Source organism: Streptomyces sp. NPDC008317 (genome assembly GCF_042955955.1).
Taxonomy (GTDB): domain Bacteria; phylum Actinomycetota; class Actinomycetes; order Streptomycetales; family Streptomycetaceae; genus Actinacidiphila.
Genome location: NZ_JBIBFQ010000007.1, coordinates 403,102 through 485,839, shown reverse-complemented (window position 1 = coordinate 485,839; position 82,738 = coordinate 403,102). Strand labels below are relative to the sequence as shown.

The window sequence follows — 82,738 nt, the reverse complement described above, 5'->3', positions numbered from 1 at the left end:
CGCCCGGTTACATTCCGAACCCGGAAGCTAAGCCTTTCAGCGCCGATGGTACTGCAGGGGGGACCCTGTGGGAGAGTAGGACACCGCCGAACAATTTTATGGAAGAGGCCCGGCCTCGGATCTTAGGATCCGACGCCGGGCCTCTTTTGCGTCTGCGGTAGAGTCTGGCCCGAAACGTCAGGACATACATACAGGAGGGGCCCCGGTGGAGGTCCAGGAGACAAGGGTGCAAACGGATCGGATCTTCACGATCCCCAACATCCTGAGTATGGCCCGCCTGGTGGGCGTACCCGTGTTCCTGTGGCTGATTCTGTGGCCCGAGTTCGGCGGACCGAAGGCTGACGGCTGGGCGCTGCTCGTACTCGCCCTGAGCGGCATCAGTGACTATCTGGACGGCAAGCTGGCCCGGCGGTGGAATCAGGTCAGCAGTCTCGGCCGGGTTCTCGATCCCGCGGCCGACCGGCTGTTTGTACTGTCCACGCTGGTAGGACTCACATGGCGCGACATCCTCCCACTGTGGGTAACGGTCCTGCTGCTCGCCCGTGAGGCCGTGATGGCGGTGATGCTGCTGATTCTGCGGAGGCACGGGTACGGACCTCCCCAGGTGAACTTCATCGGGAAAGCGGCTACCTTCAACCTCATGTACGCCTTTCCGCTGCTCCTCCTGAGCGACGGAAGCGGATGGCTTGCGACACTGGCGTCTATTTTCGGCTGGGCGTTCGCAGGTTGGGGTACAACCCTGTACTGGTGGGCAGGGATCCTCTATGTGGTGCAGGTCCGCCGACTTGTGCGGGCGGACACCACGGCTGACTGAGTCACGAGGAGGACGTTCCGACATGAAGGCGGTTGTCATGGCCGGCGGTGAAGGCACTCGCCTTCGCCCAATGACCTCGAGCATGCCCAAACCTCTGCTGCCAGTGGTGAATCGCCCGATCATGCAGCATGTTCTGACACTGCTCAAGCGGCATGGACTCACTGAGACGGTGGTGACTGTCCAGTTCCTCGCCTCCCTGGTGAAGAATTATTTCGGGGACGGCGAAGAATTTGGAATGGAGCTCACCTACGCCAACGAGGAGAAGCCGCTGGGGACGGCCGGAAGCGTCAAGAACGCCGAAGAGGCGTTGAAGGACGACTCCTTCCTCGTGATCTCCGGTGATGCCCTGACGGACTTCGATCTCACCGAGCTGATCGAATTCCACAAGGAGAAGGGAGCCATGGTCACGGTCTGCCTGACCCGGGTCCCCAATCCCCTCGAATTCGGTATCACCATCGTCGACGACGAAGGCAAGGTGGAACGCTTCCTGGAGAAGCCCACCTGGGGCCAGGTGTTCTCCGACACGGTGAACACCGGCATTTACGTGATGGAGCCTGAGGTCTTCGACTACGTCCAGGCCGACGTGTCCGTCGACTGGTCGGGCGACGTCTTCCCGCAGCTCATGAAGGAGGGCAAGCCCGTCTACGGCTTCATCGCCGAGGGCTACTGGGAGGACGTCGGCACCCACGAGAGCTACGTGAAGGCCCAGGCCGACGTACTCGAGGGCAAAGTCGACGTCGACATCGACGGCTTCGAGATCTCCCCCGGCGTGTGGGTCGCGGAAGGCGCCGAGGTGCACCACGACGCCATCCTGCGCGGCCCGCTCTTCATCGGCGACTACGCCAAGGTCGAGGCGGGCGCCGAGATTCGCGAGCACAGCGTCATCGGCTCCAATGTGGTCGTGAAAACAGGCGCTTTCCTGCACAAGGCCGTCATCCACGACAATGTCTACATCGGCCAGCAGACCAATCTGCGCGGCTGCGTCATCGGCAAGAACACCGATGTCATGCGGGCCGCGCGAATCGACGACGGCGCGGTCATCGGCGACGAGTGCCTGATCGGCGAGGAATCGAACATCGCCGGCAACGTACGCGTCTATCCGTTCAAGACGATCGAGGCCGGCGCCTTCGTCAACACCTCGGTCATCTGGGAGTCGCGCGGGCAGGCGCATCTGTTCGGCGCCCGAGGCGTATCCGGCATTCTGAACGTCGAGATCACCCCCGAGCTGGCCGTACGGCTGGCGGGCGCGTACGCGACCACGTTGAAGAAGGGCGCGACGGTCACCACCGCGCGTGACCACTCACGTGGTGCGCGTGCGCTCAAGCGGGCGGTGATCTCCGCGCTCCAGACCAGCGCGATCGACGTGCGCGACCTGGAGAACGTGCCGATGCCCGTGGCACGGCAGCAGACCGCGCGCGGCAGCGCGGGCGGCATCATGATCCGGACCTCACCGGGGCGGCCGGACTCGCTGGACATCATGTTCTTCGACGAGCGGGGCGCGGACCTGTCCGCGGCCGGGCAGCGGAAGCTGGACCGGGTCTTCGCCCGTCAGGAGTACCGCAGGGCGTTCCCCGGCGAGATCGGCGACCTGCGGTTCCCCGCCACGGTCTTCGACTCCTACACCGGCGCGCTGCTGCGGGCCGTGGACATCTCCGGGATCGCCGACGCCGGTCTGAAGGTCGTGGTCGACGCGGCCAACGGCAGTGCCGGGCTCGTGCTGCCCAGCCTCCTCGGACGGCTCGGCGTGGACGCGCTCACCGTCAACCCCGGTCTGGACGAGGCCCGTCCGACCGAGACCACCGAGAGCCGGCGGGCCGGACTCGTACGCCTCGGTGAGATCGTCGCCTCGGCGCGGGCCGCCTTCGGCGTGCGCTTCGACCCCGTGGGCGAGCGGCTGTCCCTGGTGGACGAGCGGGGCCGGATCATCGAGGACGACCGGGCGCTGCTGGTCATGCTCGACCTCGTCGCGGCCGAGCGCCGCAGCGGCCGGGTGGCGCTGCCCGTGACCACGACCCGGATCGGCGAGCAGGTCGCCGCGTACCACGGCACCCAGGTCGAGTGGACGACGACGTCGCCCGACGACCTGACCAGGGTCGGCAGGGCCGAGGGCACCATCTTCGGCGGCGACGGGCGCGGCGGCTTCATCATTCCGGAGTTCAGCAGCGTCTTCGACGGGTCGGCCGCCTTCGTGCGGCTGATCGGACTGGTGGCGCGTACGCAGCTCACGCTCAGCCAGATCGACGCCCGTATCCCGCGCGCTCATGTCATCAAGCGGGACGTGCCGACACCGTGGGCCGTCAAGGGTTCCGTGATGCGGCGCGTGGTGGAGTCGGCGGGCGACCGCTCGGTGGACACCACCGACGGCGTGCGCGTGGTCGAGGCGGACGGACGCTGGGTGATGGTGCTGCCCGACCCGGCGGAGGCCGTCACGCATCTGTGGGCGGAAGGGCCCGACGACACCTCCGCGGAGGCACTGCTCGACGAGTGGGCGGAGGTCGTGGAGAGCGCCGGGCGCTGATCCTTCGGTCGAACGGCGCGCCGTGAGGGGGCCATTCGAGTGTGGCGGCCCCGACGTGCGACGATGTGCGGCATGCCGCAGCAGCAACCCGATCGGAGCAGCCCCGTCCCCGGGGCTGCCCGGCGGCGTCCTGACGCCTCGATGTCGTTGCTCACCAACGTCATGGAGCACAGTCTCGACGACGGGTACGCGGAGGCCGCCGCGCGCCGCGGCGAGGTCGGCACCTCCAGGCTGCCGAAGCGGCTGAGCGGGAAGCTGGGCCTGGCCGCGGGTCTCGTACTCGCCGCCATCGTCGTCACGGTGGGCGCGGCCCAGACGCGGGTGGCCGCGCCCACCGAGGCCAAGGAGCGGCAGAAGCTCATCGACCAGGTGAAGACCGAGACGGACAGCGCCGACAAGCTCCAGAGCAGTGTGGACGGCCTGCGCGACACCGTGGCCGCCGAGCAGCGGGCCGCGCTGGAGGACCACGGCGGCGACAGCAGCGCCTTGGTGGAGCTGCTGTCGGGCGCGACTCCGGTGGACGGTCCCGGCGTCAAGCTGGTCGTGGACGACGCCAAGGAGGCGTCAGAAGGCGGCACAGGCGGCCCGCGGGAGAGCAGCGGCTTCTCCGACACCGGCAGGGTCCGCGACCGCGACATGCAGCGCGTGGTGAACGGGCTGTGGTCCTCGGGAGCCGAGGCGATCACCGTCAACGGCCAACGGCTCACCGCACTGTCCGCCATCCGGGCCGCCGGTGACGCCATACTGGTCGACAACAAGCCGCTGGCGCCGCCGTACACGGTGCTGGCGATCGGGGACGGGGAGCGGTTGAGCGCGGCATTCCAGGACAGTGCGGACGGTCAGTACCTGCACGTCCTGGAGCAGAACTACGGCATCCGCGCGAGCATCTCCGTCCAGGGCACGCTGCACCTGGCCGCCGCGCCCAGCCTGATCGTGCGGTATGCCAAGCCGGTCCCCGGCCAGCAGAAGGCGGACTCCGCCACAACAGGGAAGGGTTCGAAGTGATCGCCGTACTGGGCCTCGTCGTGGGAGTCGTGGTCGGGCTCGTGGTCCGTCCCGTGGTGCCGACCGGGGTCGAGCCGTATCTGCCGATCGCCGTCGTCGCCGCTCTCGACGCGGTCTTCGGCGGCCTGCGGGCGATGCTGGACGGGATCTTCGACGACAAGGTCTTCGTGGTCTCCTTCCTGTCCAACGTGGTGGTGGCGGCGCTGATCGTCTTCCTCGGCGACAAGCTCGGGGTGGGCGCGCAGCTCTCCACCGGCGTCGTGGTCGTCCTCGGCATCCGGATCTTCTCCAACGCGGCGGCCATCCGCCGCCACGTCTTCCGGGCGTGACGACGGTATGAGCGACGAGCACCACGAGTCCGCGGACGACGGGCGGGACCGCCAGCAGCACGGCCCGGCCCACGCCGCGCACGATCACGAGCCCGCCCACGCCGCGCACGCCCATGAGCCGGAGCACGCCGCGCCGCCGGTCACCGGGCGGCAGCGCCTGGTCGCCGGGCTGTGGCCGCCGCGGCTGTCACGCGCCCAGCTCACCGTGGCCGTCCTGCTGTTCGTCCTCGGCCTCGGGCTGGCGATCCAGGTCAGCTCCACGAGCGACAGCGGCGGCGCGCTGCGCGGCGCGCGCAAGGAGGACCTGGTCCGCATCCTGACCGAGCTGGACAACCGCACCCAGCGGCTCGAGGACGAGAAGCGGGGTCTGGAGAGCCAGCGGTCGGAGCTGGAGACCAGTTCCAACCAGGCCGCGGAGGCGCTCAAGCAGACCCAGGCCAAGGCGCAGCAGCTCGGCATCCTGGCGGGCACGGTGGCCGCCCAGGGGCCGGGTATCACGCTGACGATCTCCGACCCCAAGGGCGGTGTCCAGGCAGACTCGCTCCTGGACACCCTTCAGGAACTCCGGGCGGCCGGTGCGGAGGCGATCCAGATCAACGATGTACGGGTCGTCGCCGACACGTACTTCACGGAGGGTACGGACGGTGTGCTCATCGACGGCCACAAGGTGTCCCAGCCGTACGAGTTCAAGGTGATCGGAAATCCGCAGGATCTGGAGCCCGCCCTCAACATCCCGGGCGGGGTCGTGCAGACGCTGGAGAAGGAGCAGGCCACGGCCGATGTCGTCAGGTCGCAGAAGATCGTTGTGTCCGCCTTGCGGCCGTCGAAGCAGCCTGACTACGCTCGGTCGTCATCCCAGTGAGGCGGGGGGTCGGGGCATCTGTGGGGTGCTGTGTGGTGGAAACTGTGTGTAGCGAGGGTTCGTCCTGCCCCACGGGCGGGTCTGTTTCTTTCAAGGGGAATCGCCCGTGAAGTTGTTTGGGAAGTTTTTCGGCAAGAGCGCGCGGCAGTCGGGTGACCCGGCGACGGCGCGCCACCGTGCTCCGCGGAACACCGGGGAGGAGAGCCAGTCCGGCGACCGCCCGCTGTTCCGGCACGAGGACCAGCAAGGCGGCGGCGACTTTTCCGGTGGCCCCGGCGTGGCGCCTGTTGACCCTGCCTCGTCCCCCCGCATAGGTTTCGGGGAACCATCAACCTCAACCCCGGGTGGAGGGTTCGGCTTGCCGGTTTGTACGCGGTGCGGGCACACGAACGCGGAGGCGAGCCGCTTCTGCAACAACTGCGGCGCGCCGCTGCGCGGTTCAGGGGCCGGGCAGGAACGCGCGTCCGAGACCACCTCCACGATCTCCATCTCGGGCCTCGAGGCGTACGAGGCGGAGGTCACCGGCCAGCATGTGACGCCGTCGCTCTCCTCCGAGGCGCAGTCGGCCGTGGACGCCCTGCCGATGGGCTCCGCGCTGCTGATCGTGCGACGGGGGCCGAACTCGGGCAGCCGCTTCCTGCTGGACGGTGAGCTGACCACGGCCGGCCGCCACCCGCAGAGCGACATCTTCCTGGACGACGTCACGGTCTCCCGTCGCCATGTGGAGTTCCGCCGCGGCCCGGACGGCGGCTTCACCGTCTCCGACGTCGGCAGCCTCAACGGCACGTACGTCAACCGGGAGCGGATCGACGCGGTGCCGCTGTCCAACGGTGACGAGGTCCAGATCGGCAAGTACAGGTTGGTCTTCTACGCGAGCCAGCGGGGGATCTAGCTCTTTATCCCCCGGACCCGGTCCGGGGGACCCCAGGGAAGGTGTTCATGCCGAGAACGCAGGGCGGTGCCGGAGACGGCACCGCCACCGCCGACAGCGCGCTGTTGAGCATCGGCGCCGTCCTGGGGCAGCTCCAGGACGAGTTCCCCGAGGTCACCATCTCCAAGATCCGTTTCCTGGAGGCCGAGGGTCTGGTCGAGCCGCAGCGCACCCCGTCCGGATACCGCAAGTTCGCGGCCCGTGACGTCGAGCGGCTCGCCTACATCCTGCGCGTGCAGCGCGACCACTACCTGCCGCTGCGGGTGATCAGGGAGCACCTGGACGCGCTCGACCGCGGCGAGCACGTGGCGCTGCCGGGTCCCGCGGAGTCCAGGGAGGCCCAGGAGGCCGCCATCGAGCCCCAGGCGCCCGCGGAGCTGCGGATCGGCCGTACGGAGCTGCTGGCGGCCACCGGGGCCGACGGCGAGGAACTGGACCAGTGGGAGTCCTATGGCCTGGTCGAGGCCGGCCGGGACGGCGGATACGACGCCGACACGGTGAACATCGGACGGCTCATCGTCGACCTCGGCCGTTTCGGGCTCGAACCGCGCCATTTGCGGGCGGTGAAGGCCGCTGCCGACCGGGAGGCGGGTCTGGTGGAGCAGGTCGTGGCGCCGCTGCGGCGGCACCGCAATCCGCAGACGCGCACCCACGCCGAGGTCACCGCGCGCGAGCTGGCCGCGCTCTCCGTTCGGCTGCACGCGGCGATGGTGCAGTCCGCGCTGCGGGTCAAGCTCCTCTGAGCGGTTTTCCGGTTTTTCCCACGCCCTGTAAAGGCGCCGGTACCGGGCGGGTACGGGCTTTTCAGCGGTCTCCCGCGGGGCCCGTGCCGACTTTGTGCCGGGCTTCACGAAGCCGCCGAAGTCCGGCCCAGGGGGTGCCCGACTACCCAAACCCGGCAGGCACGTCCTAGGGTTGCTGTGTGAACGAGCTCGACGTTGTGGGTGTCCGGGTCGAAATGCCCTCCAATCAACCGATCGTGCTCCTGCGTGAAGTGGGAGGCGATCGGTACCTGCCCATCTGGATCGGGCCGGGAGAGGCGACGGCCATCGCTTTCGCGCAGCAGGGCATGACGCCTGCGCGACCGCTCACGCATGACCTCTTCAAGGACGTACTCGAAGCGGTCGGACAGACGCTGACCGAGGTCCGTATCACCGACCTGCGCGAAGGCGTCTTCTACGCCGAGCTGGTGTTCGCCAGCGGCGTGGAGGTCAGCGCCCGTCCGTCCGACGCCATAGCCCTCGCGCTGCGCACCGGTACGCCGATCTACGGCAGTGACGGGGTGCTCGACGACGCCGGGATCGCGATCCCGGACGAGCAGGAGGACGAGGTGGAGAAGTTCCGCGAGTTCCTCGACCAGATCTCGCCCGAGGACTTCGGCACGAGCAACCAGTGAGCCGTTCCCGATACCGGGACACGCCAAACCACTCGTGGGGTGAATATCACTCGGCGTGCCGAGTGTGGCGATCGTTGACGCACCCCTGGCGACTGCCTACCTTCGGAGAGGAAAGTCCCGATGGCACGTGCACGCGGCCCCGGGACGCGAAGGGACGGAGGGCGGCGTGAGAAGCACCGGCGACGGTCTGGCGACCGGCGGCCCGTATCCGACCCAGGGGGCACTGGCGCGCGCCACCGCTGACGCGGGCGGCGGCGGGGCGGCACAGGACGTACCGCCCGAGCAGATCGGCTACCGCGGGCCCACCGCGTGCGCGGCGACCGGCATCACCTACCGCCAGCTCGACTACTGGGCCCGTACCGGCCTGGTCGAGCCCAGCGTCCGCCCCGCCTACGGCTCCGGCACGCAGCGGCTCTACAGCTTCCGGGACGTCGTCGTCCTGAAGATAGTGAAGCGGCTGCTGGACACCGGCGTCTCGCTCCAGAACATCCGGACGGCGGTACGGCACCTGCGCTCCGTCGGGCCGACGGAGCTGGCCAGGATGACGCTGATGAGCGACGGTGCCACGGTCTACGAGTGCACCTCGCCCGACGAGGTGGTGGATCTGCTCCAGGGGGGCCAGGGGGTCTTCGGCATCGCCGTGGGCGTGGTCTGGCGGGACGTGGAGAGTTCGCTGTCCCAGATGCACGGGGAGCGGGTGGACACCGGCGAGACCCTGGTCGGCGACAATCCGTCCGACGAGCTGGCGAAGCGGCGCAATCGGGCGGTCTGAGCGGCTCACCGACGCCGTGCCGTACACGTGTACGGCGATTGTCGGTGTCGTGCGGCACGATCGGTACTTGTGAGAAGTGCGCCGACGATCCTGCATCTGGACATGGACGCGTTCTTCGCCGCGGTCGAACAGGCGTCGAAGCCGAGCCTGCGGGGCAAGCCGGTGGTGGTCGGCGGCCTCGGCCCCCGCGGCGTCGTATCGACCGCGTCCTATGAGGCGCGCGTCCACGGCGTCCACTCCGCGATGGCGATGGCCCACGCCCGCCGCCTCAGCCCCAACGCCGCCTATCTCGTACCGCGCTTCGGCATCTACCGGCAGATCAGCGAGGCCGTGATGGCGCTGCTGCACGAGGTGTCACCCCTGATAGAGCCGCTGAGCCTGGACGAGGCGTTCGTGGACCTGGAGGCGGGCGGGCACGGCGCGGACCCGCGGGCGGTCGCCCGGCGGCTGCGCGCCGAGATCCGGGCCAGCACCGGGCTCACCGCCTCGGTGGGGCTCGCCGGGTCGAAGCTGCTGGCGAAGATCGCCTCCGAGCAGGCCAAGCCGGACGGCCTGGTCGTCGTCGAGCCCGGCACCGAGCGCGCGCTGCTCGAACCGATGCCGGTACGCACCCTGCCCGGCGTCGGGCCCGCCACCGCCGAGCATCTGCGGCGCGTGGGCATCACCACCGTTGGCGAGATCGTGCACGCGGGGGAGCCGGAGCTGGTCCGGCTGCTCGGCAAGGCGCACGGCACGGGCCTGCACTCGATGGCCGCCGGCCTCGACAACCGCCCCGTGGTCGCCGACCGCGACGTCAAGTCCATCTCCGTCGAGGACACCTTCGACGCCGACCTCACCGACCGCGCCCATGTGCGGTACGAGATCGACCGGCTCGCCGAGCGCTGCGTGCAGCGGCTGCGCGGCGCGGGCCGCTCCGGGCGGACGGTGGTCGTCAAGGTCCGCAGATACGACTTCTCGACGCTGACGCGCTCCGAGACGCTGCGGGCGCCGACCGACGACCCGGGACTCGTACGGGAGACCGCCAGGCGGCTGATGGAGGCCGTCGACACCACCGGCGGTGTGCGGCTGCTCGGGGTGGGCGTCGCCGGGCTCGCCGACTTCACGCAGGAGGATCTGTTCGCGCACGCGGCGGGGGAGGGCGAGAACGCGCCCGAGGAGCTGCCCTCGGCGCCGCCGCCCGCGCCGGAGCGGGCCAGGCTCTGGTGGCCGGGCCAGGACGTGGAGCACGAGACGTACGGCTCCGGATGGGTGCAGGGAAGCGGGGTCGGACGGGTCACCGTGCGCTTCGAGGTGCCCTCGGACACAGTGCCCGGCCGGGTGCGGACCTTCGCCGTGGACGACCCGGCGCTCGCGCACCGCGATCCGCTGCCGCTCGACCCGGGCGAAGCGGCGGGTGCGGGCCGGGGGAAGGAAGAGGGTGCGGGGCAGGGGGAGGAAGAGGGCGTGGGGCAGGGGGAGGAGGACGCTCAGTCCTCGCCCGCGAGCCGCCCGAAGTCCCGGTCGGGGGGCGGCGGCGGCTCCGAGCCGGACGTCGGCACGTCCATCCCATAGTGGTGGTAGAGCTGCAACTCCTGCTCCGGCGACAGGTGGCGCCCCACACCGAAGTCCGGCGCGTCCCTGATCAGCGCCTTCTTGTACGGCACCCGCAATTCGTCGTCCACCACTTCGCTGGGCTCCAGCGGTACGAACGCGTCGCGCGTGAACAGCCCGGTCCTGACGGCCGCCCACTCCGGTATGCCGGTCGCGTCGTCGAGGTACACCTCGTCCACCGTGCCGATCTTCGTACCGTCATGGTCGAAGACGCGGCGGCCGATCAGGCTGCGCGGATCGATGTCGGTCTGCACGGTCCCTCCAACCAATGACGAGCGATGTCTGGGTACAGCCAAAGGCACATCCTGGCCGGTGTCGACTCGGGCAGTGATCACCGCCCCCCGCCCCCGCCGGGTCCCGCCGCCTCGCTGGTAGGCTGGTGATCGGCCGCAGACCCCGTGCGGGAGAGCCTCCGAGACAGTGTCGGAGGCGCCGAAGGAGCAAATCCTCCCCGGAATCTCTCAGGCATCCGTACCGCATGGACGAGGTCACTCTGGAAAGCAGGGCACGCACCGGGAGCGGTTTTCCGGCACGGGCCCTCACCGACGGTGAAAGCCGCTCCCACGGGGGCGGTGAAGCTCTCAGGTTCTGATGACAGAGGGGGAGGCCGTACGGGTGTCCGCGCGTCGCGGCACCCCCCGAAGGTCGTCGCAGACCAGGAGGCCTCCGCAGATGACTTCCCGTCGCATTCCCCTCGCCGAGCTGGAAGCGGGCGTGCCGTTCGCCAGGCGCCACATCGGACCCGACGCAGCGGCGCAGGCGAAGATGCTCGCCCAGGTCGGCTACGGCTCCCTGGACGAACTCACCGAAGCGGCCGTGCCCGACACCATCAGGAGCGCGCAGGCCCTGGCGCTGCCCGAGGCCCGCACCGAGGCCGAGGCGCTGGCCGAGCTGCGGGCGCTGGCGGACCGCAATCAGGTGCTGGCCCCGATGATCGGCCTGGGCTACTACGGCACCTTCACCCCGCCCGTCATCCTGCGCAATGTGATGGAGAACCCGTCCTGGTACACGGCCTACACGCCGTACCAGCCGGAGATCTCGCAGGGCCGCCTGGAGGCGCTGCTCAACTTCCAGACCGTCGTCGCCGACCTCACCGGGCTGCCCACCTCCGGCGCCTCGCTGCTCGACGAGAGCACCGCGGCGGCCGAGGCGATGGCGCTGTCCCGCCGGGTCGGCAAGGTCAAGCAGGGCGTCTTCCTGGTCGACGCCGACACCTTCCCGCAGACCGTCGCGGTGATCCGGACCCGCGCGGAGCCGACCGGCGTCGAGGTCGTCGTCGCCGACCTGTCCGAGGGCATCCCGGCGGAGATCGCCGAGCGTGGCGTCTTCGGCGTCCTGCTCCAGTACCCGGGCGCCTCGGGCGCCGTACGGGACCCGCGCCCGGTCATCGAGGGCGCGCACGAGCTGGGCGCGGTCGTGACCGTCGCCGCCGACCTGCTGGCGCTGACGCTGCTCACCTCGCCGGGCGAGCTGGGCGCGGACATCGCGGTGGGCACCACCCAGCGCTTCGGCGTCCCCATGGGCTTCGGCGGACCGCACGCCGGATACATGGCCGTACGCGACTCCTACGCCCGCAACCTGCCCGGCCGCCTCGTCGGCGTCTCCGTGGACGCCGACGGCAACCGCGCCTACCGGCTGGCCCTCCAGACCCGCGAGCAGCACATCCGCCGCGAGAAGGCCACCAGCAACATCTGTACGGCGCAGGTCCTGCTCGCCGTGATGGCCGCGATGTACGCGGTCTACCACGGCCCCGACGGGCTCGCGCAGATCGCCGGCCGCACCCACCGCTACGCCGCGGTGCTCGCCGCGGGCCTGCGCGCGGGCGGCGTCGAGATCGTGCACGACGGCTACTTCGACACGCTCACCGCGCGGGTGCCGGGACGCGCGGCCGAGGTCGTGGCCGCCGCCCGTCAGGCCGGGGTCAATCTGCGGCTGACCGACGCCGACCTGGTCGGTATCGCCTGCGACGAGACCACCGACCGGGCCCGCCTCGCGGCCGTCCTCGACGCCTTCGGCGTCCAGGGGAGCGCCGCCGACCTCGACGCGCTGGACGCGGCCACCGAGGACGCGCTGCCCGCCGGACTGCTGCGCACCGACGCGTATCTGACCCACCCCGTCTTCCACCAGCACCGCAGCGAGACCGCGATGCTGCGCTATCTGCGGCGGCTGGCCGACCGCGACTACGCGCTGGACCGCGGGATGATCCCGCTGGGCTCCTGCACGATGAAGCTCAACGCGACCACCGAGATGGAGCCGGTCACCTGGCCCGAATTCGGCGCGCTGCACCCCTTCGCGCCGGTCGAGCAGGCCGAGGGCTACCTGGCGCTGATCCACGGCCTGGAGGACCAGCTCGCCGAGGTCACCGGCTACGACAAGGTCAGCCTCCAGCCCAACGCGGGCTCCCAGGGCGAACTGGCCGGGCTGCTCGCGGTCCGCGCCTACCACCGCGCCAACGGCGACACCGGCCGTACCGTCTGCCTGATCCCGTCCTCCGCGCACGGCACCAACGCCGCGAGCGCCGTGATGGCGGGCATGAAGGTCGTCGTGGTCAAGACCGGCGAGAACGGCGACGTGGACGTCACTGACCTGCACGCCAAGATCGAGCAGCACCGCGACCAGCTCGCCGTGCTGATGGTCACCTACCCGTCCACGCACGGCGTGTTCGAGGACAACATCACCGACGTCTGCGCGGCCGTGCACGACGCGGGCGGCCAGGTGTACGTGGACGGCGCGAATCTCAACGCGCTGGTCGGTCTGGCCAGGCCCGGCCGGTTCGGGGCGGACGTCTCGCACCTGAACCTGCACAAGACCTTCTGCATCCCGCACGGCGGCGGCGGCCCCGGCGTCGGCCCCGTCGCGGTCCGCGCGCACCTGGCGCCGTACCTGCCGAACCACCCGCTCCAGCCCACCGCGGGACCTGCCACCGGCGTCGGCCCCGTCTCGGGCGCGCCGTGGGGCTCGGCGGGCATCCTGCCGATCTCCTGGACGTATGTACGGCTGATGGGCGCGGAAGGGCTCAAGCAGGCCACCCAGATGGCGGTACTGGGCGCGAATTACGTCGCCAAGCGGCTGGAGCCGCACTTCCCCGTGCTCTACACCGGCCCGGGCGGGCTGGTCGCGCACGAGTGCATCATCGACCTGCGGCCGGTGGCCAAGGAGACCGGCGTCAGCGTCGACGACATCGCCAAGCGGCTGATCGACTACGGCTTCCACGCGCCGACGATGTCCTTCCCGGTGGCGGGCACGCTGATGATCGAGCCGACCGAGAGCGAGGACCTGGCGGAGCTGGACCGTTTCTGCGACGCCATGATCGCGATCCGCGGCGAAATCGACCGGGTCGGCGCGGGCGACTGGCCGGCCGACGACAACCCGCTGCGCAACGCCCCGCACACCCCGGCGGCGCTCGGCGGCGACTGGGCGCACCCGTACAGCCGCGAGGAGGCGGTCTTCCCCGCCGGGGTCGTCGCGGCCGACAAGTACTGGCCGCCGGTACGGCGGATCGACGGCGCCTTCGGCGACCGCAATCTGGTCTGCTCCTGCCCGCCGCTGGACGCGTACGAGAGCTGAGCGCGTACGAGAGCTGAGCGCGTTGGGCCGACCGGGTCCGGTGGTACGGGCCCGGCGGTCTCGCGCGAGGCTGCCCGCACATGACGAAGCCGGTTCCGCTGTCAGCAGTGGAACCGGCTCTGTGTGTGGGGCGGTGCGCGGTGCGGCGCGGTCTCGTGTGCGGGCGGCCCCGTACCGGTCAGGCCGCGGCGGTGATCTGCTCGGTGCCCAGGGGGCGGTGCGGCGCGATGATCTGCCCGTCGGGCAGCAGCTCGCCGGTGTCCTCGAAGAGGAGCACGCCGTTGCACAGCAGGCTCCAGCCCTGCTCCGGGTGGTGGGCCAGGGTGTGCGCGGCCTCACGGTCGGGGCACTCTGCGGTGGGGCACTGGGGCTTGTGCTGGCACATGGATGGTGTCTTTCGCTGCGAGAGGTGGCTGGTGCGGATGATTGCGCTGCCTGACTGGTTCATTTCCGTTCCCCCGTTGGTACGGCCGTTCCCAGTGTTGCTCTACTGACGTCGATCCGCAGGGATTTCACGCAGGCAATCCCTTGGAGGACAGGACGCGTCACTCCGCCGGACGGTTGCGAGGGCGGGACGCGACGGTGCCCCCGCGGCCCAGTGGCTCGCGGGGGCACCGTGGAGAGGCGGCGACAGGCCGTCAGGCGGGCGACCCCAGCAGCGGCGGCGGCGCCATCCGTACCGAGAGCAGCGGCATCAGCTCCGCCAGCCGGTGCAGGCGGTGCGGGGCGATGCCGGGCGGCGCGGGGGCCAGCGGCACCAGCACGTCCGCCGGGGTGGGCTGGGCCGTCGAGGCGTCGGCACGCGGGTCGCAGTGCAGCCACAGCGCCAGCATGTACAGGCTGGGCACGGAGAGCAGATGCGGTTGGTAAGTGGCGGGCAGCGTGTCCCCCTGGCGCAGCGCCCGCTCGGTGGAGGCCAGGAACGGCCCCTCGGAGAAGCGCGAGAAGACCCAGCCGTCAGCCGTCGCCACGGTCTCGCCCGCGGCGACGGTGCCTTGCGGCCAGCCCCCGGCGAGGATGTGGAACCGCCAGCCGGTCAATCGTGCGCGAGGCAGGCCGCCGGGGACGTCCGCCGGTTCGAACACATGGACAGGGAGCGGGTGTTCGGCGGTGAGGGGCCCTTGGGCGTTCCGCAGCGCGGGCGTCCGGGCCTCCTGGACCGCGGTGGGAGAGCTGAGCGCGGCCAGGATGCTCCGCAGGGCGGGAGCAGGTGCTGGGGGGACAAGCAGCGGCATGGTGTCGCCTCTCACTGGGAGACAAACAGTGGTGCGGGGGCAGGGGTGCGGACGGCGCATGAGGGCGGAAAGGGGATCGGCTCAGGCGCGTCCGGCGAGGGCGGATGCTTTGCCTTGTTCACGGAGTTTATACGACGTGTGTTCGCTCCGTGTTTCGTCTAGTCGCAGCCAGTATTACGCGCAAGGCGAGAAATCGCCTTCTTCTGCGATGGTCCACGAAGCATTCGTGCAGGGTGCGCGGTGTGCGCCGCATATTTCTGCCCGCTGCGGACGGCTGGATCCCGCCGGTCGTATTCACGAAGTTTTTACGCCGCGCCGTGACCGTGGTATGTGCCACAGGAACCCACTGTGTTAGCCGTTGTGCACAGCCTAGTGGCAGACGCGGGGCCGCCGTGGCGTTATCGATCATTTGGGTGGGCATCCTCCCGTGAGTATCCGTACGAGGAAGGACGCGTCGATGGGCGAGAAGGTCGTTGCCAACGGGTTCGACCTGGCCGACCGGAGGCTGTACCGGCGCAAGCTGCGGCAGTGTCTCGTGGGGCTGGAGCGGCTGTTGGACGAGAAGCGATTCGACCGGCCGCGCAATCTGATGGGTCTGGAGATCGAATTGAATCTCGCGGATTCCGACGGGCTGCCGCGCATGATGAACGAAGAGGTGCTTGAGCGCATCGCGAGCCGGGATTTCCAGACCGAGCTCGCGCAGTTCAATATTGAAGTAAACATCGCGCCGCACCGGCTTTCCGGCCGGGTCATGGACCGCCTCGCCGAGGAACTGCGGATCGGTCTCGGGTATGCCGACCGGATGGCCCGCGAGGTGGGCGCGCACATCGTGATGGTGGGAATTCTGCCCACCCTGGAGGCCCAGGACCTGGTCTCCGCCAACCTCTCCCGCGCCGACCGGTACACGCTGCTCAACGAGCGGATACTGGCGATGCGCGGTGAGGACATCACCCTCGACATCGAGGGCGCCGAACGCCTGCTCTACACCTCCGCGTCCATCGCGCCCGAGGCCGCCTGCACCTCCACCCAGATGCACCTCCAGGTCACCCCCGGCCGCTTCGCCGACGTGTGGAACGCGGCGCAGGTCGTGTCGGGACCGCAGGTGGCCGTCGGCGCCAACTCGCCGTTCCTCTTCGGCCGTGAGCTGTGGCGCGAGACCCGCGCGCCGCTGTTCCTCCAGGCCACCGACGTCCGCCCGGAGGAGCTGGTGGCCCAAGGGGTGCGGCCCATCACGTGGTTCGGCGAGCGCTGGATCGACTCCGCCGCCGACCTCTTCGCGGAGAACGTACGGTACTTCCCCTCGCTGCTGCCGATCTGCGACGAGGAGGACCCGCTGCGGGTGCTGGACGACGGGGGAGTGCCGCAGTTGCGCGAACTCACCCTGCACAACGGCACGATCTACCGCTGGAACCGTCCCGTCTACCAGGTGGTCGACGGCGTCCCGCACCTGCGCGTGGAGAACCGGGTGATGCCCGCCGGTCCCACCGTGGCCGACGTCGTCGCCAACACCGCCTTCTACTACGGTCTGGTCCGCGCCCTGGCAGAGGCGTCACGCCCGGTCTGGCACAAGCTGCCCTTCGCCGCCGCCGCGGCCAACTTCGAGGCGTCCTGCCGCGACGGCATCGGCGCGGTCCTCCAGTGGCCGCGCGGCCGCAACGGCGGCCTCGCGGAGATCCCCGCCACCGACCTGATCCTCGACGAACTGCTGCCGCTGGCCGCGGCGGGGCTCGACGCGTGGGGCATCGAGGCCGTCGACCGCGACCACTACCTCGGCATCATCGAACAGCGCTGCCGTCGCCGTACCAACGGCGCCGAATGGCAGTCGGCGGTCTTCCACCGGATGCTGGAGCGCGGCCTCGACCGGCGGCCCGCGCTCGCCGCGATGACCCAGCGGTACCGCGAACTCATGCTGGACGGCGAGCCGGTGCACTCCTGGCCGGTGGCGTGAGCCGTGGCGCGCGGGGGCCTGATGGGGCGCGGGCCCGTACAGCGGCCTCAGGGCGCCTTCGCGGCGGCGCTGGTGGCCGCCGCCACGACGGCCTTCAGCAGGACCGCCTGGATCTCCGAGGGGTCGTTGACCTGATACGCGGCCCCGCCGGTGGCCTTCGCGATGCGGTCGCAGGCTGCCTTGTCGGCGTTCGCGCCGACCGCGATGGCGATCAGCGGCACCGGCCGCGCCGGGTCGTCGAGCGTCTTCAGCCTGGACGTCAGGGCGTTGAGCGAGATGCTGCCCGGGTCCTCGTTGGCGCCGTCGGTGAGGATCACCACCGCGTTGAACTTGCCGGTCCCGTACGAGGAGACGGCGCTTTGGTAGACCGCGAGCGCCGTGTCGTACAGGCCGGTCGAGCCGCCCGGCACCGGCTGGAGGTCATGGAACGCGCTGTCGAGCTGCTGGCGGCGCGTGACGCCCTTGGCGACGGTGCCGCCGAGCGGGCCGGTCCGGACGATCTCCTGGTAGTCGCGCGAGCCGCTGAGCCGGGTGGAGAAGCGCCACAGCCCGATCTCGTCCTTCGGGGTGAACTGCGACAGCGCCTGCCGCAGCGACTCCTTGGTGATGTCGAGCCGCGACCTGCCGCCCGAACCGGGGACGACGTCGGCCATCGACCCGGACACGTCCACGACCGTGGTGATCCGCGCGCTCTGCACGGTGATCTGCCACATCAGCCGGAGCTTTTGGAGCTCGGGCGCGGAGGGTGAGGGCGCGGGCGTGGCCGACAGGGGCTGCGGCGACTGGCCGCCCGCGCGCCGCACGGTCTCCGTGTCCGGATCGCCGCCGGGCGTACGGAAACCCGCGTCCGCGATCGTCCGCACGCCCTCGTCGTTGCCCAGCAGGGTCAGGAAGCGGTTGGCGGCCCGGCCCTGATCGGTGCTCAGATGCGGGTCGTCGACCATCGTGTACGGGTAGTCCAGGGTCGCCGCGCCGTCCGAAGGGTAGAACAGCCGCAGCGGCGGCGCGGAACCGCCGTTGTGCGCGAACGCGGCCTGTTCGGACAGGATCAGCGCCTGGCTCCGCTTGGGGTCGGCCAGCTCCGCAGGCGTCGTGTCGCGCGGCAGCGTCGCGACCGCCTGCTCGTCGCTGGGCTCGGTGCGCTGCGCGAGGGCCTTCGCGGCAGCCGCCGACTCCGTGTCGGAGTCGGTGCCCTCGCTCCCGCCGGCCCGCGCGATGGACGCGTTGATCATCGCCAGCGCCAGCATGCCGGTGGAGTTGAGCGCCGGATCGGCCGTACCGAACCGCAGGTCCGGTCTGCTGCCCGCCACCCCGGCCAACTCCGCCCAGGTGTACGTCTTGGACGGCCAGCCCAGCGTCTTGGCCTGCGACTGGAGCGCGCCGACCACCACCGGGGACTCGGCGACCGACCGCAGCTTCGTCAGCGCCCTGGCGCTGCCGGTGGCGGACGTCTGGGCCACCCACAGACTGTCGTCCGGCACCCACACCGCGAAATCCGGCTTCTTGGTGTTGTCGACCAGTTCCGCGGCGACGTCGGCGGAGTTCCGCGCGGTCACCCGGACGTCCAGACAGCGGCCGTCGGTCGTGTCGTGCTCGCGGCGCGCCCGGTCGGCGACGGCGGTCAGCGCGGGCGCGATGTCGGGCGAGGCGACCGCGCCGATCCGTACCGTGCCGCCGCGGCATGCGCCGCTCAGCGGCAGCAGTCCGCCGCGCAGCACCGCGAAGGTGCCCGCGCCCGCCGTGATCACCAGCGCGGTGGCCGCCGCGGTGGCACGGCGCCGGGTCCTGGCGGGCGGCGCTCCACCCGTCGATTCCCGGCCATCGGATATGCGGTGACGACCCATCGCTCCGTGCCTCTCCTGGGGTGGCTACGAACAGTAGACCCCGGCCTTCGTATCTTTGCCGGAGACCATAGCCATGCGCGGACGGCGCTGAAGCGGGATGACGTAAATGGAGGTCCGCGTGCACGCAGAGTCATACGAGGTGGAGGCAGGGTTGCAGCGGCGGACGCTGCGCAGCGAGACCCTGGTCGTCTTGGCGCTGTCGTTGGGAGCGAGCGGCGTTGCCGCGCTGATCGACTTCATCGGTTCCGTGACGAGGCCGGGCGCGCTCAAGGACCAGGCGGCCACCCTCGTCGGCTCCCAGGCGCCGGGCCGGCCGTGGCTGGATCTGGCCTGGCAGGTCTTCTCCATCGCCACAGCGCTCGCCCCGGTGGCGCTGGTCGCCCACCTGCTGGCCAGGGAGCGGGTCGGCATGCCCGTGATCGGCTTCGACCGCACCCGGCCGCGGCTCGACCTGGCCCGGGGCGCGGCCGTCGCGGCCGTCATCGGCGGCACCGGGCTCGCCTTCTACCTCGGGGTCAGGGCGGCCGGCTTCAACCTCACCGTCGTGCCCGAGTCGCTGCCCGACGTGTGGTGGAAGATCCCGGTCCTGATCGCCTCCGCCGTGCAGAACGCGGTACTCGAAGAGGTGATCGTGGTCGGCTATCTGCTGCGCAGGCTCGGCCAGTTGGGCTGGAGCCCGGCCGCCGCGCTGGCCGCGAGCGCGCTGCTGCGCGGCTCGTACCACCTCTACCAGGGCGTCGGCGGCTTCGTCGGCAACATGGTGATGGGCGTCGTCTTCGTGCTGCTGTACCGGCGGTGGGGCCGGGTGGGGCCGCTGGTGGCGGCCCACTCCCTCATCGACACGGTGGCCTTCGTCGGCTACGCGCTGCTGGCCGGGAAGGTGGGGTGGCTGCCCACGGGGTGACGCGCGAGCGGAGCCCTTGCGACAGCGTTTACGGCGTTACGGCGCTTACGGCGTTACGGCGCTTACGGCACCGCGCCGTGACGCACCGCGGCCTTACGGCACCGCGTGCAGCTCGCCGTCCACCACGGTGACCGCGGCACCGGTCAGCAGCACCCGCTCGCCGCGCACCCGGGTACGGACCAGCCCGCCGCGCGGGGACGCCTGGAAGCCGGTGAGCGTCGTGCGGCCGAGCCGCTGCGACCAGAACGGCGCCAGCGCGGTGTGCGCGCTGCCGGTCACCGGGTCCTCGTCGATGCCGACGGCGGGGAAGAAGCCGCGCGAGACGAAGTCGTATCCGCGCGAGTCGTCCTCGGCCGCCGCGGTGGCGATCACCCCGCGCCGCGAGTGCCGGGCGAGCGCCGCGAAGTCGGGCGCCAGTGCCCGTACGGTCTTCTCGTCGGTGACCTCGATCAGCAGGTCACCGCAGTCGGGGCCGGTGTCCAGCACGGTCAGCGGCTTGGCGCCGAGCGCCGCCGCGACACCCGTCGGCGCGGCCACCGGCGTGAGCGGGGCCGCCGGGAAGTCCAAGGTGATCGAGCCGTCCCCGGCCGCCTCCGCCGACAGCACGCCCGCGCTGGTACGGAACCAGACCGTGCCCTTGTGCGCGCCGCTGGTGCGCAGCACATGGGCGGTGGCCAGCGTGGCGTGGCCGCACAGCCCCACCTCCGTGACCGGGGTGAACCAGCGCAGCGCCCAGTCCGCTTCCGGCGCGTCGGCCAGCCGGTGCGCGAACGCGGTCTCTGACAGATTCAGCTCCGCCGCGACCTGCTGAAGCCACCGGTCCGGCGGAAACTCCTCCGAGTCGAGCAGCAGCACCCCCGCCGGATTGCCGGTGAACGGGCGGTCGGTGAAGGCGTCGACTATTCGGATGCGCATGGCGAGAGCGTAGCGGCGCGCCCCACGCCCGGCGGGCGGTGTTCGGCGGATTCCGCTTCCGGTGACCGCGCCCGCTCGTGACCCGTGCCGCGCCCGCCCCGCGGCCCCCCTGTCGCCCTCCCGTCGCCGCCGTCGACCTGGGGCCTTGCCATCCGAACAGTTCCGATATATCGTTGAGCCATCGCGAACGATCAACGATGAAAGGAGCGTCATCATGCGTTCCCAAGGACACGAACATGGACACCGCGGCCCCGGACATCACGGTTGGGGCGAGCGGGACGAGCGACGGTCGGCCTTCGGGCCGTTCGGACCGCCCTTCGGCGGAGGCCCCTTCGGGCCCGGCGGCCGGGGGCGCGGCGGACCGCGCGGCAGGGCACGGCGGGGCGATGTACGCGCCTCGATCCTGGCGTTGCTGAAGGACCGCCCGATGCACGGCTACGAGATGATCCAGGAGATCGCCGAACGCAGCGGCGGCGCGTGGAAGCCGAGCCCCGGCTCGGTCTACCCGACGCTGCAACTGCTGGAGGACGAGGGCCTGATCAGCAGCGCGAGCGAGGGCGGCAAGAAGCTCTTCACGCTCACCGACAACGGCAGAACAGAAGCCGACGCGGGCCCCGAGGCCCCGTGGGAGGACGCCGGTCGCGGCGTCGACTGGGATGCCATGAACGAGATAAGGAAGGCGGGCGGCGGTCTCATCGAGGCCTTCCGCCAGGTGTGGGCCACCGGCACCCCCGAGCAGCGCGCGAAGGCGCTGACCGTGGTGAACGACGCCCGCAAGAAGCTCTACCTGATCCTGGCCGACGAGGACGTCACCGACCTCACCAAGGAGTGACGTCGGCGGTCACCGGGCGCCCGGTCCCGTACCGGCGCCGCCCGCGAATCATCGAGTCGGTCCGGGGCGTCACGCTCCGGGCCGACTCGATCCGCGTATCAGCAGGCGGGTCGGGATGATCCGCGGCTCCGCCGTGTCGACCGGCGCCGCGTCGATCAGCTCGCGCAGCGCCTCCACGGCCGCCTCACCGAGCCCGCGCTGGTCCTGCGCCACCGTGGACAGCGCCGGGCGCACCAGCGCGGCGGCGTCGATGTCGTCGAAGCCGACCACCGCCAGATCGCGGGGCACCGAGAGGCCGGCGTCGGCCGCCGCGTGCATCGCGCCGACCGCCATCTGGTCGCCCGCCGCGAAGATCGCCGTCGGCGGCTCGGCCACCGCGAGCAGCCTGCGGGCCGCCTCTTCGCCGCTGTCGAGGAAGAAGTCGCCCTCGGTCACGTACTGCGGCGGCACCGGGAGCCCCAGCCGGGCGCAGGCCCGCTCGTAGCCCGCCAGCCGCTCGGCGGCCGGGGGAAGGTGCAGCGGACCGGTGATGGTGGCGATCCTGCGGTGCCCCAGCGCGTACAGATGCTCCACCGCCGCTTCCGCGCCCGCCGCGTTGTCGGAGCTGACCCGTACCGTACGCGGCCCGGTGAACGCGGTGTCGATGCCCGCGCAGGGCACGGCGGACGCGGCCAGGACGCGCAGGCAGCGGTCGTCGGCGGGGGTGGTCAGCACGATGACGCCTTCGAGATTGTGCCGCCGCACCGCTTGCAGATGCGCGGCGTCCGGGTCCTCGGGGCCCGGCGTCGTCAGCAGCATCAGGTGGTAGTCCGCCTCGGACAGCGCGGTGCGCACCGCGCTCAACAGGCCGAGCAGAAAAGGGTTGTGGAGTCCCTGTGCCTCCTGTCCGCTGTCCCAGATCAGACCGATGGTGTCCGAGCGGCGCCTGACCAGGGTGCGGGCCGGTTCATTGGGCGCGTAACCCAACTCGATCGCCAGTTGCCGGATTCGCGCGCGGGTGGCCTCGCTCACCTCGGCGCGGTCGTTGAGAGCCCGGGACACGGTGGCGGTCGACACACCACTGCGGCGGGCGAGTTCACGAATGTTCACGGCGTACCTGATTCTGCGCGAGGGGAACAACGTGGAAACTTGGGACAGGTGAAAGGTGACTCCTGCGTACAGTCTTGACGATCAGTCAAGGCGAGGACAGACTTCCGGCCGATCGGAAACGTTTACGGCACTAGGTCCCGACAACCGGCCGGGACCCCGACAGGAACGGGACGCCTGCGATGCCTACGAACGCACGACGACGACCACGCCTCAGAGTCATTCTGACACTCGCCACCGCCGCGGCGTGTGTGGCCGCGGTCGCTTCCGTACCGGCGGAGGCCGGGGACAATCCGACGTACACCAACGCGAAAGCACCGGTCGACGTCCGGGTGAAGGACCTGCTGAAGCGGATGACACTGGCCGAGAAGATCGGTCAGATGGACCAGATCTCCGTGGTCAGAATGCAAGGCGACTGCGAGTGGAGCGGTGGTGAATTCACCGAATCCTGCATGAAGAGCGTGCTTCTCGACAACGCGGCCGGATCCGTACTGTCCGGCGGCGGCGCGGGACCTGCGGTCAACACGCCCGAGAACTGGGCGAAGATGGTCAACACGGTGCAGAAATACGCCGTCGAGAAATCCCGGCTGCACATCCCGATCATCTACGGCGTCGACGCCGTGCACGGCCACAACAACGTGCTGGGCGCCACGATCTTCCCGCAGGAGATCGGCCTCGGTTCCGCCTGGGACCCGACGCTGGCCAAGAACTCCGCCGCCTCCACCGCCAAGGCGGTCGCGGCCACCGGCATCGACTGGAACTTCGCGCCGGTCACCGACATCGCGCGCGACCAGCGCTGGGGCCGCTACTACGAGACCTTCGGCGAGGACCCGCTGCTCGCGGGCACGCTCGCCGCCGCGGCGGTCGACGGCATCGAGGGCGCCAACGGCGCCAAGAACGTGGCCGCCACCGTCAAGCACTTCCCCGGCTACGGCGAGCCCGGCAACGGCCACGACCGCGTGCCCGGCGACGTCTCGATGCGCTACCTCCAGGACACGCTGCTGCCGTCGTACAAGCAGGCCATCGACGCGGGCGCGCAGTCGGTGATGATCAACTCCGGTGCCGTCAACGGCATTCCGGCGACCGCCTCGCACTACCTGCTCACCGATGTGCTGCGCAAGCAGTGGGGCTTCGACGGCGTCGAGGTCAGCGACTGGGCGGACGTCGCCGCGTTGCAGACCGCGTACCACGTCGCCGCCGACTACCCCGAGGCCATCGCCAAGGCCGTCAACGCGGGCCTGGACATGGCGATGGAGCCGTACGACGCGCAGGGCTGGAGCACCGGCCTGAAGACCGCCGTGCAGCGCGGCCTGGTCACCGAGAAGCGCATCGACCAGTCCGTGTCCCGCATCCTGAAGATGAAGTTCGAACTCGGCCTGTTCGAACACCCCTACGTGGACGCCTCGAAGGCCAACGGCCGGGTGCTCGGCGCCGACACCGCGCTGGCGCGGCAGGCGGCCGACGCGTCGCAGGTGCTGCTGCGCAACGACGGCAATGTGCTGCCGATCTCGTCCTCCGCCAAGAAGATCGTGGTCGCCGGTTCCTACGCCGACGACATCAACGACCAGGTCGGCGGCTGGACGGTGGGCTGGCAGGGCGTGCCCGACGGGGTGACGCTGCCCGGCACCACCGTGCTCCAGGGCATCAAGAAGGCGGCGCCCTCCGGTACGGAGGTCGTCCAGGCCAAGACCGCGGACGACGCGGTGGCGCAGGCCAAGAACGCCGATCTGACCGTGGTGGTCGTCGGCGAGAAGGCGGCGGCCGAGGGCGCGGCGGACAGCCCGCGGCCAGCCCTGACCGCCGACCAGGTGGCGTTGGTGAAGTCCCTCAAGGCGACCGGCAAGCCGGTGGTCACCGTGGTCCTCGCCGGACGCCCGCTGGTGCTCGGCGAGGCGGACGGCACCCAGGGCCTGCTGATGTCCTGGCTGCCCGGCAGCGAGGGCGGCAACGCCGTCGCCGACGTGCTGTTCGGCAAGGTCAACCCGAGCGGCCGGCTCAACGCGACCTGGCCCAAGGACATCGGCAACGAGCCGATGTACTACCAGCAGTTGCCCGGCACCAACGGCGGCCCCGAGTCCTTCGTCGACGCCGCCTACCCCTTCGGAGCGGGCCTGTCGTACACCACCTACGGCTTCGACTCGGTCAAGGCCGACTCGTCCACCGTGCGGGCCCGGGACACTATCCACCTGAAGGTGAAGGTCTCCAACTCCGGTGGCCGTGACGGCGATCTGGTGGTGCCGGTGTTCGTGTCGCAGCCATCGAGCGACGTGCTCGCCCCGTCCCGGAAGCTGGTCGCCTTCACCAAGGTGCACCTGAAGGCCGGGCAGTCCCGTACCGTCGCGCTCGACGTGCCGCCGAGCCGTCTCGCCGTCACCCCCGGTGACGTCAACGGCGCGGGCAAGCAGGAAGTGGCACGCGGCGCCTACGTCTTCACGGCGGGGACGCAGACCGCCACGGTGACGGTCCGCTGATCCACGCACACCGCCGGGCCGCGTGAGGGACGACCCCCTCGCGCGGCCCGGCGCCTCGCGCACGGTCGGACCGTCACGTGCCCGGCGCGGGGGGCTCGGCCGGTTCGACGAGCCCGGCGATGGCGCGCAGCGAGTCATTGAGCGCGGTCGTCGCCGAGTCCTTCAGCTTGCCCGCCATGAGGGAGACGGCGGCCCCGGTGAAGGTGCCGTCGATCCGTACCTCGGTGGCGTCGCCGTCGGGCGTGAGCGCGTACCGCATCCCGAGGCTCACCCCCATCGGCCCCTTGCCGCTGCTGCCCAGCACCCGCTCGGGCTCGAACTCGTCGACCGTCCAGGTCACGTCCGCGGGGAAGCCCATCATCCGCAGGCTCTCCTGGTACGTGGCCCCGGCCGTCAGCGGCCGCGGGCCGCCGTCGGGGAAGGCGGTGTGGGTGGCGTTCCACTCGCCGTAGGAGGAGAAGTCGGTGAGCAGGTCCCAGATCTTGCCTGCGGGGGCCGCGATACGCGCCTGTGCGGAGACTTCGGCCATGCGATCACTCCCTGAGTACCGGTCCACTCCCTGAGCACCGGTCGTGCCGCGCACCGTAACCGCGGGCGCCGCAACACTCAATACTGATGGACCGTCAGATACGGGGAGTGCGGCCTGCCGACGCTGCGCGACAGCGTCGGGGGAGCGGCCAGCAGCCGGTTCACGTGCGCCCTCGGCAGACCGTGCGCCGGATTGACCGGCAGCAGCAGCCGGTCCGGACGGAACCTGGCCCTGCGGACCAGACGGCGCGGGATCACGTCGTCGGTCCAGGCGAAGGGCCGCCCCGCCGCGTACCGCAGGATCGGCGCCCACTTGCGCGCCGAGTACCGCTCCGCCTCGCGCAGCGGCGGATCACCGGGCCGCGGCCGGTAGCCGCTGAATTCCACCACCGGCAGCGGCGGCAGACCCAGGCGCGGGGCGATGTGCGTGTTCGCCTCGTGCTCCCAGGTGGTCGCCCAGACGAGGTCGTACATGTCCGCCAGTTCGCGCAACCACACGCCGTGCCGGGCGGACAGCAGCACGGTGTGGGTCAGGATGTCGTGCACGGTGAAGTCCGGCGAGGGCAGCACCGGATTGAGCACACCGTCGACATCCAGGAAGAGCAGCGGTCGGACCATGGAACTCCTTCCCCGGTGGCGGGGCAGGTCGGTGTGTGTCGCCAGAGAGGGACGAGGCGACGGCCGGTACGGTTGCGGGTCGGACGGGAGGACATATGCGCGAAGACGACGGTCCGGCTACCCCCGACGGCGGAAGCGACGCGTCACCCGGGGGCGCGTCACCCGATGATGCGGCACCCGACGGGCCGGCAGTCGGTAACGCGCCGCCGGACGAGGCGGCACCCGGCGGACCGGGACGCGGGCGAACGTCGCCCGGCGACCCCACGCCGGGCGACGCGGCACTGCTCGCCAGGCTGCGGGCCGCCCCCGTACTGGCCGGGCCGCTGCCGGAATTCGACCCGGGCGACGCCCCCGACACCCCCGGCCCGCTCTTCGCGACCTGGCTGGAACTGGCGCTTTCCGACGCACTGCCGGAACCGCACGTCATGACGCTCGCCACGGTCGGCGCCGACGGCACGCCCAGCGCCCGCGTCCTGATGCTGCGCGGAGTCGACACCGCCGACTGCGCCGTCGACTTCGCGTCCGACGCGGTCAGCCGCAAGGGCCGCGACCTGGCCGCGCACCCCGTCGCCGCGCTGACCTGGTACTGGCCCGCGCACGGACGGCAGATCCGGATGACGGGACCGGTCGACGTACTGGACGAGGAGACCGCCCGGCGGGACTTCCTCGGCCGCTCCCCGGCCTCCCGCGCCGCCGGCTTCACCGGGCGGATGAGCGGCCCGCTGACCGGAGCGATGGAGTACGAGCGGGCGCGCGCCGCGGCGGACGCCCTGGTGGCCGCGGAACCGGAACGGATTCCCGAGGGCCACACCGTGTACCGGCTGCGTGCCCAGGAGGCGGAGTTCTTCCAGGCCGACCCCGGCCGCTTCCACGTACGGCTGCGCTACACCCGCTCCGGTCAGGCGGGGGAGGGCCGGGACGGGCGCGGCGACGCGGACACGGACGGCGGTTGGACCCGGACCCTGCTGTGGCCATGACTCATCCCTGGGGATGACGCGGGAACCGGCCAACCCCCTCCATGGGCGGAGGCACGGATGGCCCCCGGTGCGGATGCGCCACACCGGGGCCGCCTGATGAAGTGGATGGCGTGTACAGCAACCACGGGCCGCCGCTCGACCTGAGCCACCTGGCGGACGACCTCCGCCTCACGGTCGAACTGCGTTCCGTGGCGGCCAGCGCGCGCCGCCGGGCCACGCGCGACGGCGACCAGCAGATCGACACCGCCCACCTGCTGCACTCCCTTTTGGAGATCGACCCCCTGGCGCGGGCCGCCTGCGACGCCGGGACCGGCCAGGTCGTCCGCGTGCTCGGCTACCTGGTGCAGCGCAGCATCGGCTACGGGCTGCGCTGGCGCGGCACCGTCGAGGACTCCGGCGCGCTGCCCACCGTCCAGGCCGTCGCCGGCACCGGCTGGAGCCCGTCCGCCGCCGCCGCGATCCGCAACGCCGTCGCCCTCGCCCGCCGCCGTGGCCGCACCCAGGCCGACGGCATCGACCTGCTCGACGCGCTCGCCTCCGACCCCGAATGCCGCGCCGTGGACGTGCTGCGCGCCGCCGGACTCGACGTCAGCGGCTACCGGGATGACGGTCCTGTCGCGAGCTGACATCATGACCCGATGCACGTAACTCAGCGGCGAAACGGGGGCCTCGGGCTCGCTCTGGTGTCCGCCTTCGCCTTCGGCGGCTCGGGCGTGGCCGCCAAACCGCTGATCGAATCAGGGCTCGACCCGCTGCACGTGGTCTGGATGCGCGTCGCGGGCGCCGCGCTCATCCTGCTCCCCATCGCCCTGCGCCACCGCGAACTGCCCCGCCGCAGGCCGGGACTGATCCTCGGGTTCGGCCTCCTCGGTATCACCGGCTGCCAGGCCCTGTACTTCGTGGCCATCTCCCGCATCCCGGTCGGCGTCGCCATCCTCGTCGAATTCCTCGGCCCCGCCCTGCTGTTGGGCTGGGTCCGCTTCGTCCAGCGCCGCCCCGTCAGCCGGTCCGCCGCCCTGGGTGTCGTCCTCGCCATCGCCGGCATGGCCGCCGTCGTCGAGATCTGGTCCGGCCTGGCCTTCGACCCGCTCGGCCTGCTCCTCGCCTTCGGCGCCGCCTGCTGCCAGGTCGCCTACTTCGTCCTCGCCGACGACGGCGCGGAGAGCGCGGACGCGCCGGAACCCATCGCCGTCATCGCCTACGGCCTCCTGGTCGGCACCGCCGTCCTCTCGGTCGTCGCCCGCCCCTGGAACATCGACTGGGCGATCGTCTGGCAGCAGTCCGCGCTCGGTGAGCGCGAGGTCCCGGCCGTTCTCCTCGTCGCCTGGATCGTCCTCGTCTCCACCGTCGTCGCCTACCTCGCCGGCGTCCTCGCCGTCCGCCGCCTCACCCCTCAGATCGCCGGGGTCGTCGCCACCCTCGAAGCCATCGTCGGCACCGTCCTCGCCTGGGTCCTCCTCGACGAGCACCTGGGCGCCGCCCAGGTCGTCGGCGGCGCCCTCGTCCTGGCGGGCGCCTTCACGGCCCAAACGGCCAGCCGCGCCAAGCCGGCGGCGACGCCGGACCCCCTCCCGGAACCCGACTTGGCCGACGCCTAGCGCCAAACGCCTCCCCACCGAGCACCGCTCCGCGCCGGGGTTCGCCGCTGGGGTGCGTTTGCGTGAGGGGCTGGGCTCCTGGGGTGCGTTTGCGCGGGGGCTGCGCCCTTACGGCACCGCTGCGCGGTGGGGTTCGCCGGTAGCCAGCGAGCCGAAGGCGGCGCCGGTGTCGAAAGGGAGAACGCGCACAGCGACCGAGGAACGAGGGAGCGAGCACGATCGACCGTCGACACCGGATCTAAGCCGCCGGAGGCGAGAGGGCGGCAAAAAAAGGGGAAGGACGGTGAGCCAACGCAAGAGGGCTCCCACGCACGGTTCGCCGTACCGGTGACCTGACGCGAGTGGGCGACCCGCAACGCTGGCTTGACGCGGGAGGGCGACCCGTACCGGTGCGCCGACGCGAGTGGGCGACCCGCACCCCTGCCTCCCCCCCGCAAGAGCCCCCGCCCCCCAACCCGCCTCCCTCCACCGCCCTGCCCTCACCCTTCCCCCCCCGAGCCCACCCCCCCCGCCCCCACCCCCCTCGCGTAAGCTTCCCCCATGCATCTCACCGTTCTCCCGCCTCCTGCCGTCTGACGCGGGCGGCGACATTTCGGAAGACCTGGGGCCGGACCCGGCGCGGTGACTCGCGTTCGAGGTGAACGGCCGGGTCGCCGCTGTCCGCATATGGCGACCGGCGACCTCACCCCACCTCTTCCGCGGGAGAATTCTCGTGTCACTCACGCATGTCCACACCCCGGTCGACGCTGCCCTGTCGACGAACCGGGGCCTGATCTATGTCGTTTTCGCGGCCACCGCTTGGGGCACGGCGGGCGCCGCGGCGGCGCTGTTGTACGACGGGAGCGGGCTCGGCCCGCTGTCGCTGACCTTCTGGCGGGCGGCCGGCGGCTTTCTGCTGCTTGCGGCGGTGCGCGCGGTGCGTCCGGCCGCCGCGGTGCGGGTGGTGCGGGCGGAGCCGCGGCGGCGCAAGGCGGTGCGGATCCTGGTCACCGGCGCGGGCCTGACGCTCTTTCAGACCGCGTACTTCTGCGCGGTGAAGTCCACCGGGCTTGCGGTGGCCACGGTGGTGACGCTCGGATCGGGCCCGGTGCTGATCGCGGTCGTGGCGCGGCTGGCGATGGGGGAGCGGCTCGGGCGCGGCGGTACGGCGGCCGTGGCGGGCGCGCTCGGCGGCCTCGCGGTGCTGGTGCTGGGCGACGGCGGTACGGGCGTACAGCCGCTCGGTGTGCTGCTCGCGGTGCTGTCCGCCACGGGATACGCGGCGATCACGCTGCTCACCCGGTGGCTGGGGCGCACGGGCTCCGCGGGCGACCCGCTGGACACCTCGCTGTGGTCGTTCGGCATCTGCGCGGTGGCGCTGCTGCCCGCGGCCTGGGCCGAGGGGCTGTTGCCGCAGGCGGCGGGGCTCGGCCGTACGGTGCTGCTGCTCTGCTACCTGGCGTCGGTGCCGACGGCCGCCGCGTACGGACTGTACTTCGCGGGCGCCGCGGTCCTGCGGGCCGCGACCGTCTCGGTGATCGCCCTGATCGAGCCGGTCTCGGCGGCCGTCATCGCCGTGGCACTGCTCGGTGAACATCTCACGGCCGCGACGGTGACGGGCACCGTGATCCTGCTGGCGGCCGTGACCGGTCTCGGTCTCGAGGAGGCCAGGTCCGCGTCGGCGCAGCGGAGGGCGGCGCCCGTGGGGTGAGCCCTCAGGCGCCGGTCCCGGCGTCGGCCGCCGCGGACAGGCGGCGGATCTGATGGCTACGGGCCGCCGCGTCGTGCGGCCCGTCCCGGTCCGCGAGCAGGTCCATGACGCGCCGCCGCATCCGCTCCGGCTTGTTGCCGCCGTACTTGAACTTCGCCCGTACGTCGGTGACGTCGAGGCGGACACCGCGGATGCCGGGCAGCATGCGGCCGAACGGCTCCTGGCCCGGTTCCACGGGCGCGGTGCCGCCGCGGGGCTGGAAGTGGCCGACCTGGCGCCGCAGGAGGTCGGCCTTGAGCTGCGGGTCGTCCACGATGTGGGCGGTGCAGTACAGCAGGACGGCGGCGTAGAAGCTGGTCGGTGTGCCGTGTTCCGTGGGGGCGCCCTCGGGCGTGTGCCAGGGGCCGGGGATGAACGTGTAGTCGTCCACGACGCTGAGCGTGACCCGCGGGCTCGCCTCCAGGGCCCGCCAGATCGGGTTCGGGCGGGCGAGGTGCGTGACGGCCTCGCCCAGCCCGGCCGATCCGGGGCCGTCGGCGCCGGCCCGCGGGTCGTAGGCGAAGTGCAGCGGCTGGACGAACGGCGGCTCTCCGTCGAGGCCGTTGACGGTGAGCTGGCCGAAGTCGTGGACGGCCAGCCACTCCTGCCACTCGCTGTCGGAGGTGGGCGCGTCCCAGGGGTGGATCAGCATGCCGCGGCCCTCACTTTCCCGGTCGGCCGGGCAGGTAGCCGGGCAGCGGTATCGACGGGTCGAGGTCGTCCGCCGGGATCGGGGCGCCGTAGGTCCTGGCGACCGGGACCACGCCGGTCCAGTAGGGGAGCGAGATGTCCTCCGGCTCGTCGTTGGGGCCGCCGGTGCGGAGCTTCGCCGAGACCTCCAGCAGGTCGAGCCGGATGACGGCGGTGGCGGCCAGCTCCTTCGCGTCCGCCCGGCGGGAGTCGGCGGCGCGTCCGGGCACGGCCTGCTCGACGATCGCGTCCAGCGCGAGCGACCGCTCGGCCGGGTCGGTCACCTGGCGGGCGATGCCGTGCACCACCACCGAGCGGTAGTTGATCGAGTGGTGGAAGGCGGACCGGGCCAGCACCAGGCCGTCGACGTGGGTGACGGTGAGGCAGACCGCGAGCCCGTCGTCGGCCCGCGCCCCGCGCAGCGGCCGGGACCCGGTCGAACCGTGCACGTACAGCCGCTCGCCCGACCTGGCGTAGAGCGTCGGCAGCACGACCGGCGCGCCGTCGCGGATGAAGCCGAGGTGGCACACATAGCCCTCGTCCAGGATGCCGTGCACCATCTCCCGGTCGTACGCGGCGCGTTCGCGGCTGCGGGTCGGGACGGTGCGGTCGGTGGGCGGATATCCGACGGGAGGTGCGGAGGCCATGGCGAGATCCTTTGCACTAGTGCATAATAAGGTTTGTGCTAGGAGATTACCGGATCACAGGTCGGGGCGCATCGGATATCGCCGCCAGCGTCGAGAGCGCGGTCGGCACGGGCGCGCTGCGTCCCGGTGAGGCGCTGCCGCCGCTGCGGGAACTGGCCCAGGAGTTGGACGTCAACCCGAACACCGTGGCCGCCGCCTACCGGCTGCTGCGCGACCGCGGGGTGATCGAGACGGCGAGGCGGCGCGGCAGCCGGGTACGGTCACGGCCCGCCACCGCGCCCCGTGACGAGATCCGGATCGACGTCCCGGCGGGCGTCCGCGACATCGCCTCGGGCAACCCCGACCTCGCGCTGCTGCCGCCGCTCGACGGGGCGCTCGCCGCCGCCGCAGCCCGCCACGCGGAGGCACCCGCGCTCTACGGCGCCGTCCCGGTCGATCCCGAACTGGCGGCGGCGGCCCGCGCCGCGTTCGACGCGGACGGCGTTCCCGGCGGGCCGATCGGCATCACCTCCGGCTCGCTGGACGCCATCGAGCGCGTCCTGGCCGCCCATCTGCGGCCCGGCGACGCCGTGGCCGTCGAGGACCCCGGCTGGGGCAGCACCCTCGACCTCGTGCCGGCGATGGGGCTGCGCGCCGTCCCCGTCGGCGTGGACGACGAGGGACCGCTCACCGAGGACGTGGCGCGGGCCGTCCGGGCGGGCGCCCGGGCGCTCGTCGTCACCGACCGGGGACAGAATCCGACCGGCGCGGCCGTCTCGGCCGCCCGCGCCCGGGAGTTGCGCGCCCTGCTCGCCGACCACCGGCAGGTGCTGGTCATCGACGACGACCACGTACACGGTCTGGTCGACCTGCCGCTGCACTGCCTGTCCGGGGTCACCGACCACTGGGCGCTGGTCCGCTCCACCGCCAAGGCGTACGGCCCCGACCTGCGGCTCGCGCTCTACACCGGCGACGCCGTGACCGTCGACCGCGTGCGCGGGCGGCACCGCCTCGGTGCCGGATGGGTCAGCCACCTGCTGCAACGGGCCGTCGTCCACCTCTGGGAGTCCGGCGCCGTCGATCCGGCCCGCACCGCGCGGTCCTACGGGGAGCGGCGCGACGGTCTGGTGCGGGCGCTGGCCGAGCGCGGGATCACGGCGCACGGCCGCAGCGGCATGAACGTATGGGTGCCGGTCAGTGACGAGACCGGCGCGGTGGCCGGGCTGCTCCAGCGCGGCTGGGCGGTGGCGCCGGGCGCCCGCTTCCGGCTGGCCTCACCGCCGGGCATCCGGCTGACCGTCTCCGCGCTCGCCCCCGCCGACGTCGTCCCGCTGGCCGACGCCGTCGCCGCCGTACTGCGCCCGGCGGGGCCGGGCGCGGCGTCAGGCGCGGGCCGCTACGGCTGAGCCCTGACGGCCGAAGCGGGTGCGTTCGCCGCGGGCTCGGCCGCGGACCGGGGCTCCGCGGCGGGCATCGCGCCCTCCGTCCGTATCAGCGTCTGGAGCCGGACCTCGGCCTCCACGGGCACGGCGGCCGGGTCCGGTTCCGGTGCGGGCGCGGCCTTGGGGCGGCGCTGGGTGAGGGCCGCGCCGATCAGGATGACGGCGGCGCCGACCGGCTCGTTCCAGCTCAGTGCCTCGCCGAGCAGCAGGACACCGGCGGCGGTGGCCACGATCGGGATGAGGTAGGTGACCATCGAGCCGATCGTCGGCCCCTTCTCCGCGACCAGGCCGTACTGGATGAGGAAGGCGACCCCGGTGCCGAGCGCGCCCAGCGCCAGCACCGACAGCACCGACTTGAGCGGGTACGCGTCGGGCATCGAGGTGAAGAACGGCGTGACCAGCAGCAGTTGCGCGGTGCCGAGGCTCAACTGGCTCGCGGACATGGCCAGGTGGGAGCTGCCCGTGCCGGACAGGGTGCGGCGCACGTACGCCCAGCCGACCGCGTAGCTGAAGGCCGCGGTGAGCGCCATGATCGTGCCCTTGGGGTCCTGTCCTGAGAAGCCCTGCCAGGCGCCGAGCACGGTCAGCACGCCGATGAAGCCGAGGCCGACTCCCGCGAAGCGCTGCCGCGAGGGCCGGTCCTCCGACAGCGCGACCACGGACACCAGCATCGAGAACAGCGGTGTCGCCGCGTTGCATATCCCCGCCAGCATCGACGGGATGGTCTGCTCGGAGTAGGCGAAGAGCGAGAACGGCAGCGCGTTGAGCAGTACCGCGGCGACCGCCAGGTGCAGCCAGACGCGCGGTCCGCGCGGCAGCCGCTCCCGCTTGACCGCGACGGCCACGGCCAGCACCGCCGTGCCGAAGACCATCCGGCCGAGCGTGACCTGGAGGGGCGCGAACGCCTCGTTGCCCACCTTCATGAACAGGAAGCTGAAGCCCCAGACCAGGCCGAGCGCGGCGAAGCGGATCCGCCAGTCGACGGTCCTGCGCGGTATGCGGAGCGAGGTCCGGCCGGAGCGGGGCGAAGAGGAGGCGGGTGTCGGGGAGACGGGAGCGGAAGCGGCTGTCCTGGGCTCGGCGGGTGCGGTCATGCGACTACGATGGCGCGTTCGACCTCGTAGAACAAGCGAGAATTTGTACACGGACGACGTAGGATTACTAACATGTTGAGTCTGGAGCGCCTGCGCGTCCTGCACGCCATCGACACCTACGGCTCGGTGTCCGCCGCGGCGGACGTGCTGAGTGTGACGACCTCGGCCGTGTCGCAGCAGATGGCGAAGCTGGAGCGGGAGACCGGCCAGTCCCTGCTCACGAAGAACGGCCGCGGGGTACGGCTGACCGACGCGGGACGGCTGCTGTCCGGGCACGCCGACCGGATACTGTCCCTGGTCGAGCTGGCGCACGCCGACCTGGAGGCGCACCGGGGCGCCGCCGTCGGCGAACTGCGGGCCGGCGCCTTCCCCACCGCCGTCCGGGGCCTGTTCCCCGACGCCCTCAACGCGCTGCGGCGCGAGCACCCGCAGCTCAGGACCGTCGTGCACGAGCTGGAGCCGCAGGAGTCGCTGGCCCGGCTGGCCCGCGGCGACATCGACCTCGCGGTCGTCCTCGACTGGTACAACAAGCCGCTGTCGCTGCCCGGCGGCCTCGCCAAGGCGCCCCTCGTCGACGACATCGCCGACATCGCGCTGCCCGTGGGGCACCGGCTGGAGGGCTGCGACCAGATCGAGCTGGACGAACTGATCGACGAGGACTGGATCGCCTGGCCCGACGGCGGTTTCTGCAACGAATGGCTGCTGTTCACCCTGCGCGGCAAGGGCATCGAACCGCGGATCGCGCACCACGCCGAGGAGCACGCCACCGTGCTCGCCCTCGTCGCCGCCGGTCTCGGCGTCGCCGTCATGCCCCGCCTCGGCCGCGACCCGATGCCCGGGGGCGTCCGCATCGCCCCCGTCCAGCACACCATGCGCCGCCATGTCTACGCCGTCTGGCGCGAGGACGCGGACCGTCGCCCCGCCATCCGCGTGGCGGTCGAGGCCCTGCGCCGCTCGGCGGGACGCGTGGGCGACTGACCCCCGGCGAAGCGGTACGGAGCCCGGCCCGCAGCGGCCTCCGGAATCCGGTCCGACGGTGGGGCTCGCGCCGGCCGGCGGATTCAGGGGCGCCCCGGCTCCGGCCCGGCCGCCGCGGCGGCCATCTTCGTGAAGTCCCACGAGACGACCCGCTCCGGTGTCAGCCGCAGCCACGCGTGCCGTCCGTCGTGCGGCATCGCGGGCAGGCCGAAATTCCGCTCGGAGAAAAGGCGTTCCGGTGTGTCGAGTTCGGGGTGCGGCACGCCGGTACGGGGGGCCTCGCCGACGAAGTCGACCGAGCCGGACAGCTCGACGCCGCGCAGCTCGCCGTAGTCCTCGCCGTCGTCCACGACCACGGCGATCCGCGGGTCGCGCCGCAGGTCGGCCCAACGGCGGCTGCGGACCAGGGAGTAGAGCCAGAGCGAGGTGCCGTCCCAGGCGAACCACAGGGCGCCCGCGTGCGGACGGCCGTCCGGCGAGACGGTCGCGACCCGGCAGGTGCGGTGTCCGGCGAGGAAGACGTCGATCTCCGCCGCGCTCATCATGATCCTGCGGCCCCGACGCTGGGTGGCGGTCATGGCACCTCCGTGCGCATCGCCCATGGCTGACGAGGAGCTGATCCCATGTCAGGTCCTCCGCCGGAATCATCCGGCACCGGACCGCGAGGGTCCAGCCCCTGATCCCTTCCGATCTGACGGACCGTCAATTATGGTGCGCGCCATGACCTCCGCCGACCGCCTCGCCGCACTGCTGCGGCCCGCGACCACCGCGCTGCTGACCGTCGAGTGCCAGCGCGGTGTGGTCGGGAGCGACAGCGCGCTGCCCGAACTGGCCGCCGCGGCACGCGACTCGGGCGTGCTGGACCGCGTCGGCCGCCTGGTCGCGGGCGCGCACGCCGCGGGCGCCGCCGTCCTGCACGCCGTCGCGATCCGCCGCCCGGACGGACGCGGCGCCAACCGCAACGCCCGGCTGTTCCGCGCCGCCGACCGGCTGCCGGTCAAGCAGCTCGACGGCACCGACGCCGTACGGCTCACCGAGGAGATCCCGGTCGCCGACACCGACCTGACGGTCACCCGGCTGCACGGCCTCTCGCCGATCGCGGGCACCGACGTCGACGCGCTGCTGCGCAACCTCGGCTGCCGGACCCTGATCGTCACCGGGGTCTCGCTCAACATCGCGGTCCCCAACGCGGTCTTCGACGCCGTCAATCTCGGCTACGACGTGGTGCTGCCCGCCGACGCCGTCGCCGGAGTCCCCGCCGACTACGCGGCGGCCGTCGTCCGGCACAGCCTGTCGCTGGTCGCCACGGTGACGACGACCGACGACATCCTGGCCGCCTGGAAGCGGTGACGCGAGCGCCACAACACCGTTGTCCCGAAGCGCTGTTGGCCGCCTCGGATTCCGGTCGCCGCCCGGCGCCGGACGCGGCACCCACCCGCCGCGCCCGGCACCGCAGCCGACGACGTAAGCCAGTAAGCCCGTAGACCCGTAGACCCGTAGACCCGTGAGCCCGTGAGCCGTACGTCCGGACCGATCAGCTACCGAGCATCACCTGGTCACCCGACACCGTCACGTTCTCCGAAGGCAGCGGCCTCGTCGCCGGGCCGCTGGCGACGCTGCCGTCGGCCACGTGGAACTTGCTGCCGTGGCAAGGGCAGTTGATCGTGCCGTCGGACACGCTGCCGACCTGGCAGCCCGAGTGGGTGCAGGTCGAGGAGAACGCCTTGTACTGCCCGGCGGTCGGCTGGGTGACGACCACCTTCTGGTCGGCGTAGATCTTCCCGCCGCCGACCGGGACGTCCGAGGTCTTGCCGAGCGCGGTGCCGCCGCCACCGGAGGCCGCGGACGAGGTGGGCGCCGTGCCCGCGTCCGACGTGGTGGGGTCCGCGCCGGCCGAGGTCGTCGGCGCCCCGGCGTCCGACGGCGACGCGGAGTCGGAGGCGGCGTTCGACGAGTCGTCCGAGCTGCCGCAGGCGGCCAAGGCCGCGGCGAGTCCCACGCCGCCCGCCGCCGCTACGAAGCCGCGACGCGTGGGAGGCACGGAGAATCGGGGGGTCTCTGCCATGAGGTGCGTCCTGTCCGTTCGTGGGGCCGGGCGGCGGAGGGACACCGCCCGGCAGCGTGGTGTCACGCGTGCCGTCTCATACGGGCGTCCGCTCCGGAACGTTCAACGCCGCACGCAAGAAGTTCACCTGGTGCCTCAGGAGTCCCTCCACCACCGTCTCGTCCGTCGGCGAGTGCGTGACGTTCGACAGCGGCAGCACCTGGTGCGGGCGGTGGGCCGCGAGCAGGGCCGCCGACATCCGCAGCGTGTGCGCCACCACCACGTTGTCGTCCGCCATGCCGTGCACCAGCAGCAGCGGGCGCCGCAGGTCCGCGGCCTCGCCGATCGGCGACGAGCGGTCGTACGCGGCGGGCTCCTCGTCCGGGTGGCCGAGGAAGCGCTCCCGCCAGTGCGTGTCGTACAGCCGCTGGTCGCTCGGCGCCGCGCCGCTGACCGCCGCGTGGAAGACCTCGGGCCGGCGGATCACCGCCGCGGTGGCCAGGGTGCCGCCGTACGACCAGCCGCGGATCCCGACCCGCCCGAGGTCGAGGTCGGGGCAGTGCTCGGCCGCCGCGCGCAGCGCCGTGACCTGGTCCTCGATCGGCGCGCTGAGCGAGTCACCGCGCACGGTCTTCTCCCAGGCCGGGCCGCGCGCGGGTGTGCCGCGCCCGTCCGCGACGACCACCGCGAAGCCCTCCTCGGCGAACCACTGCGCCTCGTACATCGACCAGCCCCCGCCGCGCGTCACCAGCCGCATCGCGGGCCCGCCGTAGGAGGCGACCAGCACCGGCAGCGGCCCGCCGCCCGGCTCGTACCAGGACGGCAGCAGCAGCGCCGTACGGATCTCCCGCTCACCGGCCCGCAGCCAGGTCACGCGCGGGGTCAGGACGGGCTCCGCTGCCAGGCAGCCGACCGCGGTCTGCTGACCGCCGTCGCGCAGCAGCGTCGTGCGGTGGCCGCGCTCGGTGCGGGAGTCGAGCAGCAGTGTGCCGCCCGCGCGCAGGCCGGTGTGCACGCCGGGACCGGAGCTGAGCCGTACGGGGCCGCGCTCGCGGTCGTACGACCACAGGTGCTCCTCGGTCGGCTCGTCGCAGGCGGTGAAGAGCACCGACTCGCCCGCCGCGCCGAGGACTTCGCGGACGTGCAGACCGTCCGGCGTCACCGGCTCGCCGCCGACCGTCAGCCGCCGGGACCCGCCGGTGTCCGCGGTGTGCACCAGCGCGCCGGACCCGGTCCTGGCGGGCGTGCCGGGGATCAGTTGCACCCACGCCGGGTCGCGCTGTTCGTGCAGCAGCCGCGTCCCGCCGCTGCCGGGGTCGGCGGCGAGCACCCGTACCGTCCGCTGGTCCCGGCTCTGGACCGCCAGCAGCGGGCCGTGCGCGTCCCAGTCCGCGCTCGTCAGATATTCGTACGCCGCGCGGTCCCAGCGGACCTCGGTGCGCGTCCCGTCCAGACCCAGCAGGTGCAGCGAGACGTCGGCGTTGGCCGTGCCCGCCGTCGGGTAGGGCACCGCGCGCGGCGGCTTGGCGGGATCGGCCGGGTCGGAGATCCACCAGCGTCGGACGCGGGCGGTGTCGACGCGGGCGGTCAGGACCGCGGCGCCGTCGGGCGACCACCAGTGGCCGCGGTACCGGTGCATCTCCTCCGCCGCCACGTGCTCGGCGAGCCCCCACGTCACGTCCGCGGTCTCCGGCGCGGCGAGCAGCAGATCGGCGCCGCCGTCGAGGTCCGCCACCCGCAGCGCGCCCTCCGTCACATACGCAACGCGCCGCCCGGCCGGGTCCGGCCGCGGGTCGACCACGGGCCCGGCGGTGGCGACCGGGCGCGCCGCGCCGCCGTCGGTCCGCACCGTCCACAAGGCACCGTCCAGCGCGAAGACGACGGTGCGCGCGGCGGCGTCGGTGGCGTACGCGACGATGCCGCCGCTGCGTTCCCTGGTCCGCTCGCGCCTGACCAGCTCCGCCTCCGGCACCTCGCCCGGCGCGGCGCCGAGCGCGTCCGGATCGGCCAGCAGCCGCTCCTCGCCGTCCGCGAGCAGCCACAGACAGCTCGTACGGTCCTCGCCGCCGCGGGTGCGCAGGAAGAGCAGCCTCCCGCCGTCGGGGGAGAGGGTGAAGGAGCGGGGCACACCGAGCGAGAAGCGCTGGGTGCGGGCGAGTTGGCGGGGCAGGTCGCCGGAAGGGGTACGGAGCGGGGCGCGCGCCGGGTCACGCGCGAGGTCAGGTGCCGGGTTATCGGTGTCCATGAGGGGACTCTGGCCCATTAGCCTGGAGCGATGTTGAGAGAAGTGACGGGCATCCGCTATGTGACGCCGCTGCGCGAGGGCGGCTCGGTGCCCGGTGTCGTCGAGGCCGACGATCTCGGTACGTACGTCGTGAAGTTCACCGGCGCGGCCCAGGGCCGCAAGGCGCTGATCGCCGAGGTGATCGCGGGCGAGCTGGCCAGGCGGCTGGGCCTGCGGGTGCCGGAGCTGGTGCGCTTCCACTTCGATCCGGCCATCGCGCCCGGCGAGCCCGACCAGGAGATCCAGGATCTGCTGAAGGCGAGCGGCGGGCTCAATCTCGGAATGGACTTCCTGCCCGGATCTCTCGGCTTCGATCCACTGGTCTTCCCCGTGGACACCGCGGAGGCGAGCCGCATCGTCTGGTTCGACGCGCTCATCGGCAACGTCGACAGATCGTGGCGGAATCCTAACATGCTGGTCTGGCACCGGGACTTGTGGCTCATCGACCACGGCGCCTCACTGATCTGGCACCACAACTGGCGTACGGCGCGAGCCGCTTCCGACAAGCCGTACAACGCCGCCGACCACGCGCTGTCACGCTTCTCGCCCGATCCGGCCGCCGCGGCGGCCGAGTTGGGGCCACTCGTCACCGACGCGCTGCTCGCCGAGGTGACCGCGCTGGTCCCCGACGAGTGGCTGACCGACGAGCCGGGGTTCGACTCGCCCGACGACGTACGCCGCGCCTACCGCGAGCTGCTGCTGGCCCGCGCCGGGGACGTACACCTGCGGACCACGCTCGCGCCCCGGCAGGAGGAGAAACAGCCGCCGCCGGAGTGGCTGCGGACCTGGGTCGAGGGGAAGAACGCCCAGTGACCGGCCGGGACGTCTTCGAGTACGCGCTGGTGCGCGTGGTGCCGCGGATCGAGCGCGGCGAGATGATCAACGCGGGCGTGCTGGTGTACTGCCGCGCGCAGGGCTTCGTCGGGGCCCGTGTGCACCTGGACGAGGCCAGGCTGCGCTGCCTGGACGCGGAGGTGGACGTGCTCGGCGTGCGGGTGGCGCTGCGCGGCTACGAGGACATCTGCGAGGGCGGCGAGCGGGCGGGACAGGCGGCTGGGGACGACCCCGGACGCCGTTTCCGCTGGCTCACCGCGCCGCGCAGCACCATCGTGCAGCCGGGCCCGATCCACACCGGTCTCACCGCGGACGCGGGCCGGGAGGCGGACCGGCTGCTGGAGCTGTTGGTGCGCTGAGCCATCTCGCACAGCCGTGCCCTGAGCCACATCGGCCGTGGTGGCGTTGACACAGGGTCACGGCGCTCCTACGGTTTCGGCAACGGGACCTACTAAGCGGTCGCTCATGTGCCAGGCGCGGGCCGGGCACGGACGGCGCCGCACCACAGGGCTGAGGAGATCAGATGTCCACCACCGAGCAGCGCGTCGCGATCGTCACCGGTGCCGCGCGCGGAATCGGCGCCGCCACCGCGGTGCGTCTGGCCGCCGAGGGCCGCGCCGTCGCCGTACTCGACCTCGACGAGAGCGCCTGCAAGGACACCGTCGAGACGATCACCGCGGCGGGCGGCAAGGCCATCGCGGTCGGCGCCGACGTGTCCGACGAGGCGCAGGTCGAGGCGGCCGTCGCCAAGGTGGTCCAGGAGCTGGGCGCGCCGACGATCCTGGTGAACAACGCGGGCGTGCTCCGCGACAATCTGCTGTTCAAGATGAGCGCGTCCGACTGGGACACGGTCATGAACGTGCACCTGCGCGGCGCCTTCCTGATGACCCGCGCCGTCCAGAAGCACATGGTGGACGCCGCGTTCGGCCGCGTCGTCAACCTCTCCTCGTCCTCCGCGCTCGGCAACCGCGGCCAGGTCAACTACTCGGCCGCCAAGGCCGGTCTCCAGGGCTTCACCAAGACCCTCGCCTTCGAACTCGGCAAGTTCGGCGTCACCGCCAACGCCGTCGCGCCCGGCTTCATCGCCACCGACATGACCGCCGCCACCGCCGCGCGCGTCGGCATGGGCTTCGACGACTTCAAGGCCGCCGCCGCCACCCAGATCCCGGTCCAGCGGGTCGGCGTCCCCGACGACGTCGCGAACGCCATCGCCTTCTTCACCGGCGAGCAGGCCGGCTTCGTGTCCGGCCAGGTCCTGTACGTGGCCGGTGGCCCGCTCGACTGACGCGCGCCGCGCCGACCGAGTGACACCCCACAACCGACAGGCCGGAGGCCCCAGACCATGACCCAGCCCCCCGACAGCGGGCGTGTCGCCCTCGTCACCGGCGCCAGCCGGGGCATCGGCTACGGCATCGCCGAAGCCCTCGTCGCCCGCGGCGACCGGGTGTGCATCACCGGGCGCAACGAGGACGCGCTCAAGGAAGCCGTCGAGAAGCTCGGCGCCGACCGCGCCATCGGCGTCGCGGGCAAGGCCCACGACGAGGCGCACCAGGCCGTCGCCGTGGAACGCACCATGGAGGCGTTCGGCCGCGTCGACTACCTCGCCAACAACGCGGGCACCAACCCGGTCTACGGGCTGCTCGCCGACCTCGACCTCGGCGTCGCCCGCAAGGTGTACGAGACCAACGTCATCTCCGCGCTCGGCTTCGCCCAGCAGACGTGGAAGGCGTGGCAGAAGGAGAACGGCGGCGCGATCGTCAACGTCGCCTCCGTCGCGGGCCTCGCCCCCTCGCCGCTCATCGGCGCCTACGGCATCAGCAAGGCCGCGATGATCAACCTCACGGTGCAGCTCGCCGCGGAGATGGCGCCCGGCGTCCGGGTCAACTCCGTCGCGCCCGCCGTGGTGAAGACGAAATTCGCCGCCGCGCTGTACGAGGGCCGGGAGGCGGAGGCCGCGGCCGCGTACCCGCTCAAGCGGCTCGGTCTGCCCGAGGACATCGGCGGCGCCGCCGCCTTCCTGCTCTCCGACCAGGCGAGCTGGATCACCGGGCAGAATCTCGTCCTCGACGGCGGGCTCTTCCTCCAGGCGGGGGTCGCGTAGCGGCGGCCGTCCGAGGGGTCCGCGAGTCGGCCCGTACGAACGCGGCCCGGACGCGCGGGCTTGCCTTCGTCCGTACTCCAACGTGCACAGTCCTCGTGTGGGTGACCGCGACGGTCGCCCGCCGAGGACTTCCCACGTTACGGATTACGGAGACCGCACATGCGTTACCGCACACTCGCAGGAGGCGCGGGGCCCGAGGTCAGCGCCCTGTGCCTGGGCATCCTGCCGTTCGGCACGACCGTGGACGAAGCCACGTCCTTCGCGATCCTGGACCGCTTCGCCGAGGCGGGCGGCACCTATGTCGACACCGCCAACAACTACTCGGTCTGGGCCCCCGGCGGCACCGGCGACGAGAGCGAACTGCTGCTCGGCCGCTGGCTGCACAGCCGCGGCGCCAGGGACCGTACCGTCGTCGCCACCAAGGTCGGGGCCCGGCCGCCCGTCGGATCGACGGCCGTGTGGCCCGACGCCTGGGAAGGGCTGTCGGCCAAGGCGATCGAGGCCGGGATCGAGGGCAGCCTGCGGCGGCTGGGCACCGACCACGTCGACGTGTACTACGCGCACGTCGAGGACCGCGACGTGCCGATGGCCGAGACCGTCCAGGCATTCGCGGACGTCGTGCGCGGCGGCAGCACCCGCGTCCTGGGATGCAGCAACCACGCCGCCTGGCGCGTCGGCGCGGCCCGGCAGTATGCCGCCGACCACGGGCTGCCCGGCTACACGTGCGTGCAGCAGCGCTACACCTACCTGTGGCCCGTGCCGGGCGGCGAGTGGGGCGCGCAGTGGTACGCCCGCGACGACATGCAGGACCTGGTCGCCTCGAACGACGACATGACGCTGATGGCGTACGGGCCGTTGATGAGCGGCGCCTACACCCGCACCGACAAGGAACTGCTCGCGCAGTACGACCACCCCCTGTCGCACCGCAGGCTCGAAGTGCTGCGGGAGGTCGCGGCCGAGGCGGGCGCGACGCCCAACCAGGTCGTCCTGGCCTGGCAGATGGGCGGCGCGCTGCCGGTGGTTCCCGTGGTCGGGGTGAGCAGCCTCGCGCAGCTCGAAGAGGCTCTGGGCGCCGTGGAGTTGGACCTGGACCCGGAGCTGCGGGCCCGGCTGGACGCCGTCTGAGCGCGGCGGGCGGGTGAGGCCGCCGACGCCGATCGGTGAGCTGATCGGCGGGCCGGCCGGTGAGTTGGCCGGGGGTGCGGGGATGTCAGTGGGTGGCGGTACGTTCTGGGGCAGTAGCAAACGGATCGATTGCCGGAGGTTCCTGACGTGCCCAGCATGCTGCCCGACTCCTGGGAGACCGTTCTCGGCGAGGAGTTGGACAAGCCGTACTTCCAGCAACTCACCGAATTCGTCGAGGCCGAGCGGGAGGAGCACCGGATCTTCCCGCCGCGCGACGAGGTCTTCGCGGCGCTGGAGGCGACGCCGTTCGACCGCGTCAAGGTGCTGATCCTCGGTCAGGACCCGTACCACGGCGCGGGACAGGGGCACGGACTGTGCTTCTCGGTGCGGCCCGGCGTGAAGACGCCGCCCTCGCTGCGGAACATCTTCAAGGAGATGAAGGAGGAGCTGGGCCACCCCATTCCGGACAACGGCTATCTGATGCCGTGGGCCGATCAGGGTGTCCTGCTGCTCAACGCGGTGCTGACGGTCCGCGAGGGCGAGGCCAACTCGCACAAGGGCAAGGGCTGGGAGAAGTTCACCGACGCGGTCATCAAGGCCGTGGCGGCCCGCCCCGACCCGGCCGTCTTCGTCCTGTGGGGGAACTACGCGAAGAAGAAGCTGCCGCTGATCGACACCGAGCGGCACGCCGTCGTCCAGGGCGCGCACCCCTCGCCGCTGTCGGCGAAGCTCTTCATGGGCAGCCGCCCCTTCACCCAGATCGACAAGGCCGTCGCCGACCAGGGGCACACCCCGATCGACTGGCGCATCCCCGATCTCGGGGCGTCCGCGAGTTAGCTTCGTGGGTGAGGCGAGGAGGCTCGGGTGGAGCGACGGGACGAGCCGGGTGGACCGGACGCGATCATGACCAGGATCGGACAGGTCGTGATGCTGCTGCACGCCGGGGACCGGGAGGAGGCCAGAACCCGGTTCGGCGCGCTGTGGGACGAGATCGGGGAGCGGGGCGACCCCCTGCACCGCTGCACGCTGGCGCACTACATGGCCGACACGCAGGACGACCCCGAGGACGAACTGGCGTGGGACCTGCGGGCGTTGCGGGCCGCCGACGCCGTCACGGCGCGCGGCGGCACCGAGCCCCGCGGGGGCCCTGACAGCCCCGGCGGCCCTGACAGCCCCGGCCGCTCCACCGGCGCCGCGCAGATCCGCGGCTTCTACCCGTCGCTCCACCTCAATCTCGCCGCTTCCTACGCGAAGGTGGACGAGGGCCGGCTGGCCCGCAGCCACCTCGGCCTGGCCCGCAAGGCGTGCGACGTGCTCGCCGAGGACGCGTACGGGGACGGGGTGCGGGCCGCCGTGGCCCGGATGGAGTTGCGGCTGCTGGGCTCCGACCAGCTTCCGTAGCCGTGAGCCGTGAGCCGTGAGCCGTGAGCCGTGAGCCGTCAGGGGGCAGGGGTCAGCGGTCCCCCGTCACCCGTCACCCTTCGGCCGTCAGCCGTCAGCCGTCAGCCGTCAGCCGTCAGCCGACGCGAGCCGTGCCGCCCGTCCGGCCCGGCTCACCGGCCGTAGGACTGACGGCAGATCCGGGCCGCGTCCCCGTCCTTCGCCCAGCCGCCGTAGGTCTCGCCCAGCGCGCAGACGTCGGCGGCGCCGTGCAGCGCCGCTGCCGGTCCGCGCGGGAGGGACGTCGGCGGCGGCACCGAGCGGGAGCGCGGCACCGGCCGGTGCCGCGGCTCAGGGCCAGGCCGCGGCCCTGAACCCGCGGAGTACGGGCCCGCGCCCGGTCGGCCGCCCGGCCCAACGGCACCGCGCTCCGGCTCGGGCGAGGGCGTCCTGGAAGGGGCCGGATCCGGCTCGGCCGTCTCCAGCAGCACATGGTCGGGCCGCGGCACCAGCGGCCCGCCGTCCGGCGCCGCCACCCGCGGCGCGGCCCTGCCGGGCACGGGAGCGGGGACGGGGACGGGGGCCGGGGGAGCGGAGACGGTGGTGCACCCGGCCGCGGCGGAGGCCGCCACCAGGAACACGACCACGGGTAGGCGGCGCATTCCGACAACTGTGCCGAAACATGGCGGAGCCGGGTATGCCCCGCAGGGGTGAGCGGCCGGGCGGGGCGTACCGCGCGCTCACCCGTCCGGGGCCGGTCCGCCGCGGGGCCGCGCCGTACGCCCGCTCCCCGAAGGCCCCGGAAGCGTCCCCGCACCGTCCCCGTATGCTGCGGGGACACCGCGAGAAGGAACGACAGGAGCAGCGCATGGCATCCGGCAGCGCCCCACGGAAGATCGGCGTGATCGGGCTCGGTGACATCGCGCAGAAGGCGTATCTGCCGGTCCTCGCCTCGCAGCCGGACCTCGAACTGCACCTCCAGACCCGCACCCCGGCGACCCTCGACCGGATCGGCGACGCCTACCGGCTGCCGCACCGCCACACCTCACTGGACACGCTGCTCGACCAGGGCCTCGACGCCGCCTTCGTGCACGCGCCCACCGACCTCCACGTCGAGATCGCCGGACGGCTGATCGAAGCGGGCGTCCCCGTCTACGTCGACAAGCCGCTCGCCCGCGATCTGGACGGCGCACGGCAACTGGTGGCCCTCGCCGAGGAGCGCGGCGTCCCGCTCATGGCGGGCTTCAACCGCCGTTACGCGCCCGCCTACGCGCAGTGTCTCGACCACCCGCGCGACCTGATCCTCATGCAGAAGAACCGCGTCGGCCTCCCCGAAGAGGCCCGCGGGATGATCTTCGACGACTTCATCCACGTCGTCGACACCTTGCGCTTCCTGGCCCCCGGCACCGTCCGGGACGTCCACGTCTCCGCCAAGGTCCGTGCCGGCCTCGTCCACCACATCGTGCTGCACCTGTCGGGTGACGGCTTCACCGCGATCGGCTCCATGAACCGGATGAGCGGGTCCACCGAGGAGAGCCTGGACGTCAGCGGTGACGACACCCGCCGTCAGGTGCTGAATCTCGCCGAGGTCATCGACCACAAGGGCCAGCCGACGGTACGCCGCCGGGGCGACTGGGTGCCGGTGGCCCGGCAGCGCGGCATCGAGCAGATCACCCTGGCCTTCCTCGACGCCGTCCGCGCGGGTAAGCACCTCGACGCCCAGGACGCGCTGCGCACCCACGAGCTGTGCGAGCGGGTCGTCACCGAGGTCCGGGAGCTGACCGCCTGACCAGCACCACGCGCCGGATCTCGTAGGCGGCGGCCAGCACGACCAGCAGCAGCGCCAGACGCGGCACCCAGTCGCCGAACCGGTCGTACGGGCTGCGGCCGGTGGCCAGCGGCACCGCGTAGACCCGCGCCGTACTGCTGCTCTCGCTGATCCGCTGCCCGACCGGGTGGCCGTTCGCGTCGTAGACGGCGCTGATCCCGGTCAGGGTCGCGTGCACCATCGGCCGCCAGCTCTCCGCTGCCCGCAGTGCCGCGAGCGAGGCGTGCTGCGCGGGCGCCCACGACCCCTGGAACGACGACGTGGACGACTGCGCCACCAGCACCTGGGCGCCCTTGTCCGCGAGATTGCGGCTCATGTCGGCGAAGGCGGACTCGAAGCAGATCAGCGGCCCGATCCGTACCGTCCCGGTGTCCATCACGACCTGGTGGTCGCCGCGCTGCCGGTCCTCACCCGCGGCCTTGCCGACCGAGGTGGCCCAGCCGAGCAGCGACCGGAAGGGGATGTACTCGCCGAACGGCACCAGCCGCATCTTGTCGTACGTGGGTCCGGTGACGCCGTCCGGGCCGATCAGCACCGACGTCTTGGAGATGCCCGTGCCGTCCGCGCGCTCCGCGTCGACATTGACCAAGATGTCGGCGCCGACCTGCTGGGAGAGGGCCGCCAGCTCCTCCGCCAGCTGGGGCCGCGAGGTGAGGTCGAAGCCGACGCTGCTCTCGCCCCAGACCACGAGATCCGGGTGGCTGCCCACCAGGCCGCGGGTGAGCGCCACCTGCCGGTCGATCCGGGCCTCGGGGCCCACGACGACGCCCGGCTGGACGACCGCGACCCGCACGGCGCCGGACTGCTGCGGGTGCGGCGCCCACAGCCACACCATGCCGGTCAGCACGGCGGCCGTGGCCAGCGCGGTCGCCGCGGGCCTGCGGACGGCGGGCACCGCGACGAGCGCGGTCAGCGCGGTGTTGACGAGCACCACCAAGAGGCTGACCAGCCACACCCCGCCGACGGAGGCCAGCCGCAGCGCGGGCCGCACCTGCCACTGGCTGGCGCCCAGCAGTCCCCAGGGGCCGCCGAGATACTGCCAGGAGCGCACCAGCTCCACCATCAGCCAGCCGCACGGCACCAGCACCATCGCCGCCGCGGCCCGCCGCGACCCGGTGCCCTCGCCGAGCAGCCTGCGCACCAGCCAGCCCCACGGCGCCCACAGCGCGCCCAGCAGCAGGGCGAGCACGACGATGAACACGTTCAGACTCGCGAAGAGCCAGTGGTGCACCGCCAGCATGAAGCCCGCGCCGCCCAGCCAGCCGTCCAGCGCCGCCCGCCGCGCACTGCCCGCGGAGCGCACCAGCAGCATCCACGGCACCAGCGCCACGTACGCCAGCCACCACAGCGACGGCGCGGGGAAGGCGAGCGCCGGGAGCGCCCCGGCGGCGGCGGCGCCCAGCCCGCGCGCCCACGGCGAGGACAGCCGTGACCGCTGCTCCTGGGCCGTCACCGTCATGCGTGCTCCCTCGCCGCCGTTCACTGTCGCTCTGTTCCGCCCTGTTCCGTCCGCACGCCGCCATGCGCGCCGAATCCGCTCCGGCGTTCCTGGCTCCGGCCTACCCTGCGCGGATGGCGGCATGCGGACGACGGCGTGTCGTCCGCATGCCGCCATCCCCGTGCCGCCGTGTCCCTGCCGTCGCCCGCGCGTCGCCGCGCACCCGCCGGTGGCCGCCGCGCGTGCCGCTGCCCCGGTCGGTACGGCGTTCCCCACACCGGTCCGCGGGCGGCTCAGCCGTCCTGGTCCTCCAGCACGGCGAGATCCTCGGGCGCGGGACCGTTGCCGACGGCGCGGCGGCGTACGACCGTGAAAGCGGCGGCTGCCGAGCCGGTGAAGGCGGCGGCCACCACCCACGGGCGGTTCAGGACATGGCCGGTCAGATGGTCCAGAGAGTAGCGGCCGGGCCCCGTGACACCCAAAGCGGCGGCGCAGAAGCCGAGGAAGGCGGGGTACTCGTAGCCGCCGGACGTGTTGAAGAAACCGGCGGGGGCGTGGACGGAGACCGCGCCCGCCATGGCGCCGGCCGCCGCCGCGCCCGCGGCCGGGGTGGCGATCCCCAGGGCCAGCAGCAGCCCGCCGCCCGCCTCGCCGAGCCCGGCCGCGACGGCGCTCGCCCGCTCCGGCTTGAAGCCCATCTGCTCCATGGCCGCCGAGGTGCCGTCGATCCCGCCGCCGCCGAACCAGCCGAAGAGCTTCTGCGCGCCGTGCGCGAAGAGCACCCCGCCGGTCCCCGCGCGCAACGCCAGCAGTCCGATGTCCTTGCGGTGCGCGAGTGCCATGACCGGGTCCTCTCCTGGTGCCGGGCCCCGGTACCGGTCCGACTCCGGACCGCCGGGCTGCTCCCAGTCTTCGCGGACCCCACCGGATGCCGCCGCTCCTGGCGGTCCGTCCGGGCTACACGGCTGCCACGGGCTACACGGCTGACATCGGCCTCGCGGCTCGTCCGGACACCACCGCTCGTCTGGACGCCATCGCTCGGACGCACACCGGCGCCGTACAGAGACCACTGCTTGTACGGAGTCCACCGCCGTCGCAGACGTCACCGCCCGATCAGGGCAGCCGGTTCCACGCGGTCAGCACATGGCGGCCGTGTTCCAGGCCGAGCCGGCTGACGGTGCCGGTGGCGAGCTGGAACAGGGCGCCGTCGGCCGGGGGCAGCCCCAGTCTGCGGGCGGTCAGCACCCGCAGGAAGTGGGCGTGCGCGACCAGCACCACATCGCCGCCGTCGCTGTTGGTGAACGCCGCGTCGGCGAGGGCCAGCACCCGGTCGGCCCGCTCGCCGACCTGTTCCGCCGTTTCCCCCGGATGGCCCTCGGGGCCCTCGGGGACCCCGTCGGTCCACAGATCCCAGGTGGGACGGGTGCGGTGGATGTCACGGGTGGTGACGCCCTCGTAGCCGCCGTAGTCCCACTCGCACAGGTGGGCGTCGACCCGTGTGCGCTCGAGCCCGGCCAGCTTCGCGGTGTCCCGCGCGCGCCGCATCGGGCTGGTGATCACGGTGGAGATGTGCCTGCTGGCCAGCATCGGAGCCAGCGTTCTGGCCTGCTCCTCGCCGTTCGGGGTGAGGGGCAGATCGGTGTAGCTGGTGTGCTGGCCGGTCAGCGTCCACTCGGTCTCGCCGTGACGGATCAGTACCAGTTCGCCCATCGGTACACCTCCCGCGGCGCCCCTCGGCGCCCCGAAGTGATCATACGTCCGCCCGGTCCCGTCAGTAGGATGACGGCCTGGCCACCCCTCTCCGCGCGCGACCCGGATGTGTGAACACCGACATGTGAGTACAGATGTGTGTGCACAGACGTGTGCACACCACCGCGTGATTCAGACAGCAGCCCAGGAGCCGGTATGAACGACGCTGCCCGTACCTACGACGTGATCGTCATCGGAGCCGGACCGGTCGGTGAGAATCTCGCCGACCGCACGCAGGCCGCAGGGCTCAGCACGGTCGTCGTGGAGAGCGAGCTGGTCGGCGGCGAGTGCTCCTACTGGGCGTGCATGCCGAGCAAGGCACTGCTGCGCCCGGTGGTCGCCCGCGCCGACGCGAGCCGGCTGCCGGGGCTGGCCCGCGCGGTCGCGGGACCGCTGGACGCCGCTGACGTCCTCGCCCGCCGCGACGAGTTCACCTCGCACTGGAAGGACGACGGCCAGGTGGGCTGGCTGGAGTCGGTCGGCGTCGATCTCGTACGCGGCCAGGGCCGCCTGGACGGTCCCAAGCAGGTCGCGGTGCTGACGCCGGAGGGCGAGACCGTACGGCTGACCGCGCGGCACGCCGTCGCCGTCTGCACCGGCACCTCCGCCGCGCTGCCCAAGCTGCCGGGCATCGCCGACATCAACCCGTGGACCAGCCGTGAGGCGACCAGCGCCAAGGAGGTCCCCGGCCGCCTGGTCGTGGTCGGCGGCGGTGTGGTGGCCGTCGAGATGGCGACCGCCTGGCAGGCGCTCGGCTCGCGGGTGACCATGCTCGTGCGCGGCGACCGCCTGCTGGAGCGCATGGAGCCCTTCGTCGGCGAACTGGTCACCGACGGCCTGCGCGAGGCGGGCGTGGAGGTGCACTTCGGTACGAACGTGCCGATCGTCGAGCGCGACGGCGCGGACGGCGAGGTACGGGTCGGCCTGGAGGGCGGCCAGCGGGTCGTCGCCGACGAGATCCTCTTCGCCACCGGCCGCTCGCCGCGCACCGGCGACCTCGGGCTGGAGACGGTCGGCCTGCGCCCCGGGGACTGGCTGGGCGTGGACGTCACCTGCCGGGTCACCGGTGTGCCGGACGGCTGGCTCTACGCGGCGGGCGACGTCAACCACCGCGCGCTCCTCACCCACCAGGGCAAGTACCAGGCCAGGATCGCCGGGGCCGTGATCGCCGCCCGCGCCAAGGGCGAGCCGGTCGACGACGCGCCCTGGGGTCCGCACGCCGCCACCGCCGACGACGCCGCCGTGCCGCAGGTGGTCTTCACCGACCCCGAGGCGGCCTCCGTGGGCCTCACGGCGAGCGAGGCGGAGCGCGCCGGACACCGGACCAAGGTCGTGGACTACGACCTCGGCCAGGTCGCGGGCGCCTCCCTCTACGCCGACGGCTACCGCGGCAGGGCCCGCATGGTCGTGGACCTCGACCGAGGCATCCTGCTCGGCGTCACCTTCGTCGGCCCCGGAGTCGGCGAACTCCTGCACTCCGCGACGGTCGCCGTCGCGGGCGAGGTGCCCATCGAGCGGCTGTGGCACGCGGTCCCGGCGTACCCGACGATCAGTGAGGTGTGGCTGCGCCTGCTGGAGGAGTACCGGGGCTGACCGCGGTCATGGCCGTGGCGCGCCGCCGCGATATTCGCCGGGGCCGCCGCGCTGGCGGGCGCGGCCGTCTTCGGTGTGGCGTCGCCCGCGTCCGCCGCGGGCTACTCCTGCTCGCACGACGGTCACGCCATATGGTGCGCCACCGTGACGGCCGTCGACCCCGGCTCGTATCTGGCCTCGCACTACGGGCCGAGCTACGGCTCCGGTCAGACCGGGCGGCGCTATTACAACGGCGAGGAGAGGGAACTCGCCTGCTGGACGACCGGTGACGGCGACGCCGACGGGCACGGCGACCGCTACTGGTTCATGCTCGACTTCGACGGCGACAGCGGCTACGTCAACGACTGGTATCTGACGACCGGTTCCGCCGCCCAGTGGCAGCCGCACGTCCCGCACTGCTGACTGACGCATCCTCAGAAGCGTTCAGCGTTCAGCGTTCAGCGTTCAGCGTTCAGCGTTCAGCGCGCGGCGAGTTCGGCGTAGAGAGCCGAAGGGTCGGCGGCGAGGCCGGCCTTGACCTGACGGCTGGTGTCGTCGGCCAGCACCTCGTACAGCCCGGCCTCGACGCCGTCGAGCGCGATGCGGGCGATCTTGGCGGGGTCCGACTTGGGGGCGTCGACGCGCGCGGCCATGTCGGTGTCCATGTAGCCGACGTGCAGGCCGGTGACGAGGGTGCCCTGGCCGTGCAGCGCCAGCCGGGTGGCGTTGGTCAGGGACCACTCGGCGGACTTGGCGGCCGAGTAGACGGCGCTGCCCGGCGTGGTGAACCAGGACAGGGCCGACAGCACGTTGAGCACCGCGCCGCCGCCGTTGCGGGCCAGGATCGGCGCGAAGGCGCGGCTGACGGCGAGCGTGCCGAAGACGTGGGTCTCGAACTCGTTCCGGACGACGTCCATCTCGCTGGTGAGCAGGTCCACCCCGTTCGACGCGCCCGCGTTGTTGATCAGCAGGGTGACGTCACCGGCCGCCTCGGCCGCCGCCCGTACCGACTCGGGGTCGGTGATGTCCAGCGCGAGCGGTACGGCGCCCGGGACGGTGACCGAGGCCGGGTTGCGGGCGGCGGCGTAGACCTTGGCCGCGCCCCCGTCGAGCAGGGCCTGGACGAACTTCTCGCCGAGGCCGCGGTTGCCTCCGGTGACGAGGGCGACAGCGCCGTTGATCTGCATGGGAGTGCCTTTCGGGAGGAGAGCGGTCCGCGGCCGGTACGTGCGCGGCCCGGGGGGTCGCGTGCGGTCCGCACGGATGCGGCCGACCATGGAAACCGATCGGTTTCCACCACCGTATACCGATCGGTTTCCGATGCCAAGCCGGAGCGGTAACCTCGGGGTATGACCACGACACAGAAGTCCGGCGCTACGGAGAAGTCCGGCACGCGCGACCGCCTGCTCGACGCCGCGGCCGGGCTCTTCTACCGGGAAGGCGTCGGCACCGGCATCGACGCGCTGTGCAAGGCCGCCGGGGTGTCCAAGCGCTCGATGTACCAGCTCTTCGCGAGCAAGGACGAGGTGCTGGCCGCCGCGCTCGACCGGCAGGGGCCGCCCGTCGAGGCCCGGCTGCTGCCGCCGCCCGGCGCGCCCGCGGCGCCGCGCGACCGCGTCCTGTACGTCTTCGAGCGGCTGGAGGAGACCGCCGCCTCGGCCGACTACCGCGGCTGCCCCTTCCTCGCCACGCAGGTCGAGCTGAAGGACCCGGAGCACCCGGCGAGCGTCGTGGCCCGCCGCAACAAGCAGGTGCTCACCGACTTCTTCCGCGCGGAGGCCGCGCGCGGCGGAGCCGCCGACCCCGCACTGCTGGCCCGCCAGCTCACCCTGGTCTTCGACGGCGCCAGCGCCCGCGCCGGAATCAAGGCGGAGGTCCTGGACGGCCTGGCGCTGAGCACAGCCGTCGCCGTCCTGGACGCGGCGGGCCTGACGGCTCCTCGGGCCTGACGGTGCGGAGGGTCTGACAGCGCGGCGGATCACGAACGGCCCTTTCGGCAGCTGGCACGCACCCCCGTCGCGTTGCCGGAATGCCCGAATAGCTCCGCTCTGCGGGCATCCCGGTGCGTTGCGCTCAGCGGGTCCCCCCGGACGGAGTCCGGGGGAGCACCGGGCACCGCCTGGACCGCCCATGATCCGCCGGACAGGCGCTAGTCGGGCAGTGCCACCTCCGCGAGCCTGCCGCTCGCCACGTCGAACACGAAGCCGCGCACCGCGTCGGTGTGCGGGATGAACGGGCTGTTCCTGATCCGGGCCGCGGACTGGCGGACGTCGGTCTCCAGATCGGTGAACGCCTCGGCCGCCCACGGCGGTTTGATGCCCGTCTCCTCGCGGATCGACTCGCGGAAGGCGTCGTCGCCGAAGGTGAGCATGCCGCAGTCGGTGTGGTGGATCAGCACGATCTCCCGTGTGCCCAGCAGCCGCTGACTGATCGCCAGCGAACGGATCGCGTCGTCGGTGGCCACCCCGCCCGCGTTGCGGATCACATGCGAGTCGCCCTCGGCGAGACCGAGCGCCCCGTACACATTGAGCCGGGCGTCCATGCACGCCAGAACCGCCGTGTGCCGGGCGGGCGGCAGCGGCAGCGGACCCTCGAAGGCCGCCGCGTACGCCGTGTTGTTCTCCAGATAGCCGTCGGTGGCGGTGGGGTGGTCGGTCATGGGAGCCTCCTGGTCGCGCTGAGCGGTGACGTCATGCGTGACGTCATACGGGTGAGGTCATGCGGTCCGCCGCCAGGCGTCCGCCAGCAACTCGTGGGAACGGACCCGGTCCCGGTGGTCGTGGGTGATGGTGGTGACCAGCAACTCATCGGCGCCCGTGGCCTGTTGGAGCACCCGCAGCCGGTCCGCGACACTTTCGGGTGTGCCGGTGAACTGGGTGCGCACCCGGTCCTCGACCAGCGCCCGCTCGTCCGCCGTCCACGAGTGGACCGCGGCCTCCTCCGGACTCGGGAAGGGGATCGCGCCCTGACCCGAGCGGATGCTGTGCACCCACAGCGCGTACGGCGACGCCAAGTGCCGCGCGGTGGCGTCGTCCTCGGCGACCACGACATCGGCCGAGACCAGCACATGCGGCTCGTCGAGCGTGGCGGAGGGCACGAACGCCTTGCGGTACGCGTCCACCGCTTCGAGGACGGCGGCCGGACTCACGTGGTAATTCGCCGCGAAGGGCAGGCCGAGCGCGCCCGCCGCCTGCGCGCTCGCCCCGCCGCTGCTGCCCAGCACCCACACCTGGAGATCGGCGCCCTCGCCGGGCACCGCGTGCGCGTCGAGTCCCTCCGGTGTCCGGTAGTCCCCGCGCAGCAGCCCGAGGATCTGGTCGAGCTGGTCGCGGTACTCGGGCAGTTCGGCCCCCGGGTACTGCACGAGCTGCGTGTAGCGCGTCAGCAGCGGAGAGCCGATCAGCCGGCTGAAGTCGTACGGCGCGGGGATCAGCAGCCCCTCCGGTGTGTACCGGGCCTCGGTGCGGCGCGGCGCCGGGGGAGCGGCGGGCGCGCCGCCGGACGCGGACGGCTTACGGAATCCGGTACGGCCGAGGCCCAGGTCGATCCGGCCCGGGTACAGCGCGTCGAGCAGCCCGAACTCCTCGACCACCGACAGCGGTGTGCGGTGCCCGAGCTGCACCGCGCCCGCGCCCACCCGGATCCGTGCGGTCGCCGCCGCCACGAGCTGGATCACCAGCGCGGGCGACACCCCGGCGACCCCGGTCGTCAGATGGTGCTCGGCCAGCCAGTAGCGCGCGTATCCGGCGGCCTCCGCGCGCTGTGCCAGGTCCACGGTGTTGCGCAGCGCCTGCGCGGCGGTGGAGCCCGAACTGATCGGCGACAGGTCGAGAATCGACAGCGGCACCGACGACGAGTTCGAAGAAGCCGAAGAGGCGGAAGGGTCCGGGGAACTCGAAGGGTCCGACGGACGTGAGGGGTTCGATGAGCCGGAAGCTGCGGGAACGCTCATGCGGCGTCGCCCTCCTTTGCGATGGTGCCTGCGCCGACGGTGTCCTTACGCGGAGAGGCCGTGTTCACCGGCCCCCAGTTCCACGGCGGATCGGGTATTTCCGCGCGGAGCACGGGCGCGACCTCGGACTGGAAACGCTCCAGCGACGTACGGTGCTCGGCCTCGCCGAGCCCGCTCGCGTCCGCGTGCAGATGCAGCACGGTGTGCCCGAACTCCTCGTGATAGCGGTGCACTTTCTCGATCACCTGCTGCGGGCTGCCGATCAGCGCCGAACTGCGCTCCACGAAGTCCTCCAGCGTTCCGAAGACCACCGGCAGGCCCACCTCCTTCTGGAACGCCAGATTGCTCTCGAAGATCGGCCGGTAGACCTCCAGCGCCTCCTGCGAGGTGCGGGCCACGTACAGCCCCGCGGAACCCGCGCCCACCGCGATGTCCGCCGGATCGTGCCCGTAGTGCTCCCAGCGCTCCCGGTAGTAGCGGATCAACTCGGCATACGGCTCGATGGGGTTGGTGACATTCGCCGAGAACAGCGGATCGCCGTAGCGGGCGGCGAGGTCCACGGACTCCTTGCTGGTCGCGCTGCCGTGCCAGACCCGGATCGGCCGCTGGTACGGCCGCGGCCAGACCTCCGCGTCCTTCAGCTCGGGGCGGAAGCGGGTCCGCGCGGTCACCTTGTCCTGCCGCCAGATCTGCCGGAACACCTCGTAGCTCTCGGCGTTGCGGTCCCACTGGTCCTCGGGTGTGACGTGGAACAGCTCGCGCTGCGCCGTGCCGTTGCCCTTGCCGATGATCAGGTCCAGGCGGCCCTCGGAGAGATGGTCGAGCGTCGCGTAGTCCTCGTAAGCCCTGACCGGGTCCAGCAGGCTCAGCGTGGTGACCGCGGTGAAGAGCCGGATGCGCCGGGTGATCGCTGCCACATGGCTGAGCACCACCGTCGGCGAGGAGGAGATGAACGGCCGCTCGTGCCGCTCTCCCACCCCGAACCCGTCGAAGCCCAACTCCTCGGCGAGCACCGCGTTGTCGAGGACTTCCCTGAAGCGCTCATGAGTGGACTTCAGGACGCCGGTGACCGGGTCGGGCCGGTGCACGATCAGCGTGATGGCGAGGAACTTCATGCCACCGACTCCCGTACGTCCGCGGCGTCGCCCCCGGCGTCCGGGTGGGCCAGGCCGAGGTGGTCCCGCAGCGTGCCGCCCTCGTACTCGGTACGGAACACACCGCGTTCCTGGAGCAGCGGTACGACGGTGTCGGCGAAGACGTCGAGACCGCCGGGGGTGATGTGCGGGACGAGGATGAAACCGTCGCTCGCGTCGGCCTGCACAAAGGAGTTGATGGTCTCCGCGACCGTCGTGGGGGAGCCGACGAACGACTGGCGGTTGCCGGTCTCGATGACCAGGTCGCGGATGGACCACTTGTTGGCCGCCGCCAGCTCCCGCCACTCGCGGGCGGTCGCCAACGGGTCGCGGTACATCCGGACTTGAGCCCGGCCGCGGGCGATGGTGTGCTCGCCGAGATCCGGGTCGATCTCGGGCAGCGGGCCCTCCGGGTCGTACCCGGACAGGTCGCGGTTCCAGACGAATTCCAGGTGCTTGATCGCGGTGGCACCGCTGACCTGCGCGCGGCGCACCTCGCGGGACAGCTCCTCCGCCTCGGCGTCGGTGTCGCCGAGCACGAAGGTGGCGGCGGGCAGGATCAGCAACTGGTCCGCCCGGCGGCCGTGCCGGGCCAGGCGCCCCTTGACGTCCGTGTAGAACTCCCGCCCCTCCTTGAGAGTGCTGTACCGGCTGAAGATCGCGTCCGCGCTCGACGCGGCGAATTCGCGTCCCTCTTCCGAGTCCCCCGCCTGGAAGATCACCGGGCGGCCCTGCGGGCTGCGCGGGACGTTGAACTGCCCCTGGATGTCGAAGTGCTGGCCCTTGTGGACGAAGGCCCCGGCCCGCGCGTCCCGCAGGAACGTCCCGGTCTCCCGGTCGGCGACGATCTCGTCGCCGTGCCAGGAGTCGAACAGCTCATTGGCGGTGGCCAGGAACTCCCGCGCCCTGGAGTACCGCTCGTCCTGCGGAAGGAAGCCGCCGCGCCGGAAGTTCTCGCCCGTGAAGGCGTCCCAGGAGGTGACGACGTTCCACGCGGCGCGGCCCGCGGACAGGTGATCGAGGCTGGCGAACTGCCGGGCCACCTCGTACGGCTCGTTGAACGTCGAGTTGATCGTGCCGGTCAGGCCGATCCGCTCGGTCACCGCGGCCAGCGCGGCGAGCACGGTGAAGGTGTCCGGGCGGCCGACGACGTCCAAGTCGTATATATGGCCGCCCTGTTCGCGCAGCCGCAGGCCCTCGGCGAGGAAGAGGAAGTCGAACTTGGCCCGCTCCGCGGTGCGCGCGAAGTGGGCGAAGGAGCTGAACTCGATGTGGCTGCCCGCGGCCGGGTCGCTCCACACGGTGGTGTTGTTGACGCCGGGGAAGTGGGCCGCGAGATGGATCTGCTTCAGGGGCTTGCTCATGACGGTCGGATCCTCCGGCTCAGGCGCTGGTGGTGGCGTAACGGTTCGCGGGGCGCGCGAGCCCCAGCAGGCCGCGGAGCGTGCCGGCCTCGTACGCGCGCCGGAAGGCGCCGCGCGCCTGCAACTCGGGCACCAGGCCGCGGGTGATCGCGGGCAGGTCGTGGCCGAGCGCCGCCGGCCGCAGCCGGTAACCGGTCAGCCCGGCGTCCTGCCACTCCAGCAGCAGGTCGGCCAGTTCGGCGGGCGTCCCGGCGAAGACGGTCGCGTCGCTGGTGTACGGCTGGTCGAGCAGCGCGTCCAGCCGGTCCCTGCGGGCCTCGGCCGCCGCGCGGTCGGTGTCGAGGAAGACCACCAGATCGCCGAAGACATGGACCGGTTCGGCCTCCCGGCCCGCGGCCCGCTGCTCGGCGCGGATCTCCGCGACGATCGCCGCCGCCTGCCCCGCGTCGTGCGGGGTCACATAGCCGATGTCCGCGGCGCGCCCCACCAGCCGGTACGGCACGGTGGCGTGCGCGAGCGCGGTCACCGGCGGCTGGCCCTGCGGCGGGCGCGGTGTGATCGAGGGGCCCTTGACGCCGAAGTGGCGGCCCTGGAAGTCGATGTAGTGGAGCTTGTCGCGGTCCACGAAGCGGCCGGTGGCCACGTCCCGGATCTCCGCGTCGTCCTCCCAGCTATCCCACAGCCGCCGCAGCACCTCGACGTAGTCCGCGGCCTCGTCGAAGAGGTCGGTGACCAGGTCCTGGACGTGCGGCTGGTCGTACTCCTCGATGCGGAACGGCGGGAATTCGCGGCGGCCGAAGTGCGCGGCCTCGTGCTGTCGGGCGGAGATCTGGATGCGCAGCCCGGCCCGGCCGCCGCTCACGTAGTCCAGGGTGGCGATCGCCTTGGACAGGTGGAACGGCTCGGTGTGCGTGGCGATCAGGGTCGGCACCAGACCGATGTGGCTGGTCAGCGGGGCGACCCTGGACGCGATGAGCACGGCGTCCAGCCGGCCGCGCACCTGGTCGGTGCGCTCGTCGGGGTCGCCGTACCCGGTCGACTGGAGCCCGAGGGAGTCCTCGATGGTGACGAAGTCCAGCAGGCCGCGCTCGGCCTCGGTCACGGCGTCCGCCCAGTAGGCGGCGTCGAACAGTTCGCCGGGTCGCGCGTCCGGCTCCCGCCACGCGGCCGGGTGCCAGCCCGCGCCGTCCAGGGCGACCGCGAGGTGCAGCGGCGGACGGGCGGCGGACGCCGACGGAACGGACGAAGGTGATGAAGCGGGCTCGGGGGAGGCGGAGGAGGACAGGGATGACGGGTGTGCGGACACGGCGAAGTGCCTTCCTGATCGACCGGAGGAGGACACGGCCGCCCCATGGCGGTCGCGTCGGCGGGGTCAGATCAGGCGCAACAGAGCGCGCCGGCGACGCGCTGGAGATCGATGTGCTGGCGCCCGTACAGATGCACGACGGGTCCGCGCGGGACGAGGGTGCGCACGTCGGCGCGGTCGAAGTCCGCTCGCACTGTCGTCACCCCCGTCCGGGCGGTACGGCCGGGGGCCGTACCGGAGTCGCGCTTGCGGGTCCGGTCGGGACCCGCCTGGTTGTCACCTGGAGCACCCCGCCGCGAGGGAGGGTTGCCGGTCAGCCAGCCAGGGCTTGTCGCTGACACTCATCACCTGAATTCGACGCTATCTCGCGGATACCGTCCCGCGCAATGGCGTCCGTCACCGGTGTCCGTCACCGGCGTTCATTCGCCCGCGCCGCCGGTGCCTTCCGCGTCGCCGTCGCCGCCCGGCACCCGTACGCCCCGGAAGTGCGTAGTGCGGCGCAGCGCGAAGCCGATCGACTCGTAGAGCCGGATGGCGTTGACGTTGCTGCCCGCCGCGTGCAGGAACGGGCGGTCGCCCCGGCCGCGGATCCCGGCCGCCGTGTGCCGCACCAGCCGGGACGCCAGGCCCTGGCCGCGGAACGCGTCGTCGGTGCACACGGCGCTGATCTCGGTCCAGCCGTCGAGCCGCAGCCGCTCACCGGCCATGGCCACGAGCTTTCCGTCGCGGCGGATGCCGTAGTAGGCGCCCAGTTCGATGGTGCGCTGCCTGAACGGACCCGGCTTGGTCCGCTCGACCAGGTCCAGCATCTCCGGTACGTCCGCAGGGCCGAGCGGGCGCGCCTCCGGATCGGCCTCGTCCAGCAGCGCGTCGGTCCCGACGAGCTGCACGCCCTCGGCTCCCCACTCGCTGCGCCACCCGTCGGGCGTGGCCGGGACGCCGGCCAGCGCGAAGGTCGCGCCGGGACCCATGAGGGCGGCGAGGTCCGCCCACGCGGCCGGATCGGCGGGGTCGGCGAGCGCCACGAAGGGCGAGACGTCCTCCGGGTAGCGCGCGGCGGAGCCGACGACTTGCGCGAGATGGCGGTGCGCCCCGGTCAGCGCGGCCCAGGCGGGGTTGTCCAGAGGGTGCGGCGACGCGGGAAAGACCTGGTCGCCGGTCGGTCCGGGGTTCTGGGGCTGCTGCTGCGGGTGCTGAAGGCTGGTCGACATGGTCGCCGTGACTCTCCGTTCTGCTGTCGTACGGCGCGTCGCCGTCACTGCGCTGTCGCCGGGCGGTACGGACGGCCGATCGCGAACCGTCCTGACCCCGGACGGCCGTCCACGAGGTCGGCGGCGATTTCGCCGACCACTGATGCGAACTTGAATCCGTGCCCGGAAAATCCCGCGAGGACGGTGAAAGGTCCCACACGGTCGATCACGAAGTCATGATCGGGGGTCGTGGTGTACAAGCAGGTCACCGGGGTGGGCCGGGTGTGATCGACACCGGGCAGCCACCGGGCGGCGTACTCCTGGAGCCTGCCGAGGACCACGGGATCGGGCGTGCGGTCCCGGTCGTCCGGGTCCACGACCGGGCCGATCCCGTGGAATCCGGCCTTCACCCCGTCGGCGCTGCCGAGGCCGTACACGCCCGCGGCCTCGTCGATACCGGCCCCGCCGTGGTGGATGAAGGCGGGCCAGTCCGGCGCGTCGGGGGCGGGGAAGTGCACCGGCTGCTCCTGGGTGACGCGCAGCGGCGGCGGGCCCTCGGTGACCTGGCCGAGCGTGCGGGCCGCCCAGCCGCCGACGGCCACGACCACGGCGTCCGCGGCGATCACCTCGTCCCGCGCGGTGACCACCTCGGCGCCCGAGCCGCGCCGCCGCAGCGCGCTGACCTTGACGCCGTGCCGTACGGTCGCGCCCTTGGCCCGCGCGGCCTGCTGGAAGGCGGCCACCGCGTCGTCGGCGTGCAGCCGCCCGGCCTCGGGGTGGAACAGCGCGGTGGTGTCCGCGACGAGCCCCGGCCAGCGCTCGGCGGCGGCCCGCGCGGTCAGCTCCTGGCTGGGCCGCCCAGCCCCGCGCAGCGCGTCCCGCAGCGCCGCGGTGGCTTGCGCGGGCCCGTGGTCGACGGCCCCGGTCAGGGTCAGTACGGTGCTGCCCGTCTCGTCCTGGAGCCGCCGCCACAGCGGAAGCGCCCGTACGGCGAGGCCGACGTAGAACGGATCGGCGTACGCGAGCCGGAAGATCCGGGAGCTGCCGTGCGAGCTGCCCCGGTCGTGGCCGGGCGCGAACTGTTCGAGCAGCGTGACCTCGGCGCCGCGCGAGGCGAGGTGCCAGGCCGCGGACGAGCCCATGGCCCCGCCTCCGACGACGACGACTTTCCTGCGTGTCATGGCGGTCGACTTCCTTTCGGTCGGTGCGGGGCCGTGCCGCGGCCGGTACGGGGTCAGGAGTTGGTCAGCGGCAGCCCCGGCGGGTTGACCAGCGAGGCGGGCACCGCTTCGTTGGCCAGATTCCACGCGGCGAGCCACTGCGCGTACTGACCATTCTTGATCAGGTGGTTGATCGCGTCGGCGAGGGGCTTGGCCAGGCCGCTGTCCTTCTTCGCCGTGGCGCAGATCAGCCCTTGCAGGGACGCCCCGGCGCCGGAGAACTTGCCCGCGCTGCGGGTGGCGTTCGGCGAGCCCGCGGTCTGCGTGCCGTGGTAGGCGATGCTCGGGTTGGGCGCGAAGTAGGCGTCGATCCGGCCGGAGTTGAGCGCCAGATAGGTGCTGTTGGAGTCCTGGAAGTACTTGATCGTGAGCTTCTTGCCGTCGGCCTTCAGCTCGCTCTGCCACTTCAGCAGGATCTTCTCCTGGTTGGTGCCCGCGCCGACCGCGACGGTCTTGCCCGCCAGGCTGCGGTAGGTGCCGTCGAAGTTCCAGGTGTCGCTCTTCTTCACCTCGAAGCCGAGGTTGTCCTGCCGGTAGCTGGCGAAGTCGTACTTCTCCTTGCGCTGCTCGGTGTCGGTGATGTTGGAGAAGCCGACATCGGTCTTGCCGCTGTCGATGCCGACGAAGAGGTTGTCCCAGGTGGCGTTGGACAGCACGGGCTTGAGGCCGAAGACGGCGGCGATCAGCCGGCCGAGGTCGGGCTCGGAGCCGGTGATGGTCTTCTGGTCCGCGCCGACGTAGCCGATCGGCGGCGAGCCGGCGGGCAGGAAGCCCAGGCCGATGACGAGTTGCTTGCTGTCGAGCACGGACTTGGGCAGCTCGGCGCGGATGGCGGCGACCTCAGGGACGGTGAGCGTGATCTCCTTGGCGGCGCCGTTGGACTGCGCGCCGACCACGACGGTGCCCTTGGCGTCCGCGGCGGCCGGTGCCGCGGCGTCCGAGCCGCTGTCGCTGCCGCAGGCGGCGAGGCCGAAGGTGAGGGCGGCGACGGCGATGCCCGCGGCGACGCGTCTGGTGGCGGTGGTACGGATGTCGGGCATGGTGAACCTCGCTGATGGTGAGCGGATGTGCGGGGGGTGACGTATCGGGCGCCCGCGGGCTGGCGGCCGTCGCTGTGGAAGGCGCCTGTGTCCGCGCCTTGGCCCGCGGCGTACGGGGGTTCAGAGGACCTTGCTGAGGAATTCGCGGGTCCTGGGGTGCCGGGGGTTGTCCAACACCTGGTCGGGCGGGCCCTGTTCGACGATCCGGCCGCCGTCCAGGAAGACGACGGTGTCGGCGACCTCGCGGGCGAAGCCGATCTCGTGCGTGACGACGATCAGCGTCGTACCGCTGGTGGCGAGATCCCGGATGACGGCCAGTACCTCGCCGACGAGTTCGGGGTCGAGCGCCGAGGTCGGCTCGTCGAAGAGGATGACGCCGGGTTCGAGGGCCAGCGCGCGGGCGATGGCCACCCGCTGCTGCTGGCCGCCGGAGAGCTGCCGGGGATAGGCGTCGACCTTGTCGGCGAGCCCGACCCGGCCGAGCAGCGCGCGGGCCAGTTCCTCCGCCTCGGCCCTGGTCTTCTGCCGGGCCGCGACCGGCGCTGCGGCCACGTTGTCCAGCACGCTGAGGTGCGGGAAGAGGTTGAAGCCCTGGAAGACGAAGCCGATCCGGCGGCGCTGGGCGAGGATCGCCCGCTCGCTGATCTCCTTGAGCCGGCCGCGGTGGTGCCGTACGCCGATCGGCTCGCCGTTGAGGCTGACGTAGCCGATGTCCAGCTTCTCCAGGTGGTTGATCGCCCGCAGCAGCGTCGACTTGCCGGAGCCCGACGGGCCGAGGATCACCGTCACCTGTCCGGGCTGCACGGTCAGATCGACACCGGAGAGCACCTGGTGCGTGCCGTACCACTTGTGCGCGTCGTGGACGGTCACGGCGGCGGGGCGCGCGGTCACCGCGGTGACCAACGTGTCGGCGGGGAAGCGGTCGGCGCTCATGCGATCGATCCGATCTCGGCGCGCGCCCGCAGATCGCGCACTGCCGTACGCAGGCGTTGCAACGGCGTCGGCGGTACGGTCCGCAGCGCGCCGCGTGAGAAGTACCGCTCGACGTAGAACTGGACCACCGAGACGACGCTGGTCAGGATCACATACCAGACGGTCGCCACCAGCAGCAGCGGGACGACGTCACCCGGATACGTACTGCCCATGCTCTCCACCTTGCCGAAGAGGTCGAGCAGGGAGACGTAGAAGACCAGCGAGGTGCTCTTGATCAGCCCGATCAACTGGTTGACGTACGAGGGCACGATCGCCCGCAGCGCCTGCGGGAAGACGATCCGGGTGAACTGGTAGCCGCGCGGCAGGCCGAGCGCGGCGGCGGCCTCGTGCTGTCCCTGGTCCACCGAGAGCACTCCGGCGCGCACCACTTCGGCGGCGTAGGCGGCCTCGTTGAGGCTGATGCCGACCACGGCCACCACCATGTCGGTGGCCAGCCGCGACTCGTCGAAGTGCACGAAGCCGGGACCGAAGGGCACGCCCAGACTCAATGTGGCGTACAGCGAGGAGAAGTTGAACAGGAACAGGAGGATGACGATCAGCGGCACCGAGCGGAACAGCCAGATGTAGATCCAGCTCACCGAGCGCAGCACCGGGCTCCTGGACAGTCGGCACAGGGCGAGCAGGATGCCGCCGAGCAGCCCGAACAGGGCGCTCCAGGCGGCGACTTGGAGCGTGACCAGCAGCCCGTCCAGGATCACCGGCCGCAGGAACCAGTAGCGGAAGCGGTCCCACTGGAAGAAGGGGTTGGTGACCAGGCCGTGCGTGATCTGCGCGACGAGCACCAGGGCGACGGCGGTCAGCGCCCAGCGCCAGGGGTGCCGCAGCGGGACGACGCGCTGCGCCGACCGGCCGACGCGTCTGTCGTCGGCGGGCGGGGTGCGCGGCGGCGGTGGAGCAGGGGTGGTGACGGTGTCGGTCGTGTCTTCCGGCACGGCGGTGTCGGTCGCGCCCGCGGGCACGGCGGGGCGGGGTGGCTCGCTCATCGGGGAACTCCAGCGCGAAGGGAGACGTCGGCAGCCGCCCCATGAGAAGGGGCGGTGGAGTGCGCGGGGGCCCGATGTGACAACGCGTCAGAAGCGTGCGGCGGGCCCGGGATTCAGCGTCGACACAGAGCGCTGCTGACACGCAGCAGGTCGATGTGCCGGTTGCGGTACGCGTCGTCCCGGAGATGACGGCGCCAGGCGGCGGCCGTCCTCGAAGCTGCGTACACCCTGGTCACCTCCCCTTGTGCCGGCCCGTAGGGGCCTCGCGTCGTGAGTCCGGGCCGGACAGCGGTCCGGCCTGGGCGTAAGTCAGCCAGGTGGCGCGTGCCACGTCAATGAACGCGTTGTGAATTCCGCCAGGTGGGACGCGCGGTCCGCCGACCGCCACGCACGGATCCCCGCGTCCCCCCGGCGGTCGGCCGGGACGGGACACGGGGATCGGCGGGGAGGGGGTCTTCCGCGGGACCGGAGGGGGACGCGGTCTTCTACGCGATCAGCGGGGACGGACCGGGGCTCATGGGATCAGCGCGCGGGCACGCCGGTCATTCGGCGGTCAGCCAGACGCAGGTGTCGGAGGGCAGCAGGCCGTCCTCCAGCGGGCCGCTGGCCAGCAGCACCCGGAGCCCGGCGGGGAGCGCGACCGGCTCGGCGGACAGGTTGACCAGGCACTGGAAGCCGCCGTCCCGGCGGAAGGCCACCGTGCCGGGACCCGCGTCCACCCACTCCAGCGTCTCCGGCAGCCACCGGAGGTACTCCCCGCGCAGCGCGAGACCGGCCCGGTACAGGGCGAGCACGGAGTGCGGATCGCCCTGCTGGGCCGCGACGGACCGCCCCGACCATTCGGCGGGCTGCGGCAGCCACGGACCGGCGCTCGCGCCGTCCGGCGAGAAGCCCAGCGAGACCGGCTCCGCCGACCACGGCAGCGGCACCCGGCAGCCGTCCCGGCCGCGGTCGCGGCCCCCGGAGCGGGCATACGTCGGGTCCTGGATCAGGTGGTCGGGTATGTCCTCGACCTCGGCGAGGCCCAGCTCGTCGCCCTGGTAGACGTACACACCGCCCGGCAGGGCCAGCGTGAGCAGCGCCGCGGCGCGGGCCCTGCGGCGGCCGAGGATGGTGTCGCTCGGCGAGCCGAGCCGCTTGTCGCCCATGTCGAAGGACGTGTCCTCGCGGCCGTACCGCGTCACGTGCCGGATCGTGTCGTGGTTGGACAGCACCCAGGTGGGCGGCGCGCCCACCAGCCGGTGCGAGGCGAGCGTGGCGTCGACGACCTCGCGCAGCCCGGCCGCGTCCCAAGCGCAGCACAGGAACTCGAAGTTGAAGGCGGAGTGCAGCTCGTCGGGGCGCAGATAGCGGGCGAACTGCTCGGGCGTGGGCAGCCACACCTCGCCGACGAACACCCGCTCGCCGGGCGCCCCGCCGGGCCGGGGGCTGCGCGCGTAACCCTCCGCGATCTTCCGCCAGTCGCGGTAGATCTCGTGCACCGCGTCGCAGTCCTGGTAGGGAAGGTCGGTGACGTCCGGGTCCCGGCCGACGTCGGGCAGCCCCGGCTTCTTGGCCAGGCCGTGCGCCACGTCGATCCGGAAGCCGTCCACGCCGCGCTCCAGCCAGAAGCGCAGGATGCTCTCGAACTCCGCCCGCACCTGCGGGTGTTCCCAGTTCAGATCGGGCTGCTCGGGCGCGAACATGTGCAGGTACCAGGGGCCGGGCGTGCCGTCCGCCTCGGTGATCCGGGTCCAGGCGGCGCCGCCGAAGTACGACTGCCAGTCGTTGGGCGGGAGTTCGCCGTCCGCGCCCCGGCCCGGCAGGAACCAGAAGCGCTCCCGCTCGGCCGCGTCCGGACCCGCCGCCAACGCGGCCCGGAACCAGGGGTGCTGGTCGGACGCGTGGTTGGGCACCAGATCCACGATGACCCGCAGGTCCTGCTCGTGCGCCTCGACGATGAGCCGCTCCGCCTCGGCGAGCGTCCCGAACATCGGGTCGATGTCACGGTAGTCGGCGACGTCGTAGCCGCCGTCGGCCATCGGGGAGACGTACCAGGGGTTGAACCAGAGCGCGTCGACCCCGAGATCCCGCAGGTAGGGGAGGCGCTCGCGGACCCCGGCGAGGTCTCCCATGCCGTCACCGTTGCCGTCGGCGAAGCTGCGCAGATAGATCTGGTAGATCGCGGCGTGCCGCCACCAGGCGGGTGCGGTGGGGGAGGCGGGCAGTGTCACGGGAGTCTCCTTGACGGTCGTGGAGAGCCAGGGCCCGGAGGGCCGCAGGGCATGCGCGGGGCCGGTCCGCCCCGTCAGGGGTGCGGGGCGGACCGGGGTGTGCGGGGGCGTTACCAGCCGGTGTTGCCGGAGCCCCGGTTGATGGTGAAGGTCCCGGTGGTGCTGAGCCCGCCGGAGGCCGCGCCACTGACCGTGACGCCGCCGAAGGTGCCGGAGCCCTTCGAGTCGATCTCCAGGCCGTACGCGCCGGCCGTCTGGATCTTGACGTTGTTCAACGTCAGCCCGGTGACGGTCTTCTGATACGAGATCAGGACCGCGCTGTAGGTGCTGTCGGTGATGTCGAGGTCCTTGACCACGACGGGCGCCGTGATGTCGGAGCCGTCGGCGTAGATCCACAGCGCGCCGAGCTTGCTCTGCCAGTTCGGCTCGTAGCCGCCGGTGCGCAGCAGGGTGTTGCGCGCGACGGTGGTGGTGCCGCTGAACGGGACCGGCGCGGGATTGAAGTTGCGGGTGCTGACCGCGATGCCCGAGGCCCCGGTCACCGTGTCGGCGACGACGCTGTCCACGATCCGGTTGCCGTTGCCGCCGTAGATCGCGGCGGCGTTCGCCAGCAGCGGCATCTGCACGGTGTCGAAGCGGAAGGCGCAGTTGGTGACCGCGCTCGCCTCGGAGTACATCGCGAGACCGTCGTCCCCGGTATTGCGGACACTGGTGTTCCACACCTCGGTGTTCGCGGTGCCCTTGTGCAGGTTGACGCCGTCGGCGGCGGTGTCGCGGATTCGCAGGCCGCCCACGTACAGGCCGTTGGTCGGCGCGTCGATCCACAGGCCGACCTTGGTGTGCTCGATCCACACGTCCTGGATGGTCGAGCCGTTGCCGAAGTCGCCCTCGATCGCGGCGTCGAAATTCGCGTCGTCGCGGTACGACACGTCACCGGAGATCGTCAGGTCCTGGACGGTGTTGGTGCCGCCCTGCCCGAAGAGCCCGCCCTTGCCGTTGAGGCCCTGGAGCACGGTGGCCCACTCGCCCGCGCCGCGCAGCGCGACCCCGGTCAGATTGACGTGCCCGGAGATGTTGTACGTGCCCGCCGGCAGCCACAGGCCCTTGCCCTGCGACTTGGCCGTCGCCACCGCGCTGTTGAGCGCCGAGGTGTCGTCGCTCCCGTCGTTCGGGGTGACGCCGAGCGTCGTCGCGGAGACGAAGCCGGTCGCGGGCATGGCCTGGTCCGCGGCGACCTGCTCGGTCTCCATCAGGTCCAGGGTGTACGAGGCGGCGGTGCTGCCCGCGTCCTTCTGGAGCTTGAGCACCGTCCCGGCCGGGAAGTCCCCGATCTTGAACCGCGACTCGTCGAAGAAGTGGTGCGCCGAGCCCTGCGAGGGGTCGTTGTTGTACGGGTAACCGCCGTACACCCAGGCGTACTTCGACGACAGGTCCAGATCGCGGACCTTGCTGCCGTTGGCGTAGAGGCTGAGCTGCGCCGAGGTGCCGGTGCCCGCCGCGTTGTCCGGGATCGAGTAGCGCAGCGTCATCGCGTTGGCGGGCTTGGTCAGGGTGAACTGCACATACTGGCCGGTGCTGTTGAGCACCACCGCCTTGCGTCCCGACGCCTCGGACGCCACCGTCAGATAGGTGCGGTCGGGGCCGATCGTGCTCGCGTTGGTGGTGCCGCTCTCCGCCTCGTAGGACGTGTACGGCACCGTGGCGCCGCGCGTGGCGTTGGCGACCGAGCCGGTCACCGCGACGCCGTCGATGTCGGGCGCGCCCGAGTCACCGGATTCGGTGCGCAGCGTCAGCGTGTTGAGCCCGGCCCGCAGCGGCGCGCTGACCGTGGCCGTCGACCACGCCCCGCCCGTACCCGGCAGCGCGACCTGCGCCACCTTCAGCCCGTTGGCCGTCAGCGTGATCGACGCGGCGGAACCGCTCCCGGTCCGGTACGCGACCGCCACCGGATAGCTCGCCGCGCCGGGCGCGCTGACGGCGAAGACCACCCGCGCGCCCTGCGCGCCGAAGCCCGTCAGATACCCGCTGCCGCTGAACCCCGAGGCGGTCGTGACCACGCTCGGCCCGCCCGAGAAGTACGCGTCCTCCGCCTGGTGCGTGAGCGAACCGGCCGGGGGTGTGGTGGGCGGCGTCGTGGGAGGTGTGGTCGGCGGCGTCGTACTCGTCGTCGGTGTCGTCACCACGACGTTGTCCAGGTTCACGTTGCCGCTGTCGGCGGTGGTGAAGGTGAGCGCGATCGTGTTGGTACCCGCCGTGTAGGTGATGGCCTGGTCGGTGGTGGTCCAGGTGTCCCAGTTGGCGGTGGCGGGGAGGCTGATCTGGCGGATCTTGGCGCCGTTGACGTAGAGGCTGAGTGTCATGGTGGCGCTGGTGCCGTTGGCGTAGCGGATGGTGACGCTTCCGGCGCCCGCGACGGCCGAGCTGACCGTGAAGCCGGTCGAGGCCGTGCCCTTGTTGGCGTCGGTGTAGCCGCCGACGAAACCGCTGCCCGTGTAGCCGGTGTGGTCACTGCTGACGACGGCCCCGCCGCTCAACGACGCGGACTCCGCCTCCAGTTGACCGGTCGCGGCGGGCGGTGTGGTGCTGCCGCTGGGCGTCGTCGCGGTGATGTTGTCGACGTTCACGTTGCCGCTGTCGGCGGTGGTGAAGGTGAGCGCGATCATGTTGGTGCCCGCCGTGTAGGTGACGGTCTGGTCGGTGGTGGTCCAGGTGTCCCAGTTGGCGGTGGCGGGGAGGCTGATCTGGCGGATCTTGGCGCCGTTGACGTAGAGGCTGAGTGTCATGGTGGCGCTGGTGCCGTTGGCGTAGCGGATGGTGACGCTTCCGGCGCCCGCCGAGGTGGCGGTGACCCGGAAGGCGGTGGACGTGGTGCCCTTGTTGGCGTCGGTGTAGCCGCCGACGAAACCGTTGCCCGTGTAGCCGGTGTGGTCGGTGGCGACGACCGCGCCGCCGGACAGCGTCGCGGACTCCGCCTCGACGACCGTGGTCGCGGCGTGCGCCGACGGCGACGCCTGCCAGACCAGCAGTGCGATCAGCACCGCGAGCACCGCGGGCAGCACCGCCGCGAGCGTTCTGGCGCGGTGGGTTGGGGCGCTTGGAGACATGGGTGATCCTTCCCTGAGCACCGCACGACGTCGTGCGGCGGGGGTTGCCATGCGTGGGGGGGTGAGCGCGGGCCCGCGCCCGGTCAGCCCTTGAGGCTGCCCGCGGTGAGGCCGTTGATGATGCTGCGCTGGAAGATGAGGAAGAGGACGAGCAGCGGAATGCTCGCCATCACCATTCCGGCCAGCAACTGGTTGGCGGGCATGTCGTCCGCCAACCGGTTCAGGGCGACCGTGATCGGCTGCTTCGCGGGATCGGGCAGCACGAGCATCGGCCAGAGGAAGTCCTTCCAGACGCCGACCACCGCGAAGATCGACACGACCGCGAGCACCGGCCGGGACAGCGGCAGCACCAGCGACACGAGGATCCGTACCGTGCCCGCGCCGTCGATCCGGGCGGAGTCCAGCAGTTCGGTGGGGATCTGGTCGAAGAACCGCTTGAGGATGAAGATGTTGAAGGCGTTGGCGCAGGCCGGCAGCCAGACGGCCATCGGCGTGTTGATGAGATTGACGTGGATCAACGGCACGTCCACGACGGTCAGATACGTCGGCACCAGCAGCGCCGACACCGGCAGCATCAGCGTGGCCAGCATCATGGCGAGCACCACATTGCCCAGCACCGGCCGCAGCTTGGACAGCGAGTACGCGGCGGCCACGTCGACCACGAGCTGACAGGCCCACGCCCCGGCCGCCAGCAGCAGCGTGTTGAGGAAGTAGTGGCCGAGCCCGACCGACGACCAGGCTTCGGAGTACGCCTCCGGATGCCAGGAGTGCGGCACCATCGTCGGCCTCGGCTGGGCCAGTTCCGACGACGACTTGAGCGCGCCCGAGGCCATCCAGTACAGCGGGAAGAGGAAGGCGGCGGTGAAGCCGAGCAGCGTCGCGCCCAGCACGAACCGGTAGAGGAACCTCCCCGTGCGGCGGTTCATCTCGGTCGGCGCGATCAGCGTGCGGACAGCGGTCTGTGCGGCCATGGTCGTTCCCCTCTCAGCCCTTGCTGCGGGTCAGCCGCAGGTACACCCCGGCGAAGATCCCCAGCACCACGAAGAGCACCGTGCTCATCGCGCTGGCCAGGCCGAAGTCGTTGTAGACGAACGCGTAGCGGTACAGCAGGAGCAGTACGGTCACGGTCGCGTCGTCGGGTCCGCCGCCGGTCAGCACGAACGGCTCGATGAACACCTGCATGGTGCCGATCACCTGGAGCAGCAGCGTGATCATCAGGATGAACCGCATCTGAGGGATCGTCACATGCCACAGCCGCTGCCGTACCGTCGCGCCGTCCAGCTCGGCGGCCTCGTACAGCTCGCCCGGCACACCGCCGAGCGCCGCGAGGTAGATCAGCGTGGTGGTGCCCATGTTGGCCCAGGTGGAGACCAGGACCAGCGAGATCATCGACAGATTCTGCGACTCCAGCCACGACTGCGCGGGCAGGTGCGCGATCCGCAGCACGTTGTTGAACAGGCCGGGCCCCGGATCGTAGAACCAGCGCCACAGCAGCATCGTGACGATCGGCGGCAGCATCACCGGCAGATAGACCGTCATCCGCAAGTACGCCTTGCCGTGCCGCAGTTCGTTGAGCACGATCGCGGTCACGAACGGCGCCGCGAAGCCGAAGACCAGGGCCAGCAGGCTGAAGTACGCGGTGTTGCGCCACGCGGTGACGAACAGCGGGTCGGCGAACAGGCGGTGGAAGTTGTCCAGGCCCACCCACCGCGCCGGTTCCGCGTAGTTGACCTGCTGGAAGCTGAGCAGCACACCACGGACGATCGGGTACCAGGAGAACACCGCGAAGGCGGCGACGCCCGCGACCAGGAAGAGATACGCCACCAGATTGTCGACGACGGCCCGGCGCAGCCGGTCCCGCGAGGGGCGGGACCGGCCGGACCGCCCCGCCCCGGCAGGCGCCTTCGGCGTCCGCGCGGTGGCGGCGCGGGCCGACGTCAGCGGTTCGGCTGTCACTTGACCGTGGCCAGGATGGTGTTGACCTTCTTCTCGGCGTCGCTGAGAAGCTGGTCGATGTTCGCGTCCTTCTTGGTGAGCACCGCCTGCATGACACCGTCGAGCACGGTGTAGATCTGCTGGGCGTTCGGCGGCTCGACCTTCACCGCGACCTCGCCGCTGCGGTCCACGAACGGCTGGTAGTTCTTCTGCGGCACGTTCGCGTACTTCTTGTGCGCCGCGTCGACCTTCGCCTGGCCGGCCCCGCTCCACAGGTTCGGCTGCGGCAGGCCGATCGGTATGTCGGTGCCCGCCGACTTCTTGGTGATCTCCTCCTCGCGGTCCGGGTCGAGGTACTTCCACTGGATCCAGGTGAGACCGGCCTTGATCTTCGCCGGGCTGTCCTTCGGGTTGAACATGAAGCCGTCACCGCCGCCGAGCGTCGCGGTGCCGGGCAGCGCGGCCAGCCCGTAGTCGTCGTACTTCCGCTCGAACTGCTTGACGATCGTGGGGATGTTGTCCGGGCCCGCCATGTACATCCCGAGCTTGCCCGCGCCCATCATCTTCTGCACGTCGGGGATCTCCAGGAGCTGCCTGGTGCCCATCGACCGGTCGGTCCAGCGCATGTCGTGCAGCGTCTGGAGCGCCTTGCGGCCCGCGTCGCTGTTGAACGCGGCCTTCCAGGCGCCGCCGTCCTTCACCGCGACGTCGCCGCCCTCGGAGTAGATCCACGAGGTGAGGTGCCAGCCGCCCTGGTTGTTCTTGCTGAACTCGGCGTAGCCGGTGGTGCCGTCGCCGAGCGCGCTGATCTTCTTGGCGTCGGCGCGGACCTCGTCCCACGTGGTCGGCGGCTTGTCCGGGTCGAGCCCGGCCTTGGTGAACAGCGCCCGGTTGTAGACCAGTCCGAGCGAGTAGTTGCCGGTGGGCAGGCCGTAGACCTTGCCGCCCGCGTCCTTGAAGACGCTCTGCAATTCCGGCCGCACGTCGTTCAGGGCGGGGAAGTCCTTGAGCTGCGCGGTGATGTCGGCGGCCTGGTGGCGCTGGATGAGCCCCGCGGGATCGGTGAAGTAGACGTAGTAGACGTCCTCCAACTGCCCGCCCGCGAGCTTCGCGGCGAAGGTCTTCGGGTCCATCAGACCCTCACGGGCGTCGATCCTGATCTTCGGGTGGCTCGCTTCGAAGGCTTTGATGTCGTCCTCGAAGTTCTTCCGGTCGACGGTCTGGGTGGCCGGAGGCAGCCCGTTCACGCTGATCGTGACCACGCCGTTCTTGTCCGCCCCGGAGGAGTGGGACGAGCCGCCGCCGCATGCGGTGACGCCGAGGACCAGCGAGATGGCGAGGGCGGTGACGCCGAGGGCGGGGCGGGTTCTGGAGCCGTCCATGGGGATCGGACCTTCCTGGGAAACGGCAGCGGACGTACCCGTCCCGAGGGGCGAGTGCGCTTGCGTCCGCTTGCGTAACGGCGGGGTTACCAGGACGTCCGGCCGCCTGGCGTTGGCGCCGACAGTAGGATCGGGTCACGCAAGATGTCAATCAATCCGCGCAAGAAAGTAATCCGGAGGATTTGTGTCCGTAACGCAGTGTCATCGACACGCGGGCCGGCCGGGGTGTCCGGACGGGCGGCGGTACGCGTCCGCCCGTCGCCGGACGCGGGTCGGCGCGGGACCGGCCGAGGGTGCGAGCGCATACGCGGAGGGCGGGGCGCCAGGACCGGTTCACGGTCCCGGAGCCCCGCCCTCGCACGGAGTCGGAAAGCCGTCGCCCTACGGACGACGGTGCAGGTCAGCCGCTTTTCACGACCTTGCGCATCCGGGTGGAGCCGCGCACGATCAGCTCCGGTTCGAAGAGCATCACCTCGTCGGTGACCGCGTGGCCGTCGATCTGTGTGACGAGCGACGCGATGGCCGCGGCGGCCATCGCCTGCACCGGCTGGCGCGAGGTGGTCAGCGGCGGATCGGTCGCCACCATGTACAGCGAGTCGTCGAAACCGATCACCGACAGATCGTCCGGGACTTTCATCCCGTGCCGCCGGGCCGCCCGGATCGCGCCGAGCGCGAGCGCGTCACTCGCGCACACCACCGCGGTGACCCCCTCCGCGAACAGCCGGGGCATCGCCGTCGCCCCGCCCTCCATCGAGAACATCGCGTGCGCCACCAGGGGCCGCCAGTCCGCGGGCGACAGCCCCCGCTGCTCCCAGAAAGCCGCGTAACCTGCGAGTTTGCGGGCCGAGGGGACATGCCCCACCGGTCCGAGCACCAGGCCGATCCGCTCGTGGCCCAGCCCCGTCAGATGCGTCAGCGCCTGCTCGGAGGCCGCCGCGTCGTCCACCGAGACCTGGGATATCTGCCGGTTCTCGTCCGCCGCGTTGATCAGCACGATCGGCACCTGGCGCTCGCGCAGGTCCCGCCCGTGCTCCGGGCCTGCGTCCGCGTAGCTCGCGCCGACGAAGATGATCCCCTCGATGTTCTGCTCCAGCAGCATCTGGATGTAGTGCGCCTCCGAGACGCCGTCCGCGGTCCTGGTGCACAGCACCGGGATCAGGCCCCGCTTGTTCAGCGCCCCCGCCAGCGCCTCGGTGAACGCCGGGAAGATGGGATTTTGCAGGTCAGGGACGACAAGGCCGACCAGCGGCGCCCGCGCGCTGCGCATCCGCGCGGGCCGCTCGAACCCGAAGACGTCCAGTGCGGTGAGCACGGAGTCCCGCGTCGACTGCGCCACGTCAGGGCTGCCGTTCAGCACGCGGCTGACCGTCGCCTCGCTGACACCCGCGAACCTGGCCACTTGGGAGAGTCGTTTCGTCACAGAGGCAATCTACAGCATGGTGCGCAAAAACAAAGATCAGTAACGCAAGAAAATGACGCGACTTGCGCAGAGGAAGATCATGCGGGGAGGGGAGTGAGGCCGTCCGGAGGCGCGCGGGGCCGTACGGAGGCGCGCGGGAGGCCGGGGCCGGGCGCGCCTCGCGGACGGAGGGCGGATCAGGGGCCGACCGGGGACGGGGTTCGCGCCCCGGCGGCGGATCAGCCCGCCTTCCGCCGGGAGGCGGTCGTCTTCTTCGCGGCGGCGGTCTTCTTCGTGGCCGCCGTCTTCCGCGCGCCCGCCTTCGAGGTGCCGCCCTTCGCGGCGGCCGTCTTCGACGCCGTCGACTTCGTCCCCGCCGACTTGGCGCTCGCGGCCTTCGCCCCGGCCGACCGCGTACCGCTCGATCGCGTGCCGCCCGACCCCGTGCCGCCCGATCGCGTACCGCTCGACTTCGAGGCGGTCGCCTTCTTCCCGGCCGCCGTCTTCTTCGCGCCGGACCTGCGGGACGACTTCAGCTCGGTGACGCTGGCGTGCCCGCTGCGGTCGTCGCCGTCCGCCGCCTCGTCCGTAGCGGAAGCGCCGGACGCACCGGAGGCACCCGACCCCGCGCCCTCGCCGCGCCCGCCCTTCGCCTGTTCCACCGACGCGCGCAGCGCGGCCATCAGGTCGACCACCTTGCCCGGTCCGGCCTGTTCGGCCGCCGGAAGCTCGGAACCCTCCAGCTTCGCGGTGACCAGCGCCTCCACGGCCTGCGCGTACTCGTCGTGATAGCTCGTCAGATCCGCCTCGCCGAGCGCGGAGATGAGGGTGTCGGCGAGCTTCAGCTCCGAATCGCTGATGCTGACACTGCCCTTCGGGGCGGCCTCCGCGGGGGAGTTCAACTCGTCGGGCCAGCGCAGGGTCTGGAGCAGCAGGACGTCGTCGTGGGCGCGGATCAGCGCCAGATGCTCGGAGTTGCGCATGGCGAATTTGCCGACCGCGGCCTTGCCCGCGCGCGCCAGCGCCTCCCGCATCAGCACATACGGCTTGTTCGCGGCGGGGGAGGCGGGGGCCAGGAAGTACGGGGTGTCGAGCTGCATCGCGTCGACGGAGGCCGCGTCGAGGAAACCGCTCACCTCGATGGTCTTCGCGGTCGGCAGCGGCAGCGCCCTGAGATCGGCGTCGGTGATCTCGACCAGCTGCTCGTCCGGCGTCTCGTACGCGCGGCCGATGTCGGCGGCGGTCAGGACCTCCTCGTCCAGCTCACAGGTCTTCTGGTACCGCACCCGGCCCTGGTCGGTGAGGTGGACCTGCCGGAAGCTGATCTTGTGGCTGGACACGGCGGAACCGAGCTTCACGGGTATGGAAACCAGCCCGAAGGCCAGATTCCCCGACCAGACACTGCGCATAGCGAGTCCTTTTTGTCAGGCTATGGGACCTTTATGATATGCCGATCACGGAAGTCGAGGGTCGTCGGATCAAGGTCAGCCACCTCGAACGGGTGCTCTGGCCGGAGACCGGCACCACCAAGGGCGAGCTGCTGCACTACTACGCGAGCGTCGCCACCGGCCTGCTGCCGTACGTCAGCGGCCGTCCCGTCAGCTTCGTCCGCACCCCGGACGGTGTGGACGGCAAGCGTTTCTTCCAGAAACGGCCGCCCGCCGGTACGCCCGACTGGGTGACCGTCTCGCAGTCCGTCAGGCGAAGCGGCGAATTCATGGAGCAGGTCCAGGTCAACGACCTGCCGACGTTGATGTGGGCGGCCAATCTGGCCTGCGTCGAACTGCACACCCCGCAGTGGCGCGCCGACGAGCCCGGCGTCGCCGACCGGCTGGTCCTCGACCTCGACCCCGGCGACGGCTGCACGGTCGTGGACTGCTGCCGGGTGGCACTGCTGCTCAGGGAACGGCTGGCGGAGGACGGCATCGAGATCTGGGCCAAGACCAGCGGCTCCAAGGGCCTGCACCTGCTCGCCGCGCTGCGGGACGCGACCCCGGCGACGGCGACCGCCTACGCCAAACGGGTCGCGCAGGAACTGGAGGCCCGGCACCCGGACCGGGTGATCTCCCGGATGACGAAGGCCGCGCGCTCCGGCCGGGTCTTCATCGACTGGTCGCAGAATTCGGGGAACAAGACCACCGCGGCCCCGTACACCGTCCGCGCCCGCCCGACGCCGACCGTCTCCGCGCCGCTGTCCTGGCCGGAGATCGCCGCCGCGCACACCCCGGACGACCTCACCTTCACCCTGGCCGACCTGCCCGCGCGGCTCAGCGTCGAGGGCGACCTGCTCGCGCCGCTCCTCGACCCCGCCCGCGCGGCCCCGCTGCCGCCGCACTGAACGGAGGCGGGGCCGCGCGGGGCGGTGTCACTTCTGCTGGGCGCCCGCCAGGTGCTCCGACAGCTCCTCCTCGTCCTCGTCCGAGAGCGAGGTCTTGAGCAGCGTGCCGCCGTAGGCCTGCATGGCGTCGGCGAACTTGTCCTCGGTGATCTTCGAGGCCATGATCACGACCGCGGTCGTGCCCGGCGTGAGCAGCGCCTGCACCTGGCCGCGGAACTGGTCGTCGATCCCGGACTTGCCCAGCTTGCCGAGCAGCCCGCCCATCGCGGCGCCCATGAGCAGGCCCAGGCCGGGGACGAGGAAGAGGATGCCGAAGACCATGCCCCACAGCGCGCCCGACGCGGCGGACACGCCGACGATCTTGCTCGGGGTGTCGACGTGCGTCTTGCCCTCCTCGTCCACCGAGACGATGGCCAGACCGGTCAGATTGACCACGTAGTCGTTCTGGAGATTCTGCACGGCGGTGTAGGCGTCTTTGGCGACGGTCGGGTCCTCGTAACCGATCACGATGAGTTCGGACATCACGGGCCTCCTAGTGGCATGGGGCGACAGGATGCACGATATGTCCGTTTCGGGGTTCGGGCAGGGGGAGAGGCGCCGCCGGGTACGGGGCGGCGGGTTACGGCTGGGGCGCGCCGTACCAGCGCCAGGACGTGACGCGCGGGTGGTCGGGGAGGTCGATCCGGCCGGTGGCCCACAACAGGGTGGACCAGGGGTCCGCGGTCAGCGGGACGTGCGGGAACAGCCGGGCCAGCGCCCTCGCGCACACATCGGCGGGCGGATTCCAGGCGAGGTCGAGCCCGGCCGCCAGGTCGTAGGTGTGGACCAGGGTCTCCACGATGCCCATCGCGGCGAAGCCCTCGGGGTCGGAGACGCCGTAGCTGTGGTGGGCGCGGACCTCGGGCGACGCCGTACGCGCCATGGCCACCAGCAGCGCGCCGGTCGCCTCCAGCACCTGCAACAGGCCCTCCGGGCCCGCCTTCCGGTCCGCGTGGATGGCGTTGGGCGGGCCGCCCGGCCGGCGCGGCGACCAGGAGAAGGGCACGTCCGTGCTCAACGGGGGCTGCCTCGGGCCCAGTTGGGCCGCGTACGCGAACAGGTCGTCGGCCAGGTGCTCCACCGTCTCCCAGCAGTCCCACTCCAGCGACCCGGCCTTGCGGTCCTCCCACGCCGACGCGGGCGCCTCGCGCAGCGCGGCGACGGCGAGCTGGACGGAGCGGTCGAGGTCGTCGGCCGTGACGGGCCCGGTCGTGTGGTCAGCGGTTTCCGGCATGCCAGGCACCGTACCGCGCGGACCAGGCCGCCCCGCGAGGGATTTTCCGCGCGCCGGATACGTGTCGTGGGCGGCTCACGGGGCGCGGTCCCGCCCGGCGTCGTGGCGCTGGCGCACTGAGCACCGAGGCGCTCACGCGCAGGCGGCGTCCTTGTCCTTGCCCGCCGCGCCCCGCGCGAGCTCCAGGGAGAGCGCGAGCCCCGTACCGTCGGTGCGCGCGCCGGTCAGCCGTACGCCGTCGGGCAGTTCGGGGAGGGCCACGGTGCGCGGGCCCAGCCGCCCGGCCAGATCGCCGCCGCCGGGCAGCGACGCCAGATCGGCGACGGCGACGTCCCGGCCGAGCACGCGGACGGTGGTCGGGGTGACCGTGAGACCGTCCTTCCCGGTCGTGACGCGGGTGTGCACGGTGATCGGCAGGCGCAGACCGCCGATGCTGCCGGTGAGTACGAGCCCGCCGCCGTCGCCGCCCACGGCCAGCCCCGCGACCTTGCCGTCCCGCGCGGCCAGCCGCTTCTGCAACTCGGCGTAGGCGATGGTCGCGGTCGCCGTGCCGCCGCTGGTCGTGCCGTCGGTCGACACGTCGTGCAGGTCGACCGCCACATTCACCTCGGTGTCGCCCCTGCGCACACCGTCGGCGGCGATGTGCGCGCTGCCGAGATTCCCCGTGAGCACCCGGAGCCCGGCGAAGGCGCTGGTCAGCTCGGCGGTCACCGGTCCCGTGGGCTTCAGGCGGCAGGCCACCGCCTCGGCGATACGGCCGCGCGCGGTGTGCTCGACGGCCAGGTCGACGGCGGTCGCGGCGCCGGTGAGCAGCGCGGCCACGACGGCCGTGACGACGAGCCGCCTGCGGCGCGGCGCCGACCGCCGGCCGGCACCGGCGTCCCCGCCGGGCTCCGCGCCCGGCGCGCTGGCCGCCGCCGTACGGCCGGGCGGACGTGCCGACGCGCGGTCGGGCGTGGCGGTACGACGTGCCGGGCGGGGCTTCACGATGCGCGGTGTCCGATCCGATGGTGCGGGTGCGGGTGCGGGTGCGGGTGCGGGTGCGGGGCGGGCGGCGGCCGGGCCGGACCCGTGGCCGATCCACCGTGCCGCGCCTGCCGGTCGGCGGCTCCGCCGGACTCAGCCTACGGGTCCGCCCGAATCGTCGGCGCCGCCTGCCGGGCCGTCCCGAGCGCGCCCGCGGTCATGACCCGCCCGCCGTACCCGTCCCGCGCCCCGCCGTGCCCGTTCCGCGCCCCGCCGTGCCCGGGGACACGCCTCATGCCTCCTCCTGGCCCGCGCTCACCCGGCGCCGCACCTGCAACAGGTAGTCCTTGCGGTTCAGCGGGTCGAGGTCGGTCCGGGGCCGCTCCGGCACCGCGCCGACCACCGGCTCGTAGTGGTCGAAGGCCGACTCCAGGACGCCCTCGCCGTGCGTGAGCGTCGGCAGCGACTGCTCCAGTTCATGCACCCGCGCGGCCGGCACCACGCCTTCCAGGATGTACGAGTCGCCGTGCGGCTCGGGTGCGCGCGGTACGGCGCGGAGCCGGGACAGGACGGGCAGCAGCGCACAGAAGGTGTCGGCGGGGACGTCGAGCCGGAAGAGGTGCATCGGCTCGTGCACCCTGGTCCCGGCCCCGCGCAGCGCGTCCATCAGCACCAGCGGCGTCAGATCGCGGAAGTCGCCCGACGTACTGGACATGCTCTTGTCGAACACGGCGTGCGCGTGGCTCTGCCGGGGCGAGTAGCCGGAGTGCGTCATCGTCACGACGCAGTCGATCACCTCCCAGCCGTGGACGCCCTGGCGCAGCGTCTCGCGCACGGTCTCCTCGACGGCCTTGAAGAACGAGTAGGGCATGGAGCCGAGTTCGACCCCGAGGCGGAACGCCACCCCTGACCCCGGCGGCGCGGGCTCGACGCGCAGCCCGACCGTCGCGAGGAACGGATTGGCGTCCTTCTTGTTGAACTCGACGGCCTCCCCGGAGCCCACCACGCGCTCGACGCAGATCGTCGTGGTCTCGCGGAAGGTGACATCGACCCCGAACTGGTCGGCCAGCGTGGCCTGGACGACCTCCTTCTGCACCTCGCCGTAGAGCGAGACCGAGATCTCCTGCCGCACTCCGTCCAGCCGCAGATTGATCAGCGGGTCCTGCTCGGCGAGTTGGGCGAGCGCCACATGCAGCGTCCCCCTGTCGGCCGCGCGGGTGGGGACGACCACCGTCTCCAGCGTCGGCGGCGAGAAGTGCCGGCCGTCCGGGGGAGCGGCGCCCGGATCGCCGACCGTGTCACCGATCCTGATGTCGGCCAGGCCCTTGAGCAGCGCGATCCGCCCGGCCGAGACGGACGCGGCGGCCACGGCGGCGCCCCGCTCGAAGACGCTGATGCCGGTGACCTTGGCCTCGCCGGCCGACGCGGCCCCGTCGGCACCGTTGTCCCTGTGCCCCTTCTCGCTGCTCACCGCGGAGTCCGGGCCGAACGGCAGCCGGTCCCGCGTGCGTACCGTCCCGCAGAACAGCCGTACGTACGCGGTCCGTTCACCGGTCGGTCCGCGCTCGATCTTGAACACCCGCCCCGAGACCGGGCCGTGGACGTCACCGGCCGCCGCGGGCAGCAGTTCGGTGAGACCGGCCGTCAGCGCGGCGACGCCCGCGCCGGTGATCGCGGAACCGAAGAAGACCGGATGCACCTGTCCGCGCGCGGTCTGCGCCGCCAAGTCGGCGCGCACCCGGCCGTACGAGACCGCGGACTCGTCGGCCACGTAGTCGGCGAGGAACGCGTCGTCGTGCTCGGCGAGCAGGCCGGCCAGACCGGCGACGAAGTCCGGGTCGGCGGCGGTGAACGGCACGCTGCGCGCGCCCCGCGTGCCGGATTGCTCAACCCGGCCCATCGGGAAGGCCGTTGGCGCGAGCTTGCCCCGGACGCTCCGCAGCACCTCGTCGCAGCGGGCGCCGCGGCGGTCGGTCTTGTTGACGAAGATCAGGACGGGGATGCGCAGTCGTCGCAGCGTCCGCATCAGGACGCGGGTCTGCGCCTGCACGCCCTCGACCGCGGAGATCACCAGCACCGCGCCGTCGAGCACGCTCAGCACGCGCTCCACCTCGGCGATGAAGTCCGGGTGGCCGGGGGTGTCGATGAGATTGACGGTGACGTCGTCGACCTCGAAGGAGACGACGGCCGATTTGATGGTGATGCCGCGTCGGCGCTCCAGCGCCAGGGTGTCGGTCCGCGTGCTGCCGTCGTCGACGCTGCCGACCTCGTCGATGACTCCGGCGGCGAACAGCAGCCGCTCGGTCAGGCTGGTCTTACCGGCGTCGACGTGCGCCAGGATGCCCAGGTTCAACGTACGCAAGAAGCTTCAAGTCCTCTAGATCGGTGGGAGTTGCCGTCTGGGTGGGGACTGAAGTTCCGCGCATGATCATCTCCTGGGTACGGTCGGCCGGTCCGGTCGTACGGGGGCCGTTGGACTGTCGTCGGGAGTACAGCAGAGCCGTACGCGACGGACAACCGGTTTTGTCCGCGTACGAGGGCGTCCGTGCCTCGTCCTCCGCCGTTTCTTCACGTACTGGTGGGGCTCAGGAGTCTCGATCACACCTCCGTTGTCAGTATCATCAGCGGGACGACTTTGGATGCAATTGCATCTGGAATTGCATCCGCAGTTGCGGTCGCGGGCATGCTTGTGACTGCGAGCGATCGAGTACAACTCACAGAGGAGTGGTGCCGGATGAAGCAGTTCGACAACGGAGTGCGGGCGGACGAGATCCCGGGTGTCGAGTGGGTCAAGAGCGGGCGGAGCAATCAGAGCGGCAACTGCGTCGAGGCGGCCAAACTGCCTGATGGCGGCGTTGCCTTCCGCAACTCCCGTGACCCGCACGGTCCCGCGCTCGTCTACACGCACGACGAGATGGTCGCCTTCATCGGTGGCGCCAAGGACGGGGACTTCGACTTCCTCACCGCGTGAGGCGGTTACGCTCAGGCGCGTCCGTCTGAGTGAATGACGACAAGAACAGTTGACGGCTGAGCGCGACGGCGTGAAGTCGGGAATTCGTGACTCCGGTAGGGGCGCGACAGCGCGCCTCGCAGTGCAATACTGGCGTGCGTCCAGTTTCTACCGGGAGCCCGCATGTCCGCTCAGCCGCAACTCGTATCACCGCTGCAACTGCTGGAGCGCCGCCCGGACATGGGCGCCAAGGCGTTGGCACGTGTGCTCGGCAACTATCTGCGTGCCCTGCGCGAGGCCGCCGGGGTCAGCCCGGCACAGGCCGGAGAGCGTATCCGTGGCC

General features: G+C 71.8%; 78 protein-coding genes, 1 rRNA gene and 2 riboswitches (1 of these 81 cut by a window edge). Of the genes, 37 read left to right on the top strand and 42 right to left on the bottom strand.

Annotated features, from left to right (window positions below; all coding sequences use genetic code 11):
• From rrf to ACFY9V_RS24750, 11 genes are all read left to right on the top strand, one after another.
• Window positions 1-92: ribosomal RNA gene (rrf, locus tag ACFY9V_RS24800) — 5S ribosomal RNA — on the top strand; the annotation flags it as partial.
• 113 nt (window positions 93-205) lie between these two features.
• Window positions 206-814, top strand: coding sequence for a CDP-alcohol phosphatidyltransferase family protein (locus ACFY9V_RS24795; RefSeq protein ID WP_355335745.1), 609 nt, complete (start codon window positions 206-208; stop codon window positions 812-814).
• A gap of 22 nt (window positions 815-836) precedes the next feature.
• Window positions 837-3,332, top strand: a complete 2,496-nt coding sequence (locus ACFY9V_RS24790) for a mannose-1-phosphate guanyltransferase (protein ID WP_355335743.1) — start codon at window positions 837-839, stop codon at window positions 3,330-3,332.
• A gap of 63 nt (window positions 3,333-3,395) precedes the next feature.
• The gene (locus ACFY9V_RS24785) at window positions 3,396-4,337 is read left to right on the top strand and encodes a DUF881 domain-containing protein (RefSeq protein WP_391051111.1); all 942 of its coding nucleotides are present in this window, start codon (window positions 3,396-3,398) and stop codon (window positions 4,335-4,337) included.
• Window positions 4,334-4,666, top strand: a complete 333-nt coding sequence (locus ACFY9V_RS24780; protein ID WP_033175851.1) for a small basic family protein — start codon at window positions 4,334-4,336, stop codon at window positions 4,664-4,666. The genes ACFY9V_RS24785 and ACFY9V_RS24780 overlap by 4 nt, the downstream gene beginning before the upstream one ends.
• A gap of 7 nt (window positions 4,667-4,673) precedes the next feature.
• Window positions 4,674-5,528 carry a DUF881 domain-containing protein gene (locus tag ACFY9V_RS24775; RefSeq protein WP_391051113.1) on the top strand — a complete coding sequence of 285 codons (855 nt, stop codon included), beginning with the start codon at window positions 4,674-4,676 and terminating at the stop codon, window positions 5,526-5,528.
• Window positions 5,529-5,886: 358 nt separating this feature from the next.
• Complete coding sequence (locus tag ACFY9V_RS24770) at window positions 5,887-6,420, top strand: FHA domain-containing protein (RefSeq protein WP_355335734.1); 534 nt, start codon at window positions 5,887-5,889, stop codon at window positions 6,418-6,420.
• Window positions 6,421-6,467: 47 nt separating this feature from the next.
• A complete protein-coding gene (locus ACFY9V_RS24765; protein WP_355335731.1) occupies window positions 6,468-7,202 on the top strand; it encodes a MerR family transcriptional regulator in 735 nt (244 codons plus the stop codon).
• Between the two features lie 179 nt (window positions 7,203-7,381).
• Window positions 7,382-7,855 carry a bifunctional nuclease family protein gene (locus ACFY9V_RS24760; RefSeq protein ID WP_031518684.1) on the top strand — a complete coding sequence of 158 codons (474 nt, stop codon included), beginning with the start codon at window positions 7,382-7,384 and terminating at the stop codon, window positions 7,853-7,855.
• Between the two features lie 166 nt (window positions 7,856-8,021).
• Window positions 8,022-8,627 (top strand): MerR family transcriptional regulator, encoded by a 606-nt coding sequence (locus tag ACFY9V_RS24755; RefSeq protein WP_355335727.1) that lies wholly within the window; start codon window positions 8,022-8,024, stop codon window positions 8,625-8,627.
• Window positions 8,628-8,696: 69 nt separating this feature from the next.
• A complete protein-coding gene (locus ACFY9V_RS24750) occupies window positions 8,697-10,178 on the top strand; it encodes a DNA polymerase IV (protein WP_391162931.1) in 1,482 nt (493 codons plus the stop codon).
• Here ACFY9V_RS24750 and ACFY9V_RS24745 read toward each other — a convergent pair.
• Entirely contained in the window at window positions 10,094-10,471 is a 378-nt protein-coding gene (locus tag ACFY9V_RS24745; protein ID WP_355335723.1) for a PRC-barrel domain-containing protein, read from the bottom strand. The two genes, ACFY9V_RS24750 and ACFY9V_RS24745, sit on opposite strands and share 85 nt — an antisense overlap.
• Window positions 10,472-10,608: 137 nt before the next feature.
• A riboswitch (glycine riboswitch) is annotated at window positions 10,609-10,704 on the top strand.
• A gap of 185 nt (window positions 10,705-10,889) precedes the next feature.
• Here ACFY9V_RS24745 and gcvP point away from each other — a divergent pair.
• Entirely contained in the window at window positions 10,890-13,784 is a 2,895-nt protein-coding gene (gcvP, locus tag ACFY9V_RS24740) for an aminomethyl-transferring glycine dehydrogenase (protein WP_391162930.1), read from the top strand.
• A gap of 178 nt (window positions 13,785-13,962) precedes the next feature.
• On the opposite strand, the gene ACFY9V_RS24735 is transcribed toward gcvP, so the two are convergent.
• Together ACFY9V_RS24735 and ACFY9V_RS24730 are read right to left on the bottom strand one after the other, a co-directional pair.
• Entirely contained in the window at window positions 13,963-14,169 is a 207-nt protein-coding gene (locus ACFY9V_RS24735; protein ID WP_355335718.1) for a DUF5999 family protein, read from the bottom strand.
• A 253-nt stretch (window positions 14,170-14,422) separates the two neighbouring features.
• Window positions 14,423-15,019 (bottom strand): hypothetical protein, encoded by a 597-nt coding sequence (locus ACFY9V_RS24730; RefSeq protein WP_355335715.1) that lies wholly within the window; start codon window positions 15,017-15,019, stop codon window positions 14,423-14,425.
• Window positions 15,020-15,476: 457 nt separating this feature from the next.
• On the opposite strand from ACFY9V_RS24730, the gene ACFY9V_RS24725 reads away from it, so the two are divergent.
• Window positions 15,477-16,967 carry a glutamate--cysteine ligase gene (locus ACFY9V_RS24725; RefSeq protein WP_355335712.1) on the top strand — a complete coding sequence of 497 codons (1,491 nt, stop codon included), beginning with the start codon at window positions 15,477-15,479 and terminating at the stop codon, window positions 16,965-16,967.
• 47 nt (window positions 16,968-17,014) lie between these two features.
• On the opposite strand, the gene ACFY9V_RS24720 is transcribed toward ACFY9V_RS24725, so the two are convergent.
• Complete coding sequence (locus ACFY9V_RS24720; protein ID WP_391162929.1) at window positions 17,015-18,811, bottom strand: substrate-binding domain-containing protein; 1,797 nt, start codon at window positions 18,809-18,811, stop codon at window positions 17,015-17,017.
• A gap of 106 nt (window positions 18,812-18,917) precedes the next feature.
• Between ACFY9V_RS24720 and ACFY9V_RS24715 the strand changes: the two genes are divergently transcribed.
• Complete coding sequence (locus ACFY9V_RS24715) at window positions 18,918-19,715, top strand: type II CAAX prenyl endopeptidase Rce1 family protein (RefSeq protein WP_391162927.1); 798 nt, start codon at window positions 18,918-18,920, stop codon at window positions 19,713-19,715.
• A gap of 93 nt (window positions 19,716-19,808) precedes the next feature.
• On the opposite strand, the gene ACFY9V_RS24710 is transcribed toward ACFY9V_RS24715, so the two are convergent.
• On the bottom strand, window positions 19,809-20,630 hold the full coding sequence (locus ACFY9V_RS24710) for a PhzF family phenazine biosynthesis protein (RefSeq protein WP_355335705.1): 822 nt from the start codon (window positions 20,628-20,630) through the stop codon (window positions 19,809-19,811).
• Between the two features lie 214 nt (window positions 20,631-20,844).
• On the opposite strand from ACFY9V_RS24710, the gene ACFY9V_RS24705 reads away from it, so the two are divergent.
• Window positions 20,845-21,462, top strand: coding sequence for a PadR family transcriptional regulator (locus ACFY9V_RS24705; RefSeq protein WP_188283150.1), 618 nt, complete (start codon window positions 20,845-20,847; stop codon window positions 21,460-21,462).
• 69 nt (window positions 21,463-21,531) lie between these two features.
• Here ACFY9V_RS24705 and ACFY9V_RS24700 read toward each other — a convergent pair whose 3' ends face one another.
• The gene (locus tag ACFY9V_RS24700; protein ID WP_391051132.1) at window positions 21,532-22,551 is read right to left on the bottom strand and encodes a substrate-binding domain-containing protein; all 1,020 of its coding nucleotides are present in this window, start codon (window positions 22,549-22,551) and stop codon (window positions 21,532-21,534) included.
• A 248-nt stretch (window positions 22,552-22,799) separates the two neighbouring features.
• Here ACFY9V_RS24700 and ACFY9V_RS24695 point away from each other — a divergent pair, with 248 nt between their 5' ends.
• Window positions 22,800-25,019, top strand: coding sequence for a glycoside hydrolase family 3 N-terminal domain-containing protein (locus ACFY9V_RS24695; protein WP_391162926.1), 2,220 nt, complete (start codon window positions 22,800-22,802; stop codon window positions 25,017-25,019).
• 73 nt (window positions 25,020-25,092) lie between these two features.
• Here ACFY9V_RS24695 and ACFY9V_RS24690 read toward each other — a convergent pair whose 3' ends face one another.
• Window positions 25,093-25,548, bottom strand: a complete 456-nt coding sequence (locus tag ACFY9V_RS24690; protein WP_391162925.1) for an SRPBCC family protein — start codon at window positions 25,546-25,548, stop codon at window positions 25,093-25,095.
• A 77-nt stretch (window positions 25,549-25,625) separates the two neighbouring features.
• Window positions 25,626-26,165 carry an HAD domain-containing protein gene (locus tag ACFY9V_RS24685; protein ID WP_355335693.1) on the bottom strand — a complete coding sequence of 180 codons (540 nt, stop codon included), beginning with the start codon at window positions 26,163-26,165 and terminating at the stop codon, window positions 25,626-25,628.
• Between the two features lie 95 nt (window positions 26,166-26,260).
• On the opposite strand from ACFY9V_RS24685, the gene ACFY9V_RS24680 reads away from it, so the two are divergent.
• The 4 genes from ACFY9V_RS24680 to ACFY9V_RS24665 all read left to right on the top strand — a co-directional run bounded on the left by ACFY9V_RS24680 (window position 26,261) and on the right by ACFY9V_RS24665 (window position 30,430).
• The gene (locus tag ACFY9V_RS24680; protein WP_391162924.1) at window positions 26,261-27,142 is read left to right on the top strand and encodes a pyridoxamine 5'-phosphate oxidase family protein; all 882 of its coding nucleotides are present in this window, start codon (window positions 26,261-26,263) and stop codon (window positions 27,140-27,142) included.
• Between the two features lie 110 nt (window positions 27,143-27,252).
• Window positions 27,253-27,768 carry a Clp protease N-terminal domain-containing protein gene (locus tag ACFY9V_RS24675; protein ID WP_355335688.1) on the top strand — a complete coding sequence of 172 codons (516 nt, stop codon included), beginning with the start codon at window positions 27,253-27,255 and terminating at the stop codon, window positions 27,766-27,768.
• A 12-nt stretch (window positions 27,769-27,780) separates the two neighbouring features.
• The gene (locus tag ACFY9V_RS24670; RefSeq protein ID WP_355335685.1) at window positions 27,781-28,740 is read left to right on the top strand and encodes an EamA family transporter; all 960 of its coding nucleotides are present in this window, start codon (window positions 27,781-27,783) and stop codon (window positions 28,738-28,740) included.
• Window positions 28,741-29,452: 712 nt separating this feature from the next.
• On the top strand, window positions 29,453-30,430 hold the full coding sequence (locus ACFY9V_RS24665) for an EamA family transporter (protein WP_391162923.1): 978 nt from the start codon (window positions 29,453-29,455) through the stop codon (window positions 30,428-30,430).
• A 4-nt stretch (window positions 30,431-30,434) separates the two neighbouring features.
• Here the strand turns inward: ACFY9V_RS24665 and ACFY9V_RS24660 are convergent, their stop codons facing one another.
• Both ACFY9V_RS24660 and ACFY9V_RS24655 read right to left on the bottom strand, forming a co-directional pair.
• Complete coding sequence (locus tag ACFY9V_RS24660) at window positions 30,435-31,121, bottom strand: FMN-binding negative transcriptional regulator (protein ID WP_391162921.1); 687 nt, start codon at window positions 31,119-31,121, stop codon at window positions 30,435-30,437.
• Window positions 31,122-31,131: 10 nt separating this feature from the next.
• On the bottom strand, window positions 31,132-31,806 hold the full coding sequence (locus ACFY9V_RS24655; protein ID WP_391162920.1) for a pyridoxamine 5'-phosphate oxidase family protein: 675 nt from the start codon (window positions 31,804-31,806) through the stop codon (window positions 31,132-31,134).
• A 35-nt stretch (window positions 31,807-31,841) separates the two neighbouring features.
• On the opposite strand from ACFY9V_RS24655, the gene ACFY9V_RS24650 reads away from it, so the two are divergent.
• Window positions 31,842-33,191, top strand: coding sequence for an aminotransferase class I/II-fold pyridoxal phosphate-dependent enzyme (locus tag ACFY9V_RS24650; protein WP_391162919.1), 1,350 nt, complete (start codon window positions 31,842-31,844; stop codon window positions 33,189-33,191).
• Here the strand turns inward: ACFY9V_RS24650 and ACFY9V_RS24645 are convergent.
• Window positions 33,182-34,321 carry an EamA family transporter gene (locus tag ACFY9V_RS24645; RefSeq protein WP_391162917.1) on the bottom strand — a complete coding sequence of 380 codons (1,140 nt, stop codon included), beginning with the start codon at window positions 34,319-34,321 and terminating at the stop codon, window positions 33,182-33,184. The genes ACFY9V_RS24650 and ACFY9V_RS24645 overlap by 10 nt on opposite strands.
• A 72-nt stretch (window positions 34,322-34,393) precedes the next feature.
• On the opposite strand from ACFY9V_RS24645, the gene ACFY9V_RS24640 reads away from it, so the two are divergent.
• Entirely contained in the window at window positions 34,394-35,299 is a 906-nt protein-coding gene (locus tag ACFY9V_RS24640; protein ID WP_355335669.1) for a LysR family transcriptional regulator, read from the top strand.
• A gap of 83 nt (window positions 35,300-35,382) precedes the next feature.
• Here the strand turns inward: ACFY9V_RS24640 and ACFY9V_RS24635 are convergent, their stop codons facing one another.
• Complete coding sequence (locus ACFY9V_RS24635; RefSeq protein ID WP_391162916.1) at window positions 35,383-35,877, bottom strand: pyridoxamine 5'-phosphate oxidase family protein; 495 nt, start codon at window positions 35,875-35,877, stop codon at window positions 35,383-35,385.
• Between the two features lie 142 nt (window positions 35,878-36,019).
• Here ACFY9V_RS24635 and ACFY9V_RS24630 point away from each other — a divergent pair, with 142 nt between their 5' ends.
• Window positions 36,020-36,649, top strand: coding sequence for an isochorismatase family protein (locus ACFY9V_RS24630; protein WP_355335663.1), 630 nt, complete (start codon window positions 36,020-36,022; stop codon window positions 36,647-36,649).
• A 184-nt stretch (window positions 36,650-36,833) separates the two neighbouring features.
• Here the strand turns inward: ACFY9V_RS24630 and ACFY9V_RS24625 are convergent, their stop codons facing one another.
• Together ACFY9V_RS24625 and ACFY9V_RS24620 are read right to left on the bottom strand one after the other, a co-directional pair.
• Entirely contained in the window at window positions 36,834-37,364 is a 531-nt protein-coding gene (locus ACFY9V_RS24625; RefSeq protein WP_355335660.1) for a Rieske (2Fe-2S) protein, read from the bottom strand.
• A gap of 76 nt (window positions 37,365-37,440) precedes the next feature.
• The gene (locus ACFY9V_RS24620; RefSeq protein ID WP_391162913.1) at window positions 37,441-39,588 is read right to left on the bottom strand and encodes a prolyl oligopeptidase family serine peptidase; all 2,148 of its coding nucleotides are present in this window, start codon (window positions 39,586-39,588) and stop codon (window positions 37,441-37,443) included.
• A 30-nt stretch (window positions 39,589-39,618) separates the two neighbouring features.
• Here ACFY9V_RS24620 and ACFY9V_RS24615 point away from each other — a divergent pair, with 30 nt between their 5' ends.
• The 7 genes from ACFY9V_RS24615 (at window position 39,619) to ACFY9V_RS24585 (ending at window position 45,088) form a co-directional block, all read left to right on the top strand.
• Entirely contained in the window at window positions 39,619-40,440 is an 822-nt protein-coding gene (locus tag ACFY9V_RS24615) for a HipA family kinase (RefSeq protein WP_355335654.1), read from the top strand.
• A complete protein-coding gene (locus ACFY9V_RS24610) occupies window positions 40,437-40,820 on the top strand; it encodes a DUF3037 domain-containing protein (protein WP_355335651.1) in 384 nt (127 codons plus the stop codon). Before ACFY9V_RS24615 ends, ACFY9V_RS24610 begins: the two co-directional genes overlap by 4 nt.
• A gap of 164 nt (window positions 40,821-40,984) precedes the next feature.
• Window positions 40,985-41,746: a 3-oxoacyl-ACP reductase FabG gene (gene fabG, locus ACFY9V_RS24605; protein WP_391125570.1), complete on the top strand. Its 762-nt coding sequence runs from the start codon at window positions 40,985-40,987 to the stop codon at window positions 41,744-41,746.
• A 57-nt stretch (window positions 41,747-41,803) separates the two neighbouring features.
• The gene (locus tag ACFY9V_RS24600; protein ID WP_391125567.1) at window positions 41,804-42,562 is read left to right on the top strand and encodes a glucose 1-dehydrogenase; all 759 of its coding nucleotides are present in this window, start codon (window positions 41,804-41,806) and stop codon (window positions 42,560-42,562) included.
• A gap of 159 nt (window positions 42,563-42,721) precedes the next feature.
• The gene (locus ACFY9V_RS24595; protein WP_391051161.1) at window positions 42,722-43,687 is read left to right on the top strand and encodes an aldo/keto reductase; all 966 of its coding nucleotides are present in this window, start codon (window positions 42,722-42,724) and stop codon (window positions 43,685-43,687) included.
• Window positions 43,688-43,843: 156 nt separating this feature from the next.
• Window positions 43,844-44,524 (top strand): uracil-DNA glycosylase, encoded by a 681-nt coding sequence (gene ung / locus ACFY9V_RS24590; protein WP_355335794.1) that lies wholly within the window; start codon window positions 43,844-43,846, stop codon window positions 44,522-44,524.
• A 27-nt stretch (window positions 44,525-44,551) separates the two neighbouring features.
• Window positions 44,552-45,088 (top strand): hypothetical protein, encoded by a 537-nt coding sequence (locus ACFY9V_RS24585; RefSeq protein ID WP_391162911.1) that lies wholly within the window; start codon window positions 44,552-44,554, stop codon window positions 45,086-45,088.
• Between the two features lie 152 nt (window positions 45,089-45,240).
• On the opposite strand, the gene ACFY9V_RS24580 is transcribed toward ACFY9V_RS24585, so the two are convergent.
• Entirely contained in the window at window positions 45,241-45,729 is a 489-nt protein-coding gene (locus tag ACFY9V_RS24580) for a hypothetical protein (protein WP_355335637.1), read from the bottom strand.
• Between the two features lie 206 nt (window positions 45,730-45,935).
• Between ACFY9V_RS24580 and ACFY9V_RS24575 the strand changes: the two genes are divergently transcribed.
• Window positions 45,936-46,856, top strand: coding sequence for a Gfo/Idh/MocA family oxidoreductase (locus tag ACFY9V_RS24575; protein ID WP_355335634.1), 921 nt, complete (start codon window positions 45,936-45,938; stop codon window positions 46,854-46,856).
• On the opposite strand, the gene lnt is transcribed toward ACFY9V_RS24575, so the two are convergent.
• The 3 genes from lnt to ACFY9V_RS24560 form a co-directional block, all read right to left on the bottom strand.
• Window positions 46,828-48,354: an apolipoprotein N-acyltransferase gene (gene lnt, locus ACFY9V_RS24570; protein WP_391162910.1), complete on the bottom strand. Its 1,527-nt coding sequence runs from the start codon at window positions 48,352-48,354 to the stop codon at window positions 46,828-46,830. The genes ACFY9V_RS24575 and lnt overlap by 29 nt on opposite strands.
• Window positions 48,355-48,626: 272 nt before the next feature.
• Window positions 48,627-49,175, bottom strand: a complete 549-nt coding sequence (locus ACFY9V_RS24565) for a DoxX family protein (protein ID WP_355335630.1) — start codon at window positions 49,173-49,175, stop codon at window positions 48,627-48,629.
• Between the two features lie 271 nt (window positions 49,176-49,446).
• Complete coding sequence (locus ACFY9V_RS24560; RefSeq protein WP_355335627.1) at window positions 49,447-50,043, bottom strand: histidine phosphatase family protein; 597 nt, start codon at window positions 50,041-50,043, stop codon at window positions 49,447-49,449.
• 195 nt (window positions 50,044-50,238) lie between these two features.
• Between ACFY9V_RS24560 and ACFY9V_RS24555 the strand changes: the two genes are divergently transcribed.
• Window positions 50,239-51,675, top strand: coding sequence for an FAD-dependent oxidoreductase (locus ACFY9V_RS24555; RefSeq protein WP_391162909.1), 1,437 nt, complete (start codon window positions 50,239-50,241; stop codon window positions 51,673-51,675).
• 75 nt (window positions 51,676-51,750) lie between these two features.
• On the top strand, window positions 51,751-52,077 hold the full coding sequence (locus ACFY9V_RS24550; RefSeq protein ID WP_391162908.1) for a hypothetical protein: 327 nt from the start codon (window positions 51,751-51,753) through the stop codon (window positions 52,075-52,077).
• 56 nt (window positions 52,078-52,133) lie between these two features.
• Here ACFY9V_RS24550 and ACFY9V_RS24545 read toward each other — a convergent pair whose 3' ends face one another.
• The gene (locus ACFY9V_RS24545; protein ID WP_391162907.1) at window positions 52,134-52,841 is read right to left on the bottom strand and encodes an SDR family oxidoreductase; all 708 of its coding nucleotides are present in this window, start codon (window positions 52,839-52,841) and stop codon (window positions 52,134-52,136) included.
• Window positions 52,842-53,003: 162 nt separating this feature from the next.
• On the opposite strand from ACFY9V_RS24545, the gene ACFY9V_RS24540 reads away from it, so the two are divergent.
• Window positions 53,004-53,603 (top strand): TetR family transcriptional regulator, encoded by a 600-nt coding sequence (locus ACFY9V_RS24540; RefSeq protein ID WP_391051178.1) that lies wholly within the window; start codon window positions 53,004-53,006, stop codon window positions 53,601-53,603.
• Window positions 53,604-53,803: 200 nt separating this feature from the next.
• Here ACFY9V_RS24540 and ACFY9V_RS24535 read toward each other — a convergent pair whose 3' ends face one another.
• The 18 genes from ACFY9V_RS24535 to ACFY9V_RS24450 form a co-directional block, all read right to left on the bottom strand.
• Complete coding sequence (locus tag ACFY9V_RS24535; RefSeq protein ID WP_355335616.1) at window positions 53,804-54,313, bottom strand: carbonic anhydrase; 510 nt, start codon at window positions 54,311-54,313, stop codon at window positions 53,804-53,806.
• Between the two features lie 57 nt (window positions 54,314-54,370).
• Window positions 54,371-55,501: an LLM class flavin-dependent oxidoreductase gene (locus tag ACFY9V_RS24530; protein WP_391051181.1), complete on the bottom strand. Its 1,131-nt coding sequence runs from the start codon at window positions 55,499-55,501 to the stop codon at window positions 54,371-54,373.
• A 101-nt stretch (window positions 55,502-55,602) separates the two neighbouring features.
• Complete coding sequence (locus ACFY9V_RS24525) at window positions 55,603-56,721, bottom strand: LLM class flavin-dependent oxidoreductase (RefSeq protein WP_391162906.1); 1,119 nt, start codon at window positions 56,719-56,721, stop codon at window positions 55,603-55,605.
• Window positions 56,718-58,103, bottom strand: a complete 1,386-nt coding sequence (locus ACFY9V_RS24520) for an NtaA/DmoA family FMN-dependent monooxygenase (protein WP_391051185.1) — start codon at window positions 58,101-58,103, stop codon at window positions 56,718-56,720. Before ACFY9V_RS24520 ends, ACFY9V_RS24525 begins: the two co-directional genes overlap by 4 nt.
• 19 nt (window positions 58,104-58,122) lie before the next feature.
• A complete protein-coding gene (locus tag ACFY9V_RS24515) occupies window positions 58,123-59,313 on the bottom strand; it encodes an LLM class flavin-dependent oxidoreductase (RefSeq protein ID WP_391162944.1) in 1,191 nt (396 codons plus the stop codon).
• 167 nt (window positions 59,314-59,480) lie between these two features.
• Window positions 59,481-59,612, bottom strand: coding sequence for a putative leader peptide (locus tag ACFY9V_RS24510; RefSeq protein WP_355335606.1), 132 nt, complete (start codon window positions 59,610-59,612; stop codon window positions 59,481-59,483).
• Between the two features lie 34 nt (window positions 59,613-59,646).
• Window positions 59,647-59,758, bottom strand: a riboswitch (SAM riboswitch).
• A 70-nt stretch (window positions 59,759-59,828) separates the two neighbouring features.
• Window positions 59,829-60,620, bottom strand: a complete 792-nt coding sequence (locus tag ACFY9V_RS24505) for a GNAT family N-acetyltransferase (protein WP_391162905.1) — start codon at window positions 60,618-60,620, stop codon at window positions 59,829-59,831.
• Window positions 60,621-60,664: 44 nt separating this feature from the next.
• Complete coding sequence (locus tag ACFY9V_RS24500; RefSeq protein ID WP_391162903.1) at window positions 60,665-61,780, bottom strand: FAD-dependent oxidoreductase; 1,116 nt, start codon at window positions 61,778-61,780, stop codon at window positions 60,665-60,667.
• 53 nt (window positions 61,781-61,833) lie between these two features.
• Window positions 61,834-62,859: a transporter substrate-binding domain-containing protein gene (locus ACFY9V_RS24495; protein ID WP_355335599.1), complete on the bottom strand. Its 1,026-nt coding sequence runs from the start codon at window positions 62,857-62,859 to the stop codon at window positions 61,834-61,836.
• A gap of 120 nt (window positions 62,860-62,979) precedes the next feature.
• Complete coding sequence (locus ACFY9V_RS24490; protein ID WP_391162901.1) at window positions 62,980-63,792, bottom strand: ATP-binding cassette domain-containing protein; 813 nt, start codon at window positions 63,790-63,792, stop codon at window positions 62,980-62,982.
• A complete protein-coding gene (locus tag ACFY9V_RS24485; RefSeq protein WP_391162900.1) occupies window positions 63,789-64,835 on the bottom strand; it encodes an ABC transporter permease subunit in 1,047 nt (348 codons plus the stop codon). Before ACFY9V_RS24485 ends, ACFY9V_RS24490 begins: the two co-directional genes overlap by 4 nt.
• A 542-nt stretch (window positions 64,836-65,377) precedes the next feature.
• Complete coding sequence (locus tag ACFY9V_RS24480; protein WP_391162899.1) at window positions 65,378-67,048, bottom strand: alpha-amylase family glycosyl hydrolase; 1,671 nt, start codon at window positions 67,046-67,048, stop codon at window positions 65,378-65,380.
• 110 nt (window positions 67,049-67,158) lie between these two features.
• Complete coding sequence (locus ACFY9V_RS24475) at window positions 67,159-70,152, bottom strand: carbohydrate-binding protein (protein WP_391162898.1); 2,994 nt, start codon at window positions 70,150-70,152, stop codon at window positions 67,159-67,161.
• A gap of 83 nt (window positions 70,153-70,235) precedes the next feature.
• On the bottom strand, window positions 70,236-71,123 hold the full coding sequence (locus tag ACFY9V_RS24470; RefSeq protein WP_355335587.1) for a carbohydrate ABC transporter permease: 888 nt from the start codon (window positions 71,121-71,123) through the stop codon (window positions 70,236-70,238).
• A gap of 13 nt (window positions 71,124-71,136) precedes the next feature.
• Window positions 71,137-72,108: an ABC transporter permease subunit gene (locus tag ACFY9V_RS24465; RefSeq protein ID WP_391051199.1), complete on the bottom strand. Its 972-nt coding sequence runs from the start codon at window positions 72,106-72,108 to the stop codon at window positions 71,137-71,139.
• Window positions 72,105-73,469, bottom strand: a complete 1,365-nt coding sequence (locus ACFY9V_RS24460) for an extracellular solute-binding protein (protein ID WP_391162897.1) — start codon at window positions 73,467-73,469, stop codon at window positions 72,105-72,107. Before ACFY9V_RS24460 ends, ACFY9V_RS24465 begins: the two co-directional genes overlap by 4 nt.
• 400 nt (window positions 73,470-73,869) lie before the next feature.
• The gene (locus ACFY9V_RS24455) at window positions 73,870-74,889 is read right to left on the bottom strand and encodes a LacI family DNA-binding transcriptional regulator (RefSeq protein ID WP_355335582.1); all 1,020 of its coding nucleotides are present in this window, start codon (window positions 74,887-74,889) and stop codon (window positions 73,870-73,872) included.
• A gap of 218 nt (window positions 74,890-75,107) precedes the next feature.
• Window positions 75,108-76,277, bottom strand: coding sequence for a Ku protein (locus ACFY9V_RS24450; RefSeq protein ID WP_391162895.1), 1,170 nt, complete (start codon window positions 76,275-76,277; stop codon window positions 75,108-75,110).
• A 38-nt stretch (window positions 76,278-76,315) separates the two neighbouring features.
• On the opposite strand from ACFY9V_RS24450, the gene ligD reads away from it, so the two are divergent.
• Window positions 76,316-77,206: a non-homologous end-joining DNA ligase gene (gene ligD / locus ACFY9V_RS24445; RefSeq protein WP_355335577.1), complete on the top strand. Its 891-nt coding sequence runs from the start codon at window positions 76,316-76,318 to the stop codon at window positions 77,204-77,206.
• Between the two features lie 27 nt (window positions 77,207-77,233).
• On the opposite strand, the gene ACFY9V_RS24440 is transcribed toward ligD, so the two are convergent.
• The 5 genes from ACFY9V_RS24440 to ACFY9V_RS24420 all read right to left on the bottom strand — a co-directional run bounded on the left by ACFY9V_RS24440 (window position 77,234) and on the right by ACFY9V_RS24420 (window position 81,807).
• Complete coding sequence (locus tag ACFY9V_RS24440) at window positions 77,234-77,728, bottom strand: DUF1269 domain-containing protein (protein ID WP_355335575.1); 495 nt, start codon at window positions 77,726-77,728, stop codon at window positions 77,234-77,236.
• A gap of 97 nt (window positions 77,729-77,825) precedes the next feature.
• On the bottom strand, window positions 77,826-78,479 hold the full coding sequence (locus tag ACFY9V_RS24435) for a hypothetical protein (RefSeq protein ID WP_391162894.1): 654 nt from the start codon (window positions 78,477-78,479) through the stop codon (window positions 77,826-77,828).
• 132 nt (window positions 78,480-78,611) lie between these two features.
• The gene (locus ACFY9V_RS24430; protein ID WP_391162893.1) at window positions 78,612-79,466 is read right to left on the bottom strand and encodes an LmeA family phospholipid-binding protein; all 855 of its coding nucleotides are present in this window, start codon (window positions 79,464-79,466) and stop codon (window positions 78,612-78,614) included.
• 137 nt (window positions 79,467-79,603) lie between these two features.
• Entirely contained in the window at window positions 79,604-79,741 is a 138-nt protein-coding gene (locus ACFY9V_RS24425; protein ID WP_391162892.1) for a hypothetical protein, read from the bottom strand.
• Complete coding sequence (locus tag ACFY9V_RS24420; protein ID WP_391162891.1) at window positions 79,738-81,807, bottom strand: GTP-binding protein; 2,070 nt, start codon at window positions 81,805-81,807, stop codon at window positions 79,738-79,740. The genes ACFY9V_RS24425 and ACFY9V_RS24420 overlap by 4 nt, the downstream gene beginning before the upstream one ends.
• A gap of 372 nt (window positions 81,808-82,179) precedes the next feature.
• Here ACFY9V_RS24420 and ACFY9V_RS24415 point away from each other — a divergent pair, with 372 nt between their 5' ends.
• Complete coding sequence (locus tag ACFY9V_RS24415) at window positions 82,180-82,416, top strand: DUF397 domain-containing protein (RefSeq protein WP_355335565.1); 237 nt, start codon at window positions 82,180-82,182, stop codon at window positions 82,414-82,416.
• 162 nt (window positions 82,417-82,578) lie between these two features.
• Window positions 82,579-82,738, top strand: the 5' end (the start) of a protein-coding gene (locus ACFY9V_RS24410; protein ID WP_355335562.1) for a helix-turn-helix transcriptional regulator. 743 nt of this gene lie beyond the right edge of the window; the window shows 160 of its 903 coding nt (coding positions 1-160); the start codon lies at window positions 82,579-82,581; its stop codon lies off the right edge, out of view.

What these genes read in the sequence shown, in the direction of transcription:
- ACFY9V_RS24790 (WP_355335743.1), top strand. Translation starts at nt 837, where the DNA reads ATGAAGGCGGTTGTCATGGCCGGCGGTGAAGGCACTCGCCTTCGCCCA.
- ACFY9V_RS24785 (WP_391051111.1), top strand. Translation starts at nt 3,396, where the DNA reads ATGTGCGGCATGCCGCAGCAGCAACCCGATCGGAGCAGCCCCGTCCCC.
- ACFY9V_RS24775 (WP_391051113.1), top strand. Translation starts at nt 4,674, where the DNA reads ATGAGCGACGAGCACCACGAGTCCGCGGACGACGGGCGGGACCGCCAG.
- ACFY9V_RS24765 (WP_355335731.1), top strand. Translation starts at nt 6,468, where the DNA reads ATGCCGAGAACGCAGGGCGGTGCCGGAGACGGCACCGCCACCGCCGAC.
- gcvP (WP_391162930.1), top strand. Translation starts at nt 10,890, where the DNA reads ATGACTTCCCGTCGCATTCCCCTCGCCGAGCTGGAAGCGGGCGTGCCG.
- ACFY9V_RS24735 (WP_355335718.1), bottom strand. Translation starts at nt 14,169, where the DNA reads ATGTGCCAGCACAAGCCCCAGTGCCCCACCGCAGAGTGCCCCGACCGT.
- ACFY9V_RS24730 (WP_355335715.1), bottom strand. Translation starts at nt 15,019, where the DNA reads ATGCCGCTGCTTGTCCCCCCAGCACCTGCTCCCGCCCTGCGGAGCATC.
- ACFY9V_RS24725 (WP_355335712.1), top strand. Translation starts at nt 15,477, where the DNA reads ATGGGCGAGAAGGTCGTTGCCAACGGGTTCGACCTGGCCGACCGGAGG.
- ACFY9V_RS24720 (WP_391162929.1), bottom strand. Translation starts at nt 18,811, where the DNA reads ATGGGTCGTCACCGCATATCCGATGGCCGGGAATCGACGGGTGGAGCG.
- ACFY9V_RS24715 (WP_391162927.1), top strand. Translation starts at nt 18,918, where the DNA reads ATGGAGGTCCGCGTGCACGCAGAGTCATACGAGGTGGAGGCAGGGTTG.
- ACFY9V_RS24710 (WP_355335705.1), bottom strand. Translation starts at nt 20,630, where the DNA reads ATGCGCATCCGAATAGTCGACGCCTTCACCGACCGCCCGTTCACCGGC.
- ACFY9V_RS24705 (WP_188283150.1), top strand. Translation starts at nt 20,845, where the DNA reads ATGCGTTCCCAAGGACACGAACATGGACACCGCGGCCCCGGACATCAC.
- ACFY9V_RS24690 (WP_391162925.1), bottom strand. Translation starts at nt 25,548, where the DNA reads ATGGCCGAAGTCTCCGCACAGGCGCGTATCGCGGCCCCCGCAGGCAAG.
- ACFY9V_RS24685 (WP_355335693.1), bottom strand. Translation starts at nt 26,165, where the DNA reads ATGGTCCGACCGCTGCTCTTCCTGGATGTCGACGGTGTGCTCAATCCG.
- ACFY9V_RS24680 (WP_391162924.1), top strand. Translation starts at nt 26,261, where the DNA reads ATGCGCGAAGACGACGGTCCGGCTACCCCCGACGGCGGAAGCGACGCG.
- ACFY9V_RS24670 (WP_355335685.1), top strand. Translation starts at nt 27,781, where the DNA reads ATGCACGTAACTCAGCGGCGAAACGGGGGCCTCGGGCTCGCTCTGGTG.
- ACFY9V_RS24660 (WP_391162921.1), bottom strand. Translation starts at nt 31,121, where the DNA reads ATGCTGATCCACCCCTGGGACGCGCCCACCTCCGACAGCGAGTGGCAG.
- ACFY9V_RS24655 (WP_391162920.1), bottom strand. Translation starts at nt 31,806, where the DNA reads ATGGCCTCCGCACCTCCCGTCGGATATCCGCCCACCGACCGCACCGTC.
- ACFY9V_RS24645 (WP_391162917.1), bottom strand. Translation starts at nt 34,321, where the DNA reads ATGACCGCACCCGCCGAGCCCAGGACAGCCGCTTCCGCTCCCGTCTCC.
- ACFY9V_RS24640 (WP_355335669.1), top strand. Translation starts at nt 34,394, where the DNA reads ATGTTGAGTCTGGAGCGCCTGCGCGTCCTGCACGCCATCGACACCTAC.
- ACFY9V_RS24635 (WP_391162916.1), bottom strand. Translation starts at nt 35,877, where the DNA reads ATGACCGCCACCCAGCGTCGGGGCCGCAGGATCATGATGAGCGCGGCG.
- ACFY9V_RS24630 (WP_355335663.1), top strand. Translation starts at nt 36,020, where the DNA reads ATGACCTCCGCCGACCGCCTCGCCGCACTGCTGCGGCCCGCGACCACC.
- ACFY9V_RS24625 (WP_355335660.1), bottom strand. Translation starts at nt 37,364, where the DNA reads ATGGCAGAGACCCCCCGATTCTCCGTGCCTCCCACGCGTCGCGGCTTC.
- ACFY9V_RS24620 (WP_391162913.1), bottom strand. Translation starts at nt 39,588, where the DNA reads ATGGACACCGATAACCCGGCACCTGACCTCGCGCGTGACCCGGCGCGC.
- ACFY9V_RS24615 (WP_355335654.1), top strand. Translation starts at nt 39,619, where the DNA reads ATGTTGAGAGAAGTGACGGGCATCCGCTATGTGACGCCGCTGCGCGAG.
- fabG (WP_391125570.1), top strand. Translation starts at nt 40,985, where the DNA reads ATGTCCACCACCGAGCAGCGCGTCGCGATCGTCACCGGTGCCGCGCGC.
- ACFY9V_RS24600 (WP_391125567.1), top strand. Translation starts at nt 41,804, where the DNA reads ATGACCCAGCCCCCCGACAGCGGGCGTGTCGCCCTCGTCACCGGCGCC.
- ACFY9V_RS24595 (WP_391051161.1), top strand. Translation starts at nt 42,722, where the DNA reads ATGCGTTACCGCACACTCGCAGGAGGCGCGGGGCCCGAGGTCAGCGCC.
- ung (WP_355335794.1), top strand. Translation starts at nt 43,844, where the DNA reads ATGCTGCCCGACTCCTGGGAGACCGTTCTCGGCGAGGAGTTGGACAAG.
- ACFY9V_RS24580 (WP_355335637.1), bottom strand. Translation starts at nt 45,729, where the DNA reads ATGCGCCGCCTACCCGTGGTCGTGTTCCTGGTGGCGGCCTCCGCCGCG.
- ACFY9V_RS24575 (WP_355335634.1), top strand. Translation starts at nt 45,936, where the DNA reads ATGGCATCCGGCAGCGCCCCACGGAAGATCGGCGTGATCGGGCTCGGT.
- lnt (WP_391162910.1), bottom strand. Translation starts at nt 48,354, where the DNA reads ATGACGGTGACGGCCCAGGAGCAGCGGTCACGGCTGTCCTCGCCGTGG.
- ACFY9V_RS24565 (WP_355335630.1), bottom strand. Translation starts at nt 49,175, where the DNA reads ATGGCACTCGCGCACCGCAAGGACATCGGACTGCTGGCGTTGCGCGCG.
- ACFY9V_RS24560 (WP_355335627.1), bottom strand. Translation starts at nt 50,043, where the DNA reads ATGGGCGAACTGGTACTGATCCGTCACGGCGAGACCGAGTGGACGCTG.
- ACFY9V_RS24555 (WP_391162909.1), top strand. Translation starts at nt 50,239, where the DNA reads ATGAACGACGCTGCCCGTACCTACGACGTGATCGTCATCGGAGCCGGA.
- ACFY9V_RS24545 (WP_391162907.1), bottom strand. Translation starts at nt 52,841, where the DNA reads ATGCAGATCAACGGCGCTGTCGCCCTCGTCACCGGAGGCAACCGCGGC.
- ACFY9V_RS24540 (WP_391051178.1), top strand. Translation starts at nt 53,004, where the DNA reads ATGACCACGACACAGAAGTCCGGCGCTACGGAGAAGTCCGGCACGCGC.
- ACFY9V_RS24535 (WP_355335616.1), bottom strand. Translation starts at nt 54,313, where the DNA reads ATGACCGACCACCCCACCGCCACCGACGGCTATCTGGAGAACAACACG.
- ACFY9V_RS24525 (WP_391162906.1), bottom strand. Translation starts at nt 56,721, where the DNA reads ATGAAGTTCCTCGCCATCACGCTGATCGTGCACCGGCCCGACCCGGTC.
- ACFY9V_RS24520 (WP_391051185.1), bottom strand. Translation starts at nt 58,103, where the DNA reads ATGAGCAAGCCCCTGAAGCAGATCCATCTCGCGGCCCACTTCCCCGGC.
- ACFY9V_RS24505 (WP_391162905.1), bottom strand. Translation starts at nt 60,620, where the DNA reads ATGTCGACCAGCCTTCAGCACCCGCAGCAGCAGCCCCAGAACCCCGGA.
- ACFY9V_RS24500 (WP_391162903.1), bottom strand. Translation starts at nt 61,780, where the DNA reads ATGACACGCAGGAAAGTCGTCGTCGTCGGAGGCGGGGCCATGGGCTCG.
- ACFY9V_RS24495 (WP_355335599.1), bottom strand. Translation starts at nt 62,859, where the DNA reads ATGCCCGACATCCGTACCACCGCCACCAGACGCGTCGCCGCGGGCATC.
- ACFY9V_RS24490 (WP_391162901.1), bottom strand. Translation starts at nt 63,792, where the DNA reads ATGAGCGCCGACCGCTTCCCCGCCGACACGTTGGTCACCGCGGTGACC.
- ACFY9V_RS24485 (WP_391162900.1), bottom strand. Translation starts at nt 64,835, where the DNA reads ATGAGCGAGCCACCCCGCCCCGCCGTGCCCGCGGGCGCGACCGACACC.
- ACFY9V_RS24475 (WP_391162898.1), bottom strand. Translation starts at nt 70,152, where the DNA reads ATGTCTCCAAGCGCCCCAACCCACCGCGCCAGAACGCTCGCGGCGGTG.
- ACFY9V_RS24470 (WP_355335587.1), bottom strand. Translation starts at nt 71,123, where the DNA reads ATGGCCGCACAGACCGCTGTCCGCACGCTGATCGCGCCGACCGAGATG.
- ACFY9V_RS24460 (WP_391162897.1), bottom strand. Translation starts at nt 73,469, where the DNA reads ATGGACGGCTCCAGAACCCGCCCCGCCCTCGGCGTCACCGCCCTCGCC.
- ACFY9V_RS24450 (WP_391162895.1), bottom strand. Translation starts at nt 76,277, where the DNA reads ATGCGCAGTGTCTGGTCGGGGAATCTGGCCTTCGGGCTGGTTTCCATA.
- ligD (WP_355335577.1), top strand. Translation starts at nt 76,316, where the DNA reads ATGCCGATCACGGAAGTCGAGGGTCGTCGGATCAAGGTCAGCCACCTC.
- ACFY9V_RS24440 (WP_355335575.1), bottom strand. Translation starts at nt 77,728, where the DNA reads ATGTCCGAACTCATCGTGATCGGTTACGAGGACCCGACCGTCGCCAAA.
- ACFY9V_RS24435 (WP_391162894.1), bottom strand. Translation starts at nt 78,479, where the DNA reads ATGCCGGAAACCGCTGACCACACGACCGGGCCCGTCACGGCCGACGAC.
- ACFY9V_RS24425 (WP_391162892.1), bottom strand. Translation starts at nt 79,741, where the DNA reads ATGAGGCGTGTCCCCGGGCACGGCGGGGCGCGGAACGGGCACGGCGGG.
- ACFY9V_RS24415 (WP_355335565.1), top strand. Translation starts at nt 82,180, where the DNA reads ATGAAGCAGTTCGACAACGGAGTGCGGGCGGACGAGATCCCGGGTGTC.